Source organism: Methylotuvimicrobium buryatense 5G (genome assembly GCF_000341735.1).
Lineage (GTDB): Bacteria > Pseudomonadota > Gammaproteobacteria > Methylococcales > Methylomonadaceae > Methylotuvimicrobium > Methylotuvimicrobium buryatense.
In genome coordinates, this window is sequence record NZ_KB455575.1 from 1884867 (window position 1) to 2000209 (window position 115343).

General features: G+C 46.0%; 95 protein-coding genes (1 of these 95 only partly in view). 41 read left to right on the forward strand and 54 right to left on the reverse strand.

The window, feature by feature from the left end; genetic code table 11:
• From METBU_RS28035 to METBU_RS0108510, 18 genes are all read left to right on the forward strand, one after another.
• The coding region (locus METBU_RS28035; RefSeq protein WP_235726395.1) for a hypothetical protein at nt 1-234 on the forward strand (234 nt) is incomplete at its 5' end.
• Between the two features lie 704 nt (nt 235-938).
• Nucleotides 939-2264, forward strand: coding sequence for an IS110 family RNA-guided transposase (locus METBU_RS0108430; RefSeq protein ID WP_017840197.1), 1326 nt, complete (start codon nt 939-941; stop codon nt 2262-2264).
• A 255-nt stretch (nt 2265-2519) separates the two neighbouring features.
• Entirely contained in the window at nt 2520-2804 is a 285-nt protein-coding gene (locus tag METBU_RS0108435) for a nucleotidyltransferase domain-containing protein (protein ID WP_175421668.1), read from the forward strand.
• Nucleotides 2798-3292, forward strand: a complete 495-nt coding sequence (locus METBU_RS23725; protein ID WP_017840199.1) for a hypothetical protein — start codon at nt 2798-2800, stop codon at nt 3290-3292. Before METBU_RS0108435 ends, METBU_RS23725 begins: the two co-directional genes overlap by 7 nt.
• A gap of 419 nt (nt 3293-3711) precedes the next feature.
• Entirely contained in the window at nt 3712-5010 is a 1299-nt protein-coding gene (locus METBU_RS0108445) for a phenylacetate--CoA ligase family protein (RefSeq protein WP_201764849.1), read from the forward strand.
• A 425-nt stretch (nt 5011-5435) separates the two neighbouring features.
• Nucleotides 5436-6638, forward strand: a complete 1203-nt coding sequence (locus tag METBU_RS0108450; protein ID WP_017840201.1) for a prenyltransferase/squalene oxidase repeat-containing protein — start codon at nt 5436-5438, stop codon at nt 6636-6638.
• A 4-nt stretch (nt 6639-6642) separates the two neighbouring features.
• Entirely contained in the window at nt 6643-7452 is an 810-nt protein-coding gene (locus tag METBU_RS0108455; RefSeq protein WP_017840202.1) for a formyl transferase, read from the forward strand.
• 444 nt (nt 7453-7896) lie between these two features.
• Nucleotides 7897-8712: a sulfotransferase family protein gene (locus METBU_RS0108460; protein WP_026130110.1), complete on the forward strand. Its 816-nt coding sequence runs from the start codon at nt 7897-7899 to the stop codon at nt 8710-8712.
• A gap of 247 nt (nt 8713-8959) precedes the next feature.
• Entirely contained in the window at nt 8960-9532 is a 573-nt protein-coding gene (locus METBU_RS0108465) for a tetratricopeptide repeat protein (protein WP_017840204.1), read from the forward strand.
• A gap of 9 nt (nt 9533-9541) precedes the next feature.
• The gene (locus METBU_RS0108470; protein ID WP_017840205.1) at nt 9542-11017 is read left to right on the forward strand and encodes a lipopolysaccharide biosynthesis protein; all 1476 of its coding nucleotides are present in this window, start codon (nt 9542-9544) and stop codon (nt 11015-11017) included.
• Between the two features lie 18 nt (nt 11018-11035).
• Nucleotides 11036-12862: an asparagine synthase-related protein gene (locus METBU_RS0108475; RefSeq protein WP_017840206.1), complete on the forward strand. Its 1827-nt coding sequence runs from the start codon at nt 11036-11038 to the stop codon at nt 12860-12862.
• 86 nt (nt 12863-12948) lie between these two features.
• Nucleotides 12949-13740, forward strand: a complete 792-nt coding sequence (locus tag METBU_RS23730; protein ID WP_017840207.1) for an O-methyltransferase — start codon at nt 12949-12951, stop codon at nt 13738-13740.
• Nucleotides 13741-13805: 65 nt separating this feature from the next.
• Nucleotides 13806-14573, forward strand: coding sequence for a polysaccharide deacetylase family protein (locus METBU_RS0108485; protein WP_017840208.1), 768 nt, complete (start codon nt 13806-13808; stop codon nt 14571-14573).
• Nucleotides 14574-14658: 85 nt separating this feature from the next.
• Nucleotides 14659-15609 carry a glycosyltransferase family 2 protein gene (locus tag METBU_RS0108490; protein ID WP_017840209.1) on the forward strand — a complete coding sequence of 317 codons (951 nt, stop codon included), beginning with the start codon at nt 14659-14661 and terminating at the stop codon, nt 15607-15609.
• Entirely contained in the window at nt 15599-16540 is a 942-nt protein-coding gene (locus METBU_RS0108495; protein WP_017840210.1) for a glycosyltransferase, read from the forward strand. Before METBU_RS0108490 ends, METBU_RS0108495 begins: the two co-directional genes overlap by 11 nt.
• A gap of 193 nt (nt 16541-16733) precedes the next feature.
• Nucleotides 16734-17687: a glycosyltransferase family 2 protein gene (locus METBU_RS0108500; protein ID WP_026130111.1), complete on the forward strand. Its 954-nt coding sequence runs from the start codon at nt 16734-16736 to the stop codon at nt 17685-17687.
• A 6-nt stretch (nt 17688-17693) separates the two neighbouring features.
• Complete coding sequence (locus tag METBU_RS0108505) at nt 17694-18632, forward strand: sulfotransferase family protein (protein ID WP_017840212.1); 939 nt, start codon at nt 17694-17696, stop codon at nt 18630-18632.
• Entirely contained in the window at nt 18629-19546 is a 918-nt protein-coding gene (locus METBU_RS0108510; protein WP_017840213.1) for a glycosyltransferase family 2 protein, read from the forward strand. Before METBU_RS0108505 ends, METBU_RS0108510 begins: the two co-directional genes overlap by 4 nt.
• A gap of 251 nt (nt 19547-19797) precedes the next feature.
• Here METBU_RS0108510 and METBU_RS0108515 read toward each other — a convergent pair whose 3' ends face one another.
• Entirely contained in the window at nt 19798-20943 is a 1146-nt protein-coding gene (locus METBU_RS0108515) for a glycosyltransferase family 4 protein (RefSeq protein ID WP_017840214.1), read from the reverse strand.
• Nucleotides 20940-21920, reverse strand: a complete 981-nt coding sequence (locus tag METBU_RS23735; protein WP_138767114.1) for a hypothetical protein — start codon at nt 21918-21920, stop codon at nt 20940-20942. Before METBU_RS23735 ends, METBU_RS0108515 begins: the two co-directional genes overlap by 4 nt.
• 417 nt (nt 21921-22337) lie before the next feature.
• On the opposite strand from METBU_RS23735, the gene METBU_RS0108525 reads away from it, so the two are divergent.
• Nucleotides 22338-23597 (forward strand): putative O-glycosylation ligase, exosortase A system-associated, encoded by a 1260-nt coding sequence (locus tag METBU_RS0108525; RefSeq protein ID WP_017840216.1) that lies wholly within the window; start codon nt 22338-22340, stop codon nt 23595-23597.
• A gap of 65 nt (nt 23598-23662) precedes the next feature.
• On the opposite strand, the gene METBU_RS0108530 is transcribed toward METBU_RS0108525, so the two are convergent.
• From METBU_RS0108530 to METBU_RS0108640, 22 genes are all read right to left on the reverse strand, one after another.
• The gene (locus METBU_RS0108530) at nt 23663-25708 is read right to left on the reverse strand and encodes a sulfatase-like hydrolase/transferase (RefSeq protein WP_235726396.1); all 2046 of its coding nucleotides are present in this window, start codon (nt 25706-25708) and stop codon (nt 23663-23665) included.
• Between the two features lie 462 nt (nt 25709-26170).
• On the reverse strand, nt 26171-27775 hold the full coding sequence (locus METBU_RS0108535) for a glycosyltransferase family 39 protein (protein WP_017840218.1): 1605 nt from the start codon (nt 27773-27775) through the stop codon (nt 26171-26173).
• A 183-nt stretch (nt 27776-27958) separates the two neighbouring features.
• Nucleotides 27959-29077 (reverse strand): dTDP-4-amino-4,6-dideoxygalactose transaminase, encoded by a 1119-nt coding sequence (gene rffA / locus METBU_RS0108540; RefSeq protein ID WP_017840219.1) that lies wholly within the window; start codon nt 29075-29077, stop codon nt 27959-27961.
• 62 nt (nt 29078-29139) lie between these two features.
• Entirely contained in the window at nt 29140-30111 is a 972-nt protein-coding gene (locus tag METBU_RS0108545) for a lysylphosphatidylglycerol synthase transmembrane domain-containing protein (RefSeq protein ID WP_175421667.1), read from the reverse strand.
• 59 nt (nt 30112-30170) lie between these two features.
• Nucleotides 30171-31061 (reverse strand): NAD-dependent epimerase/dehydratase family protein, encoded by an 891-nt coding sequence (locus METBU_RS0108550; protein ID WP_017840221.1) that lies wholly within the window; start codon nt 31059-31061, stop codon nt 30171-30173.
• Nucleotides 31058-32173, reverse strand: coding sequence for an ATP-grasp domain-containing protein (locus METBU_RS0108555; protein WP_017840222.1), 1116 nt, complete (start codon nt 32171-32173; stop codon nt 31058-31060). Before METBU_RS0108555 ends, METBU_RS0108550 begins: the two co-directional genes overlap by 4 nt.
• Nucleotides 32174-32926 carry a GNAT family N-acetyltransferase gene (locus METBU_RS0108560; RefSeq protein ID WP_017840223.1) on the reverse strand — a complete coding sequence of 251 codons (753 nt, stop codon included), beginning with the start codon at nt 32924-32926 and terminating at the stop codon, nt 32174-32176.
• A complete protein-coding gene (locus METBU_RS0108565; protein WP_040575571.1) occupies nt 32926-33888 on the reverse strand; it encodes a glycosyltransferase family 2 protein in 963 nt (320 codons plus the stop codon). The genes METBU_RS0108560 and METBU_RS0108565 overlap by 1 nt, the downstream gene beginning before the upstream one ends.
• A 2-nt stretch (nt 33889-33890) precedes the next feature.
• Nucleotides 33891-34769 carry a glucose-1-phosphate thymidylyltransferase RfbA gene (rfbA, locus tag METBU_RS0108570; RefSeq protein ID WP_017840225.1) on the reverse strand — a complete coding sequence of 293 codons (879 nt, stop codon included), beginning with the start codon at nt 34767-34769 and terminating at the stop codon, nt 33891-33893.
• A 674-nt stretch (nt 34770-35443) separates the two neighbouring features.
• On the reverse strand, nt 35444-36994 hold the full coding sequence (locus METBU_RS0108575; protein WP_017840226.1) for an ATP-binding protein: 1551 nt from the start codon (nt 36992-36994) through the stop codon (nt 35444-35446).
• 195 nt (nt 36995-37189) lie between these two features.
• A complete protein-coding gene (locus METBU_RS0108580; protein WP_017840227.1) occupies nt 37190-37792 on the reverse strand; it encodes a Uma2 family endonuclease in 603 nt (200 codons plus the stop codon).
• A 490-nt stretch (nt 37793-38282) separates the two neighbouring features.
• Nucleotides 38283-39833, reverse strand: a complete 1551-nt coding sequence (locus tag METBU_RS0108585) for an ATP-binding protein (RefSeq protein WP_017840228.1) — start codon at nt 39831-39833, stop codon at nt 38283-38285.
• 193 nt (nt 39834-40026) lie between these two features.
• Nucleotides 40027-40629: a Uma2 family endonuclease gene (locus METBU_RS0108590; protein ID WP_017840229.1), complete on the reverse strand. Its 603-nt coding sequence runs from the start codon at nt 40627-40629 to the stop codon at nt 40027-40029.
• Nucleotides 40630-40906: 277 nt separating this feature from the next.
• Nucleotides 40907-41653, reverse strand: coding sequence for a phosphate/phosphite/phosphonate ABC transporter substrate-binding protein (locus tag METBU_RS0108600; RefSeq protein ID WP_017840231.1), 747 nt, complete (start codon nt 41651-41653; stop codon nt 40907-40909).
• A complete protein-coding gene (locus METBU_RS0108605; RefSeq protein ID WP_017840232.1) occupies nt 41650-42141 on the reverse strand; it encodes a PAS domain-containing protein in 492 nt (163 codons plus the stop codon). The genes METBU_RS0108600 and METBU_RS0108605 overlap by 4 nt, the downstream gene beginning before the upstream one ends.
• A 28-nt stretch (nt 42142-42169) precedes the next feature.
• Nucleotides 42170-42532, reverse strand: coding sequence for a roadblock/LC7 domain-containing protein (locus tag METBU_RS0108610; RefSeq protein ID WP_017840233.1), 363 nt, complete (start codon nt 42530-42532; stop codon nt 42170-42172).
• 381 nt (nt 42533-42913) lie between these two features.
• Nucleotides 42914-43558, reverse strand: a complete 645-nt coding sequence (locus METBU_RS0108615) for a hypothetical protein (protein WP_017840234.1) — start codon at nt 43556-43558, stop codon at nt 42914-42916.
• Between the two features lies 1 nt (nt 43559).
• Nucleotides 43560-44096: a GTP-binding protein gene (locus tag METBU_RS0108620; RefSeq protein WP_017840235.1), complete on the reverse strand. Its 537-nt coding sequence runs from the start codon at nt 44094-44096 to the stop codon at nt 43560-43562.
• Nucleotides 44083-45342 carry a hypothetical protein gene (locus tag METBU_RS0108625; protein WP_017840236.1) on the reverse strand — a complete coding sequence of 420 codons (1260 nt, stop codon included), beginning with the start codon at nt 45340-45342 and terminating at the stop codon, nt 44083-44085. The genes METBU_RS0108620 and METBU_RS0108625 overlap by 14 nt, the downstream gene beginning before the upstream one ends.
• Nucleotides 45323-46063, reverse strand: a complete 741-nt coding sequence (locus tag METBU_RS0108630; RefSeq protein ID WP_017840237.1) for a type IV pilus assembly protein FimV — start codon at nt 46061-46063, stop codon at nt 45323-45325. The genes METBU_RS0108625 and METBU_RS0108630 overlap by 20 nt, the downstream gene beginning before the upstream one ends.
• Nucleotides 46064-46793: 730 nt before the next feature.
• Nucleotides 46794-48488 (reverse strand): SPOR domain-containing protein, encoded by a 1695-nt coding sequence (locus tag METBU_RS0108635; RefSeq protein WP_017840238.1) that lies wholly within the window; start codon nt 48486-48488, stop codon nt 46794-46796.
• Nucleotides 48489-48619: 131 nt separating this feature from the next.
• Nucleotides 48620-49069 carry an LEA/WHy family protein gene (locus METBU_RS0108640; RefSeq protein WP_138767112.1) on the reverse strand — a complete coding sequence of 150 codons (450 nt, stop codon included), beginning with the start codon at nt 49067-49069 and terminating at the stop codon, nt 48620-48622.
• A gap of 353 nt (nt 49070-49422) precedes the next feature.
• Here METBU_RS0108640 and METBU_RS0108645 point away from each other — a divergent pair, with 353 nt between their 5' ends.
• The 3 genes from METBU_RS0108645 to mtnC all read left to right on the forward strand — a co-directional run bounded on the left by METBU_RS0108645 (nt 49423) and on the right by mtnC (nt 52418).
• On the forward strand, nt 49423-50043 hold the full coding sequence (locus tag METBU_RS0108645; protein ID WP_017840240.1) for a methylthioribulose 1-phosphate dehydratase: 621 nt from the start codon (nt 49423-49425) through the stop codon (nt 50041-50043).
• On the forward strand, nt 50040-50600 hold the full coding sequence (locus tag METBU_RS0108650; protein WP_017840241.1) for a 1,2-dihydroxy-3-keto-5-methylthiopentene dioxygenase: 561 nt from the start codon (nt 50040-50042) through the stop codon (nt 50598-50600). The genes METBU_RS0108645 and METBU_RS0108650 overlap by 4 nt, the downstream gene beginning before the upstream one ends.
• Before the next feature lie 1143 nt (nt 50601-51743).
• Nucleotides 51744-52418, forward strand: coding sequence for an acireductone synthase (gene mtnC / locus METBU_RS0108655; protein ID WP_017840242.1), 675 nt, complete (start codon nt 51744-51746; stop codon nt 52416-52418).
• A gap of 1080 nt (nt 52419-53498) precedes the next feature.
• Here the strand turns inward: mtnC and METBU_RS0108660 are convergent.
• Complete coding sequence (locus METBU_RS0108660; protein ID WP_017840243.1) at nt 53499-54116, reverse strand: FlgO family outer membrane protein; 618 nt, start codon at nt 54114-54116, stop codon at nt 53499-53501.
• 1033 nt (nt 54117-55149) lie between these two features.
• Between METBU_RS0108660 and METBU_RS23740 the strand changes: the two genes are divergently transcribed.
• Nucleotides 55150-56805: a L,D-transpeptidase family protein gene (locus METBU_RS23740; RefSeq protein ID WP_017840244.1), complete on the forward strand. Its 1656-nt coding sequence runs from the start codon at nt 55150-55152 to the stop codon at nt 56803-56805.
• A 26-nt stretch (nt 56806-56831) separates the two neighbouring features.
• Nucleotides 56832-57806 carry a D-Ala-D-Ala carboxypeptidase family metallohydrolase gene (locus METBU_RS0108670; RefSeq protein ID WP_017840245.1) on the forward strand — a complete coding sequence of 325 codons (975 nt, stop codon included), beginning with the start codon at nt 56832-56834 and terminating at the stop codon, nt 57804-57806.
• A 243-nt stretch (nt 57807-58049) separates the two neighbouring features.
• On the opposite strand, the gene METBU_RS0108675 is transcribed toward METBU_RS0108670, so the two are convergent.
• The 7 genes from METBU_RS0108675 to trkA form a co-directional block, all read right to left on the reverse strand.
• A complete protein-coding gene (locus tag METBU_RS0108675; RefSeq protein WP_017840246.1) occupies nt 58050-58679 on the reverse strand; it encodes a MarC family protein in 630 nt (209 codons plus the stop codon).
• A 24-nt stretch (nt 58680-58703) separates the two neighbouring features.
• Nucleotides 58704-59117 (reverse strand): hypothetical protein, encoded by a 414-nt coding sequence (locus METBU_RS0108680; RefSeq protein ID WP_017840247.1) that lies wholly within the window; start codon nt 59115-59117, stop codon nt 58704-58706.
• 86 nt (nt 59118-59203) lie between these two features.
• Complete coding sequence (locus METBU_RS0108685) at nt 59204-60574, reverse strand: TrkH family potassium uptake protein (protein WP_017840248.1); 1371 nt, start codon at nt 60572-60574, stop codon at nt 59204-59206.
• 4 nt (nt 60575-60578) lie between these two features.
• Complete coding sequence (locus METBU_RS0108690) at nt 60579-61232, reverse strand: potassium channel family protein (RefSeq protein WP_017840249.1); 654 nt, start codon at nt 61230-61232, stop codon at nt 60579-60581.
• Nucleotides 61233-61507: 275 nt separating this feature from the next.
• Nucleotides 61508-61822 (reverse strand): hypothetical protein, encoded by a 315-nt coding sequence (locus METBU_RS0108695; protein WP_017840250.1) that lies wholly within the window; start codon nt 61820-61822, stop codon nt 61508-61510.
• Between the two features lie 34 nt (nt 61823-61856).
• Nucleotides 61857-63311 (reverse strand): TrkH family potassium uptake protein, encoded by a 1455-nt coding sequence (locus tag METBU_RS0108700; protein WP_017840251.1) that lies wholly within the window; start codon nt 63309-63311, stop codon nt 61857-61859.
• An 11-nt stretch (nt 63312-63322) separates the two neighbouring features.
• Nucleotides 63323-64690, reverse strand: coding sequence for a Trk system potassium transporter TrkA (gene trkA, locus METBU_RS0108705; RefSeq protein WP_014148938.1), 1368 nt, complete (start codon nt 64688-64690; stop codon nt 63323-63325).
• A gap of 202 nt (nt 64691-64892) precedes the next feature.
• Between trkA and METBU_RS0108710 the strand changes: the two genes are divergently transcribed.
• Nucleotides 64893-66029, forward strand: coding sequence for a fused response regulator/phosphatase (locus METBU_RS0108710; protein WP_017840252.1), 1137 nt, complete (start codon nt 64893-64895; stop codon nt 66027-66029).
• A gap of 497 nt (nt 66030-66526) precedes the next feature.
• On the opposite strand, the gene METBU_RS0108715 is transcribed toward METBU_RS0108710, so the two are convergent.
• The 4 genes from METBU_RS0108715 to METBU_RS0108740 all read right to left on the reverse strand — a co-directional run bounded on the left by METBU_RS0108715 (nt 66527) and on the right by METBU_RS0108740 (nt 70695).
• A complete protein-coding gene (locus METBU_RS0108715; RefSeq protein ID WP_017840253.1) occupies nt 66527-67477 on the reverse strand; it encodes a fructosamine kinase family protein in 951 nt (316 codons plus the stop codon).
• A gap of 3 nt (nt 67478-67480) precedes the next feature.
• Nucleotides 67481-68155 (reverse strand): transaldolase family protein, encoded by a 675-nt coding sequence (locus tag METBU_RS0108720; protein ID WP_017840254.1) that lies wholly within the window; start codon nt 68153-68155, stop codon nt 67481-67483.
• 579 nt (nt 68156-68734) lie between these two features.
• The gene (locus tag METBU_RS0108735; protein WP_017840257.1) at nt 68735-69379 is read right to left on the reverse strand and encodes a response regulator transcription factor; all 645 of its coding nucleotides are present in this window, start codon (nt 69377-69379) and stop codon (nt 68735-68737) included.
• Nucleotides 69376-70695, reverse strand: a complete 1320-nt coding sequence (locus tag METBU_RS0108740; protein ID WP_017840258.1) for an ATP-binding protein — start codon at nt 70693-70695, stop codon at nt 69376-69378. The genes METBU_RS0108735 and METBU_RS0108740 overlap by 4 nt, the downstream gene beginning before the upstream one ends.
• A 135-nt stretch (nt 70696-70830) precedes the next feature.
• On the opposite strand from METBU_RS0108740, the gene METBU_RS0108745 reads away from it, so the two are divergent.
• The 7 genes from METBU_RS0108745 to METBU_RS0108770 all read left to right on the forward strand — a co-directional run bounded on the left by METBU_RS0108745 (nt 70831) and on the right by METBU_RS0108770 (nt 77030).
• On the forward strand, nt 70831-71304 hold the full coding sequence (locus METBU_RS0108745; protein WP_017840259.1) for an SRPBCC family protein: 474 nt from the start codon (nt 70831-70833) through the stop codon (nt 71302-71304).
• 50 nt (nt 71305-71354) lie between these two features.
• Nucleotides 71355-73019: an energy-dependent translational throttle protein EttA gene (gene ettA / locus METBU_RS0108750; RefSeq protein ID WP_026130114.1), complete on the forward strand. Its 1665-nt coding sequence runs from the start codon at nt 71355-71357 to the stop codon at nt 73017-73019.
• Nucleotides 73020-73447: 428 nt separating this feature from the next.
• The gene (locus METBU_RS28400; protein ID WP_201764851.1) at nt 73448-73588 is read left to right on the forward strand and encodes a hypothetical protein; all 141 of its coding nucleotides are present in this window, start codon (nt 73448-73450) and stop codon (nt 73586-73588) included.
• Nucleotides 73567-73803, forward strand: coding sequence for a hypothetical protein (locus METBU_RS27440; RefSeq protein WP_138767111.1), 237 nt, complete (start codon nt 73567-73569; stop codon nt 73801-73803). The genes METBU_RS28400 and METBU_RS27440 overlap by 22 nt, the downstream gene beginning before the upstream one ends.
• Nucleotides 73804-74098: 295 nt before the next feature.
• Nucleotides 74099-74995 (forward strand): NAD(P)-dependent oxidoreductase, encoded by an 897-nt coding sequence (locus METBU_RS0108760; protein WP_412768461.1) that lies wholly within the window; start codon nt 74099-74101, stop codon nt 74993-74995.
• A gap of 496 nt (nt 74996-75491) precedes the next feature.
• On the forward strand, nt 75492-76280 hold the full coding sequence (locus METBU_RS0108765) for a hydroxypyruvate isomerase family protein (RefSeq protein ID WP_017840262.1): 789 nt from the start codon (nt 75492-75494) through the stop codon (nt 76278-76280).
• Between the two features lie 333 nt (nt 76281-76613).
• Nucleotides 76614-77030: a hypothetical protein gene (locus tag METBU_RS0108770; protein WP_017840263.1), complete on the forward strand. Its 417-nt coding sequence runs from the start codon at nt 76614-76616 to the stop codon at nt 77028-77030.
• Nucleotides 77031-77256: 226 nt separating this feature from the next.
• Here METBU_RS0108770 and METBU_RS0108780 read toward each other — a convergent pair whose 3' ends face one another.
• From METBU_RS0108780 to METBU_RS25240, 3 genes are read right to left on the reverse strand one after another with little or no spacing between them, the layout of a single operon-like run.
• Nucleotides 77257-78729 carry a sensor histidine kinase gene (locus METBU_RS0108780; protein WP_017840265.1) on the reverse strand — a complete coding sequence of 491 codons (1473 nt, stop codon included), beginning with the start codon at nt 78727-78729 and terminating at the stop codon, nt 77257-77259.
• Entirely contained in the window at nt 78722-81178 is a 2457-nt protein-coding gene (locus METBU_RS25235; RefSeq protein WP_017840266.1) for an ATP-binding protein, read from the reverse strand. Before METBU_RS25235 ends, METBU_RS0108780 begins: the two co-directional genes overlap by 8 nt.
• Nucleotides 81179-81196: 18 nt before the next feature.
• Nucleotides 81197-83365, reverse strand: a complete 2169-nt coding sequence (locus METBU_RS25240) for a CHASE domain-containing sensor histidine kinase (protein WP_017840267.1) — start codon at nt 83363-83365, stop codon at nt 81197-81199.
• Nucleotides 83366-83528: 163 nt separating this feature from the next.
• Here METBU_RS25240 and METBU_RS0108800 point away from each other — a divergent pair, with 163 nt between their 5' ends.
• Both METBU_RS0108800 and METBU_RS0108805 read left to right on the forward strand, forming a co-directional pair.
• Entirely contained in the window at nt 83529-84014 is a 486-nt protein-coding gene (locus tag METBU_RS0108800; RefSeq protein ID WP_138767110.1) for a DUF4124 domain-containing protein, read from the forward strand.
• 574 nt (nt 84015-84588) lie between these two features.
• Entirely contained in the window at nt 84589-85458 is an 870-nt protein-coding gene (locus tag METBU_RS0108805; protein ID WP_017840269.1) for an HDOD domain-containing protein, read from the forward strand.
• 43 nt (nt 85459-85501) lie between these two features.
• Here METBU_RS0108805 and METBU_RS25245 read toward each other — a convergent pair whose 3' ends face one another.
• Together METBU_RS25245 and METBU_RS25250 are read right to left on the reverse strand one after the other, a co-directional pair.
• Nucleotides 85502-85942 carry a hypothetical protein gene (locus tag METBU_RS25245; RefSeq protein ID WP_138767109.1) on the reverse strand — a complete coding sequence of 147 codons (441 nt, stop codon included), beginning with the start codon at nt 85940-85942 and terminating at the stop codon, nt 85502-85504.
• A 219-nt stretch (nt 85943-86161) separates the two neighbouring features.
• On the reverse strand, nt 86162-86695 hold the full coding sequence (locus METBU_RS25250; RefSeq protein WP_017840271.1) for a tetratricopeptide repeat protein: 534 nt from the start codon (nt 86693-86695) through the stop codon (nt 86162-86164).
• Nucleotides 86696-87291: 596 nt separating this feature from the next.
• Here METBU_RS25250 and queG point away from each other — a divergent pair.
• The gene (gene queG, locus METBU_RS0108820; protein ID WP_017840272.1) at nt 87292-88371 is read left to right on the forward strand and encodes a tRNA epoxyqueuosine(34) reductase QueG; all 1080 of its coding nucleotides are present in this window, start codon (nt 87292-87294) and stop codon (nt 88369-88371) included.
• 348 nt (nt 88372-88719) lie between these two features.
• On the opposite strand, the gene METBU_RS0108825 is transcribed toward queG, so the two are convergent.
• The 3 genes from METBU_RS0108825 to METBU_RS0108835 all read right to left on the reverse strand — a co-directional run bounded on the left by METBU_RS0108825 (nt 88720) and on the right by METBU_RS0108835 (nt 92381).
• Nucleotides 88720-88929, reverse strand: coding sequence for a hypothetical protein (locus tag METBU_RS0108825; protein ID WP_017840273.1), 210 nt, complete (start codon nt 88927-88929; stop codon nt 88720-88722).
• 19 nt (nt 88930-88948) lie between these two features.
• Nucleotides 88949-91225 carry a DNA translocase FtsK gene (locus tag METBU_RS0108830; protein ID WP_017840274.1) on the reverse strand — a complete coding sequence of 759 codons (2277 nt, stop codon included), beginning with the start codon at nt 91223-91225 and terminating at the stop codon, nt 88949-88951.
• Nucleotides 91226-91652: 427 nt separating this feature from the next.
• Nucleotides 91653-92381 carry a metallophosphoesterase gene (locus tag METBU_RS0108835; protein ID WP_017840275.1) on the reverse strand — a complete coding sequence of 243 codons (729 nt, stop codon included), beginning with the start codon at nt 92379-92381 and terminating at the stop codon, nt 91653-91655.
• An 87-nt stretch (nt 92382-92468) separates the two neighbouring features.
• Here METBU_RS0108835 and ispG point away from each other — a divergent pair, with 87 nt between their 5' ends.
• The 4 genes from ispG to ppdK all read left to right on the forward strand — a co-directional run bounded on the left by ispG (nt 92469) and on the right by ppdK (nt 98473).
• Nucleotides 92469-93695 (forward strand): flavodoxin-dependent (E)-4-hydroxy-3-methylbut-2-enyl-diphosphate synthase, encoded by a 1227-nt coding sequence (ispG, locus tag METBU_RS0108840; RefSeq protein WP_017840276.1) that lies wholly within the window; start codon nt 92469-92471, stop codon nt 93693-93695.
• A gap of 62 nt (nt 93696-93757) precedes the next feature.
• Entirely contained in the window at nt 93758-94273 is a 516-nt protein-coding gene (locus METBU_RS0108845) for an ATP-dependent zinc protease family protein (RefSeq protein ID WP_017840277.1), read from the forward strand.
• 240 nt (nt 94274-94513) lie between these two features.
• A complete protein-coding gene (locus METBU_RS0108850; protein ID WP_017840278.1) occupies nt 94514-95461 on the forward strand; it encodes a histone deacetylase family protein in 948 nt (315 codons plus the stop codon).
• A gap of 261 nt (nt 95462-95722) precedes the next feature.
• Nucleotides 95723-98473: a pyruvate, phosphate dikinase gene (gene ppdK / locus METBU_RS0108855; RefSeq protein ID WP_017840279.1), complete on the forward strand. Its 2751-nt coding sequence runs from the start codon at nt 95723-95725 to the stop codon at nt 98471-98473.
• A gap of 530 nt (nt 98474-99003) precedes the next feature.
• Here ppdK and METBU_RS0108860 read toward each other — a convergent pair.
• The 10 genes from METBU_RS0108860 to METBU_RS0108905 all read right to left on the reverse strand — a co-directional run bounded on the left by METBU_RS0108860 (nt 99004) and on the right by METBU_RS0108905 (nt 111811).
• Nucleotides 99004-100197, reverse strand: a complete 1194-nt coding sequence (locus tag METBU_RS0108860) for a TIGR03087 family PEP-CTERM/XrtA system glycosyltransferase (RefSeq protein WP_017840280.1) — start codon at nt 100195-100197, stop codon at nt 99004-99006.
• Between the two features lie 3 nt (nt 100198-100200).
• On the reverse strand, nt 100201-101220 hold the full coding sequence (locus tag METBU_RS0108865; RefSeq protein ID WP_017840281.1) for a FemAB family XrtA/PEP-CTERM system-associated protein: 1020 nt from the start codon (nt 101218-101220) through the stop codon (nt 100201-100203).
• Between the two features lie 30 nt (nt 101221-101250).
• Nucleotides 101251-102108 (reverse strand): XrtA system polysaccharide deacetylase, encoded by an 858-nt coding sequence (locus METBU_RS0108870; protein WP_017840282.1) that lies wholly within the window; start codon nt 102106-102108, stop codon nt 101251-101253.
• Nucleotides 102109-102132: 24 nt separating this feature from the next.
• Nucleotides 102133-103653 carry a TIGR03016 family PEP-CTERM system-associated outer membrane protein gene (locus METBU_RS23775; RefSeq protein WP_017840283.1) on the reverse strand — a complete coding sequence of 507 codons (1521 nt, stop codon included), beginning with the start codon at nt 103651-103653 and terminating at the stop codon, nt 102133-102135.
• A gap of 6 nt (nt 103654-103659) precedes the next feature.
• The gene (locus tag METBU_RS0108880; protein ID WP_017840284.1) at nt 103660-104565 is read right to left on the reverse strand and encodes an XrtA-associated tyrosine autokinase; all 906 of its coding nucleotides are present in this window, start codon (nt 104563-104565) and stop codon (nt 103660-103662) included.
• Between the two features lie 298 nt (nt 104566-104863).
• Nucleotides 104864-106381: an XrtA system polysaccharide chain length determinant gene (locus tag METBU_RS0108885; protein ID WP_017840285.1), complete on the reverse strand. Its 1518-nt coding sequence runs from the start codon at nt 106379-106381 to the stop codon at nt 104864-104866.
• An 89-nt stretch (nt 106382-106470) separates the two neighbouring features.
• Entirely contained in the window at nt 106471-107217 is a 747-nt protein-coding gene (locus METBU_RS0108890; RefSeq protein ID WP_017840286.1) for a polysaccharide biosynthesis/export family protein, read from the reverse strand.
• 507 nt (nt 107218-107724) lie between these two features.
• Nucleotides 107725-109311 (reverse strand): tetratricopeptide repeat protein, encoded by a 1587-nt coding sequence (locus METBU_RS0108895; RefSeq protein WP_144053579.1) that lies wholly within the window; start codon nt 109309-109311, stop codon nt 107725-107727.
• 91 nt (nt 109312-109402) lie between these two features.
• On the reverse strand, nt 109403-110953 hold the full coding sequence (gene tnpC / locus METBU_RS0108900) for an IS66 family transposase (RefSeq protein ID WP_017840287.1): 1551 nt from the start codon (nt 110951-110953) through the stop codon (nt 109403-109405).
• A gap of 93 nt (nt 110954-111046) precedes the next feature.
• Complete coding sequence (locus METBU_RS0108905) at nt 111047-111811, reverse strand: tetratricopeptide repeat protein (RefSeq protein ID WP_083877681.1); 765 nt, start codon at nt 111809-111811, stop codon at nt 111047-111049.
• A gap of 784 nt (nt 111812-112595) precedes the next feature.
• Between METBU_RS0108905 and prsK the strand changes: the two genes are divergently transcribed.
• Nucleotides 112596-114749, forward strand: coding sequence for an XrtA/PEP-CTERM system histidine kinase PrsK (prsK, locus tag METBU_RS23780; RefSeq protein WP_017840288.1), 2154 nt, complete (start codon nt 112596-112598; stop codon nt 114747-114749).
• Nucleotides 114746-115343, forward strand: partial view of a PEP-CTERM-box response regulator transcription factor gene (prsR, locus tag METBU_RS0108915; protein WP_017840289.1) — the 5' portion only. It continues 758 nt past the right edge of the window; only the first 598 of its 1356 coding nucleotides appear in the window; it begins with the start codon at nt 114746-114748; its stop codon lies beyond the right edge, outside the window. Before prsK ends, prsR begins: the two co-directional genes overlap by 4 nt.

The following is a 115343-nucleotide window of genomic DNA, read 5'->3' on the forward strand; positions in this document are numbered from 1 at the left end:
CCTCTGGGGACGCAGAGCGTCCCGGGATGCATTCCCACGCAGAGCGTAGGAACGATGAAAAAACGATTATTGCCCAAATATCGGGATGTCGAACTAATGGGCGCAGTTGCAGCAATGGTCATGCCGAATGACGTTGCCCGCTATGCTTACCGAAAAGGCCTATACGTACTCGCCCAAAGCGGCAACACCGTCTTGATCCGCAACGACGGCAAATTTTCACCGAAAATTTGGTAACAGCTCCATCATCCATTGTGGAAACTATCCCCAGCTGTAGGATCACTGCCGTTAAGTTAAAGCAAACCCGCGTCATTCCGCCAAGAATCGGCGGAATCCAGGGCCATGGATCACTGCCATTAAGTTAAGCCGTTCGTGGTGAGCCTGTCGAACCATGGACGGCTTAACTTAATGGCAGTGATCCGTAGGATGGGTAGCAGCGAAGCGGAAAACCATCGCTTTGTTTGGTCGCAGGTAAGATTTTAGTAACGCCTGCGGGGCGGCTTATTCAACCCGCCCCAAACGTTTCGATTTGCTTTAGCCATAATCGAAACGTTTAGGACGCATATATCTGCTATTTCCCAAGCTCCTGAGACTGTGAAAGTATTGGCGAATACATCGTAAAAAAATTATTCACCATGAAGAACATGAACCAAAAAGAGCAGTTGAAAGCTTCAAACTACCGTTCGCCCTGAGCAAAGTAAGCGCCCTTCGGTCGCATGGCGTTAGCAAGAAACAGGGGAAGGCTACCGTTGAAAGTGTATTATATATGGACCTTACCAGCAAAGACCGAATAAGCACTGGTGCTAATTGCCCGTTGTCTGAGTGTGGTTTGGTGACGTCGGCGACTTTGGTGAGCTTTTGCATCCCGCTTGAGAGAATGAGCAAGACGATGTCCCCAGCTGGCAAGGCTATTTATGAACTTTCATCAGGAGTTTATGCCCATGGCTATGCGCGTCAGCAAAGTATTGAATATTCAGTATCCCAATGCGGCCGGTATTGATATTGGTAGCCGCAGCCACTTTGTGGCGGTTCCGGCGGATCGCGCGACAGAGTCGGTGCGGGAATTTGGTTGTTATACCGAAGATCTCAATGCGCTAGCCTTGTGGTTGCTGGACTGCGGCATTACGATAGCCGCGCTTGAATCAACAGGCGTCTATTGGATTCCGGTGTTCGAGGTTTTGGAAGCACATGGCATTCAGGTGATGTTGGTCAATGCGCGTAGCGTTAAAAATGTCTCGGGCCGTAAATCCGATGTCCTGGATTGTCAGTGGCTCCAGCAATTGATGAGTTTTGGTTTGCTCAGTTCGGCATTTCGCCCGCCTGCGGATGTTTGCGCGTTACGTGCCGTCTCGCGCCAGCGCGACACGTTGCTGCAAGACCAAGCGCGTTGCGTACAACGCATGCAAAAAGCGCTGACACAGATGAACCTGCAATTAACCAATGTCATCACGGATATCACTGGACAAACTGGACTGAACATCATACGAGCCATTGTCGCCGGGGAGCGAAATCCTATCGAACTGGCCAAACATCGAAATTACCGCATCAAGGCAAGTGAAGTTGAAATAGCCAAGAGCTTGGAAGGAACATGGAAAGCAGAGCATTTATTTTGCTTGTCGCAAGCCTTATCGCTTTATGACACCTATCGAGCCTTAATCGCTGAGGCAGACGCGAAGTTGGAGACCCTCATTGCTCCATTACGTCGTCAAGACGTGCAAACGGCCAAAGGCAAAACCAAGCGAGGCGGCAAGAATGCGCCCGGCTTTGATGTGCAGGAGGCTTTGAGGGAATGGGCAGGCGTTGATTTAACCCAGATTGGTGGTATTGATGTTTGCACGGCACTTAAAGTTTTGGTGGAGTTAGGTACGGACCTATCCAAGTTTAAAACGGCCAAGCATTTTTGTTCCTGGCTGGGATTATGCCCAGGGACCCGAATCTCAGGCGGCAAACGTCTTTCAGGCGCTAGCAAACGGATACCTAACCGGGTGGCGCGTGCGCTTAAGTTAGCGGCGCAAGGATTGCATCGCAGCCAATGCGGATTAGGCGCCTATTACCGAAAAACGGCGGCTCGCTTGGGTAAAGGAAAAGCTATCACCGCCACAGCGCATAAATTAGCCCGATTAATCTATGCCATGTTAACGAAGGGCACCGAGTATGTTCAGCAATCACAAGCTGAATATGAAGCGAAATTCCATGACCGTACCCTTAAGTATCTTCAACTAAAGGCGAAAACACTCGGATTTGACCTCGTGCCTCAAGCTGTTTGAAGGCCTATTTAATGATTTTATTTATCCTGTAACCTATTGATTAAGAATAACTAAATTAGCTGTTTCTTGAGAGCCCTGTCGAAGGGTGAACGGTAGTTTGAGGCTTCACCAAGCCGGTGAAAGTGTTGTAGACCCTTCAGGCTTCGACTTGGCTCAGCACGAACGGTCTACAACACTTGCCAACTGCTCTTTTTAGGATAAAAGAGGTTAAGCCCCTGAAAAGCTAGAGTTTATGATATGCGACTTACCACGCAAATGGTTAAAGTGATTGTCGATAAAGCTAAATCGATTGTAGGCGATGATGTTGCAATTTGGGTGTTTGGCTCCAGAGTCAACGATGAATTGCGTGGAGGAGATATCGATCTGCTCATCGAAGTGAATCGTAAATTAGAGAATCGGGTGGCTGCTGCTTGCCAAATAGGCGCAAAAATCCAAATGGTCTTAGGCGAACAGCGCCTGGATATTCTCGTTAAAGACATCGATACCGCAAATTTGCCAATACATGATGTGGCCAAGAAGCAGGGAATAAGATTATGTTGACCGATGATAAAGTTCTTAAGCTACGGACTCTAGCGAGCATTGTATCAAAAGAATGTAAACACCTAGAACAAACTACCAGTCGGCTGTTTGCTCAAGATGATTGGAGCTGGATTAGCCGTTTAGAGCAAGATATAGATCTCTCTGAAAGAGTCGAGGCTTTCGTCGGTCGATTCGGTCGTCTCCAAGATACCTTAGGCGATAAGTTGATTCCTTTAGTGTTGGTGATTGAAGAGGAAACCTTGGGCACTACGCTTGATAATTTGGGCCGAGCTGAACGTTTGGGCTGGTTGCCTAGCGTGGCTGATTGGTCTGAGGCGCGAGGATTAAGAAACCGAATGGTACATGAATATATGACAGATCCGGAAGAATTTCGGTTAGCGTTGGCACGCGGCAGGGACTTAGTCCCGATGCTTCTAGAAACAGCAACTAATACTCTGTCCTTTTTGAAATCTAAAAATTACATTAGCTTCGCGCCGCAAGATACATAACCATTGTGTATACTTCATCCTTAAATTTTAATAACGCTCATTATTGTCTGCTTCAATTGCGGTGATGATCTTTCGAAATGTCCGGACAGCCCCCGTCATTCCGCCATGGACTGGCGGAATCCAGTGCCATGGATGGCAGGCTTTTGAGGTACATTCGCTCGTCCCCAAGTTCGTTGCTTGGGAACGCAGTTCGAGAAGCTCCAGCTTCTCGAAACCGGTAATCAAGAGCTTACGTGCAAAGTTTCCCAAACCGTAGTTTGGAAAACAGCAAAGAGGATCTGAATACTTACTTTTAAAACTCTCTTGGTCACTGATTTCTTTATGCTACCTTTAAACCAGACCGCCACATTTTTCTAATAATACTAACAATGCATCCTTTCATATCCCGGAATATCGTATATCCCCTTCAAGAAAAACTCTTGAACCGACCGACTTTTTCCTATCTAAAAGAACTGGAAAAAACCCAATGGCTGTCCCGAGAAGAAATTGAAGCACTACAGATAAAAAAACTACAAACGCTGCTAAAAACCGCCAAAACTCATTGCTCTTGGCATGCAAAACGAATCCACGAATCCGGCATCGATCTCGAAAACCTGACTTTTGCCGAATTACAAAAACTCCCACCGATGTCCAAAACAGACGCCCAGCAGCATGGCGAACAAATGGCATGGCTTAATGTACCGGGCGGCATATTCCGATACACGACGGGCGGCTCGAGCGGTCAACCGCTGATCTTCCATTTCGGACGTTATCGCCAAGCGTCAGATGCCGCCGGACGCATCCGCGCCAGACGATGGTGGGGGGTCGATGTCGGCGATCCGGAAGTCTATTTATGGGGAGCACCTGTAGAACTCAACAAAACCGATCGAATAAAAACCATACGAGATAGGCTTTTAAACCAACTAGTATTGAACGCTTTTCAAATGTCACCAGAAATGATGTCGAATTATTTGTCGGCAATACAAAGATTCAATCCGAAATGCATTTACGGTTATGCAAGTAGCGTTGCGCTACTTGCGAAATACGCCAAAGAAACAAACCAGCATGTCGAGTTACCACAGTTGAAAGTGGTTTGCACGACCGGAGAGCCACTTTATGAGGAACAACGACAGCTGATTTCCGAGATCTTTAACGTACCCGTCGCCAACGAATTCGGCAGCCGCGACATCGGCTTCACTGCGCATGAAAACCGCCATCATCAGATGCTGCAAATGAGCGAAAGCATCATTATTGAAATACTCGATCCTCAAGGCAACCCGGTAAAACCCGGAGAAACCGGAGAAGCAGTCATGACCGGCTTGTGCTCGGAAGCCCAACCTTTCATCCGCTACCGAACCGGCGACATGATGAAATTATCCGAAGAAACGGATAAAGACGGTCGAGGCCTGCATGTTATCGAAGAAATTTCCGGCCGCAGCACCGACTTTTTAGCCCATCGGAACGGCTCGATCGTGCATGCCCTCGCCGCAATTTATGTACTACGTGAAACTCAGGGCGTCGAACGATTCAAAATCATTCAGCATGACATCGACCGCTTTGAAATTCAGATCGTGGCCAATCCTATGTGGACCAACCAAGCGAAAACCAGCATCGATCAAAAATTCAAATCCCGTTTCGGCGAAACATGCAGCACCGAAATAAATTTAATCGAAGAGATTCTGCCGGAAGCATCGGGAAAAATAAGACAAGTCGTCTCAAAAGTTCAAACTGTTTTTTAATTTAGTACTAAAATGAAAACACATTATTTAAGACGACCGTTGTCCAATTCGCTATAAAGACGTTGCACCTACAACAAATTTCAACAACTACTTGTGGGAGCGATCCCCAGATCGCGACTTTAGACCGACCGTTATATTTATAAGTAAAGTATCACTGCCAATAAGAAATTAGTAACTATTCAGTCCCCTGGCAATTATCGTTCCCACGCTCTGCGTGGGAACGATAGGGGGGTGTAAATAATTACAGAAATTAACCCCGTCATTGCGCCAGGGAGTGGCGGAATCCAGCGCCGAGGATGGCAAGCATGGAATACATCCATGTAATCCGGATATCGGCAATCCATGCCGGCATGACAACTTAACTTAAAGGCAGTGAAGTAAAGTGTGGAAACAACTGTTCAATTTGAAAGAATAATAAGAAAGCGATGGCAAATACACTCCAAAAACTGATCGCCCTACCCTTCAGATACAAACCCTGGCGCCCGGAACATTTCAGCATCATTGTCGACGACCTAAAAGGTTTGAGCAAACAGCCGGTCAACTCGGACGAAGTTCATCTTAAGGCCGCAATCGATTGGTTATGCAGAGCTCAAGATCAACGCACCGGACAACCCGACCAAGGCGGCGTCTCGGCGGGTTGGAGTTTCGAAGACGGCTGGCTGCCCAGTTATCCGGAAACCAGCGGCTATATCGTCGAAACGTTTCTGGCTGCCGAAAAAATCCTAAAACAATCGGAACTCGCCCAACGTGCACAACGCATCATAGACTGGGAACTCTCGATTCAAAACCCGGACGGCTCGTTTCCGGGCCATTTCGGCGAATCCGGCAGCAAACCCGTCATTTTTAACACCGGGCAAATCATGCACGGCATGCTTGCCGGATACCTTAATTTCCAGCGCAACGAATGCCTCGAAGCGGCCGTCAATGCCGGCCGGTGGATGATATCGAAACAAGACGACGACGGTTGCTGGAGACAATCGGTCCATAACGATACGCCGCATACCTACAACACCCGAGCGGCTTGGGCCTTACTGAGAACAGGCCTAATTGCCAACGAAAAGGCTTTAGTTGACGCGGCAGAAAAAAATATCCGCTGGGCGCTTACTCAGCAAACACCATCCGGTTGGTTTAAAACGAACGCATTTACGGCCGACGGCCTACCATTTACGCACAACATCGCTTATGCTATTCGCGGCATTATGGAAAGTGGGTTACTGCTAGAGAACCAAGAAATGCTCAACGCCGCGATTAAAGCCGCTAAAGCACAAGCCGCACAACAACGGCAAGACGGTTGGTTGGCGGGTCGCTATGCCGATAACTGGCAACAGCAAGCCAATTATTGCTGCCTAACCGGTCTCGCACAAATGAGCATTATTTGGCTAAGACTGTCACAAGCCTGCAACCTGAAAGAACTCGAACAAAATGCCGATGCAGGTATTCGATATCTAAAAGCCAATCAACCCATCACCGGCAAAAAAGATCATAGAGACGGCGCAATAGCAGGCTCCGCGCCGATTTGGGGACGCTATTCCATGTTCGAATATCCTAACTGGGCCGCCAAATTTTTTGCGGATGCACTTATGACACGAATCTCGGGCGAACCGATTCCCGAAACGGCCAGGAGCTAAAGAAATGTCCAATCTTTCAGTGATTATCTTATGCGGACAATCGCCGAGACACATTTACTTTGCGAACGAACTTTGCCGGCATTGCCAACCGAAGGCGATCATTCAGGAAACGGGCAGCCATCAATTTATCGGCAAAATATTTAAACTGCTCAAAGACCCTAAAAAACTTTGGCAAAAAGTCTCACGTTGGTTGCGTGACCGTAAGCGTTACAAAGGCAATCCGGAAGCCAAATACTATTTCGGCGAAAATGAGCCCAAACTAGACCGAGCGGAATTGCGTATCGAAGTCCCTTACATCAACGACGAACAGGTTCTCTCCATCGTCGACCAATATCAACCCGACGTCATCGCGGTATTCGGTACGTCACTGATCAAAGGGCCGCTGCTGGAAAAAGGAAGGCTCGGAATTATCAACCTGCATGGCGGACTCTCTCCCGAATACCGGGGCGCCGACTGCACATTCTGGGCGCTTTACAATCAAGAGCCGGAAAAAGTCGGCTGCACGATCCATTACATCAATGCCGGCATCGATACCGGCAAATTGATTGCCCACGTTAGCCCCGAAGTCAAAGAAACCGATACCGAACTCGAGCTATTCTGGCGAGCGGTAAAAAGCAGCACTCAGGCATTTTGCGAACTTTTCGATAAACTGGAAAGCGGCGAGAAATTTGGAACGATTCAAGAAAGCAAAGGCAAGCTTTATCAAGTCAAAGACAGGCAAGGCGGTCAAGAACGTTACTTGGAACAATTGTTGGCAAACGGATTATTGAAAAACATAGACCTAAAAGAACGAGTTACCTGGTTTAATAAATAACCTAATAATTTACTCAAACCGAACTAACTATGTATAAAAAACCAATTCAGTAGAAACAGGGAGATAACGTACGACCGTAAGTATTTTAATACAGAAGACGGCACCAAGCCACCAATATGGCCAACCGGATAAGCGCAAGACTCTAGCTTGGCGCAAATGCAGCCGAACCGGAAGACTATCTATAGTAAGCCCTCCGGTCGAACTCAACAAAACCGACCATCTCAAAACAATACGCGACTGGCTGCTTAATCAATTACTATTCAACCCATTCTAAAAGTCGTCAAAAAAATAGAGGACTTCCATGTGCAAGGTTTTATCTATATTTTTAACAAGGCATAAAACCACCTAACGTTCGTGAAGCCCTGGCAATCGCCCCGGCAAATGAAAGTTTTGCATATCGAAAAAATAGATAAGGGCACCAGATCTAAGAACTTTCACAGTTATATGAAAAATAAACTTTCTCACTTAATACCTAAAATCCGTCGGATTATTTTTCTATTTTTAAAAAAAGGACTTTGGTTAACCCCGAAATTTAACAAAAAAAACCAAGAGCGAGTCTTTATTGCCGGCATGCAACGCTCCGGCACCAACATGCTTATGGACATAATAGAGAAAAGCTTTGAGACCGATGTTTACCACGAACGCGATTCACGCGCATTCGACAATTATCAAATGCGCGATCGACACACGATTCAAAAGTTGATAAATCAATCGCGTGCCCCAAAATTCATCATCAAGGCCCTATGTGAGCTGCAAGATCTTAAAGAACTCATGGAATACTTTAAGCCGGCAAAAGTTATTTGGATCGTGAGATCTTATGACGACGTCGTGGCATCCATGTTGAAGTCTTTTCCCAATATGGAAAAACAAGTCATTCGAATCGTACATAAAGGCAGCAAAGAATGGCTTGGACGTGGCATGACCGATAAGACCCGTAATAAACTAAAAGACTTAATCCACGAAGGCATGGGCGACTCATCCGCCTCTGCGTTACAATGGTACTTTCGCAATATCCTGTTCTTTGATCAACAATTTGATAAAGACCAACGAGTTTTATTAATTTCTTACGAAGACTTAGTTACGAAGCCGGAAATTAATATAAAAAAAATATGCCAATTTATAGGGATAGAGTACAGACCGCGAATGATATCCGATGTCTTCGCGCACTCAATTAAACGAAGAACACCGCCCCATATCTCAAACGAAATTAGAGTACTATGCGATCAACTTCAAGAAAAGTTTAAACCCTTGTATTATTAAATAATCGACCGCAAAATGCCAATCCTGTACAAGCCAGGCGTAATTATTCAGTCCCCCGAAAATTATCGTTCCCACGCTCCGGCGTGGGAACGCCTGAGTACCGCTCCAGCGGTACGAGACGCTAGAGCGTCTCGGTCTTCATTCCCACGCCGGAGCGTAGGAACGATAGGGGGTGTGAATAATTACAGCCAGGCAGATAATATATATTACAAGATAGATAACTTCATATTAATTATGGGCTTATAAAATGCGCTATTTAAAAAAGATTATTTTTATAATGTTTATGATCTTAAGTCTTCCTGTGAATGCAAACTGGAAGTCAGAAATCGATTTTTCGTTAATACCTGAATACTGCAAAGCACGATATAAGGTTGGCGATGAAAGAAGTACTGAAATATGGAAAAAACGTCTCGGCAAAGACTTCATTCATATACACCATTATTGCTATGGTCTACATCTGTTCAATGCAGCGGGTCGTAAAATCGAAAGCAAAGAAAGAAAGCAAACGCTCCAGGCAAGCCTCAACCAAATGATATACACAAAAGAGCACTCCTCACCAAATTTTGCCTTACAACCTAAAATATCATTCGATATAGGCCGCGTTTACGAAGGTTTGGAAGAGCCAGGAAAGGCGATGAAAGCCTACCAAAACAGCATCAGACTCAACCCCAAAGTTGCCCCCCCTTATGCCGCTATAAGCAAATTGTATCTCAAGCAAAACAATAAAAAAGAAGCCGTTGCCATCTTAAAGAAGGGTCTTAAATATAACCCGAATTCGAAAACCTTAAAAAAACACTTACAAAAACTAACCAAGGAATAACAAAAAACTATGCAACTTGGCACATCCATCAGAAGCGGGACGCTTTGGCTATTTACCGGCAATGTTAGTCAACGGGCATTAGAGTTTTTTTTTGGTATCATTTTAGCGCGATTATTGGTACCGGCGGATTTCGGTCTACTGGTAATGACGCAAGTATTCACCGGCTTTGCCGGTTTCATTGCCGGCGGGGGCATGGGCCAGGCCTTGATTCAATCCAAAGATATTTCCGCCAGACATTATCGGGTTGTATTCACGTTACAATTACTCATTTGCAGCATTATTTATGGAGTTTTTTATTACTCATCACCCTATATTGCAAGATTTCTGGATAACCCGATATATACCGACTTACTGCGCGTATCTACACTCAATTTTTTAATAAGACCGTTCGTCAACATTTCCCGCGCCAAATTAAGCCGCGACATGCGATTTAAATCGATCGCCATTATCAGCTTACTCACCTTGATCGTATCGAGCACGTCTAGCATTTTTCTGGCAACGCAGGAACTCGGCGTCTGGAGCTTGATCTATGGCGGATTGATCGGCTCTTTTCTATCGGCGCTGCTTTTCATAATTCACAGCCGAACCGTCCCTTATTTCGCTTACGATAAGAGACTTGCCAAGCAACTAGGCGGCTACGGCATCAAATTGACAATCAACGACATCATAGAATATTTAAGGCGAGAAACGCCTAACTTCATGATAGGAAAAATGCTCGACTCTACTATGCTCGGGCTATTCAATAAAGGCGTCAGCACTAGCGCAATTCCATTACAGACTATTGCAGGATCGGCCTATCAAACGGTATTCCGAGCGCTTTCTTCGACCCAAGATAATATCGACAAGAGTAAATATATTTACTTACGCACGGTTACGCTAGTTACGGTTTACACTTTTCCTTTTTACATCGCTTTAATTTGGCTTTCCGAACCCTTTATAATGACTGTCTATGGACCAAAATGGCAACTAGCGGCAATCCCATTACAAATATTCAGCATTTCTCGATTATTCAGCTGCTTAATGAATACTGCTGGCGCAGTATTGGCAGCTCACAACCATTTAGGAGTCGAAATAATACTACAATCGTTAGCGCTTGTGTTAACGGCAATAGGATGCTGGTATGGTATTCAATATAACAATTTATTTTATGTCTCTCTTGGTATTATTCCTGCGATACTATTTTTATCGTTTACCATGTCTTTTTTTGCTGCTCGTTATATAAAAGCGACTTTTAAAGAATTTCTCACTGCCTTAGATCCGGCCATTCAGCTTAACTTACTATTAGCCACCACACTAGCTATAGGCGATTATTTTCTAACCTTGTACAATGTCGAATCTAATTCAAAAAAGTATCTCATAATCCAATCAAGTGCGGGCGGAATAACTTATGCGCTATTGTTTCTCTATTGGCCAATTAAACAACTAAAAAGCGAATCGGCGCGCTGGAAAAAACTTTTAAAAATTCCGACTGCAAATGCAGCATAAAACAACTTATTAACTTGTATGTCATCCTTACTATTATCTACAAGCTGCAACAATCAAATAAATCCGGCGAAGATTGCCCAGCAACTGAAATTCGCGGCAAATAGTTGGAGCCAGGAATTTAGTATAAATAATCTCGTTGCGGTTTGTACGCGGGTCGACGATCGAAAACTATGGGCGTCCTATCATGATGTCACGACTAATACCTTAATTTTACTTGGCGGTCGCGTTGCATTTGAGCCCGAAGAATGGGCCAAACTCGGAAAGAATAATGAATACGAAGCCATGGTCGCTCATGAAATTTTATCGCGCTACCAAAACTTGGGCATATCCGCATTGACAGAACTCAATGGCGGATATTGCGTAATTATTTATGAAGCAAACAAAGCCCAGCTTACTTTATGCACCGATCGACTCGGCATCTATCCTATATACGGTTACGGAATAGACAATCCTGACAAATTCATTCTTTGTACACACCCGGACGCACTCGCACAAAACCTTAACAGCTGGACGCCCGATTTTGTTACGATGGCCGAATTGTTGCGAACCAGCCAAGGGGTTCACCCATACACTTTTTATCAGGAAATTAAAGAATTGGATTCAGGGTCTTTATATACCTGGAATCTCAAAAACAAACACTTCAATCATCAACGGTACTGGACTCCCGAACCGCAGCCCTTACCAAAATCACAACTGACTGAACTCACCCTCGAACTCGCCGAGGGATTAAGTAAAGCCGTCGAACGAAGAACTCAGCCGATTTTAGGCAAGGTCGGCGTGTTCTTGAGCGGCGGGACCGACTCCCGCATACCGCTATTTGCCGCATCCAATCGTAACGGCTTAACAGGCATTACATTTTATGATGGAGACAATCGGGAACTGGCAGTGGCCAAATCGTTAGCCAACCGCGCACAAGCGGAGCATTTGTTGATACAAAGAGACCTCGACTATTATCCGAGAGTCGCCAGTGAGGTAATGCGGATAGCCGGCGGAATGTGGAATTTTACCGACGGTCATTATCATGGAGGTCTCGACGAAATCAATAAAATGCAATTCGGTTCGATTATTTCAGGTTGTTATGCTGACTGCCTGTTCAAAGGGCTGTTATTAAACAAAAAATGGTACACGTTGTTTGGTAAAAGATTGCCTTACGTAACTCGTGGAAAATTCGATTTTAAATATTATTTATGGCACAGACCGGTTGCAGAACAATGGCATAAAAAAGTCGATGAAAGACTCAGCGAGCTATACCAAAATGTTACAACTCCCCCGAAAAATGATTTCGATTTGATGACAATAGAGCACCTGAGATTAAATCCTGTATCTCGAATAGGTAGTTTTGCAGCACGTAGCTTATGTCATCGAACATTACCGTGGGATCCATTTTTTACCGACAAAAATTTATTAAACCTATACTTAAAAATACCTATTTCACTCAAACTCAACGGAAAATTGTATAATGAAGCCGTTGCACATTTATGTAAGCAAGCGAATGATATTCCAAACGGCAATACCGGGATAGCGATTAATAGTTCTTCACTAGCCAAAATCAATGCGACAATTTTGAAACCATGGATTTTGGAAAAACTAGGAAATTCTCAGAAACAAGCTGTTATCCCTCCTTATGCAAGTCACAATCTTTGGCCGAACTGGTCATACGTAATAAGCCACTCCCCAGTCATTCAAAATCTATGGCTTTCGATGGAAAAAGAAACGATTGACTTAATCACTGAATTGCTAGGATGGAATCCATGGATAAAAACTACACAGGAATGGGGGGAAAGTGATCCCGAATTCTTTACACGAATCCTATCTCTTAGCTTATGGCACAAGCAAATACGATGATTAAAACGACAGGAATATAAAATTAATAAATATTTATAAAATCACTAAATAAAATTATTTCATATAATAAAAAATTATACTCAAAAATGATAAAAAATTTAATTAGATATTTGGCAAATTTATCCACCATATTAAAAAAAATTTACACATTACACCGGTTTAGTGTTTTTTTAGATGAATCAACCCCGAGAGAACTGCATAAAAGCTTGTTGGCCTGGCGTTTATTCAAAAGAGAATACGGTTATTTACGTTCTTTAAAAGAAAATCAATGTGTCGATGGCAATGGCAACCCGATTCCTTGGTATACCTATCCAGCGATAGAACAATTACGTTTATGGGATTTTTCTGATTGTGACGTATTGGAATACGGCTGTGGAAATTCAACAAAATGGTGGGCTGCTCGATCTAAATCAGTAACCAGTATTGAAAACTCTAAATTATGGTATGAAATAGTCTCACAAAATAAACCGAATAATTGTCAAATTATACTTTCAGAAATTGATAATGACAACGTCATGCCTGATCAAGTTGAAAAATACATTAATGTTATCGATCAACTTAACCAATATGATGTTATTGTTATTGATGGATTCAGCAAACTCAGCACTCGAAAAAAATGCACTGAAAAAGCATTGTCACATCTCAAACCCGATGGCTTATTGATCGTCGATAATTCGGACTGGTTGCCTGAAACGTGCCAAATATTAAGAGATGCTGGCTTTTTTGAAATTGACTTTTCTGGATTAAGCCCACTCAATGCCCATGCTGAAACAACGTCTTTATTTTTTAAAAGTGATTTCAAAATTCGCCCTATTGCTGATCATCATCCAGGTTATGCAACTGGAGGTCTTAAATTAAATTATGATCTTGAAACCTAATTGGATTTTTAGATATATGGCAACAGCGCATTTTAAAATGGTCTAAAAAACAAAACAGTGTAAAGATGACGTCTACCAATCAATCTATCGTTTTGATGTACCACGGAACGCCCACCGCGAACCCTATAACAAACTATTCGCTACAAGCCTGTCTGTTTCAACGCCAATTGGCTTATTTAGATAAAAACGGTTGGCATTTTGCGAAAATCAGCGATCTGTTAGAAGACAAAGCGTTACCCTCCTCATCTGTCACGCTGACTTTCGACGACGGCTACGCCGACAACTTCGAAAATGCGTTTCTGCCATTAGTTGAAAACGGGATGAAAGCCACCTGGTTTATCACCACGGATTGTATCGGCAAACATGCGCAATGGATGAGACCGCCTTCTGAGCAAACAAAAATGCTCTCTGCCGATCAAATACAAGAAATGTCGAATGCCGGCATGGAAATCGGTTCGCATACCTGTTCCCATCCCGATTTATCTCAATTGCCTTTTAAGCAACAATTAGACGAACTCACCCGATCCAAACAGATACTGGAAGATATAGTGCAAAAACCCGTTACCGGGTTTGCCTATCCTTTTGGCCGATATAACGAAGATACACTCCAGGCCGTCCAGGCAGCCGGTTATCAATGGGCTTGTAGCACTCGCTCCGGCTGGTTTAAAAAAGATGATAATCCGTTGCTGATTCGACGTGTCACTGTTTTTTCTGGCGATACTTCAAGCGTTTTAGCGCGCAAATTAAACTTTGCAGACAATGATGTCAGTTTGAAAAAACTGGCTAACTACTATCTGAAACGCCTTAAAACAAAACTGACCCCTCAACCTTGACGCAAAAGAAAACCGCCGATCGACCTGACAAATTCACCCACATGGACCATAATGGAATGGTTAATTGACCAGTCACCCCAAAACCATGTCGCAAAGCCCACATATCTCAATCATCATGCCTTGCTACAATGCCGAAAAATGCATAGAAACAAGCATTGACAGCGTTTACCGGCAAACCTTTAAGGATTTCGAATTGATTGTCGTCAATGACGGTTCGACCGACGATTCGTTAGCGATACTGAAAAAGCTTGCCGATAGGTATTCAGGATTGCGTGTCATCGATCAACCGAATAAGGGGCCGGGGCCAGCTAGAAACCACGGCATCAAAGATGCCAAGGGGCGATTTATCGCCTTTCTCGATTCGGACGACAGCTGGCACCCCGACTGCCTGTCCAAACTTCATCGAGCCTTACAAAACAATAAAGATGCATCGATTGCCTATTGCGGTTGGCAGAACATTGGATTAGAACCCAATCGCTGTAAACCTTTCATACCACCCGACTACGAGAAGCCGGACAAAATCGAGACGCTGTTACGCGGTTGCCGTTGGCCGATTCACGGCGCGTTGACTCGTAAATCGGCGATCGATGCTGCCCGTGGATTCGACGAACAATGGACGTCATGCATGGATTACGATTTGTGGCTCAGAATCGCCTCTTTCAACAAAATCGTCCTAGTTCCGGAAGTCTTGGCTTACTATCACCACCATGACGGCGAACAAATTACCAAAAACCGTTTACGGATTGCATTGAATCACTGGCGCATTCAGCTTAAATACCTGGAATCACATCCCGAAATTGCCGAAAGTTTCGGAAAGGATAAACTTAAAGAAATAACTAACGGCGAATTACTGCACAAAGCTTATGTATCCTATTGGAAAGGAGACTTGGCGACTTCGCACCATCTCTTTCGAAAACTGTTTCTGATGGGCCACTTTAAAACAAAAGACATAAAATATTTATTACCGTCAATCCTACCGTTTTCTCTGTATCGAAAACTGATTACTCAATTACGGCACGAACCGCATGCAGAATAAACGAATAACCCTGGCTTTTTGTACTTTCAACCGTGCCGAAAGGCTCGACAAATTAGTCGTCGCAATTCGACAGCAAAGCGCTTCGCTGCCTTTTGAAATATTAGCGATAAACAACAATAGCTCGGATAACACCCTGGAAGAACTTGAGCGTTTAGCACACCTGCCCGGCCCTCATCTGCGTTTTGTTACCGAACACGTTCAGGGAATCGTTGCCGCCCGAAATCGAGCCATTGAAGAGTCATTGAATTCAGACATCATGATTTTTATCGATGATGACGAAATCCCACAGCCTGGACTCATCGAATCAGCGGTCAATAGTATTTTGAACGATGGCGCCGAATGCGTTGGAGGCCGTGTCGAGATGGATTTTTCTACCCATAAAAGACCCTCCTGGCTTACCGACGATTTATTAGGTTTTCTAGCGGCTATTGACTATGGCAACCAATCTTTTCAGATCAAATATGACACAACGCCTATCTGGACTGCAAATATCGCCTATGATATGAGGATATTCAGGGCAAATCCTGATTTAAGATTCGATCATCGTTACGACCGAAAAGGAAAAATCGGCGGAGGTGAAGATGCCGCCATGTTTAGAAGTTGGCTAAAACAAAATCGTCGCATTTTCTATAATCCGGATATGTGTGTACTCCATGATGTCGAGCCGTGGCGACTTAAACGCTCTTATTTTATTAAGCTGCACTATCGTTCCGGCTTGAGAAGAGCCTTGAATGAACTCCCGGATTATCCACGAACTTTTTTAGGCATTCCACCTTTTATGGTCGGACAATTAATGAAACATTGTCTTAAAACTGTCTCTATGTTTTTGACCGGGAATTCAGGCGTACTTCGACAAGCAATGAACGCGTCTCACGCATTTGGCATGATTGTCGGTTACAGAAAAAGAAAAAGCTTGATTTGCACAAGTTAAGGTTATTATTCGATTACCGTCGATTTTTTATAGAAAAAAAGATGAAGCCTACTATTGTTATTTGCACTCAATCGAAGCGAAATAGTGTTCAATGTCATTCAGTTGATCCAAAAACTTTTTATTGCCATTCAAAAATATAGCCTATTTCGAGTGGAAAATTTTTAATTCCTCATAAAAAATTAATCAATATAAAATGCCTAATGAACTTGAAAAATCGATAGAGGTTATCATTTGTACTCATAATAGATTTCAGTTACTTCAACGAACTATTGATTTCATTAACAACACGAAAAAACCGAATAATTTCAGCGTTTCACTATTTGTTGTTGCAAACGCTTGCACGGATAACACACATCAGTTTTTAGAACTCTACAAGCACAAGAACGACCCTAATAGCTTTCCTCTAAGGTGGGTTGAAGTGCCGAAACCGGGAAAATCCAATGCTTTAAATCATGCGCTTCCGCTTCTAAAAAGCAACATCATAGCCATGATCGACGATGACCATCGCGTCGATGACAATTATTTTTTGGCTATTGAAACGGCTTTACAAAATCACCCTGACGCCGATTTTTTTTGCGGAAAAATTCTCCCTGACTGGGACGGCTCAGAACCTGAGTGGGTCCATGACCAAGGGAAATACCGTATTTATCCGCTACCGGTACCTCGTTTTGATTTAGGCGAGCAAAGCATTTTAGTAACCCGTGATATAGCGGTACCAGGCGGCGGCAATTTGGTGATAAAAAAACCGTTATTTGCACAGGTTGGCAATTTTTCGAACGAATTCGGACCAATTGGTCATAATTTGGGCGGAGCCGAAGATATCGAGTGGGTCTTACGCGCATTTCAAACGGGAGCGCGACTCGTCTACTTGCCCGATCTGATTCAATATCATTACGTCGACACGGCAAGACTTACCTTACTCTATCTGGTAAAAAAAGCGTATGAGCGAAGTGCTTCCACAGTCCGCTTGGATGAAAAGGCACAAAATTTTACGGGCCTTTTTCCGCTTTATTTAATTAGAAAAATCATGACTTATCTTGGGCATGCTCTCTTCAATGTGAACCGCGCCAAACGTCGCTTTTTTTTAGTGCGCTTCGCGGCCGCATTGGGTGAAATTAAAGGTTTTCTTATGGCAAAAAAGAGATAACGCATCATGCCGACTTCAAAAATATTTAAACTGCTCGATCCGTTAATTATAAAAAAAAACTTACACGTTCTAAGTTATAAAGCACTGGAAAATATTTATTATTTAATTCAGCCGGACCTTCCCGACCCTATATTTCTAGTCGGCTGCTCTAGAGCGGGAACGACCGTTACTTTCGAAACAATACGAGCATCTAAAGATTTGCTTTCGTTTCCGTACGAAATCCCTCAATTCTGGCATAGTCTGCATGGCCCTTGGAACCAAAACTGGTCTTCGGAAGCCGCCTTTGAGCACGACGCGCATCCGGGGCATCGGCAGAAAGCATGCGCCTATTTCTATTCTCGATTAGGTAAAGGACAGGTCGTCGATAAAAGCTGCATCAATGTTATGCGCATTGCTTATTTACATCGATTGTTTCCGAACGCTTATTTCATTTATATTCAACGCGATGGACGGGACAACATCAGTTCTTTGATGGAAGGTTGGAAACAGCGCGGCCGGTTCAATCTACAACAGTATCTAGGCAAATTACCGGAAACGGTCAGCATCAATGACGGTGAATTTGATGATTGGTGCTTTTTCCTTCCTCCCGGGTGGCGCGATTATAACCATGCGCCACTCGAAGAAGCATGTGCCTATCAATGGATTACTGCTAATAAGATGGCTTTGGAAGCCATGCCCCTCATTGCTGACGATAAATGGATTCATTTGCGATATGAAGATATTTTCGAAGCACCCGTTGAAATGTTTCAATCGGTGTTCGATCGGCTGCAGATTCCTTTTACCGACGATTTAAAAAATCATTGTGCAACGTTAAATAAACGTCCAACCAGTATCGTCAACGGGCCGCCGAAAAAAGAAAAATGGAAAAGTCAAAATCCGGAAGCGATAGAAAAAATTTTACCAAATATTGAATCATTGATGATTCAACTAGGCTATCCATTATGAACGAAGGCAATACACCGGATGCGGATGATTTGATCAGTGTCGTCATACCCGCATTCAATGCGGAAGCCTTTATCCACAAGGCGATCGATAGCGTATTGACGCAATATTACAGTCATTTCGAGTTGATTGTTGTCAATGACGGCAGTACCGACAATACCGAAAAAATCATTCAAAATTATAGCGATACAAGAATCAGACTGATTTCTCAAAGAAACGGCGGGTTGAGCCATGCTAGAAATACCGGCATTCAATCTTCGCAAGGCAACTATATCGCCTTCCTGGATGCCGACGATTATTGGCTCCCGGAAAAGCTATCGCAACAAATTGATTTTTTACAAAAGAATCCCGACATTGGCTTTTGTTCGACCAACACGCGTGTTGAAACGCCCGACGGCCAATTTCTCAATGATTGGCAATGCCCCGTGATTGAATACTCGACGCTGCATACATTATTCAAGCAAAATGCCTCGGTAGCGGGTAGCGGTTCGAGCGTGATGGTGAGAAAGGAATTGCAAATAAAAGCGGGGGGATTCGACGAAACGTTGAAAAGTCTGGAAGATATCGATATGTGGATGCGCTATGCGGCGCTATCCGAATATCGCTGTATTCCCGACACGTTAACGGTGATTACGAAGCGCCCGGATAGTATGAGCAGAAATTTGACGACCATGCGCGAAAACGCGATCAAAGTCATGAAAAAAAATAGAGGGTTGCTGGATAAAAAGTCGCAAGGAAGCTTATGGCGTTCAAGCTTTGCCGGTATGTTATGCGATTTTGCCAAATGGGAAGCGCGTTGTGGCTTAAAAGTACAAGCGATTTTACATTTAATAATCGCATTTTTTTATGCTCCACTGACCAAAGGGCGTCTAAGCCTCGGTTTAATGGTAGGGGTACTAACAGATTCAATTAATTGAACTGAATTACTCAAGAGGATTCATTTACCAACGCAAAAATAGCCGTAAGAAAAGATGAGAGGATCAGTGCCATAGAACTGATCGCTAAGACTACTAGCACTCAGTCATTTTTACAATGTCGGGTAAAAACCGTTTAGCTCAGTGTAAATCCGCTCACCCTTCGACAGGCTCAGGACGAACGGATTACTTTTATCCGTCAAGATAAGATTGACTGAGCACTAGTAGTAGCCACTTATTTTAGTGTTAATTGACTACAAAACTTGTTTAGACGTCAACCGCGCCACATACTCCCATGAGTAATATTGTCTAGCTCTTTCCTTTGCATTAATCGCCAATTGCCCGGTAAGATTTGCATCACTCAAGAGCTCTTGCAATGCTTGTTTAATAGTCTCGATCGACTCTCCCTCTACTCTTAGCCCGGTAACACGGTCGATAATCGCCGAACCGGTCCCACCCGCATTGCCGCAGATAGCCGGCTTGCCGCAGGCTGCGGCCTCCAAAAACACCATGCCGAAACCCTCCGTATCGCCTTGGATTTCACGGTTAGGCATCACAAATACATCACAGGCGTTGTACCATCTCGGTAAATCGTCCATTTCCACATGTCCCAACAAATGTACGCGATCTAAAACGTTGTTGTTTTTTGCCAAGTCAATAAGATAGTCTCTATCCTCGCCGATACCTATCAAGGCATATTGAACATCGAGTCCCGCATCGAGTAAAAAAGGTAGTGCTTTAATTACATGATCGAATCCCTTTCGACGACTCAAACGGCCAACCGACAAAATCAGTTTTTGCCCTTTGTTTAAATTAATTGTTTTATGTAAGTCGTCAAACGGCAGTCCAGGCCTAAATCTTTCTATATCGACCCCGGGCGATATCGGTTTGATGATTGCTTCATCAACGCCTAATTTAAGTAATTCGTTTTTTGTAAAATCGCTATTGGCAATGACTTTATCGGCATGCTTGTAAGCAAAACGCATCACTTTAAATTTAGCGGGTTGTCGCCAAGTCGTGATTTCTTCGCCATGTGCATAAATGACAACAGGCCTACGAAATAATTTGCCTATTAACCAGGCAACAAGCCCTTCCGGCAGAACTCTGCCCGCATGAATGGCGTCGACTTTATTGAATAAACAAATATGCACCGCTTTAAAAAATAATTTCGCATACATACCCAAGGACTCGGGCTTTAACCACCAAACTCGTTGTAAATTCACTCGATGGACGGTATTAGGATGATTGGCATCGTATTCGCGACTTCCCTGTACGTCGGCAGTCAAAATATGAATATTTTTACCGCCAAGGCGTCGATAGACTTCGTCAAACCAAACAGCCGATCCGCCCTTGGTCGGTAAAAACAATTCCGTTATAATCAATAAATTTTTTGTTTTCATATTATTTTTCTAAATAGTCTCAATCCGCAAACGGGTAGAGCAAGGCCACTAATGATAAGCCATTTTTTGATACTGGAATCTGCCCAGATTCGCTCTAGAAACATGATAAATCTAGTACAGATTCGATCGTCGACATTGGACTTTCTGGACGGTCCGGTATAAATTTCGGCCAATTCGAATGTCGATAAAAATTTAATGTTTGGATATTTCTCGATTGCAAGTCGAATACACGATTCAAGTTGCTGCAAAGCATTTTCGCTTTGCTCCGGCGATTGCGTAAAGTTGTTTCGATGAATCTCCAGCAAAGTGGGTTGCGCCAGTTGGCTTTTCAACCCTAATGCCTGTATAGCCTGCTCCGATGTATGTCCCAAGCAAGGTTCGAAATAGTCGTTTCTGACGATATAAATCAATTCTGTTTCGGACTTTTGTCCGTTGAATAGCCTCTTTCCACTCGCTACAGGCTTGCCTCGTTCGTCTCTAGCATTAAACTTGATACCCGGCGTCACTAAATATTTCAACCCGTTATGCAGCCACTCTTTTTCGACTTGAGTATCCCAGATAAATGTCGGCGGTACGACTACTTTAGGTGGTATGCCAAAAGTTTCAAGAAATTCTTTAACTTCTTTATCGACAGCCTGCTTGATCTGCGTTGTACTTATTGGCTTTGACGGTAAGCGGGTCACATCGATCCACCGGCTTTGCAGTGCCGAGGGTAAGCCTTCGGATTCAGGAAACTCGGATGATGACAACCAGTCTCTGACGTTCTCACTGGAATAAGCATCAACCAAATTGCCCGGCCAATAATGCTCCATACCATGAAGCTGAAGATCGAATACCCCTCGATTGAGACCGCTCAGCATTTGGTCTTTGATTTCAGAAAAGCAGGGTTCTTTCAGAAAGCGCGCATAATAGCTTTGATAATTTGAGTCTATTATCTTTTTTGCGTCGGGTATTGCGAGTACAACACCCAGGGTCATGACTGGGTGCCTACCTGTATGGTCAATGTATTTGCCAAGTAGATTTTCTATTTTTTTTAAAAAATCAGAATGCTTGGTATCTGCCGGCCCCCAATCGTCGCTTTCAAAAATTAATATGGGATGCTTTAATACGGGCTCTTCCCAAGCAGCACGAACCTTTGAACTGTATCGCATTAACAATAAAAAGGTCCATGCGAAGACCCAACCAAACACCAAACTAACTACAATTATATTCATGAATACCTTAAGTTATGCTGGACGCGCTATTCAGAAAAATTAATACTACCTTACCTATCCTTAAACTTCAGTAAAAGATGAAAAAGGCTGATTAATCAAACTAAAATTTGTCTTTTAAAACACATCTAGTTTAAGATTTCTAACACCGGACCGGACCCATCAGTCAATTGAATCAATACCATGCGTGACATCGTTGTACTTATTTTCCTGATTTGTTGTATTCTTGCCGCGATCAAAAAACCGTGGTGGGGAGTTTTGTCACTAGCTATATTCAGCTATTTAAATCCTCACGCTTATGCCTGGGGGTTTGTCCGATCTTTGCCGGTTTATTACGTTCTATTTTTGGTCGTGGCATTTCGTACTTTTACGACTAAAGACCGGCAATCGGTACCAAGCGACTGGCGTGTTATTTTTTTCGTTTTACTTTGGTTATATTTCGGTTTCACGAGCACACAAGCTTATGCGCCTTTCGTCTGGCAAGAATACTGGAATATTACAAAAATTTACCTTCCTTTTATTTTCACTCTCATTTTAATCAACACGCGAGAAAAACTTTATTATTTAATTATTACCATTGGTCTTTCAATCGGCGTCGTTGCTGTTAAAGGCGGTATTTGGGCAATACTAACCGGCTTCGGAAATCGAGTTTACGGACCACCCAACACACAATTTTTTGACAATAACCAATTTGCAGTTGCGATGTTGATGATTATTCCATTTCTTTTGCTTTGGAGGAATGAATCATCACATCATCTGATAAAGAAAGGAGTACTTTTTTCGATCCCTATTATTTATCTAGCTTCCCTATCTTCCTGGTCACGCGGTGCTTTACTTACGATGACGGCTCTAACTCTGATGTTGGTATGGAATAGCAAACATAAGCTACTTAGCATTCCATTGGTTGTAATTGGTGTTTTTGCAATCATTCCTTATCTACCTGAAGAATGGTTTGGCCGTATGCATACCATTGAGACATATGAACAAGACGGTTCCGCGATGGGACGTATCGAAGTTTGGATCGATGGATGGAATCATACTTTAAAACATCCTTTTACCGGCGGCGGCTTTGGAACATGGTGGTTTATTACAAAGCGCGATTTTCATAGCTCTTATGTTCGAATGTTTGCAGAACACGGTTTCGTTGCGTTTGGAATTTGGCTTTCAATGATTCTCGGAACAGTATGGAACTTGACATTTTTACCCAAAAAAATGAAAAAATACGATGGCATGGAATGGGTAGGGAATTATTGTTTTGCGCTCAGAACATCGCTAATTTGCTACATGATAGGAACCGCTTTTTTAGGACTATGCTATTGGGATTTACTTTATCACTTGATATTTATTTCGGTTTTAGTAAAGAAATTTGCGCTAGAAGAAATTGCTAATCGCGATAGTGTAAAATCACATCAAAGAAAACTTTATTCATATACACCATCCTAAATAGATTGGGATAGATTCCGCGCGGATTAAACTAACAATCATAATTTAATTCTAAACATCATAATTCAATGTTTATGTATGAATGATTGCGCACTCGGAAATTTCGTCCGCTGCCGGTATTCAAACTCATGCCATTTTAAATTTTCCCATTCGCGAATGATATTGGTCATGCGCTCTTTTTGTTGCGGATCTTCCAGCCAATCTTGATAGGGCTTCCATTGCTGTAGACCGCTCATGAATGCTTGTTCAGACCGAAAATCGAATACAACCCGGTCTCCGCCGTATTGAACATGCCCGATCAGTGCCGGCAATTTTAAGTTGCCGACTAATTGAAAGACAGTTTTCTCTTGGTCAAGCCATTGGTTCGGCAATCCGAATGCCGAGCGAATCGCCATTTCCGCGACATCGATCTGCCCTATCGCTTCTTGTACTTCTATATTGGGATCGTTGAATACGAGCGGTATATGCGTTTGCGCGTCGTTGATCGCATGACCGTGTCCGAGAAACCCGTCTTCGAATAACGATTCGCCGTGATCGCCTAGTATGACCAATATGGTTTGGTCGTAGAGATTTTTGCTTTTAAGCATCTCGACCACCTGCCCGACCGCCCAGTCGGCATTGGCTATCGCATTCCAATAAGTTGCCGTAACCCATTCGCGGTTTTCGGCGCGAATTTGCGAACGCGGAATGAATTGATCGATCAGAATTTTTTGCATCGTCGGATGAGAATACGGAAAGTGTCCAGCTTGAAAGTTCAGATAGATAAATTGCGGTTGTTCAAAATTTAGTTCGGCAAAACGCTTTTGAAACTGTGCAACGACTCGCTCTTCGCTGAGTCTTAAACTGCCTGGATCTTTGCTCGGAAATACGCGATCTTCTATCGCAGTTTGAGCGTCGAAATAATAATTGCCCGTTGCGTTCATGCCGGTAAAGGTAGCTACATCTCCGAACGATTCGTCTTGACCGGAAATAATTGAGATGCCGTAGCCGGCTTTTTTCAAATAATCGAGCAGTTTGAAGCGATGATCGTGGTAAATCAGTTCGCGGTTGAATATCGCCATCAACGAAGTCGTCGTATAACCGGTATGACTGAAGGCGTAGTCTACCGAGGTGCCTGTTCGGGCGATTTCGCGCATCACCGGCGCAACGTAGCGGCCATTGAGCTGTTTGTTAAGTAGGTCGAATCGCGCGGTTTCCAAGACGATCAGGATAATGTTTTTGCCCGGACGAGGCTCGATGCTGTGTAATGGATCGGGCGTTAACGGTATCAATTGCGCGTCACCCATGATGCCGTCTTCGTCGATTTGATTGCCCGGAATATCGATTGCGCCGGGATAAATGCTCTTGTCAAATGGTGCCGGGTCTTTCGGATAGCCGAACAGTCCGTAGCCATCGCGGTCGAAATCGGTCAGCAGATCGAGTCCGCCCGTGATCAAGTTGTAGGAAGTTTTTTTAGAGAGACCGTATCGCCAATAGTCGCTGTCCGACACCGCATAGGTTAAAAATGGAGTAATCAAGGTCATGATCGTCAAAGTCCATTTGAAACAATGCGACTGCGAAAGCGCGTTATGATAGTCGCGGACGTATTGATGATTCTTTAAAAACCGGGCGATTAAGATGAACAATACAACCAACCCGGCCATCGTGCCGGCAAACAAGACGATTTCGTTCGCCGCATATAGCAAACCGTCACGCAGACTTCCGCCCCCCAAATTGGCGATGATTTGATAATTGATCGTATCGTTGAAATAGGACAGGACTTTGAATTTAAGCCCCAACCACATCCCCATGCCCAGCAATATTATCACGGTGAAGCTATAGTAAATCAGAATTCCGGATTTATTGAGCCGGTCGGCGATATAAAACCAAGCAACACCAATTAAACCGAACAGAACGAAGTCGTACCATAACGACAAAAGGATAAAACCGAGTCTTTCGAACAGTGTGAGATAAGCATAAGGCTGTAAAAAACCGCCGCCGATAAAGATATCGTATTTGACTTGTAGTAAGGCCAATTCGAACAGTTGTATGATCGCAACGACAGTAATGACCGAAACCAAACGCCGATGACGCCAGACATGCTTTTCTAGTGATAAGGGGAATCTAGGCACGCAATAAATTTAGGATGAATTTTATGATTTTCAATTATTTATCGATTAATTATTTATTATTAAAACTCAAGTCATAATTGCAAATCGTACTTTCCTTACCTGTATCTCGATCACCCGCGCAGAAAAGCAATACAGGGCTTATTTGTAAGATAGCGCTAATGATAACCGGTTTCTTTTTCATGTATTCATCTTATCTTCAACTTGTAAAGAGAACCCCATTGCATTAAAAAAATTGGTGACTTAGCCTCCCCCTTTGAAAAAATGGGATCGAGGGGATTTATATAAAATTCTCATCTATCACTTCTTTTTCCAAGAGGGGAATGAATACTTACAGATTGAAGTCGTGATCATTTAGTTGCATACTTCACAAAAAAATTCTTGGGGGGTTTTAAAAATAGAATTTTTGTGGGGAGTATAAATATTTACTATACATAAATAATCATAGACTAAAACTACTGCCATTTAAATTGTAAAATTGCAATCCTTTGGAATAGCATAAATATAGGCAGGTTTCGGTCTATATAAGAGTTCTGTTTCTTTTAATACATAGCTAGATAACATATTCACACCGGAAAAATAAAATAATTTCCTAACCCAAAAAATAAACTTTTCGCCCATACCAAAACCAGTTGGTTCAAGCCGTCCTGTATAACGCCAACATGTTGGAACTTTTTCAGGCGTCAAGTCTGGATTTTTTCCCCATGTAATCGTCTGCATATCTAAAATTGCGTAAGCCGAAACATCGGATTGATTATCTTGTGCATCGACCCATTTATTTTGAGTTAATTGATCTAAACTTCTTATGACAATCTCTTTTTTTCCATCATGGGAGAAGTCATCTATTGAGCGGGCAACCATAAAATTATTTTGGGACCCATAAACAGGAATACCATCTACAGTTCGTGAAAATTCGGCAGCAGCATAACTATTAGAAACAAAAACCCTTATTGACTGCTGAACGAGAGCCGACAAAATAACGCTCCCAAAAAAATATAACGAGATCAATAAAAATTGATTAAAAATTTTAATTTTTGCCAAATAATAGCCTGATATTAAGGACATAGGTGCTACAAACAAAAGCATGTAGTTTGGCTGTTTAAAAATCCACATGAAGGGATTAAAAGAAATCACTGTAAATGTAAGAACTAAAATATATCCTATAATCCAGGATAACAATAAAATAACTTCTCTACTGAACAGCCTTTTATCGACCCACAATTTATAAACTCCTAGAACTGTCAACGGGCCCAGTAGCCAGGTATGATTAACCCTTATAAATAAATAATCAAAATAGTAACTAAGATCAGTAATCTTAGAAGGGTCATTTAAAATATTGTCGACCGATTTACCCGGCCTAACATGAACATGCAGTGGATTACCAGTAACTTTCCACATAAGCATCATATTCAGAAAAACCAATAATGAAGCACCTAATATAATCCATATCCAATTAATAGTGAATCGCCTATAGGCAACGGCATACAATAAAAATATAGGCAAGGCCAGAATAGGAACTACTGATTTTATCCAATACGCAAAGCCTAGCGCGGCCCCACAGTAGAAATATTGTTTTTTCGAATTACTTTGTTCCGCATAATAGAAAAGAAAAAAAGCCAACGTTATAAAAAAGGCTAAAGGCGAATCAGCCATCATTCTACCGGCGTAATGTACATGTAGAGGAAGCGCCGCCAACAAAAAAGCCGACATTACCGCAACTTTTTCTCCAAAAACGCGCTTACCAAATATATAAACTAAAACAATTTCGCCTAACGAACATAGTAATGACCACAAATTAGCTGACCACTCGGACACTCCAAATAAAGCCATGGACATGGCGACTGGAATATTAACGCCATACCTAATTGCGCCAATATAATTGGAAACCGGCCAATCCCCATTTAATATCCCAAAGGCTGCATCATTGTATACAACCTCATCAGACCCCATGAAACCGGTATAAAAAACACACCTTAAGATCAGCGCAAACATTAATATTGAGGTAAGCATTGCAATATTTTTTACTATGGCTGAACGACAATTCAATGAAACCCCATGCAAACTATTCATTTAATTCCATATAACTCAATAATTATTAATTTATACTCTCATGATTAAGCGGAACTTTCAGTAACCTAGTAAAGAGTACAATGTATATAATGCCGACATGACCAAAGGGCAATAATGGATTGCTGAAAACAAAGTTATAAGCAGAATTCAAAAATCACATATCTTTTCCAAAACCCTAACAATTTAGGTGCAAATACTCTTAATGACATTATCCAATTGCGGCTCCACGCCTATCCATAACGGCAAACGCAACAATCGATCCGACAGTTCGCTGGTATTATGCATATCGCCAACCGCTCGCCCATATCGTAAACCGGCCGGCGAACTGTGCAGCGGCACGTAATGAAATACCGCATAGATTTCTTGCTCTTTTAATCGGGCGATTGTCTCGGTGCGTTGCTCCAAGGATTCGAGAAGAACATAGTACATGTGGGCATTATGACGGCATTCTGCCGGGATTATCGGGCGGCGCAAATTGCCTGACGCCTCCATTGGGGCAAGCGCTTCGTGATATCGATCCCAAATCGCCAAACGTTTTCGCGTAATTTCTTCCGCCTCTTCCATTTGCGCCCATAAAAAGGCCGCGATGACCTCGCCCGGCAAATAGGATGAGCCGGCATCGACCCAAGTGTATTTGTCGACTTGGCCTCGAAAGAATTGACTGCGGTTCGTGCCTTTTTCGCGAATGATCTCGGCGCGCTCGACGAAACGCGTATCATTAACCAACAGCGCGCCACCTTCGCCGGAAATGATGTTCTTGGTCTCATGAAACGAGTAAGCGCCCAAATGCCCGATCGTACCGAGCGGTCTTCCCTTGTAGGTCGACATGATACCTTGCGCGGCATCCTCGATGACTAATAAATCATGCCGTTCGGCAATCTCCATAATCGCGTCCATTTCGCAACCGACACCGGCATAATGCACAGGAACGATCGCTTTGGTGCGCGGCGTAATGGCCGCTTCTATTAGCGTTTCGTCGATATTCAGCGTGTCCGGACGAATATCGACAAATATCGGCACCGCGCCGCGTAAAACGAAGGCATTAGCAGTCGAGACGAAAGTATAGGACGGCATGATCACTTCGTCGCCAGGCTGAATGTCGGCCAGAATCGCCGCCATTTCCAATGCAGCAGTGCAAGAATGAGTCAACAACGCTTTCCGAGTGCCGGTTTTCTGCTCCAACCAAGCATGGCATTTTTTGGTGAAACTGCCGTCGCCGGATAGATGCCCCATCGTATGCGCTTGAGCGATATACCAAAGCTCGCGGCCGGTCATGTAAGGTTTGTTGAAGGGGGTTTTCATAAGAATTTTATATTTCTCATAAATCTAGGATGATGTTAAAAGTAAAACCAACGATTAGTTAACTACCTAACTTTTTTTGCACTTATTTTTTTACCGCCAACCAAATATTGAAGACCACCTAAGACTCCAACGGCTGCTCTATTGACAAACACTGTCAAAGCCAAAAGTGCGGCATCGGCGGCAGAAATACCAAATTGCGCTAACACAAACACCAAAGCGCCTTCTCGAACACCTAGCCCTCCCGGAGAAATCGGTAAAACAGTCGCTAAATAAACAATGGGCATAGCCACTAACAGCATCGAAGTACTCAACTTGATTTCCAGTGCCTGCGCAATACTGTAAGTGACAGCTATATCAAACAATTGAAAAATAACCGAAAGGATTAATGCAGATAGTAAATGAGTTACTCTTACAGTTTTAAGTGGCGCTAGTCCTTTAGAAGCTTTTAAAACCCAAGTTATAAAACGATTATCAGCACAGCGCCCTTGAAATTGTTGACTAATCGAAAACCGTCTCAACAAAAACGGTAACGCAATAATGCCGCACAATCCCGATAGCGCCAATGTTGGAACAATTCCCACACCCAATCCGCGTGTCGTAATCGGAAAAAAAGAAATACCAACACTCAATAGAAATAATAATGCCAATACGCCCAGGACACGCTCCAGTAATACTGTAGCGGCCACCAGTGATATACTAGCGTCGATTGCTCGATGACATAACCAAATCCTTGTGGCATCGCCACCGATTACACCAGGCATTGCCAAACTGTAAAAAGTACCCGTTAAATAAGCTCGGTACGCAGAAACAACACTATAAAGTTTTTGTGCAGCCCGCAGTAAAATAACCCATCGGAATGCGGCGAAACATATGCCTAGTAATGAAAGTCCAAACGCCGACAATAACCAACGGATATCGGCTTGTCTTAAAACCTTTATAGAACGTTCCCAGTCGACCAAATACACCACGTAAATTAAAGCAGTAATCGCTATGCTAAACTTGAGAATTAATGTTACTTGTCGGCGTTCAATCAAAAGAAGCACCCTATTGCACGCTTAGTTTTAATTTTTGAATAATCCATAAATCAATCTACCTAACACAAATCTTGAATTGCCGAAAGCAGCGACCATTGTTGTTTCCATCCCAACTCAGACTCAGCACGCGAACAATCCATATAAAATTCACGATCACTCTCTTGATGGGTTCGATCAAAAAACAAATTACCCTCATTACCGAAGACAAGATTAATAGTTTCAGCAACTTCACGATTTGTAATTGCCCGTCCCCCTCCGATATTAAAAATCCCGTTAACTTCATTATTATCAATGGAGGCTTCTATAGCTAAAACTACGTCTTTAATATAAACCGTATCACGTGCGCCTCGTCCCTCACCCCATAAAGGCAGTGCTTGTTTAGAACGTGCCAAAGACATAAACTTCATCAGCATTTTGCCGGATTGCAATTGATCGTTACCCAATATCTGCGCTATACGCAAAGAGATTGTTCGCATAGCGCCTTGTTTAGCATATAACATCGCCATCTGTTCGCATGCGATTTTACTGGCACCATAAAAATTTAAAGCAACAGGAAAATCGGACTCCCGAAAAGGAACAGAATTGACAGATGAATACACTGATATCGATGAAGCTTGACAAAATCGTTGGATACCCAATTCATTTGCAACACGTAATATATTTTCAGTCGTCTTTACATTCGCTTCAAAATAAGGCTGAAAACCCAAAGCATCTGCTTCAGCATTGGGCCGCGTCGCCGCTAAATGCACAATCGCATCGACTTGTTTAAAGCAAAGTTTGAGATCATCCTGGCTGTAATTTGTTATTTGTTGACTAACACTTCCGGGGCCCGAATATTCCTTGTCAAAAGGTTTCCGTGCTAATGCAAACACATCATCGCCACGTTCAACAAAGCGTCGAATACATGCGTCGCCCAGCATTCCTGAAGCACCTGTCACCGCTATTTTCATGGTAATCCTCTTTTTATGTAATAGCCTACTTTTTCCATTTGACCATTGATTGCCGGTACGCGCTGACCTTCCTGAAAATAATATTCTTTATATAAAACATCAGAAGGTAAATGATGATTATTCTTTAAGAATTCAGTGTTTGGGGCTTGGTATAAAAACACCAAACTTGAAACAGAAAATTCTTCATAGCCTACAAATGGTTTGATTGGCTTCCCTGTCAATAAACGAAATGATGCGTCAAGTAAATCGTAACCGGTTACTTCTTTGATGAGGCGCCACATATGACAGCCGTCTAGCCGGGGCGTAATTTCGACGATTCTAGGCCCCTGGGAAGTAAGGATAATTTGAAAGTAAACCGGTCCGTTCTTTATATCCAAGGCATGGATACACTGTTTTACTAAGTTTTTGGTTTCCTTTATAAGGATATTTGTTGCTTTTTGCGTCGGCAAGATATGTGCTTGCGGTATCCCCCCGGGATAACCTGAAAGTACCCACCTATCCGAAACCTCGCTAAGAACGACCTGACCATCGACAACAAAAGCATTGACCGAAACTTCTGGCCCTTCGAGTACTTCTTCTAAAATTGCAATACCAGTTCGAGAAGCGTTCAAAGCAGAATCCAGATTATTCGTTATATCTTCGTACGATTCGACCCGTGAAATGCCGCGTTGACCTTGGCTATCGGTCGGTTTAAGCATAGCAGGATAAAAATCCCATCCTTGGATATCGGTAGCGTCTTTTATTACTCGATAGTTAACAGGACTTATATTGTTTTTTGACAAAAAACCTCTGAGCTCTGTCTTACTCTGAAGTAACTTTGCGGTACCCGGTCTAACAAAACTTGGCAAACCCAAACGGTCCGAAATCTCTGCTACAGATGGCATCGCTAAATCCGATCCGACTGAATAAACGAGATCTATACCCTCTTTATTTACAAGCTGTTGAATACTATTAACATCCGTAATGTTAATTAATTCAAAATGATCAATTAAGTCCAAACCCGGACCTTCCTTGCGATAACTACACCCTATAACCCACCATCCATGTTTTTTAAGATATTGAATCGCATCAACTTGTGCCGAACCGATTCCCAGTATTAATGCTTTTTTCACTTATTTTTTCTCTTTGTTGGCGACATACGTCCAGTTAAAAGTTAAATCCGTGTCCAATACTGAATAACCTAGCTTTATAAGTAGGTTCTGATAAGTCCAATTATTGAGCGAAGTTGCAACAATGACGGAATCAAAACCCTTGTCTTTACACCATTGTAGTCGGTGATAATGAAGCGCGGAGGCTAGTCCTTGCTTTCTCTCTTTCGGATCAACCGCCAACAACCCGCCGATAAAACTTCCATTCTCCCCTTTGTTGCCGCTTGCGAATGCAATAAGTTTGCCAGATTTTTCAACGACACTGAAATAGTTATCGCTCGATATATTCGTCAATGAATTCAAAGCCCAATCCACATAAACATTATCGCACTCATTTTCGTCCAGAGCAGGATTGTGGTGATAGTGTCCTTTATATCCGGCATAGGCGCTTCTGACCAACGGCTCGAGCTCATCGTCTTCAGCGCCAGCTCGAATTTGGATGTTTTCGCTTAACGGGATAATAGGAAAGTTCGGCTTTAGACTAACCTCATGATAAATAAATCGTATTCGCCCTTCCATCAAATGAAATCCAATCTTTTCCAAAGCATGAATAATTTTCATCTCCGTACTGGAACATCTTACAATCAGGCAATCTAGACTATGATGCTTGATGAATTTCTCGATTTCAGAAACTTGTTCGACTTCAGTTAAATCAAATGCTCGGCCTATTTTCAATCCAAATCGATTAGAATCGATTTCAGAAATAGCTAAATTCATCAGTTGTTCTTGGGTTGATGAGTTCTTGAGGTTGTTTCGGAACGTATCGTATAAGGCGGTTTTCCCATCGTCCGAAAGTGGAGCCTTGCCAGATATTCGCCGATCACGCCGATCGTAAATAGCTGCATGCCGGCAAACATTGCAATTTCGGCTGCAATAAAAGTAAAACCTGGAACACTGACCTCATGAACAAAACGCAGTATCAAGACATACAAAAAGATGCCAACCCCCACTAATGCCGAAAACAAGCCTAAACTGCTAGCAAATCTCAACGGTGCAGTCGAGTAACCGGTTACCATGCTTAATGTCAGCGACAGCAATTTACGCATTGTATATCCGGAACGTCCATGTTGACGGGGCTGATGGGCTACCTTGATTGCGGCGATTCGGTTAGCCGTCCACGACAGCAAGACATCGATAGAAACCTGGGCGTCCGCAAATTGTGTAAACCCCTTTCTCAAGTCGCTTCTGAATGCTCGAAATGCGCTACTTTTCGACCCCATGTCAGCACCAAGCGCTAAGCGCAAAGATCCCTTGACGATTTTCGAGGATAAATTCCGCCACAACGAATGTTTTCTCTTTTGTGGCTTCCCATAGGCGACATCATGGCCTTCGACCAATGCATCAAGTAATTTTGGAATATCCTCCGGAGGGTTTTGTAAATCATCGTCGATGGTAACGATGAAATCGTATTGAGCTCGCATGATACCCGCCAATAATGCGTTGTGTTGCCCGTAATTACGCATCAGGCTCAGGCCTAATACCGCCGTATCCTGTTCAGCCAGCTTTTCTATAACCTGCCAACTATTATCCTTGCTACAGTCATTCACTAGGATAACTTCGAATGCCTCGGTTGTAGGACTAAGCACTTCTCTCAGTCTAGCGATTAATTCCGGCAGTGTTTGTTCGCTATTATAGACAGGGACAACAACCGATACCGATGTATATTTTGAATTGCTCATCATTAAAGCCCGCTTTTGACTAATTCTTGCAAATATTGTCCATAACTATTTTTCGATAAAACGGCCGCCTGTTTCAGCAATTCCTCATCGCTCAACCAGCCGTTGCGCCAGGCGACCTCCTCGAGACAAGCGACTTTGTAGCCTTGGCGTTTTTCAATCGTTTCGACGAATTGCGCGGCTTCCAGCAAACTTTCGTAAGTTCCGGTATCGAGCCAGGCGAAGCCGCGTCGCAGCAGTTGGACATTGAGTAGCCCACGCTCCAAATATATTTGATTGACGCTGGTGATTTCCAGTTCGCCGCGATGCGAGCGTTCCACCGATTTGGCGATGTCGATGACCTGGTTATCGTAGAAATATAGCCCGGTAACGGCAAAGTTGGATTTCGGTTTTTTGGGTTTTTCTTCTATCGATAGCGCTCTAAGGTTTTTATCGAATTCGACGACGCCAAAGCGTTCCGGGTCTTTGACTTGATAACCGAATACCGTGGCGCCTTCTTCGCGGGCCGCCGCATTTCTTAAATAGGGTGTAAATCCTTGTCCGTAAAATATGTTATCGCCAAGCACCAAGCAAACCGGATCGTTGCCGATAAACGATTCGCCGATTAGAAAGGCTTGCGCTAAACCGTCCGGTTTGGGTTGCACGGCATAGGTAATAGAAACGCCGAATTGGCTGCCGTCTTTAAGCAAGCGTTGGAAGGGTACCTGATCTTCTGGCGTTGTGATGACCAGTATATTTCGTATACCGGCCAGCATTAGCACCGACAACGGATAATAGATCATCGGCTTGTCGTATATCGGCAAGAGTTGCTTGGAAACGCCCATCGTGATCGGGTACAGGCGTGTGCCGCTGCCGCCTGCGAGTATGATGCCTTTTCTGCTCAATGTGCCGCCTCTTTCGATTTTGTGTTTCTATGATAGCTCAAGTTTGCATGCTCGCTTGGAAAATTGAATACAATCCGGTTTCAGTTGTATTTGACATGTCCGATGGTAACTATTCAGTCCTCCGGCAATTATCGTTCCCACGCGCTGCGCTCATCGTTATACATAAGTCAAAAATTACCCTTTTGCAACCTTAACCAATGAGACCTCGATACCATTTATTGTTACTTAACACTTTCGGCCTCGAGATCGCGATCAGGGGATCGCTCCCACAGAGCGTCCGCCGCTCTCTGTGGGAGCGGCGCCTTCATCGCGACTATCGAAGCCAGTAATGCTCAAACACCAATAGCCTTTCCGGACAACACAACCATTTAGCGCTCGATCGCTACTTTTTGCACAATTAGGTATATTTATACTTATGCTCTGGAGCGTGGGAACGATAAGGGGGATGTGAATAATTACGTCCGATGAGTGCCGGTGGTTTTAAGTTGCCTGCTAATTGAAAGACCGTTTTTTCTTGGTCGAGCCATGCGTTGTTTCACTAGTTCTCATCGTTGTTCATAACTCGAAGATTCCGCCTTGCCATTTTAGCTAATGTGACTTCGATAGTCATTTATTGTCACCTAACGCTCTCGGCTTCGAAATCGCGATCTGGGGATCGCTCCCACAAGTGGAAATCAGCTTGTCGCTTGTTCGACTTCAAAGCCTACCACCGTACGGCTGTCTTTGCTGAATTCTACGCCGATCAGGTGGATCGCTTGATTTAAGCTTCGGTATTTGTCGGCATAGCGTTTGTCTTTCAACTGCTGTATGGCTTTTCCTTCCGGGACTAATTCGACCACTTTGAATTCGAATAGATAAATCTGATTGTTGAAGCGGACTGTCATGTCGATGCGGCCTTGGTGGGTAACGTCTTCCAAGATGATGTCTAAGCCTAATGCAGCGATGTGACTGTAGAATACGCTGGCGTAGTAGCCTTCGTATTGTGCTATCGGGTTGTTGCGGTACCAGTCGTTCGGGATGCTGGCATAGAGGCTTTCGAAATGGGTTTTTAGGCCGTCGAAGTCGTTTGCATGCAGCAGATCGTAAAGCCGGCTTTCCAGTTCGCTGGCGCGCCCCGGATTGCCGATCAGCACTTTGATTAGTGCATCATTTAGCGCGCTTTTCACTTCCAGATTCGGATAGCCGAGCGTGTATTCTATACGTGCGCCGATGGTTCGACTGCCGGTAAAAGTCAAGTAGCCGGTTTGCCAGAGTAAGGCTTCGGTGGCGATGTTTTCGACGTCGAATGCGGACAGTAAGGCGATATCGCCTCGTATATGCTCTAGGGTCGGCAGATAAAAGCCACGCTCGGTCAATACGTCAATCAAGAACGTCGGTGTGCCGGTTTCGAACCAGTACGGTTTGAATTCTCGGGTGCTGAATAGCAGTAATAGATCGAACGGGTTGTACACCGCTTCGCCGAGCCAGTTGTAGCCGTTGTACCAGTCTTGCATTTGCCTTCGATCCAGCCCTTCGAGTTCCGGCGCAAACACTTGATCGAGATCGTTTTCGGTGTAACCGCACAAGGCCGAATAACGCTTGTCGACGGTGATGTCTTGTAGGTTGTTCAATCCGGAAAATAAACTCACTTTGCTGAACTTCGAGACACCGGTCAGAAAGGCAAAGCGAATATGGGCGTCTTGCCCTTTGATAACCGAATACAGGTTGCGTAAGCCATCGCGCATTTCGCGGGCTATTTCCGGTTTGGTCAGGTTGTCCAGAATCGGCTTGTCATATTCATCGATCAGAATGACGACACGTTGCCCGGTTTCGGCATGCGTTTGTTCGATCAATTCGGCAAAACGGCCCGCGATGCTTTTCGCTTGCGGTGTGCATTGCAACGACTTTTCGTGTTCGGCCAATATTTCCCGAATCCGTTCGTCCAACGCTTCGCGGCTTTGTAATACGCCTTCGGCAAAGCTGATGCGAATCACCGGACACTGTTTCGACCAGTCCCAGCGGTCATGGCAGTACAGTCCCTGAAACAGCGCTTCGTTGCCGGCGAACAGTTCGCCGATCGTGTCTAGCAACAAGGATTTTCCGAAGCGGCGCGGGCGGGATAGGAAATAATGCGTGCCTTCGTCGATTAACTGCAATATAAAGCGCGTTTTATCGACATAGTAATAGTCGTCTTCGCGGATTTTCTCGAAGGTTTGTATGCCGATGGGGAGTTTTTTTCGGGTCATGTGCTTGATTTCGGATTTTAAATGTGTTTTGGCAGAAGCCGTAGGTCGGGTTAGCGCATTAGGCTTCGATACCGTTTAGTGTTACCTGGCCTTTCGGGCCTCGAAATCGCGACGTAGGCGTCGCTCCCACATACAAACGGCGAATTACAAACCAGCCTCTCCCTTTGTAAAATGCGGATTGAGGGGGGGGGTAGTTTAATTTTCATTCTGCATCGGGCTGGCTTGTTGCTGTAGATAATTCAGCACATCTTCGTTTTCGACTCGTTCGTAAATCATTTCGACCGGTATACGGCAATCGATTGTTTCTAAGTGTAATTCATCGCCCATGAAATAATGTTCCGATTGCCAATGGTTTTTTCGTCGGCATATTTCCACGTCGACAAAGTCTTGTTCGGTCACGATGTATTCTTGCAGACTTTCCAAGCTTTGATAGGCCTGTCTTTTTAGCGTTTGATCGATTTTTCGCGTGGCTTTGGATAAGACTTCGACGATGAGTATCGGTGCATCGGTGACGCCGTAGTCGTTGCCCTGATGATTGCATACAACCAGCACGTCGGGATAATAAAAATCTTCGGCGACTTGTACTTTCATATCCGATGCGAACGGTTCGCAGGGAGTTTTTCTTAATTTAGCATGGAGAGCGCTGAGTATATTGGCGACGATACGATTATGATTGGTGCTCGCGCCGGCCATCGCATAGACTTGACCGTCGATGTATTCGTGTTTGATTTCGCTCTGCAGTTCGCCTTCCAGATAATCGTGTATCGATACTGAGTCGATCTTGTATTTCAGGTTCATCTTCGTTGTACCTCTTTTTACGAAAGTATTCAGACCCCGTTGGCAAATTACCGCAATCCAGGCGTATTGTTGGCATCCCCCTTTGAAAAAGGGCGATTGAGGGGGGGGGTATTTAAAAAATCTCCCCTAGCCCCTCGACAATTGCTCCTGCATTGCCCTACCTCCTGCATCCTTGCAGTCGTCTTTTTCAAAGAGGGGGCTGAATACTTATCTTTTTCCTGATTAGCAAGTTTCTTCAGCTAAAGCCCAAAAACCAGCATATCCCTAGCAGGACGGGGTTTGCAACCCCGTCCTAAACGTTTTGACTTTGGCCGAAGTCAGCCGAAATGTTTAGGGCAAACCGAAACGTTGGGGACGGGTTAAATAACCCGTCCCGCAGAAGTGGCTACCACTGGCCACTGCTCGGACAGTTGGCTTCGGCAAGCTGAAGCATCTTGCTAATCAGGGACCTTTTTATTCGTCGCTGCCAATAACTTTATTCCGCACCCGATTATGGCGATGTTTCGACGTCGAAGCCGACAACAGTTCGGCTATCTTTGCTGAATTCCACGCCGATTAAATGGATCGGTTGGCTTAAGCTTCGATATTTGTCGGCATAGCGTTTGTCTTTCAGTTGCTGTAAGGCTTTTCCTTCCGGCGCCAATTCGACGACTTTGAATTCGAATAGATAGATTTGTTCGTTGAATCGGACTGCCATGTCGATGCGGCCTTGGTGCGTGACGTCTTCTAAGATGATGTCCAAGCCTAAGGCCGCGATGTGGCTATAGAATACGCTGGCGTAAAAACCTTCGTATTGCGCGATCGGGTTGTTTCGGTACCAATCGTTCGGGATGCTGGCATAGAGGCTTTCGAAATGTGTTTTCAGACCGGTGAAGTCGTTCGCGTAGAGTCGATCGTAAAGCCGGCTTTCCAGTTCGCTGGCCCGCCCCGGATTGCCGATCATGGCTTTGACCAAGGCATCGTTTAACGCGCTTTTCACTTCCAAATTCGGATAGCCGAGCGTGTATTCGATTCGTGCACCGATGGTCCGGCTGCCGGTAAAGGTCAAATAGCCGGTTTGCCAAAGCAGGGCTTCGGGGGCGATATGTTCGACATCGAACGCCGATAGTAAGGCAATATCGACACGCAGGCTAGCCAATGTCGGCAGAAAAAAACCGCGTTGCGTCAAGATATCGATCAAGAACGTCGGCGTGCCGGTTTCAAACCAAAACGGTTTGAATTCTCGGGTGCTGAATAACAGCAACAAATCGAACGGGTTGTAGACCGCCTCCCCCATCCAGTTGTAGCCGTTATACCACTCGCGCATCTGTTCGCGGTCGAGCCCTTCCAGTTCCGGCGCAAATACCGTGTCGACATCTTCGGCGGTGTAGCCGCAAAGGGCCGAGTAGCGTTTGTCTACAGTGATGTCTTGCAGATTGTTGAGCCCGGAAAACAAGCTGACTTTGCTGAATTTCGACACGCCGGTTAGAAATGCAAAGCGTATGTGGGCGTCCGAGTCTTTGATTACCGAATATAAGTTGCGCAAGCCATGGCGTATTTCGGCGGCGAGTGCCGGGTTAGTAATGTTATCCAATATCGGTTTGTCGTATTCGTCGATCAACACGACGACTCTTTCACTCGCTTTTTTGGCCGCATTTTGTATCAGTTCGGCAAAACAGCCCGGTATATCCGTTTCGTCGCTACAGTTGAGCCCGAGATTTTCTCTATTGGTACGCAATAAGGCGAGTATGCGGCGCTCCAAATCCGCTACGCTTCGCACCACGCCGCCTCCGAAGCTGATACGAATCACCGGATAGCGTTTGGACCAATCCCATCGCTCATGACAATACAGCCCTTTAAACAGCGCTTCGTTGCCGGCAAACAGCTCGCCTATCGTATCTAAAAGCAAGGACTTGCCGAAGCGGCGCGGGCGGGATAGGAAATAATGCGTGCCTTCGTCGATTAACTGCAATATAAAGCGCGTTTTATCGACATAGTAATAGTCGTCTTCGCGGATTTTCTCGAAGGTTTGTATGCCGATGGGGAGTTTTTTTCGGGTCATGTGCTTGATTTCGGATTTTGAATGTGTTATAGCAGAAGCCGTAGGTCGGGTTAGCGCATTAGGCTTCGATACCGTTTAGTGTTACCTGGCCTTTCGGGCCTCGAAATCGCGACGTAGGCGTCGCTCCCACATTCAAACGGCGAATTACAAACCAGTCTGTCCCTTTGTAAAATGCGGATTGAGGGGGGTTAGTTTAATTTTCATTCTGCATCGGGCTGGCTTGTTGCTGTAGATAATTCAGCACATCTTCGTTTTCGACCCGTTCGTAAATCATTTCGACCGGTATACGGCAATCGATTGTTTCTAAGTGTAATTCATCGCCCATGAAATAATGTTCCGATTGCCAATGGTTTTTTCGTCGGCATATTTCCACGTCGACAAAGTCTTGTTCGATCACGACGTATTCTTGCAGACTTTCTAAGCTTTGATAAGCCTGTCTTTTTAGCGTTTGATCGATTTTTCGGGTTGCTTTCGATAAGACTTCGACGATGAGTATCGGCGCATCGGTTACGCCGTAGTCGTTGCCCTGATGATTGCATACAACCAGCACGTCGGGATAATAAAAATCTTCGGCGACTTGTACTTTCATATCCGATGCGAACGGTTCGCAAACAGTATGCCGTAAATGACTGCCCAATTCCCGGCTTAGGTTGGCGACGATGCGATTATGATTCGTGCTCGCGCCGGCCATCGCATAGACTTGCCCATCGATGTATTCGTGTTTGATTTTGCTTTGCAGCTCGCCTTCCAGATAATCGTGTATCGATACTGAGTCGTTCTTGTATTTTAGGTTCATCGTTGCTGCTCCTCTTATTCCTTGTCGCGACGTAGGTGTTGCTCCCACAGGCTTTTCCGCTGTTTCCCATGCTAGAGAGCACTGTCATTAAGTTAAGGGAAAGCCGTCATTCCGCCAGTCCATGGCGGAATGACGGCTGGAATTGGCGACGTCCAATTACACGAAATTGCCGGCAAAAATATACAGATAAGGTTCTTTTTTCATAACTAGCTGAAATACTATGTCAATGCCAAAACATAATAAACAATATCGTATCTGCGCTTCACGAAATTTCAGATTAAACATTCAATGTATCCATCAAGTCGATCATGAATTCCATTTCTTCCTCATCGACTTTTTCCCACCCTTTAAAACCCAGGCTTTCCAATACACCACCCCCTTTTGTTTCCTCGGCCATTTTTAACAAACACTTTTCGAATAATTCTTTTTTGTCTTTGAGTTTTGGGCCTATCATCAAGGAGTGGTGAATCACGCCGATTTGGCTTCGCACTAGAATTCGTAAGCGTTTTTTGATCATTTCGGATAAATCGTCGTAGGCCTCGGCCAAAAAAATTCCAACATCGGCATCGCCTTGCAATAAATGTTTCGCAACTAATATGTAGGTATCGCAAGGTACGCCTTGTATGTTGCCGACATCCAGATCGCCCGGTTCGAGCATGATCATGCCCATTAGGCGCACATCCGGATCGTCGGTATAGGAAACTCTTGTGCCAGGCTTTAAATCGGTCACACATTGAATCGCACTGTCGGCATTGACGGCAATGATCGCTTCATCGGATTCGCCTTGCGGTTTCACTAAGGGCATAAATCCTTTTTCTCGCACCAGCATGGCTGCGTCGAATGGGTTGGCGTAAATCAAATCGATTTGATCATGCGCAATCGCCTCCCGCTGCAATTGAAAGTCGTTGTATATTTCCAGATGTATCGCCGAATCGGTTTGCTTTTGCAACCAAGTGTTGAAGATATACCAACCGGATAGATGATCCGGCGTAAAATCCGGACTGACAGTGAATTTGAAAGTCATGCGCGCTCCTGTTGTATCATAGCCGAATAGAGTTTAATGCTTTCTTCCACCTTGGTTCGTGAAGGTTTTCTTCTAACCGAAGTGTATCCGACGACTTTACCTTGCCGAACATTCGGGATCACGGTAGCCTTTACCCAATAATATGCGCCGTCTTTACGTAGATTCTTGACAAAACCCTGCCATTTATCGCCGCGATTGACGGTATCCCAAAGATCCTTGAAGGCCGCCGAAGGCATGTCGGGGTGCCTCAGGATGGAATGCGGCGCGCCAATCAATTCTGCCTCGGTATAGCCCGACATATCGACGAACGATTGATTGACATGCGTGATTATGCCTTCCGGGTCGGTCGTCGAAACGATTAACTTGCCATCCGGGTAGGGTATTTCCGATTCGTTATATAACACTCTGCGACGAATACCGCCGTAAAGCTCAAGCGTCGCTTCCTGGTATTCGCCCTTGATAAACTCGGGTTGCATATCGTGTATCATGTCGGTCACCTAATCGTTGCTTGGCGGTCTAAAGCATTTCGGAGATATGTTGAGCGGCTCGTTTGACATCGAGGAAAATCAAACCTAGCTTGGCATTGGGTTTTGCCAGTACGGTCAACACCGCCTCTTCGCCCGCATAAGTCATCAGCACATAGCCTCTGTCGGCCTTGATCAATACTTGCTCGAGCGTGCCCCGCCCCAGTTCCTGGGCTGTTCTGTCGCCTAATGAAAGCATTGCTGCACTCATTGCGCCGACCCGGTCTTCATCCATTCCGGCCGGTAATACGCAAGCCATCATCAAACCATCGGTAGATATTACACCGGATGCTTCGATATCGGCTGATGTTCCATTTAACTCAGTTAACACGGACGTCAACATATCTGCTCGCATAGCAGTCTCCTTAGATAATCATAAAAACGATTGATAATTTCATCCTCCAACGATGCATTTTGTCGCTAACGCGGGGATCGAGTAATGCTCCCTTTTGATCAAAAAACCGTCTAATAACAAAAGGTATGGGGTATGTCTATCGAGGGACCGCCGTGCTGCCGTCATCCCAGCTAGCCACACCCCATACCCTATAAAGTTAGCCATTTTTTGAGTCACTGCCATTAAGTTAAGCCATCACAGAATTAAGTAATGCTTGTATCCAGGATCTACTTTGCCTCAAAAGCTTGCCATCCATGGCACTGGATTCCGCCAGTCCACGGCGGAATGACGGGCTTCCCTTAACTTAATGGCAATGATTTTTTGAGCATAAAGGGAGTAGCTTTATTTTCGGTTAGCCGCATAACGACTGAACAAGGCCCAAACCAGCTCGACGAATTCGGGCCGATTAAAATGAGGCATGCCGCTGATTGCAACGATAAATCGAGTTTCGCCTATAAATAAGGGCCAAAAGCCGACCTGGCTATTGCCTGCAGCATCGACAACGGCCCACGCATGACTATTCAAGCCCATGTTATTGAATAGCAATCCGGAGCGCCGCTCATGTATCGAGGCAATTTCAGCACCGAGAGCCGACAATTCTTCGGCCGTTTCATGCGCGAAACCATGACAAACCAAATAAAAACCTTGATGATCGGCCAATAACACCTTGCCGTTTTCAGTGAGGCTCCCCAGCATGTTCGGCAAAATTTGCTCGAATGCGCCGGACGGAGCCTCAATGGCTTGTTCGAGCCCTTGCACCAATCCAAGCCTTTGACAATGATGCAATCGTTCGAAACAGATGTGCGGTTCGTCGTTTTCCATTAACGTAAGTAAGCTGTCTTCTGTCAGTGCCGGGGTTCTTTGTTGCCGAAATAAACTTCTTAAAAATTGCCGGGCTTTGTCTTGTTCCCGCGAAGCAACCGCATAATATGCGCCCGCCGGCGTCGGCAACAAAAATAGGCCCTCCGACAGTTTATAATCGGCCATGTCAAGCCTCCAAGCCGGGATCCAACGAATACAGCAGTGCCTGTATCAATAATGAAACATCGTTCTTTACTCGGGCATCGACAGTAAAAACCGGAATATTCATGTCCATTTCTTTAAGTTTTTTATGATAATCATTGATTACCGGACGGCTACTTAAATCCATTTGTGTCACGCCAATCGCGACTTGCGTTTTCTCGATAAAGTCGGAGAACGCCTCCAAAAAAAATTTCATATCCTGAAAAGGATCGGTGCGCGTATTATCCAATAGCAATATCAAGCCAATACCGCCCGATGTCAAAATGTCCCACATGAAATCAAAACGCTCTTGCCCCGGCGTGCCATACAAATGTAATTTTTCCCCGCCTGCCAAATTCATTACGCCATAATCCATCGCAACGGTTGTCCCTGCTTTTCGGCTTTTGGTCATATCGCTGGCTGCTGCGTCGGTTTTAATCGGTGCAATATCGCTAATCGATTGGATCGCAGTGGTTTTTCCCGCACCGACCGGCCCGGTAAAAATAATTTTATATTGGCTCATTACTGTCTAGTCCATTGAGTTTATTGACTCTAAGTTTATCGATGATGCGGCTCAGTAAGCTCTTGTTGCGGTTAGGCTTTAGCTCGGGCGGCAGAATGTCGCAATCTGCATTCCTGTCGCTTTGTTTGAGCAGTCCTAACGCACTTGCCGCGCTAATGAAGACAAAGACATATTCGGGTTTTATATGGAGTAACCCGGCAATTTTTATCGGAGCGACCGGTTTATCGATCAATAATGCGGCAATTCGAAGTGCATGCGGCGTCACGACTAAGCGGGTTAAATTGGGCCATTGTTTTAAATACACCGGGCGTTCGATATCGATATGTCTTGGGTATCGCCCTTTAGAGGTCCAGCAGGCAAGTTTCCATACAATCGCCTCCATATTTTGAAACTTATCCAAGGCACCGTTAAGGATTAACTTCGGGTCCGGCCAGCTGATCGACATTTTTTTAGAGCTATTTTTGTTGATCGCCAAACCGGAAAAAGCGCGTAATTGTTTATCGTCAGCATCCAACCATATTTCGTTGCTACGCGGCAGTATCAACATTAGCTTCCATCCGGTGTGTAGTTGCAACACCTGATCCCTATCCTTTGCTACTTTGATAGCCGATTGCACGAAGCCTTGAAAATATTCTTTCGGATTATAAGCGGCGCGCTTCAGTTGCTCGATATTATTGATATCCAATGGCTCAAGCCCCGCCGATAATACTGAAAACCCTTTATCGCTTAATTGCATCGCGGTTTGATGTTTAGCCGATTTATTACGCTCGCTTGCATCGACTTCAAGCTGTTTTTTAGTCGGCTCCGATACCTGATGGTTAGTGATAGGGGATGTGCGAGAATTCGTCGACGACTCTTTCTCTTTAAGGAGACCGGGTTTAGCCGAAGCAATTGAGCGATTTTGTTGTAATTGCCGAAGCTGAGTTCTAATCTTATCGAGCGCCGCCAACATCGACTCGACTTGTACCGGTTTTTTAATGTAGAAAACACCTTCGCGACTTATTTCTTGCAATGACAAAACGATCAGAGGGCGATGCAAAGTCTCGCTAAACCGTTTACTCAATAATAACCGGCCTTCTCGCAAATCCGCATCGATAATTTCCAAGTCCGCCTCAAGAAAATCGACTATCGTGACGCCGGCAGCCTTACACGGGCCATGGAGATATAAAGTGAGCGTTTTTCGAGTTCGCTCATCCATCCCGGAAAGCACGACTTTTAGCGTTTCTTTAGTTGATTTCTTTAGCATCGCTGAGCTCTTTGAAATAATCATTTAATGCGATCCACGCAGCAGGCACATTGGTATTTTGTTGCCGCAACGCGGCAAAAGCGCGCGCAAACCGGGGACGATCATGGGTAGAGCGGTATAATTCCAATAAGGCATCTTGTAAATCAATACGCTCGGGTTGTTCCGTCATCGCTTGTTCCAATATAGCCATCGCCTCGCTTAATTGACTATATTCGACTGCGTCTTGGGCCAACTGTAGAGGATCTCGAGAGCCGCTATCCGATGAACTCATTTTTTCTATCACTTGCGTGCAGCCTAGCGTTCCTTCAGTTAAAAGACTAAAACGACTGCTCGGCAGTTTTGCAACGAATTCATTATCTTCGTTGATCGCAACCATCAGAATATCTCTCTGAGACGAAGTCAATTTCGACCGCGAACCGAGAATCATTCGCCGAGCGATAGGTTTTCCCCGGTTATTCAATACCATCAAAAAATCGACTAACGCCGCAAACAAAGCTTCCTGCCAATCCTTGCCATAGCAAAGATAAATACGCCGGATATGATTGCTGAGGTTTTGAGGATTCCGAACTATTTCATGGGCTAGAAATTCAGCCAATGCGTCTATGTCTTGTTCGATATGGTCGAATATGCGCTCCGGTAACCCCAATATAATGCGGAACCGGTCGTTCTCAGTAGCGGTTAAGCTTGATTCATGCTCAATAAAAATGAGTCGATTCTTCATAATCGTATCTTGATATCAACAATTTCCACAAAATCATAGTGAAAATTAAACTTGATTTCTGAAATCACGATCACATTTGTAGCAATTCTGCCGTAACAACAGAATAACTAGTACGGATAATCAGTAGCAAATTAATTTCTTTCTCGTCTTTCCGAAGCCGTTTTACTCCCTTTTGATCGAAAAAACTTCTAAGAATTATACCCTTTGCTTGTCAAATTTCGGTGCTGGGTTGCCCGTCAAAGGACGCCGTAAATACCAGCAATTCCCAATTTGGAAATCAAAAAGGGTGTGGGTATGCTTGGCGACACTGCCATTAAGTTAAGGATTTTTCCGTTCGCCCTGAGCCTGTCGAAGGGTGAATGGAAAAATCCTGGGTCGATAAGGAATATGCACAAAATAACTTCTACAAGTAGTAGGCTTTGCGGAGGTTCGGTGACTCGCTTGACAGGACGCCGTGAATACGTCCATGTAGGCTTGACGGCGGCTATCCCTGCCGCCGACACCTGTCAATCGAGCCACCGCCCCCCTTCCAACAGTTGTCTAAGTTATTTCATGCTCGTTCCTAAGTTAAGCCGTCCATGGTTCGACAGGCTCACCACGAACGGCTTAACTTAATGGCAGTGATGCTTGGCGAGGATGTCGGCAGCAGGGCAGATTTTTGCTCCTCGGCAACTCCATGGCTAATGCCGAAATTTGAAGTGCGAAAGGTATAAGTAGAACCTTTCTTAGGCTAATCTCTCGCTATCCATACCGAATCGAGATTATGCGTTCTTTTTACTCTGGCTGCATAAGCGGACGCCTCATCCCGGCTCTTAAATCCGGAAACCGATAACCTATACCAAGTTTCTCCTTTAACTTGCACCGGAATAACCTTGGCAGGTACACCCTGTCTTGAGAATTCAGCGGCTTTTCTATTGGCGTACCAGTCTTGCTTAAAGGAAATCAGATTCACCGACCAACTAGCCGAAGGTGCTGCGGCTCTTGGCGGACTTCGTCTTACCGGGGCTGACGGTTTGCTTACCGTTTTTTTGACAGGAGGAGCGGTCGCCTTAGCCAACTTCTTTTCCAATTCTTTAATTTTGGCTTCCAATGCTGCTACTTGATTAGCGTCTTCGGGAACATCGGATAGCGGAGGCGAGCCTTCCGCTTGCTCGGTTTCCTTTGCCTTATCGGCCGGCGTTGCCTCGGCCATGCTTGCCGCTCCTGCAAGTTGAGCTTCCGGAGAAACCGCTCCATTCGTTTCCGTTTCTGCAAGCTTCGGTGCCACCGGTGTTAACGGAATGACCTCAATTTTATCGCCTTCAGTAGGTTCATCTTGCAAAGCCATTGGCGCTGGGCTTGTTTGAGCGGCTTCCGGCATACTGTTTTTGATCAACAAAGCATTCAATTCGGCTTGATTTTCTTCCAAGGTGCCGATTAATTCGGTCAATGACTCGATTTCATTATCGCTTTGCAAAGCCAAATAGGCGAACACGCCGGCTGTTAATAAAGCCACAACGGCAATGGCCATTGCCACATAAGTAATCGTCGGTATTTTACCGCCATTGTCGAGTTGCTTTTTTAATTGACTTTGCGCCTTAGACAATCGATCGATTTCATCGGTCTGCCCCTGGCTCGTCGAAGCGCTCATTGTAGCCAATTGTTGCTTTAAAATTTCCTGCTCACTAAATAATTGGCTGATTTGTGTCGTAATAACATCATCGACGACTTCTTTATGGCGCGCATCCGCCGTCATCGCTTCTGGGAGCGCCGAGTCATCGTTATAGACCGCAAAGTCCTGCTCCGTCCGATCCGGTTCTTGCTCAGCTTCTTCAGAATCTTCCATTGCTCGAGGATTTTCTTCTACTTCGTCGAATGCTATATTCTCGTCCTGGGTCGTTGTAAATTCGTCAAATTCATCTTCCTGATCGGAAATATCGAATTCCGCTAAAGTAAAGTCATCGCTGTCAAAACCTGTTTCGGAAACCGCTTCGACCTCTTCTTCTTTCGGTGAGGAAAAAACCGGGCTTGGTTCCGGTTCAGGCTCCGACTCAGTTTCTGCAAACTCGTCGAAACCTAAATCTGAAAATTCGTCGATTTCTGCCATTGCTGAATCTTCAGAAAAATCGACCTGCACCGTGGCTTGATCGATATCGCTTTCAGCCTCTGAAAGCTCGTTATCAGTATTTAAATCATTGGCAAGTTCATCGTTTATTTGGTCTCCGGCTGCCGAATCATCGGCAAATAACTGCTCGAATTCGTCTTCGTCATCGGACAACTCTTGTTCATCAAAGGCGCTATCCATCAACAATTTGTCGATAGCGTCATCATCATTCATTAACTCATCGCTATCGATTAACGAAGCCGCATCATCGAGCATCGAATCTAAATCATCGGCAAAGGTTTTAGGCGATACTGACTTTTTTTTATCTTCTGAGTCGGCCATGGTTGAACGGTCTCTTTTTGAAATAGTTGAATAGCGTTTATTATAGTGTTTTACGCAGCTTTTGTGATTTTGCCGCTTACTAATTCATGCTATTCGACTACAATCCATTCATCGCTGATGCCGCTGCCCCATCAAAACTCCAATTCAACTTCCCCTTCATAATCGAATGGAAGCGTTATTAGGCTGCGCATTAAACCCAGATGCCCGGTCAATTGGTAGCGAATGGGAGCGCCATCACGCCGAGTCAATTGACGTAAAAGCGTCTTTAAATTGACGCTCACGGGCAATTCGACAACGTATTCACCATATTCGGGAATCGTAATTTCCTGATCGCTAACGCCTTGAGCAAAATCAGCGTCATTAAGTTTCAGTACATAGGCCATGTCTCTTATCGCTAATTCGGAATCATTCCTATTTTCCAGGCGTAAGCGTATATTAAAACGCTGTTCGAATAAGCCGAACTGTGAAGGCTTAATAGCCAGCAATTTAACCTTTGGCGCTTTGAAATCGGCATACATCCATGTGCACGCATTAAGCTGCGAGGCAACAATCACCACCGCTAAAAATTGACTCCATTTCACCGAAAAAACCTACTGTTAAAAAAAGGAGCAATCCTACCGCATCTTTCTCTTATACAATAGTAATCGCTTAAGCATCCAGCAATTCCCAATTTGGAGATCAAAAAGGGTGTGGGGTATGCTTGGCGAGGATGTCGGCAGCAGGGCAGATTTTTGCTCCATGCAAAATCTGCATTCACGCCATCCTTGGCGTTCGAGCTGCCGCCAAGCCCCCATGGATGGGTTTACGGCGTTCCTCGACAGGCATACCCCACACCCTAAAATCGGCGAAACTGCTCAAACTGGGAATTGCTGTTAAGCATCCGTATTCAATTACCGGTAAAATAGACGCCAATTCATATCCATAAACAAATAGCATGACACTCGACGACGAATTTTCCGAAAAAGCCGGGCAATTAATCGAAGCCGGACGCTTTATCGACAGCAAAGGCTGGGTACCGGCAACTAGCGGTAATTTTTCCGCACGACTATCTAATGGCAACGTAGCTATTACCGTTTCAGGCAAACATAAAGGTCGACTGAGCGCCGAGGACATCATGCTTATCGCTCCTGACGGTACGTCACTTGACGGTAAAAAACCGTCAGCCGAAACACTATTGCATACAGCGCTGTATCAAAGATTTCCGGATACTCAAGCCGTTTTACACCCACATTCGTTAAATGCCACGCTCATATCCAAGCTATTTAAAACCGAGCTGGTACTCGACGATTATGAACTTTTGAAAGCGTTACCCGATATCGATACACATGAAACGCGCATCAGCATTCCCATTTTCGCGAATGATCAAAATATGCATAGACTTTCAGCTACGATCGATGCTTATATGGATCGACGCGAGTCAACTTATGCTTATATTATCTCGGGACACGGCTATTACACATGGGGCCGGAGTGTCGATGATGCGCTAAGGCATGTTGAAGCGTTGGAGTTTTTATTTGACTGTGAAATACGACTGTACGGAGCCTTAAACCGATGAGCGCCTTGACTATATACCCTGATAATGACCCGAATAACAGCAATACCTATCTTGATTTCAGCGATATACAAACCCGGCTGACACCACTGAATGTCCGTTTCGAACGTTGGAGCGCGGAATTCGTGCTTCCGGACGATGCCGACCAGGATGCTATATTAGAAGCCTATCGGCAACCGATTGACCGCTTACAAGAAGAATACGGTTTTCAATCCGTCGATGTTATCGGTATCAGCCCGAATCACCCCGATAAAGCGGCATTACGACAAAAGTTTTTATCCGAACACATCCATGACGATTTCGAAGTCCGTTTTTTCATTGAGGGAAGAGGGCTATTTTCCTTACATGTCGACGACGAGGTGTATTGCATTTTATGCGAGCAAGGCGATTTAATCAGTGTTCCGGCAGGCGCCAAACACTGGTTCGACATGGGCGAAAATCCGAATTTCCGATGTATTCGCTTGTTCACGACACCGGACGGCTGGGTCGCGAATTTCACCGGTAGCAAAATTTCCGAACAATTCCCCAGCTTCGACGACTATATTCAACAATTGGAGTAAAACTCTGACTCCCTTAGGAATGAGCTCGAAATAACTAGGCTATTCATTACCTCACTGTAACCATCAACCAGAAAAGCTGGATACCTATCGTTCCCACGCTCTGCGCCACTGCCATTAAGTTAAGGGAAGCCCGTCATTCCGCCATGGATGGCAAGCTTTTGAAGCACATTAGAGCCTGAATGCAAGCATTACTTATTTCTGTGATGGCTTAACTTAATGGCTGTGACGCTCTGCGCTCGTCGTTATACACAAGTACCGTTACACTTGCTGAACAGATTATATCGAATATCTGGGAACGGTGATGTTTGATAGGTCTCTGGATATTAAACGTCAGTGGCTTCGATAGTCGCGACGAAGGCGTCGCTCCCACAGCAGGGCGGCGGATACTCTGTGGGAGCGATCCCCTGATCGCGATTTCGAAGTCGGGTACGTTAGGGAACCATAAATGGTATCGAAGTCACATTATCTAAAAGAAGGCAAGACGGTATACCCTTTGCTTGTCAAATTTCGGTGCCGGGGTGCCCATCAAAGGACGCCGTAACTATGTCCATGTAGGCTCTATGATAGCATCCATGCTATCAAAGCCTTTGCGAGCGCCATGGATGGCGTGAATGTCGATTTTGCAGGAGCAAAATCGACCTAACACCCCGGCACCTCCATAGGCTAATGCCGAAATTTGAAGTGCGAAAGGTATATAACGACCTGATTAGCAAGTTTCTTCAGCTAAAGCCCAAAAACCAGCATATCCCTAGCAGGACGGGGTTTGCAACCCCGTTCTAAACGTTTTGACTTTGGCCGAAGTCAGCCGAAATGTTTAGGGCAAACCGAAACGTTGGGGACGGGTTAAATAACCCGTCCCGCAGAAGTGGCTAAGACTGGTCACTGCTCGGACAGTTGGCTTCGGCAAGCTGAAGCATCTTGCTAATCAGGTATAACGATGTGCGCTCTGCGTGGGAACCATTCAAAAAAGTTATTTTATCCTTGTGCCTTGCTGAAGATTCGTTCAACTGTGTTTGGTAATGAGGTATACCACCAAGGAGCACTGTAAATCCATTTCATGAGGCTTGAAGGCGCGCTGAGCGCCAACCTCGCTAAACCACACTCCCCACATTAAATTCTTCGTAATCCAAACATTAGACACTTATGATCACAACCATCGTCACTGATATTGAAGGTACAACCTCATCTTTATCCTTCGTCAAGGATGTATTATTTCCTTATGCCAGAGTCCATATTGCCGAATTCATTCGCAACCATGGTCACGAACCGGAAGTTAGCGAATTATTGCACGATGCCGCTAAGCTAACCGACGGCCCGACGAATACCGAAGCATTAATCGAACAAATGATTCGATGGATCGATCAAGATCAAAAGGTGACGCCGTTAAAATCCTTACAAGGTTTGATTTGGGAACACGGTTATCGTCAAGGCGATTTCAAGGGGCATATTTATGCCGATGCGGCTCAAGCCCTACGGCAATGGCACGATCAAGCGATCAAGCTTTATGTGTATTCATCGGGGTCGGTCTATGCGCAAAAACTTTTATTCAAGCATACCGAATTCGGTGACTTAACCTCGCTATTTTCCGGCTATTTCGACACTCACATTGGCGGTAAAAAAGAGCCCGCCTCTTATTCGGCAATCGCCGAACAAATCAAAACCGAACCGGAAAATATTTTATTTTTGTCGGATATTACCGAGGAACTTGAAGCCGCTTTAAACGCAGGGTTCAAAACATGCAGGTTAGTCAGAGAAGGAAAAGTCGATGACCAAAGCGATCACGACACAGTATCTAATTTTTTTGATATCAAATTGTAGCTAGTCAGCGTTATATCGGCATTGATTGCCGATATCCTGGTTTGTACGGAGGTCAAGCTACGCATTATCCTAAGGAATATGTACAAAATAACTGCTACAAGGTAAATATTCAGTCTCCTGGCAATTATCGTTCCCACGTCTCTGCGTCACTGCCATTAAGTTAAGGTAAGCCCGTCATTCCGCCATGGACTGGCGGAATCCAGTGCCAAGGATGGCAAGCTTTTGAGGCACACTAGAGCCTGAATGCAAGCATTACTTATACAGTGATGGCTTAACTTAATGGTAGTGACGCTCTGCGTGGGAGTGTCTGAGTACCTCTCCAGCGTTACGAGACGCTAGAGCGTCTCGGGCTGCATTCCCACGCTGGAGCGCGGGAACGATAGTGGGGGGTGAATAATTACTATTGAATTATACCGTTTGCTTGTCAAATCCCTAGCAGGACGGGGTTTGCAACCCCGTCCTAAACGTTTTGACTTTGGCCGAAGTCAGCCGAAATGTTTAGGGCAAACCGAAACGTTGGGGACGGGTTAAATAACCCGTCCCGCAGAAGACGCTAGAGCGTCTCGGGCTGCATTCCCACGCTGGAGCGCGGGAACGATAGTGGGGGGGTGAAAAATTACTATTGAATATACCCTTTGCTTGTCAAATTTCGGTGCCGGGGTGCCCGTCAAAGGACGCCGTAAATACGTCCATGTAGGCTCTATGATAGCATCCATGCTATCAAAGCCTTGGCGAGCGCCATGGATGGCGTGAATGTCGATTTTGCAGGAGCAAAAATCGACCGAACACTCCGGCACCTCCATAGGCTAATACCGAAATTTGAAGTGCGAAAGGTATAACTTCCTATTCTTCATGATCTTCATGGTGAAATGCTTTTTATAGGATTATCATTCATCGCACTGGATTCCGCGACAAATTCGTATGGAACGGATTTGCATTTACCCGAAGGGCTCCGGGCAGGATAGCCCGGAGTGAATCCCTGGCGGAATGACGCGTCGTCGCCTCTGGAGTTGACGGCAGCTCGAACGCCAAGGACGGCGGTGAATACGGATAAGGTATCAGAATGTTTGCCCCTAAGGCTCATTCAAACAAATCGAAATCATCCGTCGATTCATCAACCACCGGCATAGGCTCTTCTTCATCTTTTGCAGCCTCTTCTACCGGCTTAGGTTTCAGTAAGTTTTTGGCATCGGGACCCATCGCGATTGAATAATCGGTAGTCGCCACAAAATAACCGCTATCAATATCGACAACCCTTAGCGACACATAAGCGTTTTTCTTTCCCGGCGCAAAAGTACCGACTAACAAAGCTTGTGCCCCAATTTCGGCCAATCCGGCTTTGGTTTCATCGGACAACTGTAATATACCGGTATCATTTTTGACGAAAATCTCGGTCGGTAACTCCATACCCATGACACGATAACCTGAACGATGAAATGCCGATGCAATTTGATCGGAAACGATTCGACCGAACGAAAACGATTGACTCATATCATCCACATTAACTAACGAGTTAACGACAACCAAGCTTCCTCTAGGCAATGGCTGTCTGAGATGTGTCAATAACTCATCTACCGCATCGTAACTGACTTCCACCAAGTCGTCATCGTCGACATCCTGAGAATAATAAACCCTGTTACACCCACTCAGCGCGGTTACAGCCGAAATCAGCAAAACAATTGCCTGCTTTTTAAACATTAGGAATCTCCTTTTTAAATATGCAAATCATAAAAACTGAAAACCGTGTCGCAGTCAATGTTTAATCGACATATACCTTTCGCACTTTAAATTTCGGCAGTGCTAGAGGAGGCGCCAGGGTGTCCGACAAAGGCTTTGCCTACATGGACGTATTCACGGCGTCCTTTGGCGGACACCCAGGCGCCGGATTTTGATCTACGACGGGTATAATAAACAAATATTTATACCCTTTGTTAGCCAAATTATGCCATCGGGTTAACATCCCCCTAAGGCTCACTGCCATTAAGTTAAGGTAAGTCCGTCATTCCGCCATGGACTGGCGGAATCCAGTGTCATGGATGGCAAGCTTATGAGACACACTAGAGCCTGAATGCAAGCATTACTTATACTATGATGGCTTAACTTAATGGTAGTATCACCTAAGACTAGGTGAGGGATTGTCAACGTGTCCCCACAGAACACCTCGCCTCCCTCGATAAGTCGGCGCCAAAATTTAATGTATACCCTTTGCTGGTCAAATTTCGGCGCCGGGGTGTCCGTCAAAGGACGCCGTGAATACGTCCATGTAGGCTCTGTGACAGCATCCCTGCTGTCAAAGCCTTTGCCGAACACCCCGGCACCTCCATGCGTCAATACCGAAATTTGAAGTGCGATGGGTATACAAAAGGTATGCTTTTTAGGGTAAATAGCAGCCCTATAATAAATCTATACTCATCGTAGATCAAAATTCGGCACCGGGGACCCGTCAAAGAACGCCGTGAATACATCCATGTAGGCTCTATGCCAGCATCCATGCTGGCAAAGCCTTTGCCGAGCACCCCGGCGCCTCCTTAGGGACTGCCGAAATTTGAAGTGCGAAAGGTATATATGTATCGACAGAGTTAAGGCACAATACTTTCAATTAAACTTTCGAGCAATTATAGACCAGGTAGAACTGTTTCAAAAAATACTACTCTATTTATAATTGTCGAATCCGTGACAGGGTTATCCTAAACACCTTATTCATCCAACACCATCCGACCGTACGAAACCAATGAAACAACCATTGCATAAATTTTTAATTGCGCTAACGTCAATCGCTTTATTCTTGCCGGAAATATCGGCTGCCGAGGATCTAAGCGTTGCAGAATCGCTACGCGAGCGAATTGAATCCGCGACCGAGATTCTTGATCTTTCAATCGATAACCAGCCTTTAAACTCGCAAAAGGACCTCATTACCTTTTATTCGGACAGGCAATTTACTAAAGCTTGGCTTGCCAACGGTCAACCGACTCCGCAAGCTTATCAACTGATGCAAATACTGAATAGCGCGGATCAGCATGGTCTCAACAAAAGCAATTACCATGTCACGGCAATTAATGAACGCCTGGAAAGATTAAAAGCTCCACTGAATGAATCCGAAATCTTGATACTCTCGGTCGATTTAGACTTATTATTAAGCGATGCCTTTCTGACATACGGAACCCACTTATTACAAGGACAAGTCAACCCTCAAAAGCTCCAATCGAAATGGGATACCGGTCGACGTGCAACCGATATGGTCAAAATATTGTCCGATGCGATCAACACCAATTCGATTGAGCAAAGCCTCAATGAGTTAATGCCGAAACAACCCGGCTACCGATCTCTGGTGCAAGCATTGGCCGATTATCGTGCGATCAAGGACCGGGGCGGTTGGCCTTCGGTTACGGAAGGCCCTAGCCTTCGCCCTAACGAGAAAAACCCTCGCATCATCGAACTCAGAAAAAGACTGGCCGCCTCAGGCGATTTGCCTAACGATACCGTTCTTGACAGCAAAGAATTCGATCAGCCATTACAACAAGCAGTTAAATACTTTCAAAAACGCCACGGACTAGAAGCCGACAGCATTGTCGGAAGAGCCACGCTTGAGGCTCTCAATGTCGGTGTCGATCATCGAATCGCGCAAATTCGCGCCAATCTCGAACGTTGGCGCTGGCTTCCTGAGGATCTTGGCGCACGCCATATCATGGTCAATATTGCAGGCTTCGCACTTGATTTTGTCGGAAACGGCGAAGTCTTGCTGCACATGCCGGTCATTGTCGGTAAAACATACCGAGAGACTCCGATATTTACCGGCTCGATGACTTATTTGGTCATCAACCCTTCCTGGTACGTACCGAACAGTATCGCCGTCAAAGACAAATTGCCTATTTTGGCCAGGGACCCCTATTACATCGAACGAAATCACATGAAGCTTTACCGTGGCTGGGGGGCCAATAGAACAGAAATAAATCCATTATCGGTCAATTGGCGGCAAGTAAACCCGAATAACTTTCCCTTTCGCCTGGTCCAAAAACCCGGCCCCAAAAATGCCATGGGTAAGGTTAAATTCATGTTTCCCAATCCGCACAACGTTTATTTACACGACACATCGGAACCAAGTTTATTTAATCGGGTCGATCGTACATTCAGTTCCGGCTGTATTCGTGTCGGCAAACCTTTCGCGCTGGCAAACTTAGTGCTTGAAAACAATTCCCGCATGACGCCGGACGCCATTCGAGAGGCTTTCGACCAAAGCGATCAAAAAACCGTCACGCTGCTTAACCCGATTCCCGTGCATATCTTGTATTGGACTGCTTGGGTTGATTTGGAAGGTGTCGTTCAATTTCGCAGAGACATATACAACCGTGACGACGAACTCATCCAAAAATTACAAAAATCCTTTTAGCTCCCAACCACCTCCCAAAAGCATTGATGAAATTAAGCGCATTCTTGATAATCGTATTATTGACTTACTCCAACCTATCACAGGCAGGACATCATCGCAGCGAACGAAACAGTTTTTCAGTCACGATTCATTCTTTTTCGAAACATAGCAATAAGGACGAAACCATTCCCTTTAATACTCTTGGCATCTCTTTATTACCTAATGAGCGATTTATTCTTCAAGTCAAAACAAACAAACCCTCTGTCCCTGTAAAGTTTCAAGCCGAACAAGGCAAAACACGGCAACTTGCCCAGCAACAATGGCAATGGCAAGCGCCCAATAAGCCTGGTTTGACCGTTTTACGTTTGATTCATCCCATTAGCAAGGAAACCACAGAGCTGAACGTTTTTGTCATGGTACCGGCTAGCAACGTGAAAAATGGCATGTTGAACGGGTATCAAATCGGAAGCTATCCCCGCCTACCGTTTAAAAACATGACAACCTACGAAACGCCGAAAGGTTTTATCGAAGTCACCGAAGCCAATCAAGATACTAAGGTATCGCCGCATTTTACGATCGGCGAATTCCTTTCCCATCAAAAAGGCGGCTTTCCGAAATATCTGGTGCTGCGCGAACGATTGCTGCTCAAGCTCGAACACATTATTGAAACGCTGTACAGCAAGCATTTTCCGGTCGATTCGCTGCATATCATGAGCGGTTATCGAACGCCCTGGTATAACAAATCGCTCGGACAAGGCCCCTATAGCCAACACATCTATGGCGGTGCCGCGGATATTTACATCGACGTAAATCCCAAGGACGGCTATATGGACGACCTCAACAAAGACGGTAAACGCGATTACCAAGACGCCAAGGTTTTGATCGATATCATCGAGGAAATGGAAGGTCAATCTCTATACAACAAATTCGTCGGCGGCCTAGCGCGTTACCGAAAGACGCCACACCACGGCCCCTTCGTGCATATCGACGAACGCGGCTATAAAGCGCGTTGGAATGATTAAACCGATTCGCCGGAAAGTCTAAGTGAATAGTGAATAGTGAATAGTGAATAGTGAATAGTGAATAGTGAATAGTGAATAGTGAATAGTGAATAGTGAATAGTGAAATGATGCGGTTTTCCCACCACTTGTCAAGCGCCAATTTCACCTTTCACCTTTCACCTTTCACCTTTCACCTTTCACCTTTCACCTTTCACCTTTCACCTTTCACCTTTCACCTTTCACCTTTCACCTTTCACCTTTCACCTACCCCATCAAACCGCTCTGCACAATACCGTCGAAAACAAACTGAACCGCCAATGCCGAGAGTAGAATCCCCGAAATCCGGGTAATGACTTGGATGCCGGTAACACCCAAGAATCGATGAATTTGACTAGCCATTAACAAGATCGACAGCGTCAGCAACATGATAATGAACAATGACGACAAAACGACCAATTGACGGGAGAAATCGCCGGCAGAATCGGCCATTAGCAAAATAATCACACCCATAGCGCCGGGACCGGCAATCAGCGGAGTCGCCAAGGGAAAAATTGAAATATCATGCCTCAAACGGGCTTCATCGGTTTCCGCCGACGTTGTCGTAAGCGCTCCCGAAGAACGCGCGAAAACCATATCGAGAGCAATCAAAAATAATAAAATGCCGCCCGAGGTTCTCAAGGCAGCCAGCGAAATGCCCAAACTATTCAATAAAAAGTCGCCGGCAAACGCAAAGACCAATAAAATCATGGTCGCAATCGCGACTCCGCGAACCGCATAGACCTGTCGCTCCTTGGGCGTAGCCGAAGCTGTCATCGCGGTAAAAACGGCAGCCACATCCAATGGCCCGACCGTCGTAAATAAAGCGGCTAAAGCAACCGTTGCGGTATCGATCATAATGTTATCCGGGAAGGATTTACTTTAGTCGGTATAACTAACTTTTACCCCGAAATAATTCAACTCGGCTATCAGATTGAATTTCGCCGGCTTCTCTATATCAAGCAACTCGAAAATCTCTTTCAAGCGTCTTTGCTTTAGCTTTTCAAGATCCCCGTATCGAATCGCAAACAACATATTTTGCTTACCGGGCGGATAGTGTTTTTTGATTTCGTCTATTCTGCGATTTATAGTCAGCACAGCATTTTGCAGTAAAGCCAAAGCTTCTTGATTCAGCTTAATTACTTCTTTACCGCCGGTTAAAACGGCGAGTTTTTCCAATCCCTCCGATTTATGCGTAGGCTTTGCTATTGACGCCAGGCGCTTGCTTTTCCCTTTCGGCAATAAAAGCCCGGCTTCAGTGATAACAATCTTTGTTGAATTTTTACGAACTGCCATTATTTAACTGCTCCGATTATTCGGGTGCACCTCTCTCGTAGAAGCCACAGTATTTGATTCAGTAAAAACAGAAATCTCCACTTTGCCTAACCTACTTGGATATCTAAACTAGGATAGTTTATCCGTCTTGGCCTGGGCGTCGCTATGACATATACAAAAGTCAATGGGCCTAAACGCCCTACAAACATTAGAATCATAATGATCCATTGGCCGGTCACCGATAATTCGCCGGTAAGCCCTCTCGATAAACCTACCGTGCCTAAGGCGGAAACGACTTCGAATAAGACATCCACCAGCGGCGCTTGCTCCGACACCGATAATAAAAGGGTTCCGATGAATACCAAGACGATGGAAATCAGCGTAATCGCAAAAGCCTTCATGACAATATTCTGGGAAATTGACCGCTGCATTAATGTCACTTCGTCCCGCCTTCCTAGAAAGGCATAGATCGCCATAAAAATGACAATAAAGGTACCTAATTTAATGCCGCTTGCGGTACTCAAGGATCCGCCCCCGACAAACATCAGCAATAAAGTCAGCAAGGTAGTCGAGTCGCTTAGCGATTCGATCGGCAACGCGTTAAATCCTGCTGTGCGAGGTGTAACCGCCTGAAACCATGAAGCGATTAATTGACTGGATAAGTGAAAATTTCCAATCGTAGCGGGATTGTGCCGCTCGAATAACCAAACCATTAACCAAGATACCAGATTAATCATCAGAGTGCCGCCGATCATGGCTTTACTGTATATTTGCAGTTTTTTCCAACTCCGGATCTGCCACAAATCCAATAATACGACGAAGCCGAGCCCTCCAGTAATAAACAGCCCACTAACAACCAGGTTGACCGGAACATTATCGACATAACGCGTCAAGCTGTCAGCAGACAGGGCAAAGCCCGCATTGTTGAAGGCTGAGACTGTATAAAAAAAAGCCTCGTAAAGCGCCTTAACCCATCCATAATCGGTACTCCATAATACGGTCAGTAAAATTAATCCTACCGCTTCAATGACAAACGCAAAATAAATTACCGCAACGGCAACTTCCCAAATTTTGTTCATACTTGTTTGGTTCAGCGCTTCAAGTGCAAGGAGTTGATGCTTGATCCCAATTCTTTTTCCGAGATTCATCGCTGTCAAAATGGAAAACGTCATAAACCCTAATCCGCCGGACTGAATGAGCAAGGCAATGATGATTTGTCCGAACAAGCTAAAATCGGTGCCGGTATCAAGCACGACAAGACCGGTTACTGTAACGGCCGACGTCGCAGTAAACAGCGCATCAAGCCAACCAATCGCTTTATTGGTCGCGATCTCAAGTTTGAGCAAAAGAGTGCCCGCAGTGATTAATCCCAGATAACCCGCAACCAGAATCGCGGGGGGACTGGCTTTCAAAACAGCGTGAGAAAATTTTAACCGGTGTTTTTTAAAATGACGCTGCAATGTGAGCTTAGTACGCATCGAATTACATTAACCTCGGCACCAACTTTGTCAATGATGGCCTGTCTCCCGCCAAAATCAGCACATCGCCGCATTCGATAACAAATTGTTCGTGAGGGGAAGGATATAATTTCTCGCGCCGCTTGATCAAAAGACAAAACACCTGGTTTTTTACCTCTGATAGCAAGTCCGCCAATGATGAGCCTGAGAGTTTTTCAACAGCAGGAATTTCAACCACATACTGCCTGTCACCCAAAGTCATGTACTCCCGTACCATCGGATAATGAAGCGCTCGTGCCGTCCTTATCCCCATTTCCTCTTCCGGGTGAATAATTCGGCTTACGTCCAAGCTTTTCAAAATAAGGTGATGTTCTTCTGTCGTGGCTTTAACCCAAATATTCTTAATACCCAGGTTTTTTAAATGAACCACGCAAATCAAACTGGCCTGCATGTCCTCGCCGATTGCGACAACCACGGCATCATAGTAATCCAAACTCAACTCTTTTAAGACCCCTTCATCCGTTACATCGGCGATCATGGCATGACTAAGGGAATTCGCCACTCGTTCGATAACCTTTCTTTCGTTATCGACACCAATCACATCGTTACCCATCTTTGCCAATTGCAATGCCAGCGTCATGCCAAAACGGCCTAAACCAATGATTGCATACTGAGCCATAGGTTCTCCTCAAATGAACTTAAATTCGTTCGATCGTAATAAAGGGAGTAAAAAATGAAAGCGCGACTGATTACCTAAAGCGAAATTTTATCAACAGTAATATTGCTGCTCTATTGACAATCAGCAACGATCCCGTTTCTTTCGCGTGTTAGAAGCCGGGCATCGGTTTCCCGCATGGTTCTATGAGAGCCTTATTTGCTAAGCGATTCGGCGCCTTTTACAGCATTTTATGATTCGCATTAAGCCTCAATTCGAAAGCTTGCGCTTTACTGAAATTAATACAGGAACGGCGGCATGGTACGTGCGTTTCGGATTTTAATTTCGGAATCTCGCAATGCAACAATGAATTCCTGTAAGGTTTTTCTGGCGCTTTGAAGATTATATTCGTCTAATTCCGGTTCTTTCGTAGTCAATTTTGTCAAAAACCGTTCAGTATTTTGTTTCTTAGAGTTCAATACCGGCGCGCATTGATCAAAGGCCATTTTCGTACTGAGATTACCTTGCACAGATACATGCCGCAATTGCTCGTATTGCTTGCACGCATTCGCGAACTCCCTCTGAATATGCTCAATTTCGCTTCGGTTATTCATAAACTTAAGCCTAATTTTGTAGCTATTTACCCGTCTAGTATCGCCAGTATTTCGGCGAAAGCAATACCAAAATCGTAAATATTTCCAAGCGACCCAGCAGCATCGCAAAACAAGCCAACCACTTGACCGGGTCGCTTACCGTTCTAAAACTTGTCGCAACATCCCCCAAGCCGGGTCCGACGTTATTGATACAGGCCGCGACAGCCGAAAATGCCGTCACTTGATCGAGCCCTCCGGCCATCATCAATAGCATAATCACTACGAAGGATACGACATATAAACCGAAAAATCCCCAAACCGCCTCGATAATGCGTTCTTGCTGCACTTCCTTACCCACTTTAACAGGAATACTGGCATTCGGATGAATCAAGCGTTGGATTTCTCGGTCACCTTGTTTATAAAGCAACATTACGCGTATGACTTTCAAGCCTCCAGCCGTCGAACCCGCACAGCCGCCGACAAAACCGATAAACACCAGCATTACCGGTACCGGCCCTGGCCAGTTATAAAAATCGGTCGTGGAAAATCCGGCTGTGGTCATAAACGAGACGATTTGAAACATGCCATGCCGCATCGCATCGAACAACGAAAAATCAGAGATGCCTTCATAATACAAAATTCCTCCGACCACTGACCCCGATAAAATCATCAGTAGTAAATAGGTACGCGCCTCGCTATCCAATAGATAAACTTTCAATGACGCGCTTTGCAATGCTGCGAAATGTAAAGCGAAATTCATACCGGATACGGCCATAAAAAAAATCGCGACGATTTCTATCGCCGGATTTTTGAAAAAGCCGATGCTGTCGTCATGCGTCGAATAACCGCCATTAGCCGCCGTCGAAAATGAATGCCCGATCGCATCGAACCAATCCATACCGGCAATTCGATAAGCGATCGCACAGATTATCGTAATCCCTAAATAGATCACCCAAAGCGCCTTAGCGGTCCCTGCTATACGTGGCGTCAACTTACTGTCCTTGACCGGCCCCGGTACTTCGGCCCGAAACAACTGCATGCCACCGATGCCCAATACCGGCAAAACCGCCAACGCCAACACGATAACGCCCATCCCGCCGAACCATTGCAACAATTGCCGATAAAACAAAATCGATTTCGGCATATCGTCCAAACCTTCGAGAATGGTTGCGCCGGTCGTCGTGAAACCCGAAACCGATTCGAACACGGCATCGGTGATCGACAAACTAGGCGTATCGCCTAAAATAAACGGTACGGCTCCCATCGTCCCCAGTATCATCCAAAATAAAGCGACGATCAAAAAACCGTCGCGATGATAGAGTTGACGCTTTTCATTACGGAACGGAAACCAAAGCACGGCACCCGCCGTCAATAGGATCAAAAAACTTTGCCAAAACAATGATTCGGCTTGATCCTGGTAAATATAAGAAACCAACAACGGCAGGAACAGTGTGGTGCTGAACATCATCAACATCAGTCCGATGCTTCTTAAAACGACTTTAGCTTGCATATGATAGTCCGTTAAATGCGCTGAAAATAACTTTCAATATTTTTAACGAGTTTCTTATCCAGCGCGAACATCACGATATGATCGTTCTCTTCGAAAACCGTATCGTGATGAATCGGAACGACTTCTTTATTTCGAATCAAGGCGCCCAGCACGACACCTTCGGGAAGTTTCACTTCATCGACTCTAAGCCCCACGACCGATAATGAGCGGCCGTCTTCGTCCTTATGCGCTATTGCCTCGATAGCTTCGGCGCTCCCGCCGCATAAAGAGCTTACCCTGGCAACATCGCCTTTGCGAACATGTTTGAGTATATGCCCTAAGGTTTCCTGATTCGGTTGAACCACGACATCGATTTCACTGCCCGTCAATAACTTGATATACGAGCCATGATTGAGCAAACAAATCGTTTTTTTGACTCCCAGCTTTTTTGCCAAGGCGGCGGCAATAATATTGACGCCGTCGTTATTAGTAACTGCGCAAAACAAATCGGTCTTGGCAATTAGCTCATCGACGAGTAACGTTTCCTCGGTACAATCGCCCTGTAGTACCACAGTATTTTCGAGTTCGTTGGCAATTTTCTTAACCCGTACCGGGTCATGCTCAATAACCTTAACCTGGTGATTATGCTCCAGCGCCATCGCCAAGCGTTTGCCTATGTGGCCGCCGCCGGCAATCATGATCGTTTTGACCGGTTCTTCCAAGGTATGAAGTTCGGTCAATACTTTGCGGATTTTATGCCGCGGAGAAACGAAAAAAACTTCGTCGCCTTCGAGAATATCGGCCTCGCCATTAACCTCCAATGACTCGCCCTGTCTGAATATCGCCACGACTCGAATCTTTCCATTAGCGAGTTTTTGTTTGAGCGCCTTGATTTTTTTGCCCGTCAAAAACCCCTCTGGGACGGCCTTGATCGAAAAGAGCCTTACCAGTCCATCCGCAAATGAAGAAATATGTAAAACACCCGGGAACTTGATTAAATTATGAATCGCTTCCATCACAATCTGTTCGGGACTGATCACGATATCGATCGCGATACCATAAGGATTGAATAATTCGGGATGCTTAAGAAAATCGATAGCTCTTACCCGAGCGATCGTTTTTGGCTTGCTGTATAAAGTGTTGATGATCTGGCAAGCCAGCATATTGGTTTCATCCCGGTCGGTTACCGCGATGACGATATCGGTATCGCGGACACCGGCCATCTCTAATATACTGGGATGGGCCGCATTACCGGCTACCGTGGCAATATCGTAGCGTTCCTTCAACGCCGCTAATAATTCCGGTTTTCTATCGATTACAACAATATCGTTTTCTTCGCTTGCCAAAGCACTGGCAACGGACGAGCCGGTCACGCCGGCGCCTAAAATGAGTATTTTCATTAAATCATAAAGTCGTCATAGTTGAGCTAGTTCATGGCAAGCTCGAATTAAACCGCAACATCAAGGTAAACCCGCTCATTTTATAGCAATTACCGGTCTGCTTCGAGCCTTAGATTCCTTATTTTCTTGCCGGTTTTATAACGCGCAACTATTATTGACAATTGCGTCACAATAGTTCAACTCACACGAATCACATCAAGCCATGAAAATATTGGTCGTAGACGACATAGAGCAAAACAGACTGATGCTGTTTAAGCTATTATCGCGAAAAGCGCATCAAATCCTATTTGCCGAAAACGGACTCGAAGCCATCGAACAATTCAATCACGAACAGCCGGACTTAGTACTGATGGATATCATGATGCCGGTCATGGATGGCTTTGAAGCGACCGCCAAAATCAGAGCCTTGAATATCGATAAATGGGTTCCGATTCTTATTTTAAGCGCTGTCGACGGCGAGGATAATGTCGTCAAAGGCCTTGAGGCCGGCGCCGACGATTATTTGCCCAAGCCCATCAATCCAGCGATTCTCTATGCGAAGCTAACAAGTATCGAACGGTCGATCGAGATGCAAAACAGCATCATTGAAGGAAAGCGCCAACTCCAAGCTTACCAAGACCAAAATGAAGTCGAACAGCGTTTCGCGCAGACGATCTTCGATCGTTTGATTCATCAAAACGACTTACAAGACCCGCAGTTGAATTATTGGCTACTGCCAGCCAGACGTTTTAGCGGCGATTTAGTTTGCGTTAAACGTATCAGCCCCGACCGTCTCTATTTTATGTTGGCCGATTCGACCGGACACGGACTCGCTGCCGCACTGCCGACCATCATCGTCAACCAAGTCTTTCAAGGGATGACGAAAAAAAGATTATTGGTTTCTTGCATTGCTAGAGAAATCAACAATCGCCTAAAAAAAGAATTACCAGCCGGGCATTTCGTGGCATTAGCCCTAGGCATGGTCGATAACCGTAACCAATGGATTGAAATATGGAACGGGGGCTTACCCGACCAATGGGCTCTGGATCTTCAAGGCATTCCTATCCGTGCTTTCAAATCGCAACATACATTCGCCGGCGTACTGGACGATGACGAATTTGACGATGGCACAGAAATCTGGCAATGGCAGCAAGCGTGCGAATTATTTTTCTATTCCGACGGACTCGTCGACATTGAAGACCCTCTCTCCGAATGTTCCGGCCATGATTGGTTGTTGAAAACCTTAAAACAATCTACATCGGGACAACGAATACAAACCATTAAAGCCGAATTATCCGACTACATGCAAAACAATGAAATTCACGATGATATTTCTTGTCTATCTATTCAATGCCGTTAACCGATAAGGATCGAGCATGAAATATACCCTTTGCTTATCAAATTTCGGTGCCGGGGTGCTCGTCAAAGGACGCCGTAAATACGTCCATGTAGGCTCTATGATAGTATCCATGCTATCAAAGCCTTTGCGAGCGCCATGGATGGCGTGAATGTCGATTTTGCAGGAGCAAAATCGACCTAACACCCCGGCACCTCCATAGGCTAATGCCGAAATTTGAAGTGCGAAAGGTATAACTTAGACAACTGTTGGAAGGGGTTTGGTCAGCAATTCCCAATTTGGAGATCAAAAAGGGTGTGGGGTGTGCTTGGCGAGGATGTCGGCAGCAGGGCAGTTTTTTGCTCCTCGGCAATTACTGAGTTATAGAAAATGCCCATTTTTAACTTGATTTTGAACAGAGTATCTATATGGATGTATTCATGGCGCCCCCCCTGTATCAAGCGAGTTGCCGAACTCTCAACAAAAGCTCATAGCGCCAGGACGTTATTTATCACGAAATCCTAAATTTCAGCCAACAGCTGCCCGATCATCGTTTCGGCCCGGCTCAAGTAGCCCGAACCGAATAAATTGAGATGATTCAAAATATGATAAAGATTATAAAAGGTCTTTCGAACCCTATATCCTGGGTCTTGCGGCAAGACCTCGTGATAAGCCGCATAAAAATCCCGGCTAAAGCCGCCGAAAAGCTCGGTCATCGCCAAGTCTGCTTCGCTGTCCCCGTAATAACAGGCCGGATCGAAAATTACCGGTACCCCGCCGGTTGCGACAGCGGCATTGCCGCCCCATAAGTCGCCATGCAACAAAGACGGCCTAGGTCGGTAATCGTCGAACAAGGCATCCATATCCGCCAAAAGCCGCTCGCCTTGGCTTTGCAACCGGCCTCGATAACCGTTTTGCGCCGCTAGTCGTAGCTGAGACCCCAATCGCTGCTCGCGCCAGAAACCAGGCCAATCGTCATAACGGCCGTTCGGTTGCGGCGTGCTGCCGATCGTATTGTCTCGATGCCACCCGAAATAAGGCTGCTCCACACTATGCAGTAACGCCAATTGCCGCCCTAATTGGCGCTCGGAACGAGAACTCGACGGAGCGAACTCGATATATTCTAAAACCAGAAACGACCGCTGCTCGGTTTGCCCGCACACGACCGGTTCGGGCACCCGTATCGTCCGGGTGCCGGCTATTTCTCTTAATCCTTCGGCTTCGGCCTCGAACATATCGACCGCAGCCGGACGATTCAATTTTACGAAATAAGTTCGTTCGTCATTACGCAACCGGTAAGCTTCATTAATATCGCCGCCGCCGACCGGACGGGATTCCGTTACCGAAAAAGGCCGTCCGGTCGCCTGTTCGATTCGCTCGGCGATTACTTGCCAATTCATCGTCATTGTCGTCTCTCCGATTTGATTGAATTGCAGAAACAAAGACGTTACCGATCGCAACGCCGGATTCATGCGTCAACTTTCAAACGACAACTGATTACCAAACACATTGCACCAATCCAAATCGAATTGCGCGACCGCGGGATTCACCGCCGGATGCCCCAGCATTTGTTCGGCAATCTCGATCGGCAGAGTAATAGCGCTCACTCCCGCACTCAACACATCGAGTACTTGCCGAGTGTTCTTGAAACTGGCCGGCAACAATTTACACGGCAATTTTTGGCGATCGAGCAAATGTTGCAAATCGGCAACCACTTGCGGCCCATTCTCGCCCATCGCATCGATTCTATTGACATAGGGCGCCAGATAATCCGCTCCGCACAAAGCAGCTAAAAATCCTTGCTGAACGCTATAGATAGCCGTGGCCAGAACCGCTATCTCATCGGCTTTGATTTTTTTGATTGCGGCTAAACCCGCTTCGTTGGCCGGCACTTTCACGACAATATCGTAAGGTAAATCCTGTAAGCGTTTCGCTTCCTCGACCATGCCGTCGACAGTCGAACTAACGACCTGAACATGATAACGGGCTTCGGGACCGATCAATTCGGCCAAATTCAATAATAATTGATTCAAACCGACCCCGGACTTGGCCAGGATGGATGGATTAGTCGTCACGCCTTTGACCGGCAAGCAGTCATGAAAGCGAGCGATTTGCGCGATATCGGCGCTATCGAGATAGAGTTCGAACATAAATTTAAAAATCGAGTTGAAAAAATGACTGCTCGGCAGTCGTTATACCTTTCGCACTTCTAATTTCGGCGATGCTTAAGGAAATGCCAGGGATGGCAAGCTTTTGAATAGACTCTGCGGGACGGGTTTGTAAATTCATGCGCATCAAGCTAAAAACGTCCAACCCGCATCACGCTCTTTCCCAAGCTCCAGCTTCCTATGACCGACACAACCTCCGCACATTCTCAATCAACCCCGACTCGCTCGTTCAATCTTTCTTGATTGTCGGGAAGTTAGAGCTTCCTGAACAGATTACCCAAGCTGGAGCTCTCATCGTTATAATTGTAGGGTACGCTGCGCGTACCAAAGCCGTGCCCTAGCGGTTCGGTTGGCTCATGAAATTAACATCGAGGGGTTACCATGGTACGCATAGCGTACCCTACGGGGCTAGGCAAAGCATTAAAGGCACATGAGTACGGTCCTTGTACACCGTATAACGGCAATCCCTGTCGGTGTGACGGATCGTTTGGCCTTTGTCGATTCGGCTGAATGTTCGGAATTTTCATGATGCCTCGGTGGAAACGAAGAAATTCGAACCGCTCAATTTTTCATCAAGCCCAAAATCACCGCGATGTGCGCCAGTTCCGCCAGCGTCGAAACTTTGAGCTTATTTCTTATTTGCGTGCCGTAATTGGCGACCGTTTTGTAGCCCAAACATAGCTCTTCGGCAACTTTGTGTACCGTCATGCCTTTCGCAAGCAAACGGAATACATCGAATTCCCGGGCCGAAAACGCCTCTATAATTGCATGGTAATCCATCACATCCGACTTTCCGGTTTGATCCTTGAGCAGCCCATCTTCGATGTAAATTTCGCCATTGGCGATATGCTCTATTGCCATCGCAAGATTGGCCGCCGCGCTGTTTTTACTGATATATCCTTTAGCTCCGGCCGCAATGGCTCGATTGACATAGACCTGTTCATCATGAACGCTGAACACCAAAATTTTAGCCTTACTGTCGCGCTGACAAATACGCCGTATCGTTTCCAACCCGCCTAAGCCGGGCATTGATAGATCCATCACAGCGACATCGACCGCATGTTCCTGCATCAATTGAATCGCCTGCTCCCCTCGATCGGCCTCGGCAACAATTTCGATCGTATCATGCGTTCCGAGCAACATCCGAAACCCGGCGCGCACAACCGCATGATCATCGACTAAAATAATTTTGATTTTGCTTTTCATAAAATAGGTATCGTTGCGCTAACTGCCATGCCTTGACCGGGTTGCGAACGGACGCTCAGCTCGCCGTCGAGCGACTTAATCCTTTCTTGAATACCTCTGAGCCCGAATCCCGACGATATCCGATTGATATCGCAACCGCGCCCGTCATCGACCACCTCCAAATGCAAACAATCCCGATCTTCGCCTAAAATTTCCAACACTATTTTAACGTGTTTGGCCTCGGCGTGACGGATCGTGTTGGTCAAACATTCCTGAATGACACGAAATATCTGTATCGCAACATTTTGATCGAGTAAATCCAACTCGTCCGGACACTCGATCGTCAAATTCAACCGAGGATTTCTTTCGGACCAGTGATTAACCATATCTTCGAGCGTGGCTTTCAATCCTAATTCGGTCAAAATCAAAGGATGCAATTGATGCATCATCGAGCGTACGATAGCCATCAAATGATCGCAGATATGACTTATCGACTCGGTGATTTGACGGGTATCGGCTTTTTCATGCGCCGCAGTGACTGCCATGACCTTGATTGCCGTCAACGATTGACCCAATTCGTCGTGTAATTCCTGCGACAAGCGCCGGCGCTCCTCTTCCTGAATTTGCAGCGAATGCTTCGTTAAGGCACGATTTTCCTCACGAGTCGTATCGAGCACGCCAGCCATATGATTGATCGCGCCGGCGATATTATCGTATTCTTGAATCGAAAACCCTGGCAGCATTTCCCGGTATTGTCCGGTTTCGATGCGCTTGAGACCGTCGACAATCGTATCGATAAAGCGAAGGGTTTTATGTAAGGTTTGATGCACCGCCAAAAAAATCAATACAATCAACAGACAAAGCGTGATAAAAAAAGCGACCGTTTCGTGCCAAACCTCGACGGTTTCATCCATCGGATTCGGCTGAATGATCAGCATCAATGCTTTACCGTCGGCCATCACGATCGGATAGTGCGTTTCGGAATAATCGGCGGTAACCAAATTTACAAACCAAGCCGGAGGCATGTCGGGCTGGTTTTTACTTTGCAGCGAACGAGTCACTTGAATCGTTTCACCGGTCGGTTGTTGGACGCGGATGTCCAAATGGCGTGTTTCTCTTAAAGCGCTGAGCCAATAAATCCAATCCGACTCCTTCATGGTTGCGGAGGCCGGTTTCGAAAATCCGAATTTAACCAATTGCAATGCCAGGTTTAGAGAAGAACCGACTTCTTCATTGACCGCCTCCCGAGCCCGCCAAATCGCGATCGAACCGCCTAGTAACAATATACAGACGAATAAAAACAAAATTCTAACATTTAGCTGGAAACGTAAGCTCATCGTGGCCGAGTGTGGGTTAAAACTTCATTATCAAGTCGGATTACCCGCTACACTATAGGAAAAATTCATTTTTTCAGTATATTCTGAATTCATCTTGCATCAGACATTAACTCCAATTGCGCGGAGCGCGTCATTATGCCCGACTTCTCGTTAAATACCACCTGGCTGATTCCGTCGCCGATCGAACCCGTCTGGTTCTACCTGATTCGCCCCGAAACCTGGCCGGATTGGTGGAGATATGTCGATTCGGTCGAAAACATCTCGTCCGGCGCATCGAAAATTCCTAATAATAAACGGCGTATTTATTGGCGAACAAGACTACCCTACCGATTAGTTATTGAATTGACCGTCACGCGCGCCATTGAGCATCGCTACCTCGCGGTGAAAGTTCAAGGCGACTTAATCGGTTCGGGACATTGCCGAATTTCGGGCAATGCCGAATCGACAAGGCTCGAATTCGATTGGCACGTCGCAACCTGCAAACCGTGGATGAACCGCTTTGCCTTTCTTTGCCGGCCGATATTCGAATGGAACCATGCACAAGTCATGAAGGAAGGCGAACGTGGACTAGTCTATTTAACGACACTTAAAAATTCTGCGATAACGTGAAATAATAACTCGCAATCCATTCCATTCACACACCGGAAATCCATCACAAAATGGCTCAATACATATATTCAATGAACCGGGTTGGCAAAATTGTCCCGCCCAAAAAATATATCCTAAAGGATATTTCGCTATCCTTCTTCCCCGGCGCCAAAATCGGCGTACTGGGCCTGAACGGCTCGGGTAAATCGACGCTATTACGAATCATGGCCGGAATCGACAAAGATATCGAAGGTGAAGCGATCCCGCAAAAAGGCATTCATATCGGCTACTTGCCGCAAGAACCGCAACTCGACCCGAACAAAACCGTGCGCGGCAACGTCGAAGAAGCCGTAGCTGAAATCAAAGCGATACTGACCCGATTCGACGAAGTCAGCAACGCCTTCGCCGACCTCGACGCCGACTTCGATGCCCTGCTGGCCGAACAAGCCGAACTCCAAGACAAAATCGAAGCGGCCGGTGCTTGGGAGTTGGACCGTAAGCTGGAAATCGCTGCCGATGCGCTACGCCTGCCGGATTGGGACGCAGATGTCACGAAACTATCGGGCGGTGAAAAACGCCGCGTCGCATTATGCCGACTCTTACTATCCAACCCCGACATGCTGCTGCTCGACGAACCGACCAACCACTTGGATGCCGAATCGGTCGCATGGCTCGAACGCTTTCTGCACGATTACCCCGGCACCGTAGTCGCGGTCACGCATGACCGTTACTTCCTCGACAATGTCGCCGGTTGGATTCTGGAACTGGACCGCGGACAAGGCATCCCTTGGGAAGGAAATTATTCGAGCTGGCTCGAACAAAAAGAAAAACGCCTGGAATTGGAAGAACGCCAGGAAACGTCCCGAATGAAATCGATGAAGGCCGAATTGGAATGGGTACGTTCCAACCCGAAAGGCCGCCATGCGAAAAGCAAGGCTCGCTTGGCGCGCTTTGAAGAACTGTCTTCGCAAGAAGCGCAAAAACGTAACGAAACCCAAGAAATTTATATTCCGCCCGGCCCGCGCCTCGGCGATATCGTGATTCATGCCGACAACATCAACAAGGGCTTCGACGATAGATTACTGATCAACGACTTGAGCTTCAAACTCCCGCCGGGCGGCATCGTCGGTATCATCGGCCCGAACGGCGCCGGTAAGACGACGCTGTTCCGTATGATGGCCGGATTTGAACAACCCGACTCCGGCACCGTCACCATCGGGCAAACCGTACAACTGGCCTATGTCGATCAAATGCGCGATAACCTAGACCCGAACAAAACGGTTTGGGAAGAAATTTCGGACGGTCTCGACATCATCACGGTCGGTAAATACGAAACGCCATCGCGCGCCTATGTCGGCCGCTTTAACTTCAAAGGCGGCGACCAGCAAAAACGCATCGGCGATTTGTCCGGCGGCGAACGCAACCGAGTGCACCTGGCCAAGCTATTGAAAAGCGGCGGCAACGTCTTGCTGCTCGACGAACCGACTAACGACCTCGACGTCGAAACCCTGAGGGCACTTGAAGAAGCACTTCTGGCCTTCCCCGGCTGCGCGGTGGTCATTTCTCATGATAGATGGTTCTTGGACCGGATAGCGACGCACATGCTGGCCTTCGAAGGCGACAGTCAAGTGGTTTGGTTTGAGGGCAATTACGCCGATTACGAAGCCGACCGCCATCGCCGCTTAGGCACCGATGCCGACAATCCGCACCGGATCAAATACAAGAAATTGACTTAATTGGCCCGATAAAGATAACACACGGCAGCGCCGAGCTTATATTTCCCATGCTCCTCGCTCGCCGTTATGACCATTTAGGCAGAACCTGGGCAGAACGGGGTTTGCCTGGGCAGGACGGGGTTTTCAACCCCGTCCTAAACGTTTAAACCGTGGCCAAAGCAAATCAAAACGTTCGGGGCGGGCTGAATAACAGTTTCCGCCTGGAAAATCAATATGCGTTCCCACGCTGGAGCGGTGGGAACGAGGAAAATTCACGTCCTTAGTAGGGTGCGCACCGCGCAACTTTTCAAGGCGTTATAACTAATGAACCACGTCCGAGACTTGGCTTAAAACAAACGAAGGGTCCATATATGAGGTTTGAAAACCGAAATTAAATGTACGACGAGCATATAATGCCGGTTGAGACGAATACTAATGGAAGTGATCGAATGTTAGCTGCAGAAGATATTGAATACATCAAAACCCATTTAGCCGTTTGGCTTGCCGAACAATCGCTCGGCAAACCTCCGGTAGTTTATGAAATCGAATTGCGCGAGCGCATGGTGCGGTGCGGGTTGAAGAAGCGCTGAAAAACCAGGGCGAGGAGCTTAAGGCTCTACGCGAAACCATGCACATGATCATGCAGCAGATGGATAAGCGCTTCGAGCAAGTCGACAAGCGTTTTGAGCAAGTCCATCAGGAAATACTACAACTCCACCGCGACATGCGGCAACTAACCATGTGGGCGATGGGTATATTTCTATCAGTCGCCGGCCTAGCTGTAGCCGTGTTCCGGATGTTATAGCGGTTAACGCCTGGCAGGATGAGGATTTTTTAAGACAAGACTTACATAAACGGCTTCGATGTCACTACTGATATTGATAGGAAAGATTTCTCCCGCTCCCTGCTGCCAACATCCTCGCCAAGCAAACCCCACACCCTTTTTGATCTCCAAATTCGGAATTGCTGGAGAAACTTAAGCTCTACGTCTCTGCGCGAGTCATCATCAAGCTTTTGCAAACGCCGATCGATTGCATTAAGCTTTTGCTCCTTACCGCAAAGTAAACCACTTCAGCCTTAACCCTACTGCATCGTACGAATTGGAACAAAAACATTCAAGCATGACGCAACACAAAATAACCTTAGGCTTCATAGGCATGGGCCTGATGGGCAAACCAATGGCTTTACGCTTGCTCGATGCGGGCTTTCGGGTCAACATCTGGAACCGTTCCCGAGACAAACTGGCACCGGTCGTCGAAGCGGGCGCGCTTGCCTGCGATTCGGTCGAGCAATTGGTCCAGGCTTCCGATGTTGTTTTGTTATGCCTGTCCGATTCGCAGGCCGTGGCTTCGGTCGTCGAAAAATCTATTCTTAACTCCGGTTCCGCCGGAAAACTGCTAATCGATCTCTCAAGCATCGATCCGAAAACCACACGCAGGCTTGCCGAACTATTACAGCAACGCTGCGGCATGACTTGGGTCGATGCGCCCGTTTCCGGCGGAGTGCAAGGCGCGGAACAAGGCAGTTTGGCGATCATGGCCGGAGGCACCGATAACGATATCGAAACCGCGCGCAAAGTTTTGGCTCCACTCTACCGCCAACTGACGCACTTAGGAGAGGTTGGCTGCGGGCAAATTGCAAAAATATGCAATCAAATGATCGTCAGTTGCAATGTGGTGGTGATTGCCGAAATGATTGCTCTGGCGAAACAGGCCGGCGTCGATGCCGCTAAAATCCCCGAAGCATTGGCGGGCGGCTTCGCCGACTCGAAACCATTACAAATCGTCGGACCGGAAATGGCGGACGGAATTTTCGAACCGGTCAAATGGCGCGTCAAAACTTTACTGAAAGACCTGAACATGGCGGTCGATCTGGCGTCCGATCAAGGTAATGCCATCCCGATGTCGGGCCTTGCCGCGCAACTGATGCAATTACACGGCAGTCAAGGCTTTCTCGAACAAGACCCGGCTACGTTGATTAAGCTATTCGAACGGTGATGAAAAAACCTTTTTCCTCGTTCCCTCCGCTCCAGCGTGGGAATGCATACTGGTCTTGACTCGGCAGCAAAGGAATGGGTTCCCACGAAGGACCATTAGAACCAGAAAGAGCCATAGCGATCAAGCCTTAGATTGCCGTGTCGTCCGGTAAGGCTATTTGTATTTTAGCGTTAACGACTTCGATAATCGCGACGTAGGCGTCGCTCCCACAGCGCTAGCAAACCCGTTGTGGCAGCGATCCCCTGATCGCGATTCGAAGCCGCGAATGTTAATTAACAATCAGCGATATCGAAGTCACATTGACCAAGTTAAGAAGCCTTTTAGAATTTGAATCGCATACCATTTTCAAAGCGTTGTGCTAGCCGGAAGCTGATGAAACGGTGCGCGGTGCGCACCCTAGGATTTACATTTAACCGAAAATGCCCGCGGTTAAAAAAGCCATACCCATATTAATTGCGTTATCCGCAACCTATTCACCATTAGATAAACATCCCCGATGATCAATTTCAGCGCTAATCTCAGCATGCTGTTTACCGAACTGCCATTATTAGATCGTTTCGACGCGGCCAAAAACGCCGGTTTTAGCGCGGCCGAGATTCAGTTTCCTTATAGCGAAAGCATTGATGCACTTCGCGCCAAACTGGACGAAACCGGCTTGCAACTGGTGCTGTTCAATGTCGATGCGGACGATTTGTTGCAAGGCGGCGAAGGCTTGGCCGCAGTGCCGGAAAAACGGGAGCGCTTTAAAGCCGCCTTGACCCAAACCGTCGACTATATCGAGGCTTTGCAACCTAAAGCAGTCAACGTGCTTCCCGGGCGCTGCATGAATCCGAGCCGCCTCGACGACTATCTACAAACATTCGGCGAAAACCTGAGTTTGGCTGCCGACACTTTCGCGCCCTTCGGCGTAAGCGCGATTTTCGAAGCCATCAATACAATCGACATGCCGGGTTTTATTATCCATAGCGGCGCGCAAATGCTCGACTGGCTCGAACGACTCAATCACCCCAATATTTTATTGCAAGTCGATATTTATCACTTATCGATGATGAACGAAGATCCCGAAGCCTTTATTCGCCTGCACCCCGAAACGATCGGACACATTCAATTTGCCGATACCCCCGGACGCGGCCAACCCGGAACGGGAAATATCGATTTCAATCGTTTGTTCGACACGATACGGAATTCGGGCTATTCCGGTTGGACCGGTGCCGAGTACAGGCCCGTCGGACCGACCCTCGACAGCCTGGACTGGCTCGAACAATTCCAGACTAAAAAACTCTGAAAAATTTAGTGCGCGGAGGTTCCGTTATTGAGTATATTTAACGCTTGAGCGAGGAGCAGTAAGATTATACCTTTTGCTGGTCAAATTTCGGCGCCGGGGGTCCGTCAAAGGACGCCGTGAATACGTCCATGTAGGCTCTGTGACGGCATCCCTGCTGTCAAAGCCTTTGCGAGCGCCATGGATGGCGTGAATGTCGATTTTGCAGGAGCAAAAATCGACCGAACACCCCGGCGCCTCCATGCGTCAATGCCGAAATTTGAAGTGCAATGGGTATATCCAGGCTACCCTTTGCTCTTACGCGTTTCGAAAATTAGAAAAATATAAGGAAGCACTATGAAAATAATAAAAACTTTGCTCGCTTGCGTCCTATCAATGCAATTCGGCTACGCCCAAGCTCAAGGCAACTCCAGTATGCATGACGGACATGGGGCCGGCGGTGGCGGCGGTTCCGCTTGTCAGAAATTAAGAATCAACAAAAATAAACTGGTGCCGGCACATTTGGCCGAAGTCGCGCCCGAATCGGACATCACCTTCAATGCCTTCGGATTCGACAAACCGGAAAATCTTGAGGTCACCGTCAAAAAGATTCCGATTGCGATTACCACCGAATTCAAGGACCCATTTTATGTGGTACGAGGCAAACTGCCCTCCGAATTAAAAGGTACTCATGCGAGAATCAACGTCAAGCTCAGGTCGCCGATCGTTAAATGCATCAGCGAAGACGGTTGGCTAGTAAAAATTTCGGAATAATTTATCCTGAACATATACCCGTCGTAGATAAAAATTCGGCGCCTGGGGTGTCCGCCAATGGACGCCGTGAATACGTCCATGTAGGCTCTATGCCAGCTCCATGCTGGCAAAGCCTTTATGAGCGCCATGGATGGCGTGAATGTCGATTTTGCAGGAGCGAAAATCGACCGGACACCCAGGCGCCTCCTCTAGCACTGCCGAAATTTGAAGTGCGAAAGGTATAGCCTTAATTATCATCAGGCAATTCGAAAACCACGCTTATTCCTCCAAGCGGCGAATCTTCCAATCCTATTTTGCCGTGCCTGCTCTCGACGATACGCCTTGCGATAGGTAAACCGATACCGGCACCCGCGGGCGTATCGGTCGTAGTCAATCGTTCGAAAATTTCAAAAACTCTCTCCCGGTATTGCAGAGGAATACCGGGGCCGTTGTCGCTGATGCGGTAACGGCTGAGTTTGCCGACGCGTTCCCCGCTGATATGAATTTCAGGAACGGCGTTATCATCGATAGGCAATCCATGGCTTAGTGCATTGTCCATCAATATCCAAAACAGATCGATCAACCGCGATTTATCCAATGTTGCCGGAGGTAATTTATCGATGTGTAATCGCACATGGGCGCGTTTAAGGCGAGACTCTAAGCGTTGCAGTAGACTAGACACCAGTGCATCGACATCCTGAATGCAAACCTTATCGACCGGCTCGCCAGCCGCTAAAAATAATTGAATATCCTTAACCAACATACGCAAGTGTGCGGCATCGCGTTCCAAAACTTGCAAGTCTTGATAAATCTCATCATTACGCGCCTCATCCGGCATGGTTTTTAAGCGGCCTTGCAAGCGCTGGCTATAACTCACCAGACGTCGGGTCGGCTCCATCAAATGATGAGCTGAAATTTCGGCGAATCGAGTCAGATACGCATTCGCGCTGACAATTTCCCGGTTTTTTCTAATTAATGCAGCCTCGTTGAGCTTTCGCTCCTCGACGCGTCGCCGAATTAATAATCCGATTGCATAGATAGCAGCCAAGCCCATAATCCAAATAACTGCCAACAATAGTACTTTTTCCGGATCGACCCTCGCCACCCCCTCAAGATAAGATTGCAGGGGCACGGAGACGCCGACGCCTCCCAGGACATCGCCGACACGGTAACCTTGCCTGCTGTGGCATTTCATGCAATATTCGTCGGCCACCATGGCGCTCATCAAGCGAATATAAGGCACGCCGTTAATCAGGGCTTGTTCAAAAACTTCCGTTTCGCCCCGCTCGAATTGGTGCAAGGCCGCCGCCTCCCATTCATCGGGAGCATTATCGGGATTCAAAGGCTTAAAGCCGGTGATCCTTCCTTTAACGCCATAAAGCTCTTCGTATTCGCTCATGACTTGCCGGAGTAAATACGCCGGATTCATTAATGTCAGTTTGATTCCGGACGGCGTGCTGATATCCCGTTCGGCAATATGCGATAAGGCGGGGTTCGGGCGAGTCCGTTCATCGACTGGAACATAGACGCCGCCATGGCGTGCGGCCCATTTACGCAAAGCCACATCTTTGTTGAAATGACCGCGCGCTTCCTTGATCGCCATTTCCTGCGCGTTCCAAATAGACATATGGCTATCCCAAAAAAAGAAGCCTGCCACCGAAGCGGTCCAAAGTACCGAGACGCCAAGCAATACTTTCAACGGCATCGAAGCCTTACTCATAAAACGACTCCCCGGTATGCTGTTGCGGCGGTTTGCTAATCGGGAGCTCGAAACTAAAGGTGCTTCCGTACCCCTCGACTTGCGATTCCGCGCGAATGTTTCCTCCATGATGTTCGACGATCCTACGGCACAATGCCAGTCCCATGCCGGTTCCTTCGTAACAGGATCTTAATTGAAGTCGGCTGAAAAACTGAAATAGCCGATCGATTTGCGTAGGATCGATACCGATGCCATTATCTCGAATAGACACCCGCCAGTTAACCGAATCGACATCAGAACTAATCTCGATGCGCGGCTGAATATCCGCTTCCCGATATTTAAGCGCGTTACCGATCAAGTTTAGAAACAAGCGACTCAATTCGTCGCGACTGGCAAAAACAGTCGGCCACTCGCCTCGTACATCGATTTCAGCCTGCGTGCCGACAATATTCGGCTGTAAAAAAACCATCGCTTCATCCAGCGCTTCTTTGCTTTCCAACCATGTCTTCGGTTCGGTTTTTCGCCCCACGCGCGAATAATCCAGTAACGAAACGATCATCGCATCCATGCGTCTGGCCCCATCGAGCGCAAAAGCCATATTGGTTCTGCTTTCTTCATCCAAGGTGTCGCGCAAAGCGCGTTCCAATAATTGCAGATGACCTGTGATCATGCGTAAAGGCTGGCGCATATCGTGTGACACGCTATAGGCGAATTGCTCGAGATCGACATTGGACCGGCGCAATTCTTCTTCGATTCGTTTCTGTTCGGTCACGTCGCGGCTAATGCCGAACAAACCGACAACCGTCTTGCCGTCGCAGTCGAATACCGGCCATTTATTGGTATTGACCCAGCGGAGCTGTCCATGCAAATCATAGTAAGGATCAATCTTATTGATCAACGGATTCCCATCCTTAAAAATCGGTTGTTCCTCTTCAAAATAGATACGCGCGATATCTTCCTGAAAAATTTCCGAATCGTGTTTACCGACTAATTCCAGCCAATTGTCGTAACCGGAAACCGTCGCCAATGGTTTACTGCAAAAGCGAATACGACTGTCTTGATCCTTGAAATACACATAATCCGACGTGTTGTCGAGAAAGGTATTAAAATCGCGGTTTAACTCTTGAGCGGCTAGCTCGTAAAGTTTTCGCTCGGTGATATCGGTAATGAAGCCGTGCCATAACACACTGTTATCTTCAAGCCGTTCCGGCCGGCTTTCCCCCCGAAGCCAACGCAAACCTTGCTTGGGTAACATCACACGATATTCTTGATGCCATGCTGTCATCGCGGCAGCCGACTCCCAGACCGAAGATATCACGTTATTCCGGTCTTCGGGATGTATTCTCGCGATGGTCAAAGCGGCATCCTCGCGCACCTGTTCCGGGGTGACTTCGTATATGTCTTCGATACCGCAACTCGCGAAAGGATAACAGGATCGACCATCGGGAAATAATCGAAATTGATAAATAACGCCGGGAACCTGCTTGGACAATTTCGTTAATAGATCGTGACTTTTCTGTAAAGCATTCTCGCCCCGCTCTAAATCGTCCATCTGTCGCCGTATCAGATACAACAATACGAACAACACTGACGAGACGACTAAAAACAGCGCTATCGCCCAAGCAATCATGGCGCGCTCGGCGGCCATCACCGAAGTCATTTCGGCGGACGTCAATATTCGCAGAGGAAAATCGGCCATGCGCTTTTCGACAACCCAATACGCCTTACCGTCAAATGGCGATATCACCCTACCCGACCGTTGTCTTTTATCCCGATAAGGTTTCAGCACTTCACGCAATCGAGTGCCGGAATCGCCGGGTACGCGCGGGTTACGAAACCACACCTGATTATCATTATTCATCACGACCAAAGTCGACCCCGGCGCACGTTCAATACCGGCAAAAATTTCGGCCAAGCGATCAATCGAAACAACCGCAACCACCGTTCCGGCAAAATGTTGTTCATCATCGAAATAAGGCCTACTGAATGAGACCTCATACTCCCCTTCGCTTATCGATGAAGGCATTGGAGGACTCACAAACAGGTGATCTTCAGAACGATTAAAATGATAGGTGTAAGATGGGTGATCATGAACTACCGGCTTATCGCCGGCCCCGGTCCAATGACTGACGACACCATCGCGATCGACAATTAACAAATCCACTAACTCGGGATTGGCGGCCAATTCGCCCTGCAATGAACCTGGCAACGATTCATCGGCCTTACCCTGCTTCAGCAATAATCGTGTTTTCAGCAAAAATCGATCGATATCGACCAGGACACGAGATAGCAAAACCTCGTTAACGCTGGTCGCGGCGGAAGCATGGGCTGCCAAGCCATGAAGTCGATTGATACGTTCATTCCTGACAACATAGACGATGAACAGTGCAAACAGTAACAGAATGCCGCATACGCCCAGCGTCACGGTGCGGCGTAGTTTTCGATAAGTCCCATTGTTGCTCTGATTCATGGCGCGTTCGCTGAAAAACTAATCGGATGCATTATTCTGCGCCAATGGAATTTCAAAAACAAACGTGCTGCCTTTGCCTTCCCCTTCCGACTCGGCCCAGATGCGACCGCCATGATGCTCGACAATGCGCCGACACAAGGCCAAGCCCATGCCGTTTCCGTCGAAGCGCGCCCGAGACTGCAAACGGCTAAAAAATTGAAACAATTTATCGATTTGTTTGGGGTCGATCCCGATGCCGTTATCGGCAATGCGTACTCTCCATATCCCCGCGTGCTCGGTTGAAACCACGGTTACATGCGGCACCTCTTCGCTATCATGATACTTAATGGCATTGGCGATCAAATTTTGCAACAAGCGTGTCAATTCATCCCGGCTCGCGGACAATACCGGCCAATCGCCCTGCACGACGACATCGGCACGCTTCTCTTCGATTTCCACCTCTAAAAATTTCAATGCTTCATTCAAGGACTCGCGGGTTTCCATGCAAATTTTAGGCTCGGTCTTACGGCCGACACGGGAATAGTCGAGTAACGAAACGATCATCGCATCCATACGTTTGGCGCCGTCGAGCGCAAAGGCCAAGTTCTCCTTGTTGTCTTCGTCCAATTGCTCAGCCAAACCGAGCTCCAGCAAATGCAAATGTCCGGCAATCGTCCTAAGCGGTTGCCGCATATCATGGGAGACACTGTAGGCAAATTGCTCGAGATCGGCATTCGAGCGCGTCAAAGCCTCGGAATGGGTTCGTAGTATCGTTTCCACCTGCCTACGCTCGGTGATGTCGGTACAAGAACCGATGTAACCGGAAAAATTTCCATGGTCATCAACGCGCGGCACGCCATGATCGTCGATCCATCGATAGTCGCCGTCGAAGCGCCTTAAGCGATATTCCATACGAAACGGTTCGCGGCGATTGAAATGATCTAGATAACAATCGATACAGCGCTGTCTATCGTCAGGATGGACGCCTTCCAGCCAGCCGTTATCCTTTTCTTGATCTAGGGTTCGCCCCGTAAAATCTAGCCAAACCTTATTGAACCAAAAACAGCGGCTGTCAGCCCCGGAAATCCAAATCAATACCGGCGCCGAATCGGCCATTTGCCGAAAGCGTGCCTCGCTCTCGCGTAGCTCACGAGTCATCTCGGTTGCCAACGCCAGCGCTCTAGCGCGCCCGGACGCCAATTGCCAAATGATTGTCGCCAACAACACACTCAGCGTTGCCCCCGCAGCGGCTATGTATCGCGGTTTATCTAGGCTAATCCGTTGTTTGAAGCTCGCCCCCGGACTCACGGCTAAAGTCCAAGCATGGCCATCGATGTCGATCGTTCGTATCGTATTTAGATAGTAAAGACTCGACAAAGCCTCGGACGAGCTACTATGCATTCTCGCCTCCTCGGTCATCGTAACGCCGTCGAATATCTCCAGATTCAAGTCGGATGCGCGTTCTCCGCCAACCCCCGCCATGAAATCATCCATGCGAAACGGCGCATAGATCCAGGCAACGATATTGCTCCGCCGTTCCTCGACAGACTCATAGGTTACGTTATCGCGGAATAACGGCAAATACATCAAAAAACCGGCTTGCACAGCTTCATCGGTTTCCTGAACCAATATGACTTTACCGGAAATGCGTGTTTGACTCAGATCGCGCGAATCGGCCATCGCTTTTCTGCGGACCGGCTCGGAATACATATCGTAACCAAAGGCTCGAAGATTGCGATCAACGAACGGCTCAAGGTATAAAATCGAACTATAAATATCACGCTCGCCTTCCGGTCGAATCGAATAGTCCGGGAACCCTTGATTGCGAATATCGGCGATATGCTTATCTTTGTCATGACTCGGCACAACCACCGAAAAACCGATACCTTGAATACCGGGAAAATTCCGATCGATTTTCAGCGTATCCACATAGATACGAAATTCGTTTCGGTCGACATGATCGGAAGACATGAACAATCCTTTTACGCCCAATAAAACTTGCTCGTAAGCTGCCATACGCTGCTCGATACGGTCTATAATCTCCCTAACCCTAAAATCGAAATCGATTTTCAAATTGCGTTCAAGGTCTGCTTCAGCGTTTTTCCAAACCCCGAAGGTCGCTCCGAGCGAAAGCAGCAAAACGAGACTCGATATCAGCAGTGGAAAAAGATGGCGTAAAAAGGATGGGCCCGAAGAATGTATCGGCATGAGAAATATGAGAAGGGTTAATACCAAAGAACAGCCGGCAGCCGATCAAACCGGTCAAAAGGCGATTGAATTAAGTTAAGCCTATTGATAGGAAAAAATCAAAGAACCAAGCTAAACATATTGGGTCTATATTTGTAACCTTGTGCTTAAAAAATGTTACGCAATGACAATAATAGCATTCCTTTTGCTTTTGATAGCCCTAAGCCCAACTGTTGATGCCGATGTTTTTAAATGTATCACATCATCAGGAAAAATCACTTACCAAGGCAAACCTTGCTCATCCGATGCGCAACAAGAAAAAGTACCGATAGAACCCACCGACCCTCGCCAATTGGCCGAGGCCGAAAGAAGACTCGCCATTTGGCAAATGGAACGGGATAAGCAAAATGCCGAAAGACTGGAAGCCGAAAGAATGCAGCGCCAGGAACAGCATCGCATCGAAGCGGTTGAGGCGCTGAAACGCAGCGCGGAAGCGCAACGTCAACAAGCCTTAGCCGAACTAAGGCAGGCCGAAGCATTAGAGAATCAATATAGAATGCCGGCTTACCCGTTGTACTATCTTCCCTATCAGTCAAGATCCCCGTACCGAGATCGCCATAGAAACAATAACCTACCTCCTAGAAAGCATAAATATTTGGCCAACCCCTAATCAAGCCAATCAATCGGTTAGCCGAATAGTTACGTGCTGGACATCTGGCCCGAGGGCAATCTAGGCGGAGCCGCCCATTGTCTGAAAGAGACACGATGGTAAATAGAGGGATTTAACCTTCTTGCGGCAACGGGAGCTGGTGGTCATCCTCCAGCCTACCCACTATAAAGGCATAAGTATCTACACAATTTTTCAGCTTTATAAAACAATTAGTTAAGCTATTTTCTGTAACCTAGGAAAAAAAGTAGATTAAAAACTTCAATTTTTAGTCCCTATTTTCATAAAAAACCAGAAGAATCTTTATAACAGCATGATATTAAATGATAAAGACGTGTAGATACTTATGCTATAAAAAAGGGGGGAATAATCATAAGCGCCAACTTAAGGAAGGAACGCGTCATTCCACCAGGGATTGGCGGAATCCAGGGCCACGGATGGCAATGCGTAGCACCACTTCCATAAACGCACCATAGAATAGGCACTAAGTTGGCGCTTATGGGGTGAATAATTACGCACAATTTACTAGAACACCTATACTTATCACCACTTTAAAAACAAATTTCGAGAGTGCAATATGGTACCTAAGTCATTGATCGAAAAAGTCGGTTCTTTATATACCTTGCCGGATGTTGCATTGCGCGTCAATGAACTGCTAAGCTCCGATAAAGCCAGCAACGATCAATTGGAAGAAATCATCGTTCACGATCCGGCATTGACGGCCCAATTGTTAAAATTGGTGAATAGCGCCTACTACGGATTTTCGGGGAAGGTCGATACGGTTTCTCGTGCGATTTCGATGATCGGTCGGCAAGAATTACGAAATATAGTCATCGCGACTTCGGTGGCATCGACCTTTCAGGACATTCCGAAAGACTTGGTCGACATGGAGACATTTTGGTATCACAGCATTACTAGCGGCGTATTGGCCCGACTATTGGCAGAACAATGCAAGAGAAAGGAACATGAACGTTTTTTCATCGCCGGTTTATTGAATAGCATTGGCAAGTTGATCTTGTTTAGCCAGTTTCCGGAAAAAGCCGGCGAAGCCTTGACTTTTAAAGACCGAGGCGAGGATGCGGTCACCGAAGCCGAACAACGAATTTTCGGTTTTACCTATGCCGAACTCGGCGCCGAATTATTGAAGGAATGGAAATTACCGAGCAGCATTTGGCAATTGGTCGCCGCCCAAACCAATCCGATGAACGCAACCGATATCCTTCAAGATGCTTGCATTCTGCATGTGGCGGCTAAAATCGCCGCGAGTATCGAGCCTTGCTCGGTAAAAACCTATGACTTCGAAGACTTCAACCCGACCTACCTGCCGGAAGCGTGGGAGGCATTAGGCCTAAGCGACGAATCGATTAAGCCTTTAACGCTGGATGCCTCATTACAAGCATTCGAGATCTTGGGAATTATTCGACCGGGAGCGACTTTGATTTTTTGATTGAAACTTGGCAGCTAAATACATGCAAGCATAGTTTTATTCTTCAAGGACAATTAGCGCCATCTTGTATGGTGGCACCAATAATATTTTCGGCTACACCAATACCACAAAAGTTGTAGCTATTAACACCAGAGTTAGGTTGGTGTACTTCGAAGGTATAAATCTCCGGATCGCCAAATGCAGTGTAGGTATAAGTCACCTGACTGTTTGCTTGGCCTCCGATCGCCCATGTGCCAAGCTGTTTACTGGGATCAACAGGATGGACAGGACCCATTTTATAGTCCCAAAGCTGGCCAGTTGATTCCCCAGAAACACCTCTGTGCTCTTCCTGCCACCTATCTCCGTCTCTTGTAGCACATACCGTATTACCTGGAAGCAGATCCTGCAATTCATTAATACGAGTATCCGGCGCACATTGTGCCGACACGTCTAATGATAGGCAAGTTAATGCCATAACACCAGTTAAGAAATTTAACTTCATCATTGTACTCCAGCATTTCATGGGTTGATAAATTTACCGGTTTAAAAAACTTAAACCATTAGGACCGACGCACTATTAACATCCTACTAGCATCAAGGGGATTCTACCTTTAGAATAAATAAACATGCAACGCGATCTTCTATTGATTTGTTACTTACTTTTAAACCAATTAATGCAATGCAGCCTTTTTTACATCAAGAGTAAAAAACTGAAAGGTTCTACCTAAAAACTTCCTGCTTTCAAATGAGCATCCATGGCCCCCGCCAAATCCCCTTGTATCTTTTTTGCTTCGGCAATCAACAGCCAGCAACGTTTTTTTAATGCATTATCGGAACCAGCCAATATCGCCGATTTTTTAGCCAAATCCTCGGCTTGTTTAGGCTTCGCTTGTTTAAGACGAACTTCGGCCAATTTATAAATCAAGGTCGCGTTTCTCGGCTCGATTCTTAGCCCTCGCTCCAAAACAGCAGCAGCCGAATCCAGATTACCGGCACCGGCGCTTCGGTCCGCATCGGAAATCATCGCGATTGCAACAGGGCTCAATTGAGTCGATTGCACTTTTTCGGCAGGGGTTGCCCATGCCGGAGGTGCGGATGGCAATGACGGAGCAGTTTTGACTTCCGGCGGCGCGACAGGTTTTTGTTTGACGATAGGCTTCGGCGGTTGCGGAACCGGTGTTTTATAATACGGTTCAACCGGAGCAGGCGCCTGCTGACCGGTTAAACCGGCACAACCGACCGCCAGCATCGGCAGCATGGGTATAAAGTACTTGTTCAATCGCATTTAAATACTATTCAATAAAGGTTTAATTGCCCGACAATACAAATTTGACCGGAAATTAAATTAAAGCTAAGTGGCTGAAATTGATCTCACCCATACAAAAAAATTCCGCATATTTATCTCGTTCCCAAGTTCTAACTTGGGAACACATGCCCTCAAGCTCTGCTTGAGGTCACCCGGCAAGCGGAGCTTGGGGGTAGTCACTCCCAAGCTGGAGCTTGGGAGCGAGAAAAAATTTCGCACCAATTGATGCCATCCGTTGCAGTATATTCGAAACACCTTCAGAACACGAATTCTAATCAGCAATTCCCAATTTGGAGATCAAAAAGGGTGTGGGGTATGCTTGGCGAGGATGTCGGCAGCAGGGAGCTGCCGCCAAGCCCCCATGGATGGGTTTACGGCGTTCCTCGACAGGCATACCCCACACCCTAAAATCGGCGAAACTGCTCAAACTGGGAATTGCTGAATTCTAATCGAGCATCAACTGTATAGGCGCCTTTCGGGAACATAAACCCACACATGCCTGTTTAACCATTAATCTCAAAGCAAACGAGTGAATAGCGCCATCATCAATGACTACAACAAACATCAGCCAGCTTTCTTCTCTGCCTCAACGAATCAAACAATGGGGTCTGGAATTGGGTTTTCAACAAGTCGGCATCGCCGACACCGATTTAGCCGAAGCAGAGGCCCATCTCAATAATTGGCTGGACAAAGGTTTTCACGGCGAAATGGATTATATGCAGCGGCACGGACTGAAACGTAGCCGTCCCGCTGTTTTGCAACCGGGAACGCGAAGCGTGATTTCGGTACGCATGGATTATTTACCCGAATCGTCGGCAGCGATGAATCAAAACCTTGAAAAACCTTTGGCCGCGTATATTTCAAGATATGCCTTGGGCCGAGATTATCACAAGTTAATGAGACAGCGCCTCCAAAAATTGGCCGACCGGATTGCAAACGAAATCGGCGACTTCGGCTACCGGGTATTCGTAGACAGTGCGCCGGTTCTCGAAAAAGCACTGGCGGAGAAAGCCGGACTGGGTTGGATAGGCAAACATTCCAATGTCATCAATCGTAAGGCCGGCTCTTGGTTCTTTCTCGGCGAAATTTATACCGATTTAGCGCTGCCGCCCGATACAAAAGCCGACAATCATTGCGGAAGTTGTATGGCTTGCCTCGACATCTGCCCGACACGGGCGATCGTTGCGCCCTATCAAGTCGACGCGCGTTTGTGCGTGTCATACTTGACGATCGAATTACACAGTTCGATTCCGGAAGCATTACGACCGCTGATCGGAAACCGGATTTACGGCTGCGACGACTGCCAGATCGTTTGTCCTTGGAACCGCTTCGCCCGCTTGACCGGCGAAAAAGACTTCAATCCCAGACAACAACTCAACAGCCGGCAATTACTCGAAGTTTTCGCATGGGACGAACCGACTTTTCTGAAATATAGCGAAGGTTCGGCGATACGAAGAATCGGTCACGAGCGCTGGCTAAGAAATATTGCGGTCGCGCTTGGCAACGCCCCTTATTCGGAATCAATCGTTTCGGCCATGAAAGCCAAGCTCGAACATCCGTCCGACTTAATCAAGGAACATGTTTTGTGGGCTATTGCAAAGCAATCCGAAAGAAGAAAGGCTACATAAAACGTAACGTTCATGAAGGCCTGGCCATCGCCCCGGCAAATAAACGCTCTCTGGTGGCGGAGGGTGCGATCACTCGCCCGACAGGACGCCGTGAATACGTCCCTGTAGGCTCGACGGCGGCTGTCCTTGCCGCCGACGCCTGTCGGGCGAGCAACCGCACCCTCTTCGGAACCGGAATTGCCAGAACGGAGATTTGTATATCGAAAAATTAGATAATGAGTCTAAATCTACGACCTTTCACAGTAATTTAGAAAAAGCATTGCACCATGAAAATCATCAAGCATGGTTAAACAGCCAAATTTAGGATAAAGGGGTCGATTGTTGCCGTGGATAAAACACGGAATTGCATTAGCTGATAACCCATTCAAGGCCGTATTTTTTATCGTAGTAATAGACGATCGCCAAAATAGTCAGTTGAACGAAAAACAACAGCCAGAAATACACCATGAAGAACATAATCTTGATCGGTTTTTCTTCCGATTTTTTTCGTGCCGACAACAACCAGCCTCCGACGAGGGAAACAATCAAAATCAGGCTGCCGATCAGTGCAAAAATCATTTGCTTTTTCTACGTAACCTCAATCTTTCGGCGGCGGTGGCGCCAGAACTTCGCGTGAGCCGTTTGATTCCGCCGGACTCACAACACCTGCCGCCTCCATGTCTTCGATCATTCGGGCCGCACGGTTATAGCCGACCTTAAAGCGACGCTGCACACTGGATATCGACGCCTTACGCGTTTCGGTAACAAACTGTACAGCTTCGTCGTAAAGCGCATCCGTTTCATTATCGGCATCGGAAAGCCCGCCGAACCCATCGCTATTATCGCTTCGCTCTTGTGTAATTTCATCCAAATAATCGGCCGGCCCCGTTTCTTTCAGAAACTCGACGACACGATGCACCTCGTGATCGTCTACGAACGCGCCATGGGCGCGAATCGGAATGCTGGTTCCGGAAGGTAAAAACAGCATATCACCGTTACCCAATAGCGTTTCCGCCCCGCCCTGATCCAATATGGTCCGGGAATCGATGCGCGAAGATACCTGAAACGATATCCGGGTCGGCACATTGGCCTTGATTAAACCGGTCAAGACATCGACCGACGGACGTTGCGTCGCCAGAATCAAATGAATGCCGGCTGCCCGCGCTTTTTGTGCCAATCTCGCGATCAACTCCTCGACTTTTTTGCCGACGATCATCATCATATCGGCCAGTTCGTCGATTACGATCACGATACTCGGCAAAGCCGTCAAAACCGGAAATTCCTCGCCCTCTTCAAGCGGTCTCTCCAACACGAAAAACGGGTCGCGTATGCTTTCGCCTTTCGCATCGGCATCGTTGATCAATTGATTGAAACCGGCCAGATTTCTGACCCCCATCTTGGACATCAACTTGTAACGGCGCTCCATTTCGGCGACGGCCCAACGCAAGGCATTACTGGCCTCTTTCATATCGGTCACGACAGGCGTCAATAAATGCGGAATGCCTTCGTAAACCGACAGTTCCAACATTTTCGGATCGATCATGATCATTCGAACTTCTTTCGGCGTGGCTCGGTATAGCAGGCTCAAAATCATCGTATTGATCGCAACGGATTTACCGGAACCGGTCGTACCGGCTACCAAAGCATGCGGCATTTTCCCAAGGTCGGCGACGACCGGCGCACCGGAAATATCCTTGCCCATCGCCAAGGTCAACGGCGATTTGGCCTTCTCGAAACCTTGCGAAGCCAATAGCTCACGAAGCGTGACCATTTCTCGCTCCTGATTCGGGATCTCCAGACCGATATAAGGCTTGCCGGGAATGACTTCGACGATACGAACGCTGGTTACCGATAACGCGCGCGCAAGATCTTTTGATAAGCTGCTGATGCGGCTGACTTTCACGCCGGCCGCCGGCTGCAATTCGAAACGGGTAATAACCGGGCCGGGATGGACGGCAACCACTTCGGCCACGACATTGAAATCCTGCAGTATTTCCTCGACCAAACGGGACATATCCTCCAATTCGCTTGGCGAATAACCTTTGACTCGGATATTGCGTTCGTCGAGCAACGATAAAGGCGGCAATTCGCCTTCGGAAACCTTACTAAAATCGATTTTCTTTTGCTTGGTTTTACTTGGTGGAACAAACGATTCTTCTTGCAACTCAACTACTGGGGCGACTTTGGAGTTTTTCAGAACTTTTCCTTTCGATTTTTCACGAGGCTTGACCGAAACAGAAGTTTCCGTTACTCGTCTTTCATACTGGTTTTTTAGCACCCCGAACAGTCCTTGGCCTAACCAACGAAAAAACAGCAAGGTGTATTTACCCACGCCATCCATCAACTTAAACCAAGATAAGCCCGTAAATAGCGTCACGCCGGCCAATAGAATCGCCAATAACATTAAGGTCGCACCGGAGTCGCCCAAGGCCAACACAAAAATATCCCCGGTTTCCTGGCCTAAAATACCACCGGTCGAACCGGGCAAATCGATGCGAATTCGCAGCAAATGTAGATAGAGCAATGAAGTACCGGCCATCAAGGTAGCGATAAACCCCAACCAACTGACCGCGATACTTAATTTAGCGGTTTCCCGACTTTTACCGACATACATCAAATAGGCTTGACGAATGACCATGATCGGAAATAGATATGCCATCAACCCGAAAACACTGAGCGTAAAATCGGCCAGCCACGCACCAATCATGCCGCCGGCGTTTTTGATGCCTTGCCCGGTGCCGCTATGCGTCCAGCCGGCATCTTCGTTACTAAAAGTGACGAGTGAAATTAAAAAGAACAATGCGCAGGCCGACAAACCTAATAACGCAACCTCTCGCAAACCTCGAAATGTTTTTTCTTCAATCACTGCAGACATAAACAAGTTCTCTTAATTTATTCGATAAAACATCATTATAGATGATTAATTGAAGATGCAACATGAATTAGCCCAGGACGGGGGAAATAAATGAATACAATCTCAATGGACAGACGTCGATGTTGAAGCTACCGAAGGCAGTGTTCAAGTTGCGCTGAAGAACCAGGAAGGGAAAGAATGCTTTCACTTTCACTTACCCTTCACGACTTACCGCTAACCGCTAACCTCATAAGCGCCAACTTAAGGAAGGAACTCGCCATTCCGCCAGGGATTGGCGGAATCCAGTGCCACGGATGGCAATGCGCAGCACCATATCCATACAACATGGATATCGATAACCCATACCGATATGACGAATAAAGCCATAAACGCACCATAGAATAGGCACTAAGTTGGCGCTTATGACCGCTTACCCCACACACAGTCATCAAATCTCAACCACCTTATTCACATCAAAACCGTCAACCGTTTTACGCCCCATATAACCTCTTGGATTGCAAAGTATTCGAGCACCGGCGATACGATAATCGCTTATGCTATGCACATGACCATGAAACCAAGCCGCTACTTCGTATTCGTGCAAAAAGGCTTTTAAATCATTACAGTAAGCAAATTTTTTCAACGCATAAGGCGAATCGTTCCAACTCCATGAAGTAGGCGCATGATGTGTTACTACTACGGTTTTGCCGTCGAAAGGCCGCCGCAATTCCGCCTCAAGCCATTGCTTCGAGCGCTGATGTAATTTATAAAAGCTTTCAATATCGAACGCATGACCGCTATAGGCGATTTTTCTAAAATCATTCAAGGTTTTTCCTAACGCCTCGGCGGTTTCTATTCCATCCACCATTAAATCAGCCCATAGCGTGCATCCCAGAAACCTGACATCCTGATAAACGAAAAGATTATTTTCCAAAAAATGAACTCGGCTTCCCGCGCACTCCATTCGTAACATTTTCAGCACTTCATGATATTCACCGGTATAAAACTCGTGATTGCCGGCCACATAAATGACTGGTTTATTGAAGGTTTTCAGCCAATCAACTCCCTGTTTGTTTACACCAATATCGCCGGCGGCAATGATGATGTCAGCGTCATTGCTCGGTGTTTGTAAATTGCCGAATTCCAAATGAACATCAGAAAAATAATTAATCTTCACGATTTAACTCTTTTGAATTGTCCGTATAGAGTATAATTAGGTCATTCTTTCAGATAAAGCCAACCATTTCCATAAAGATTTAAGTCCATGTCAATCAGCCCAAGAAAAATCACCCAACAAGTTCAAATCGGCGACATCAAAGTGGGCGGCGGCGCGCCGATCGTCGTTCAGTCGATGACCAATACCGATACCGCCGATATCAAAGCGACAGTCAACCAAGTCATAGAACTGTCGAAGGCCGGATCGGAAATCGTTCGGATTACCGTCAACTCCGAAGACGCGGCTAAAGCCGTTCCCGAAATCCGCAACCAACTCGACCAAAAAGGTTTTACCGTTCCGATCGTCGGCGATTTCCATTTTAACGGACATAAATTACTCGAAAAATACCCCGCCTGCGCTGAAGCCTTAGATAAATATCGCATCAATCCCGGGAATGTCGGACGCGGTAAAAACCGCGATCCGCAATTTCAACAAATGATCGAGTTCGCTTGCCGTTACGACAAGCCCGTTCGAATCGGCGTTAATGGCGGCAGTCTGGATCAATCTGTTTTAACGCGCCTTTTGGACGAAAATAGACAAAAAGAAAATCCGGACGAACTACCTGCCGTTACTCGAGAAGCGATCATCGTTTCGGCACTCGAAAGCGCGGCCCGCGCCGAAGAAATAGGCCTACCCGCTAACAAAATCTTGTTATCCTGTAAAATCAGCAACGTACAGGAATTGATCAGCATTTATCAAGATCTGAGCAAACGCTGCGATTACGCTTTACACCTCGGCCTAACCGAAGCCGGCATGGGCTCGAAAGGCATCGTGGCCTCTTCGGCTGCCCTATCCGTCCTCATGCAACAGGGCATCGGAGACACGATTCGCATCTCGCTAACGCCGGAACCCGGCACGGCCAGAACCCAAGAAGTTGTAGTCGCACAGGAAATCTTGCAAACCATGGGCTTCCGCTCGTTTACTCCGATGGTTATCGCATGCCCCGGTTGCGGCCGCACGACCAGCGATTATTTCCAAAAATTGGCGATGCAGATTCAAAACTATCTGCGCGTCAGCATGCCGTCTTGGCGCACTAAATATCCCGGCGTCGAAGAAATGGAAGTCGCGGTCATGGGTTGCGTCGTCAACGGCCCCGGGGAAAGCAAGAGCGCCAATATCGGCATCAGCCTGCCCGGGACCGGAGAAACCCCTGTTGCCCCGGTTTATGAAGACGGTGTAAAAACGGTCACTTTGAAAGGCGATCATATTGCCGAAGAGTTTCAAGCGCTGGTCGAACGCTATATTGAAACGCACTACGGAGCCTCATCTCGGTAGTCGGTAGTTGGCAACCCTAAGCCCTGGTTTCGATACCGGGGCTTTTTAATGAATCAAACACCATGACTTCAGAATTTGTTGAACTGCCAAAACTAGGCTGGAGAGAATGGCTAGCTTTGCCGGGTTTAAATATTCCCCGGATAAAAGCTAAAATCGATACAGGGGCTCGCACTTCGGCATTGCACGCCTTTTATATCGACCCTTATAAAAAAGGCAAAGATCATTGGATCATGTTCAACATCCACCCCGACCAACTTCGCATCGATACGGTCATCGAATGCCATGCCCAAGTTAAAGACCTGCGCATGGTTACCGACTCCGGCGGACACAAAAGTCGCCGTTATGTAATTGAAACTGAACTTCTTCTTGGCACTTCACTGATCAAAGCAGAACTGACACTAACCAATCGCGACAACATGAAATTCCGCATGTTGCTAGGTAGAACCGCTATGCGCGGTCAATTTTTTATCGACCCGGGAGCATCCTATCTCCAAGGCAACCCGGATCGAAAAACATTCGAAACTGCAAAAAATTCGACATCCGAACAAAGTAACCTGAATAATTACGAAAAGGAATAATGGCTAAAAAACGAAGAACTTAACAATTTTACAATGAATAACAATAAGTCTTATTTCGCCAATTCTATTCACTATTCACTATTCACTATTCACTATTCACTATTCACTATTCACTATTCACTATTCACTATTCACTATTCACTATTCACTGCTAACTGCTAACTGCTAACTGCTAACTGCTAACTGCTAACTGCTAACAAAAAAGTCTAAGCCATTGTTTAATCGCCAGAACTTAAACGCATGCCTACACTGTATTACACACACCCGGCCTTTTTAGAGCATGATACAGGCCCCGGCCATCCTGAATGCGCCGCTAGGCTGCTGGCAATCGACGAAGCCTTAAACGCACCGAGTTTTAAGCGCTTAATCCGAGTGCAACCTAAATGGCGTGATGATCTTCAAGAAAAAGTTGCGTTAATTCATAGCCCGGCTATGATCGACGGCATTCTCGACAGCATTCCCAAACAGGGCTTGCATGCGCTCGATCACGACACCATCCTCTCTCCCGGCTCTGGAACCGCCGCCTTACTCGCGGTCGCTGCCGTTTGCGATGCAGTGGATAAACTCTGCACAGATCAGGCGACTTCCGCTTTTTGCGCGGTTCGCCCGCCCGGACATCATGCCGAACCCGATCGACCGATGGGCTTTTGCCTATTCAATAGTATTGCCATCGCAGCGGAATATGCACGGCTGCATCATTCAGTGGACAAGATCGCGATCATCGATTTCGATGTACATCACGGCAATGGAACACAAGCTGCGTTTTATAAACAACCTCAGATACTCTACGCTTCGTCTCATGAGATGCCCCATTATCCCGGCACGGGGCACCCCAAGGAAACCGGCGTCGGCAACATCGTCAACGTACCGTTACATTCAGGAAGCTCCGGCACCGAATTCAGGCAATTATACAACTCGATTATTTTACCGGCGGTTCGGCATTTCAAACCCGATTTGATATTGATATCCGCCGGATTCGATGCTCACCAAGACGACCCGCTAGCCAGTATTCGACTAACTGAGGAAGATTACCAGTGGGTCACCGAGCAAATCAAAGCGATTGCCGAAGAAAGCGCCAAGGGACGGGTTTTATCCGTATTGGAGGGAGGCTATCATATTAAAGCTTTGGCCGAGAGCGTTGCCGCTCATGTTAAATCCCTCATGAACCCTGTTAGAAACGCTTTTTAATTTATCACGAATTACCGTATCCTAAAGACACTTAGGATTTGGTCGTAAATAACGCCCTTATTTTACGGAGGATTCGGTTTTGCTCGATTGGCAGGTGTGGGCGACAGGGAAAGCCGCTGTCAAGTCTACAAGGACGTATTCACGGCGTCCTGCCAAGCGAGTTAGCGAACCCTCAGCAAAACTCATAGCTCCAGGACGTTATTTATCACGAAATCCTTAAAGACCCCCTCTTTTTTCCATCAGCTCAAATACGGATCTACCATGACTGAAAAATATATCTACTCGTTTCAAAAAGGCGACGGCAAAAACAAAATGCTGCTAGGCGGCAAAGGTGCGAATCTTTGCGAAATGACGCAAATCGGTCTCAATGTTCCGCCAGGTTTCGTGATAACTACTGTTGCTTGCCTGGACTATCTGAACAATCAGCGCTTGCCCGACGGCTTAATGGACGAAGTCAAAACCCATATTGCCGAAGTCGAAACGCAAACTGAAAAACAATTCGGCGGCCGCGACAACCCTTTATTGGTCTCTGTCCGTTCCGGTTCGGCGATATCGATGCCCGGCATGATGGATACGATTTTGAACCTCGGGCTCAACAAACAAACTCTGACCGGCTTGATTGATCAAACCGGCGACCCGCGTTTTGCCTATGACGCGTATCGGCGCTTTATTCAACTCTTCGGCAAGGTCGCGCTAGGTATCGACGACGAAAAATTCGATCATCATTTCGATGCCATCAAGAAACAAGCCGGCATTAAAGCCGATGTCGGTCTCGACGCCGAACATTTACGCCAAATCAGCGAACTGTTCCTTCAAGTGGTTCACGAGGAAACCGGAAAACCCTTTCCGGAAGACGTCTACGAACAACTGGAACTATCGATAAAAGCGGTCTTTAACTCATGGATGGGCAAACGCGCGGTCGATTACCGCCGGGAATTCCATATCACGCCGAAAATGGCCAACGGCACCGCGGTCAATGTCGTAACGATGGTATTCGGAAACATGGGCAACGATTGCGCGACCGGAGTCGGCTTTACACGCAATCCGGGAACCGGCGCCAATGAAATGTACGGCGAATATTTAGTCAATGCACAAGGCGAAGATGTCGTGGCCGGTATTCGCACTCCGAAACCAGTCCACGAACTTGCCAATGAAATGCCCGACCTTTACCGGCAACTGGTCGAATTACGCAATAAACTCGAAACCCATTACAAAGAGGTTCAAGATTACGAATACACGATCGAGCGAGGCATACTCTATTGCCTGCAAACGCGTAACGGCAAAATGAATGCGGCCGCGATGGTCAGAACGTCGGTCGAAATGGTCGCCGAAGGCCTAATCGACAAAAAACGCGCCTTATTGCGAATCAATCCCGAATTACTTGAACAACTCTTGCATCCGCAACTCGACCCTAATGCAAAAGCCGAAGCGGTTGCACAAGGTTTACCGGCCTCGCCGGGTGCGGCCTGCGGTAAATGCGTATTCGAAGCCGACACAGCCGAACAACTAGGCCGTGCGGGCGAAGCAGTCATTTTACTGAGAGAAGAAACCAAGCCCGAGGATATCCACGGATTTTTTGCCGCGCAAGGCATTCTGACCAGCCGCGGCGGGAAAACTTCGCATGCTGCCGTTGTCGCCAGAGGCATGGGCAAGGCTTGCGTGGCCGGCGCGGAGGACATCAAAATCGATGTCCGTTCGCGTCAAGCCGTCATCGGCGAATTGCATATCCGTGAAGGCGATATGATCACGATCGACGGCAGCAACGGTTTGATCTATTTAGGCCGAATCCCCACGATCGAGCCGTCCTTTTCGGAAGAATTGAAGACACTGTTGTCTTGGGCCGATGAAGTTGCCGAATTGGAAGTGCATGCCAATGTCGATACGCCGGAACGCGCCCGCTTGGCTGCAAGTTATGGGGCAACCGGAATCGGTTTGTGCCGCACCGAACGTATGTTCAACGCCTCCGACCGTCTGCCGCTAGTCATCGATATGATTCTTGCCGGCAACAAGGACGCGCGCCAGGAAGCCTTAGCTAAGCTATTCCCGATTCAACGAGACGATTTTCAAGAACTTTTTGAGGCCATGTCGCCTTATCCGGTCACGGTCCGCCTGCTGGACCCGCCGATGCATGAATTCCTGCCCGGCGAACAACAATTGGAAGACGAAATCCGGGCCTTGAATCACTATAAAATCATGATTCAAGGCCAACAAGTTACGCTGGATACCTTGGGGGCTCATGCTTTGTTACCGGCGCCGTTCAATCACCTGAACGAAGAAGTCATCAACAAAGCGATCGCGAAAAAAGAACTGATGCTGAGCAAGGTCAAAGAGCTCTACGAAGTCAACCCGATGCTCGGCCATCGCGGCGTCAGACTGGGCATGTCCTATCCTGAGATCTACCAAATGCAGATCCGCTCGATTCTCGAAGCGGCGGCGCTGTGTATTAAACAACGCAAACCGATTTTGCCCGAAATCATGGTGCCACAGGTCATTACCGTTCAGGAATTGATCAAAGTCAAAGCCTATGTCGATCAGATTCAAAAAGAAGTCGAAAAACAGTATGGCATAGAATTGGAGTTCAAATTCGGCACAATGATCGAAACCGTCAGGGCTTGCACGCGTGCGTCGAAATTGGCCGGTGTCGCCGAGTTTTTCTCGTTTGGTACTAATGACCTTACGCAAGCGACTTTTTCGTTTTCCAGGGAAGACGCCGAAAACAAATTCCTGCCGCTATACAATGAATCCGGGCTTTTAGCGGACAATCCGTTTGAAGTGCTCGATGCCAAAGGCGTCGGTCAATTGATGAAAATGACAGTTGAATCCGGACGACAAACCCGACCCGACATCAAGGTCGGCATTTGCGGCGAACAAGGCGGACATCCGGAATCGATCCGGTTTTGCCATCATATCAAACTGGATTATGTGTCCTGTTCGGCGCCTAGAATTCCTATCGCAAGGCTCGCGGCGGCTCATGCCAAGTTGCTTGAAAACGAATACGACATAGAGTTCTGACTGTGACAAAAATCTCCCTTTGCTAGCCCCCCCCCTGCCCTTGGCCAAGCGTTCAACCTAAAAAGAGCAATTGGCATGTGTTGTAGATCGTTCGTGCTGAACCAAGTCGAAGCATGAAGGATCTATAACGCTTTCACCGGATTGGTGAAGCCTCAAAATGCCTATGCAAGACGGGGTCTGTATCCCCGTCCTGCTCGTTTCGACCATGGACAAACCAATTCGAAACGTTACGGACGGGTTGCATAACCCGTCCCGCATAGGGTGAACGCACATAGGCGCCAACTTAAGGAAAAACGCGTCATTCCTCCAGGGATTGGCGGAATCCAGGGCCAGGGATGGCAATGCTTTGCTTCACAATCATGTAACCTGGATATCGGCAATCCATGTCGATAGGACGAATAAAGCCACAAATGCACCATAGAATAGACACTAAAATGGCGCCTATGGGGTGAACGCGTCCGTGGGGACTTGACGAGGGAGTAAATAGAAAATTTTTCGTGTATTTCGTGGACTAATTGCCATTTATAGGATCAACCAATCAACTCGATCAATCGGTCAGTCGACGTTTGCCAACTGAAATTCTCAAGTACGAACCGCCTATTGTTTTCCGATCGATTGCCTCCCTTACCCTGGGCAAGCGCCTCACAAACTCGATCGGCGAACGGCTGTTCATCGTCGATTATCGCGACATTCAAACTGTCATCAACAGGAATGCCTTCAATGGCCATTGATGTCGCAATGACGGGTTTAGCCATTGCCATTGCTTCCAGCACTTTATTTTGAATGCCTCGCGCAATACGCAAAGGCGTCACAACCAAATCGGCATGGGCAATGAAGGGGCGGACATCGTCCACACTACCGGTCACGACGACACCGGCTATTTGGGCGAGAGCCAACACGTCCTTGGTTGGCTTGGAGCCGACAATATAAAATTCGGTATTGGGGTGTTTTTTCCGAATGGCCGGAAATACCTTTTCGGCAAACCATTTAACCGCATCGACATTGGCCCAATAATCCATCGCGCCGGTAAACGCTAATACTTGGATCTCCGGGCGATACGGCAAGTCGAATATATGATCCGGCGAAAAATAATCGGTATCGACGCCGTTATTGACCGAACCGATGCGTTTCTCGAATTCCGGAGCCAAGGTTTTAAATAAACTAGCTTCTTGTTCGGAAACAAAAAAACCGGCTTTGGCTTGAGAGATCAATTGCTTCTCAAATTCGAGCAAGCGTTCGGACTCGCGCCGATAGATCCAGCTTTCCGGCCAAGTCTTTTTCTCGGCGTATTGCCGCCATTTATCCGAATCGACGTCGACATAATCGGCGATCAGCGTCAAATCTTTTCGATTAAGGACATATTGCCCCATGACCGACGAAAAAATCAGCACTTTGCGAATCTGATGGCGCTCGATGACGCCATTCACCCATTGCTGGAGCTTAGGATTCTTGTAATAAGGCAGACTTAGGGCCTTGCCGGTCAATAACCCGGTAAGGCTTTTGATTTTGGATTGCAACGGATCTAACGATTCGATGCAGGATTCTTGACAGTAATTTTTGACCGTGTCGGCATACTGCCAATCATTTGGATCATCAATGAAGCTACCCAAAAAGATTTGATACCGCTGCGATAAGGCCTTAAGAAAATGAAACGAGCGGATTTTATCGCCTTTATTCGGCGGATAGGGAATACGATGAACCAAAAATAATAAATTTTCCCTCATACATCACCCCAAATCTTTCGATAGCCAAGGTCCGACGAACCGGCTGACCGGTAAAGGTAAACGTTTCCAGGCCGCGATAAACAGACGATATTTCGGATTCAGCGGATTGATATCGGGCAATCGTTCAGCCTTGACCAAATGAAACTCGTAAAATAACGGCTCGTGCTCAAAGCCCCAATGCTTTTTAAAACGGTAGGAACCGGTACCGATTTTACTGCGGCCGTAATCGAATATCTTTACGCCTTTGTCGACGGCCCGTCGCATTACTTCCCAATACATGAAGTCGTTACCTTGCACCGATCTAGCTTGATCGATACCGCCGCCGTAATAAGGCAATATTTCATCCTTAAAATAAAAACTCATGACACTGGCAATCAGTTGACTGTCCTTTTCGACCGTCAATATCTCGCATTGATCTTTAAATACATCCTGCAAAATTTGGAAATATTTTTTGGAAAAAACCGGCGTACCGAGGTTTCTGACGCTTTCCGAATACGCTAGATAAAAACGTTCGACGTCTTGATCGATAACGCTCACCAAACCGGCATTGATACCTTTACGGATCATCGCACGTTGTTTACGCGGGATCGCCTGCATATTCTTTTCAGAGTCCGGATCGAGCGTCTTTCGAAAAGTTACATAGAGTTCTTTGTAGGGACGTTCCGGCAATTTTTGAACCCGGTTTCGCATTTCCAGATAATCGACATTCAATTGCTCGGCCAAACGACAGGCTTCTTGATCGAGCATGGCATAACTTTCTTCGTCCTCGGCGACTATACCGCCGTAAACGCAAAACGATAGCGAACACAAGGCATGCCCGAACAGCGGACTTTTAATTTGGGACAACGGTAATATTCCTGTGACCTTACCGTTTTTTTCAATATAGTAGAAATATGTCTTATGACCGAAGGCTCGTTCTATGACGTCTTTCCAGCCGGATAGATGAAAAAAAGTGGCGTCCGCTTGCTGCTCTACGAAGGCGTCCCATTTTTTATAGTTGTCAGAGTCCAGTAATTTGAGCATTGTTTGATGAAGTAAAGGAATAAGAGCGGCTCATCGGCCTTTATCGATATTGAGAAAAACGTTCGACATCGTATCCCAAGAAAAATCGTGGAGCAGATTGACGATGCGCCCTTCCATTTTATCGAGATTCAAATAATGCCGGAATTTCGATTTGAAACTCACGTTTTTCTGTCTCGGTTGTTCGGGGTCGATTTCCCAAGGATGGCAATAAAAAATTCCGGGCTGATGTTCTTTTTGATTAATGACGCTGAAGGCCCATTTGGATAAAAAATAAGGATAGAACCTGAAAAAACCGCCGCCGCCGCACGGCCAATTCTTACCGGCTAATGGCAACGTGGTAATCGGAATTTCCTTGAAATTTTTACCCTCGATCGGTTCGTACATAAACCGCGGCGCTTCCGGCATACCGTATAAATCATGCTTGACCGGATAAACGCTGGAACTGTATTGGAATCCGGCTTCAGCCAGAATATTGTGCGCCCAAGGATTACTCGCACCGATCGAATAACTCGGCGCCCGGTAACCGATCACCTCCCGGCCGCCGATATCTTCCAGCATTTTTTTGGTTTTGACGATATCGTTTCGAAATTGCTCGGGATCGAGCTCGGTGACTCGAATATGATCATAACCGTGACAGGCCAGTTCATGGCCTTCCTTGACGATTCTTTGTATCAATGCCGGATGCCGTTCGGCAACCCAGCCGAGAGTAAAAAAAGTCGCTTTGATGTTGTGTTTTTCGAATAAATCCAGGAACCGATGGGTATTGTAATCCGCCCGTTGCGGCAATGTTTCCCAGTCGGATTTGGCAATCGCTTTCTCAAACGCGGAGACTTGAAAATAATCTTCTACATCGACGGTCATCGCATTCGTTATTTTATTATTCTCCATTGAAAGATCCAGTTACCCTTAAATTTAGAAAAACGCCATCAAATTCAGTGTAATGCGATTCTCGTCGAAACTATTGATATTGTTGTTTGAACTTTGATTGATATAACGATATTCAATGTTACCGTTCAATTGCCTCAAGATGCTTCTTTGCACTCGAAACGCCACGTCGAAGCGATTATCTGTTGAAAAGTCGGTGTCGGTCACCTGATAACCGGAACTTAAAAAGGTATTGGTTCTTGGCATAAAATTCCACATCCAAGATCCTCTGATACCGTAAACTTCGTCCTTGACTTGACTCTCTTGAAATGTTCTTCTTTCGGTGAAGACATTGGCACCGAGTATGCTTTTACCGGTTCGGTACGAATACGAAAGCTGCCCTCTTCTTCTGACAAAAACATCATCAATCAAATTCGGCAAGGCGATGTTAAAAAGAATCGGATTACCGTCTGCATCATTGATAGGCTCACCGAACTCATCCTCAAACGGAATGATTTGTTCTTCGAACAACACCTGCTGAACCGTTGTAGTATCCTCGTTATAAGTTAAATTTACGACTGATTGAGGCGTAAAATAACGCAGATTGGTTTGCCAAACATTGCCGGTATTGGTACCGACATCATTATTACGATAGGTCGTCGTCCATTGAAGGCGCTGGAACGGTGAAATAAAAACAGTCACATAAGAGTTGTTGCCATAACCCGCCGATACGCTGAACCGTTGACTCGGTGTCCATTGTCCGCCGAAGTTATAATAAAAGCCGTTTCGACTGAACCCGGTGGTCGACCGAAAATCGTTGTTTGCATACCCGCCTTGAGCAAGTAGACTAAATTTCCTATTCAGGATATAGCGCAGTAAAGCATTGGAATCCTGAAAACGTATTTCTTCGCCGCTACTGTTTCGATTAATTCTATTATTGAAATTTAAACGCCAACCCACTTTCGAAAAATACCTGCCGCTATTCAACATGACATTTTGCGAAAAGCTATCGGTATCGGACAAGGGACCTTCGCTGGAACTTACCCTATCATATCCAGCTCGTGCCATACCGTTAGCATAGCTTCCAAATCTGGGGGTCCATGTCGGAGCGATCCCAAATGTTGAAATAGTTGAAGTATTGCTTCTATCGCCGGTAAAGTTATCGCTGACAATCCGCGTGTTGGAAATATTTTGCTGACTGATAGAACTACGGGACTGAACAAAAAATCGTCCCGGAGAAACGATGTAGTTGCTGTTAAATTGTAATTGGTGATTCAAATCGATGTCGGAATCGCCGCCGGCATTATAAATACTTTGCAATCGATAATTCAGATTTAGGTTATAACGGCCCGATTGACCGTTAACAAAAAAACCGGGAGTAATCGCGGTTACCCATGCGCTTTCTTCCTCGCCTTTCGGCGCGAGTCTAATATTATCCGAATAAACTTCTTGTAAAAAAACACTGGGCCTGAACCGAAGGTTTAAAGCCCAAGCATTAGCTGAACAACCCCATATCAAGTAACCGCTGAACGAAGCGACAATGAACCGACTTAATTTAAGGTGTTTCATAAAAAATCAATACTGCCCGTATCCGTAGTAGTTCATATCCATGCTCCTTTGCGTTTTGTTCAACAAAGCAAGAACCACATCGCAGGACTCCAATTTCTTAACCGCTTCCATTACAATATTTTGAGCCGTTTTTTCGGCTTCGATCACCAAAATAACCTGACCGACCATGCTGGACAAAACTTCCGCTTGAGTAGCCGCTAACAAAGGCGGCGAATCGAAAATCACGATACGATCCGCATAACGCTCGCTCAACTCTCTCGAAAGGTTAATCATTTTGTTACTTGCGAGCAACTCGGTAGAGAATTGATGCGCTTTTCCAGCCGGAACGATACGAAGGCCTGCGATTTCGGTCTGCAAAATAATATCCGAAAAATCAATCTTGTTACCTTCCAAATATTCAATGAGTCCGGGTGTTCTTTTGATACCTAGCACCCTGGAAACCGAAGGTTTTGCGACATCCGCGTCAATTAACAACACTTGCTTATCGCGCTCGGCCGCAATGCTAATAGCTAAATTAATAGCGGAAAAGGTCTTTCCTTCTCCCGGAACGCTACTGGTAACCAAAATAAGGTTAGATCGCTCGATGCCTTTTTCAATGCCTCCCAGTGCATTGGACATGATGGGCCGTTTAATGCTTCTAAATTCTTCCGCAATCTTCATGTGGCCGATTGACGGGTCGATAAAACCATGCTCGTGTAGAAATTCCCAATTAAACCGTTCGATATTTTTTTCACCGGCGTCTAAAGAGTGCGCTTTAGCATTTCCGTTATTATCGCCAGTTAAGAAAAAAGCATCTAATGCATCTTCGGTGTGCGTCGATTCTGTTTGATTATCAACAGTGGAGTTAGACCTTTTCACAGGGCCGAGACTCTCGGTTAAGCTAGCTTTTTCTAAAGCTTTCTCAATACTCATTAATTACTCCAATATCTCATCATTCCGTAGCATGCCAGATATCCTCGGATCAATTTCATCATGTTTTTTCCATTAATAATACTCTGTTTTACCGACTATTCAGAATTATTTTACAAACACACCCTATGCTATTGATTTAAATAATGTCTTCCGTATTTCTTCCGGGTATTATTTAATACATTTCAAGCCGATTAAATACGCCGCAGACTATAGGCCATTGATTATTGTCCTCGATATACCTATCATACTTCATTAGCAATGCTCAAACTTGATGAACAAAAGATATCATTGCGAACTTCTACACTTTAAAAACCATGATTCCGGCATATGCAGTCACTAACAGTCCGCAAGCCATCGCGTATTGCACAATTTGCATCCTCATTTTTCTCGTCTGCTCACGATTTCTAACAATAGAGACACTGCCTAAAACAGGAATCCCCGTCATCGTTCTGATTTGATTGGACGCGATAAAAGTGGGCTTTATCAAAACCGCTAAAAAAGCGATCGCAATACCTAGGACTAACCCGCCCCCTAACGCGGCGGAATAAAGAATGGCTCTTTTCGGCCCGGATGGCGACAATGGCTTATTGGGCGGATCGGCCACTTTAAATCTTAGTGATGTACCCTCGGCATCAACCTTTTCTGTTAAGTTCATCTGCTCCTTTCTTTGCAGTAAGGTATCGTAATTTTTTTTAATCGCGCTATAGTCCCTATTCAAATTCTGCATCTCCGTTTCAACATTCAAACGTTGATTAAACTCATCATCGAGTTTAACGATTTTTTGTTCATGGGATTCTATTCTCGATTTAATTGAAGCAATCTGCGCATCGATTTCGTTAAGGGAGGCCTTGATGGATTGTACAAACGGATTAGAATGCGATGCTGCCGACCCCTCAGTTTCGAGCACCTCTTTTTCTTGCGATTTGCGTTTCTGGATAGACCTAATTTGATCGTTAATAACCTTTACGCTTGGATGCTTGCGAGTATATTTCAGCAACAATTCATCACGCTGAGAAATTAGAGCCATTAACCTTGGATCTTCTGCTTTGTTGGCATTAAGCGACAAACCCCATTCATCTTCCGCACTTTCTTGAGCTTCCGCCAATTGTTCTTTTAAAACTTGTTTTCGCGAATCCAGTTCTTTTAACGCTAATTTTGCCTCTTCAATCGTTCTATTCAATTCTTGTATTTGACCAACCTGATCGCCGCTTTGTCCAGGAAGCATCCCGACATTCGCGCGTTTAAAATTTTCCCTGGCTTTTTCAGCATTTCGAAGTCGTTGTTCGTATTCTTGAATTTGAGCCAATAAAAAGCGCTGCGTGGAGTCCGCATCATCTAAGGCGGTTTTTTGCGCTTGCTCGGAAAAAACCGTTAGCACGGCCTGTACGACATGTTTAGCCTCGAGCGGATCGGTTGCCTCATAGCTAATGGAAAAAATATCATTTTTTCCGCCATCTATTTTAATGTTATCTTTCAGCTTATTGATTAAGGCTAATTTCTCACCTTCCGTTTTTACACTCGTATCCAAACCCGCTAGATTGGCTATATTTTCTAAATGATATCGTGTAAACATCAGCTGTTTCATGATCGCAACCATGCCTCTAACATCAGACTGTATCGCTAATCCGCTCAGCAATGGCCGCAGCATAGTTCGGGTATCAACCTGAACGCGAGCCGTAGACGAGTATTTGTCGGGCAGATTCAGAATATACCACCAAGCGGGAAGACAAATGAGCCAGGCCGAAATAATGATAAACCACTTATATCGGAATGTTGCCTTTATATAATAAAGAATTTCAGCAAATTGCTCTTGCATATCTAAACACTACCTCTTAATAAATCCGCACATAAACCATACTTCGCGCGAAGTCTATACGGAATACAACTATTAAAAATTATACCCATTTAGAAAAAGGATTCCGGAATAATCAGAATATCGCCCGGCATTATCCTAACATTCGCCGACAAATCGCCGTTGCTTAATAAATCATCTATTCGAACGCCAAATTGATAATCGTCATCATCGATTTTTCGAATAATACTTGCTCTATTACCATCGGAAAAGATTCCCAGACCGCCAACTTGGATCATTAAATCGAGTAAGGTCATGCCTTTTTTATAGGGAAAAGCTCTAGCGGTTCCGCTTCCCCCCATACCGCCGCCGCCCATACCGCCGCCGCCCATGCCACCGCCCATGCCGCCGCCGCCCATGCCACCGCCCATGCCACCGCCCATGCCGCCGCCCATGCCACCGCCCATGCCGCCGCCCATACCACCGCCCATGCCGCTACCGGTCATGATAATTTTTACTTGCTGTTCGTAAATGCCCTGAAAACCGCCCACAATGATAGCAACTTGAGGGTCTCTGACATATTCGCTCAAAATAACTTCCATTTCACGCGCCAATTCGGAAGGCGTTCTGCCAAGTGCATCGACATCGTCGATCAATGGCGTGGTTATCTTGCCGTCGGGTCGAACAGTTGCTGTTGTCGATATTTCCGGATAACCCCATACAAATATCTGCACACTGTCTCCCGGACCAATTCTATAGGTATAGTCCTGAGGCAATTCAGATTCATCGGTCAAGGGAGGATAGCCGCACCCGGACAAAAGCAAGAAGAACAGAGATAAGATAAATATTTTTTTTGTCATACCAATTAAACTCTAGATTTGAAAATAAATCTGACACGCGCCTTTTCTAATGGTGCATCGAAAATAACTCGGTTTTGTCTCATGCCGAAAAAGGCTCTTACTCAATCCTCAAAATAATTGAAATATCATAGCGACATGAGACTATAAGTCTTTGATTTTAATATAAAATTGACTCCGCAATAACTTAAGTCTTGAAGCTCACAAATCGCTTGAGACTTACGCAATGAATTCTGCTCATTCATATCAATTACTACTTTTTCGCTCACCCAAATTAGTCCTTACTTTTCAATGCGGTAGGTCGAAATGTTACGATAGCCAGGTTTGTGTATGCGTCCTTCTCATACAATTATAGGTGACTTACAGCATATTTTTAATTTATACCTTATTCGTATCGCTATATCCTAGCCCAGCTTTAACAAATATTGCGCTTACGGTCTAAGCTATCGAACTAGAAAGATTAAAAATCATGCTAAATATAACTTTGTAGTGACATGCTACTTATTTTCGCTATTCGGATTTCCCGGATAATTGCCTCATCAGTTTCTTTGCATCATCGAGTTGATCGAATTGATTAGATTTTGCAAGTTCCATCACTTGCCTCAACTCCGACAATGCTGCGGATTTGTTCCCGAGAGCATGATATACCGATGCCAAATGATACCTAAACACCGGCACATCAGGAGCGGCAACGATAACCTTTTGCAAAATCGACAAAGCCTGATTTAATCGTCCAGCCTTAAATTCAGCCCATGCGTAGGTATCGATAAAATAAGGTTGATCGCTGTACTTAAACCGCTGAACTATTTGTACGGCTTTCTCAATATCATCCGGCTGCCCATAATGATCCAATAGAATAGCCGCCAAATTATTCCTAGCGATATCTAGCTTTGGACTTTTTTCTATGACTTGATAATAAATCGCAACCGCTTCATCGTACTTTTTTTGATCAACATAAGTTGCAGCTAGCAACATAGAAAGCTCAAGACTCTCTGGATTACGTTCCAAACCAAGTTGATAAATTCTCAGCGCATCTTTTATTTGATTTTTTTGTGAGTAAGCCCGGGCTAATTCAGAATACAGCGAGACCGAATTCGGATAATCGTCTATCGCTTTTGTTAACAAGGTAACGGCATCGTCAAATTTGCGATCCAACGTCAACAACTTGCTTTTCAACACAATGGCGGAAATATTTGCCGGGCTATCCTTAATTAAATCATTCAGATAGGTAAGCATTTTGGGACGCTGCTTCAGCATCTCGTGACAACGAGCCATTTCCGTTAGACTATCGGCTTGAGCCGGATATCTCGACAGGGTTTCTTTGAATAAAGGTATGGCTTTGCTACAGTCGCCTTGCTCTTGATATAGCTTGCCTCTTAAAAACTTAGCCAGGAATATAGACTTGGGTTGCGACTCCATTGCTGAAATCAACTCTTCGGCCGTCTCCCAATCTCTTTGAACCATCTTGATCTGCACTAATTTATTTAATACCGAAACCTGATTGGGCATTCTAGCTAATGCTTTTGTAAGCAATTGTGCCGCATAATCGAGATGATTTTCCTTGACCGCTTTATCAACAACTGGGAATAAGGCCTGTAAATTAGCAGGATTAATATCGAGTGCTTCTTTAAAGTTCTTTTGGGCTTTATCTAACTCGCCCTGCTGTAAAAAAATATTGCCCATTAATACGATCGCCTCGTCGGAATTCGGCATGTCCCAGAGCACTGTATTTAATAATGCAGAAGCTTCCTCGAACTGACCATCTTGAATCAACACTTTCGCTTTAAGGATTTTTGCGCCGATTTGATTTGGATTTTTATTCAAGATAGCCTGAACCGCTTCTGAGGTAGCCTTATAATCTCCTTGCTCAAAATAAATATTCGCCAATAATAAATCGGCTTCGGTACGAACATCGGGTTTAAAGTTTTTATTATCGGCAATTTCTTTTAATTGCTGTTTCGCAGCACTTACGTTGTTGACCATCAAAGTCCATTTTGCTAATTCCAGCAAGTGCTTGGGGGTTTCTTGACTCTTTTTTATAAAGCCTTGTAAAACTTCGTCCGTTCTATTCCTGTCTGTTTGATAGATAAAACCCAATAAAATCAGCTTTTGTTGAACATCATTAGGTCGCTGGTCGACCAATTCGGTCAGAATTCGCTCGTAATCGTTTAGCCCCCCCCTGTTCCTATCACGCCAAAACCGGCATAGGCAAACGAGGGACGGGTTGGTTTTTACGGCGTTCGGCCAGTGTTTGAGCAATAAACTCCCAAGGATTCAGGTCTCTCAAACGCGCGGTATCAATCACGCTCGCCAGCAAGGCAACCACGCGACTGCCTTGTGCCGTCCGCGAACCGAAGGTGATTTTGCGCAGCAATACCCAGTGCCGCAAACTGCGTTCCGCCACGTTGTTGGTCAATGGATGCGCCGGCGTTTCGACCACGCGCACGATGGCCTCCCAATCGTTGAGAAATTCGCCGGCTAATTGTCGGCTGTCAACATGCGCGATGTCTCGGTGCGTCTCGCAGAGCGAGCGCAGCAAGGTCAGCAACTGTTGATTCTGCGCCCATAAGGATTCGGCATCCGGCGGCGATTCGCGGAGTCGGTGGATGTTGCGCATCAACAGGATCATGGCCAATAACAAGGCTTCGCCGAAAGCTTGTCCTTCGCTATCCAAGCACTGATACAGTGCTCGGGCCTTGCGCACCAAGTGCGCCCAACAGCGCAAGCGCCTAGGAAAGATGCGATAGACGCTGTAGCCGTCGGTCATCAGTAAGCCGCAAAACGCTTCCCCTAAGAGCTGGTTCACGACGAGACGATGGCGTTTGCCCACTTGATAAATCACCGTCTGTGCGCTGACAAAGACCCAGAGCCAAAATAACTGCCCGGCTTCTTTCCAGGGTGTTTCATCGATATGTAAGAGGCCGGCGGCCTTGAGTTCCGCGATCAACTGCTCGTCGACGACCGGCGCAACGGCACGTCCCGCTTCATGAATGCATTGATTGATGGTGCTGGTGCTGAGGTCGATCCCCAGCCAATCGCGCAAATAGGCTTGGATTCTGCTGCGCGATGCCCGTAGGGACAATGAGAGATAAACCAAAAAGCTAACCAACCGAGGGCCGCACAGATGCCATTCGCTCAGGGCTACGCTCCAGCCATCTTCGTCGGCGCCTCGCCCGGGCTCGGCGCGGGTTTGATGACCGCAGGGACAGGTCGCCGAGAAGTAGTCATGTCGGCTATGTTCGATTTGTAATTTCGGCGATTCGGCGTTGCCGATTTCAAGCTCCAGTTCGAACCGGGCGTTCCAGGGTCGGTAGTCGGTGTTGTCGGCAAACGATTGCCTACACGCGGCGCAGCAATCCGGGCGATGCTCAATTGTCCGTGTCACCGGTAAGGTCAGGTTGCGGCTATAGCCTGGGCTACCGACTTGGCGCCCGGCTTTTTTAGGCTTTCCGCTATCACCGGTCGCCGCCGGAGGTGTTGCCGAGTCCTGGCTAGGTAAGTCATCTGACGAAGACTCAGACGAATCCAGTGCCGACAAGTCGTCCGTTGCCGGCGCTTCTTCCGACGGTTCGGCGCTGGATTGATTCGATTGCCAAGGCTCCCGGGATGACGGCGGACGCGAACTCGTATCCGGGGATTGTTTGAGTCGTTCTCGGGCTTCTTTGAGATCCGCCAACAGTTGCTTACTCAATGGACGCAACTCACCCTCCGGCAAATCATCCAGATAGTCCGTGTCCATTTGGCTAAGGTCTCGGTCGCTCAACGTCATGTCCTATAGCTTTTCATGTTTTAACGGGAGATGCTACTTTTTTAGTGATGGGGGGCTAAACGATTACATTCGCTCAGCCTCTTGATTCTTTTTAGCTGCGGAATAGATCTTAGCCAACGCGTACTTTAGCTCATCCTTTTCCGGAAAAATTCTGATGAGATCTTGATAATCGGCTATGACAGCATCGATATCTTTATTTTGAGCGTCAATTTTGATTTTCAATAACCGCAATGACAAATTATCGCGATCCGACTCGATAGCCGGCTCAATCAACGAAAGCGCTTCGTCAAAATTTTGATCCTCCATCAATAAAGCCGCTTTTAACGACAACGCATCATTATGCATTGGATCTTGCTTTAGCACCTCGTCCAAAATCGGCAACGCTTCAGACATTTTTTTTTGCCTGATAAGAATCGATGCCTCCAAGGTTTTTGCATCCACATTATTGGCATCCTGCTCTAAAATTTCCTTAACTTGAATCAGTGCATTTTCGGCTTCATTCAGCAGCAATAAAACCTTGCCTAAGCGTAGTTTGGCATCTAGATTCTCAGGCTTTAACTTGATTGCTTCAATCAAGTTATCTTTCATGCTTTTAAAATTCCTATTTTTTTCATTCACCAGCGCGAGATAGTAATAAGCATCGCCGACAGTAGCATCCTGCTGAATTGCGCTTTTTAACTCTAATTCGGCCTTCGCGTATTCACCTCGATTATAAAGTTCAATTCCTTTCGCTTGACTATCCATCGCGATTTCTTCAGGCGAACTACAGGCCGTTAACAGCGAAAAACATAGAACAACAGTAAAATTCTTAATAATTCTTATCAGCATTGTCGCTAAACCTTCATAGGAAATTTTAGTTACTTTGTTTGGCGGAAAATAGTTTAGAGCCTAATAGACATTTATTGCTACTCCCAAAGCGAATTCTTAAAGTGGACCCTATAGACGGGTTTATCTAGTGCTTAAATCGGCAGTTTAGCAATGAAGCAAATGAAGTTTATACAACATTTTAAGAGGCTATCCATAAATTTTGAGCAACCTTTCCGGAGAGCAAAAGTATTTCGCAAATGCACAGCAACCTATTGAATTAACCTCTATTCTTCATGTATTTCATGGTGAAATGCTTTTTCTAAGATCAAATCCGGGCGAGTTTGGATAATTTAGGAGCCAAATTCCTCCACAGACACGCCTCTCGTACCGTCAACAAACTTGAACGATTTTTCAGTATGAGGAGAGCAAATAGGCATAAACAACCCTATTAATTTGGATCCCAAGTCCCGTACCGGAGACTCCTCAACCTCAATATGTCTATTTATACCCATCGCACTTCAAATTTCGGCATTGACGCATGGAGGCGCCGGGGTGTTCGGCAAAGGCTTTGACAGCAGGGATGCTGTCACAGAGCCTACATGGACGTATTCACGGCGTCCTTTGACGGACACCCCGGCGCCGAAATTTGACCAGCAAAGGGTATATCAACCACGCATGATCTATTGGTCATTAAAGCACAAACCCGTATCATTCAATACAGACTTCATCTCAAACCTTACCATTGAAATTGAGATTTAGCCGATTTTACATCGGCTCTTAACCTTCTCTGACCGCTACGAATAACATGGACACTCTGGAAAATTACAGCTTTTACAATTACCTTACCGCTACGACCAGTTATGCCTTGTTAATTCCATTTGCATTAATAAGCATAAAAAAAAGCCCTTATTTCGTGCCCTTCTTTCTGGCAATTGTTCTTTCCTTGATTTGGTTAGGCTACACAACGTTTACCCTGCAAGATCAGTTCTATTTCAGTTCCGATGCACTACCATTCGAAACTTTACGCAATGGAGCTTGGCTGATTTTTCTTTGCTTTATAAGCTTCAAACAACGCAAGGGAGAACGCTTATCGATTTTTTTTAGATCGAAAAATGTCCTATTGATCTTGTTTAGCACAACTCTCGTGTTTCTTTACGAAGTCAATTCAGGCTTACTACAAGCCATCAACCAATTCCTGCAAAGGGACTTGCGCTTATTTATCCATGTCATTTTTGCAATTGTCGGCCTAATGTTGATTGAGCAAATTTATCGCAACGCATTTTCCGATCAACGTTGGTCGATAAAATTCTTATGCGTAGGTCTTGGCGCTTTGTTTATAGTCGACTTTATTCTATACAGCAAATCATTACTGTTTTTTTCGTTGGATTCGGCGATATGGAGTTCGCGGGGAATTATCAATGCCATAATAGCGCCTATGCTCGCGGTTTCCATGCTGCGTTTACAAGAAAAAGACACCGAATTGACCGTTTCAAGAAAAATCGTTTTTCATACCACTGTTCTATTCGGCTCCGGATTATACTTGGTCCTGATGTCAGTTGCCGGATTTTATATACGTGACTATGGCGGCAATTGGGGGGAAGTCGCTCAATTTACCTTTATTTTTTTAGCGATTTTATTGCTGATCGTTCTTTTTATTTCCGGAAAAATTAGAGCGTTAGTCAAAGTTAATTTGAGTAAACATTTTCTTGAATATCGCTATGATTATCGAGAAGAATGGATCAAGCTTAGTAAAACCCTCGCGCAATTGAATTCGGTCAGCGAATTGGCGGGGCTCATTATTAAAACCATGGCCGATTTAGTAGAGAGTTCCGGTGGAGGGCTTTGGCTAAAAAACGAACAAGGCGATTTTTATTTAGCAGAACACAAACACTTAGGCTTCGAACCGGAACAATTATTTGGTAAAGACGAACCTTTTATTCGATTCTTAGCCGACAAGCAATGGGTCATCGATTTCGTGCAATACATTGACAACCCGGATCTATACGACGACATTGATTTGTCGAAGTGGAATTTCGACGACAACAAAATTTGGCTCATTATCCCGCTCTATAGGCTAAACTCATTAGAAGCCTTCGTTGTCCTTACCCAAGCGCGTGTCCCCAGGGCACTTAACTGGGAGGATCTCGACTTATTAAAGACTGTCGGATTCCAGTTGAGTAATGCTCTAGCCTTAAACCAAACGCTTGACGAATTGTCCCGTGCTCGACAATTCGAAGCCTACAGCAGGCTATCCGCATTCGTAGTACACGATTTAAAAAATCTGATCGCGCAAGTTGCGATGATTGTTAAAAATGCAGAAAAACATAAACATAATCCCGAATTCATTGAAGACTCCATCGATACGTTGCAAAATGTCGTCACAAAAATGCAACACATCATCGACCAATTGAAAAAAGGCAATATTCAATCCGAAACCCAAGCCGTACTTAACTTAAATCAAATCATCCAAGATGTCGCACAACAACAATCAAGCAATCGTCCGACCTTGGAAATTGTCTCAGATATTAACCAAGACTTCGAAGTTCAAGGCGAACAAGCTAAAATAACAGCCGTTCTCGGGCATCTAATACAAAACGCTCAAGAAGCAACCGATGACGATGGCTTTGTTAAATTGGAGTTAACACAAAACGCTGACCGAGCAATCATCAAAATTATCGATAGCGGCGCCGGAATGGATAATAAGTTTATTGCCGAAAGGTTGTTTAAGCCTTTCGATACGACAAAAGGCAATGCGGGTATGGGTATCGGTGTTTACGAAGCTCGAGATTACGTTTTAAAACATTCGGGGACGATCGATGTTAAAAGCGCGGCCGGTATAGGAACAACTTTTACGATCACCTTGCCGCTTTATAAACGGCACAAGCAGCCGACTCAAACTAGCGCCGAAACGAACGTTCAACTTGATATGACCCGAGCAATATTAAAAGGCGAGAAATGAGCGACGACAGTATTTTACTCATAGTGGAAGACGACCCCGGTTTGCAAAAACAATTCAAATGGGGTTTCGAAAAATACAAGATCGTCATAGCCGGCGATAGACCGGAGGCCATTACCGCATTGAGGCGTTATCAACCGAGTGTTGTGACGCTGGACTTAGGCCTGCCGCCCGATCCGACCAACGCTAGTGAAGGACTCGAAACCTTAAAAGAAATACTGCAACTGGCCCCAAATACTAAAGTCATTGTCGTAACCGGCAATGACGATAGAGACAACGCTCTCCAAGCCATCGCGTTAGGGGCCTACGACTTTTACCAGAAACCGGTCGATCTCGATGTCTTAAATACGATCATTCAGCGCGCCTTTCATTTGACCTCGCTGGAAAATGAAAACGCAAAACTTCAGCAAAAAAATCATGAACCGTTGAACGGCATTATCGCGGCCTGTAAAAAAATGCAGGAAATTTCCAGAACCGTGGAAAAAATCGCTCCGATGCAAATCACTACTTTATTACTCGGCGAGAGCGGAACCGGTAAAGAAGTTTTTGCCAGAGCGATTCACGACCTCAGCGACCGGGCTAAAAAACCTTTCGTAC

What these genes read in the sequence shown, in the direction of transcription:
- METBU_RS0108905 (WP_083877681.1), bottom strand. Translation starts at nt 111,811, where the DNA reads ATGCTGATAAGAATTATTAAGAATTTTACTGTTGTTCTATGTTTTTCG.
- METBU_RS0108880 (WP_017840284.1), bottom strand. Translation starts at nt 104,565, where the DNA reads ATGAGTATTGAGAAAGCTTTAGAAAAAGCTAGCTTAACCGAGAGTCTC.
- METBU_RS0108885 (WP_017840285.1), bottom strand. Translation starts at nt 106,381, where the DNA reads ATGCAAGAGCAATTTGCTGAAATTCTTTATTATATAAAGGCAACATTC.
- METBU_RS0108865 (WP_017840281.1), bottom strand. Translation starts at nt 101,220, where the DNA reads ATGCTCAAATTACTGGACTCTGACAACTATAAAAAATGGGACGCCTTC.
- METBU_RS25250 (WP_017840271.1), bottom strand. Translation starts at nt 86,695, where the DNA reads ATGCTGCCGATGCTGGCGGTCGGTTGTGCCGGTTTAACCGGTCAGCAG.
- METBU_RS0108590 (WP_017840229.1), bottom strand. Translation starts at nt 40,629, where the DNA reads ATGAACCTAAAATACAAGAACGACTCAGTATCGATACACGATTATCTG.
- METBU_RS0108460 (WP_026130110.1), top strand. Translation starts at nt 7,897, where the DNA reads ATGAAAAATAAACTTTCTCACTTAATACCTAAAATCCGTCGGATTATT.
- ppdK (WP_017840279.1), top strand. Translation starts at nt 95,723, where the DNA reads ATGACTGAAAAATATATCTACTCGTTTCAAAAAGGCGACGGCAAAAAC.
- METBU_RS0108850 (WP_017840278.1), top strand. Translation starts at nt 94,514, where the DNA reads ATGCCTACACTGTATTACACACACCCGGCCTTTTTAGAGCATGATACA.
- METBU_RS0108635 (WP_017840238.1), bottom strand. Translation starts at nt 48,488, where the DNA reads ATGGCCGACTCAGAAGATAAAAAAAAGTCAGTATCGCCTAAAACCTTT.
- METBU_RS23735 (WP_138767114.1), bottom strand. Translation starts at nt 21,920, where the DNA reads ATGACCCTGGGTGTTGTACTCGCAATACCCGACGCAAAAAAGATAATA.
- METBU_RS0108870 (WP_017840282.1), bottom strand. Translation starts at nt 102,108, where the DNA reads ATGGAGAATAATAAAATAACGAATGCGATGACCGTCGATGTAGAAGAT.
- METBU_RS0108800 (WP_138767110.1), top strand. Translation starts at nt 83,529, where the DNA reads ATGACAATAATAGCATTCCTTTTGCTTTTGATAGCCCTAAGCCCAACT.
- METBU_RS0108805 (WP_017840269.1), top strand. Translation starts at nt 84,589, where the DNA reads ATGGTACCTAAGTCATTGATCGAAAAAGTCGGTTCTTTATATACCTTG.
- prsK (WP_017840288.1), top strand. Translation starts at nt 112,596, where the DNA reads ATGGACACTCTGGAAAATTACAGCTTTTACAATTACCTTACCGCTACG.
- ettA (WP_026130114.1), top strand. Translation starts at nt 71,355, where the DNA reads ATGGCTCAATACATATATTCAATGAACCGGGTTGGCAAAATTGTCCCG.
- METBU_RS0108485 (WP_017840208.1), top strand. Translation starts at nt 13,806, where the DNA reads ATGACGTCTACCAATCAATCTATCGTTTTGATGTACCACGGAACGCCC.
- METBU_RS25240 (WP_017840267.1), bottom strand. Translation starts at nt 83,365, where the DNA reads ATGCCGATACATTCTTCGGGCCCATCCTTTTTACGCCATCTTTTTCCA.
- METBU_RS0108670 (WP_017840245.1), top strand. Translation starts at nt 56,832, where the DNA reads ATGAAATTAAGCGCATTCTTGATAATCGTATTATTGACTTACTCCAAC.
- METBU_RS0108490 (WP_017840209.1), top strand. Translation starts at nt 14,659, where the DNA reads ATGTCGCAAAGCCCACATATCTCAATCATCATGCCTTGCTACAATGCC.
- METBU_RS0108575 (WP_017840226.1), bottom strand. Translation starts at nt 36,994, where the DNA reads ATGACCCGAAAAAAACTCCCCATCGGCATACAAACCTTCGAGAAAATC.
- METBU_RS0108435 (WP_175421668.1), top strand. Translation starts at nt 2,520, where the DNA reads ATGGTTAAAGTGATTGTCGATAAAGCTAAATCGATTGTAGGCGATGAT.
- METBU_RS0108565 (WP_040575571.1), bottom strand. Translation starts at nt 33,888, where the DNA reads ATGAGCAATTCAAAATATACATCGGTATCGGTTGTTGTCCCTGTCTAT.
- METBU_RS0108830 (WP_017840274.1), bottom strand. Translation starts at nt 91,225, where the DNA reads ATGTCTGCAGTGATTGAAGAAAAAACATTTCGAGGTTTGCGAGAGGTT.
- METBU_RS0108510 (WP_017840213.1), top strand. Translation starts at nt 18,629, where the DNA reads ATGAACGAAGGCAATACACCGGATGCGGATGATTTGATCAGTGTCGTC.
- METBU_RS0108765 (WP_017840262.1), top strand. Translation starts at nt 75,492, where the DNA reads ATGATCAATTTCAGCGCTAATCTCAGCATGCTGTTTACCGAACTGCCA.
- METBU_RS0108720 (WP_017840254.1), bottom strand. Translation starts at nt 68,155, where the DNA reads ATGTTCGAACTCTATCTCGATAGCGCCGATATCGCGCAAATCGCTCGC.
- METBU_RS0108580 (WP_017840227.1), bottom strand. Translation starts at nt 37,792, where the DNA reads ATGAACCTGAAATACAAGATCGACTCAGTATCGATACACGATTATCTG.
- METBU_RS0108450 (WP_017840201.1), top strand. Translation starts at nt 5,436, where the DNA reads ATGGCAAATACACTCCAAAAACTGATCGCCCTACCCTTCAGATACAAA.
- METBU_RS0108620 (WP_017840235.1), bottom strand. Translation starts at nt 44,096, where the DNA reads ATGAGCCAATATAAAATTATTTTTACCGGGCCGGTCGGTGCGGGAAAA.
- METBU_RS0108525 (WP_017840216.1), top strand. Translation starts at nt 22,338, where the DNA reads ATGCGTGACATCGTTGTACTTATTTTCCTGATTTGTTGTATTCTTGCC.
- METBU_RS25245 (WP_138767109.1), bottom strand. Translation starts at nt 85,942, where the DNA reads ATGATGAAGTTAAATTTCTTAACTGGTGTTATGGCATTAACTTGCCTA.
- METBU_RS0108625 (WP_017840236.1), bottom strand. Translation starts at nt 45,342, where the DNA reads ATGCTAAAGAAATCAACTAAAGAAACGCTAAAAGTCGTGCTTTCCGGG.
- METBU_RS0108605 (WP_017840232.1), bottom strand. Translation starts at nt 42,141, where the DNA reads ATGATACACGATATGCAACCCGAGTTTATCAAGGGCGAATACCAGGAA.
- METBU_RS0108735 (WP_017840257.1), bottom strand. Translation starts at nt 69,379, where the DNA reads ATGAAAAGCAAAATCAAAATTATTTTAGTCGATGATCATGCGGTTGTG.
- ispG (WP_017840276.1), top strand. Translation starts at nt 92,469, where the DNA reads ATGTCAATCAGCCCAAGAAAAATCACCCAACAAGTTCAAATCGGCGAC.
- METBU_RS0108560 (WP_017840223.1), bottom strand. Translation starts at nt 32,926, where the DNA reads ATGAATTTAGCTATTTCTGAAATCGATTCTAATCGATTTGGATTGAAA.
- METBU_RS0108825 (WP_017840273.1), bottom strand. Translation starts at nt 88,929, where the DNA reads ATGATTTTTGCACTGATCGGCAGCCTGATTTTGATTGTTTCCCTCGTC.
- METBU_RS0108455 (WP_017840202.1), top strand. Translation starts at nt 6,643, where the DNA reads ATGTCCAATCTTTCAGTGATTATCTTATGCGGACAATCGCCGAGACAC.
- METBU_RS0108680 (WP_017840247.1), bottom strand. Translation starts at nt 59,117, where the DNA reads ATGGCAGTTCGTAAAAATTCAACAAAGATTGTTATCACTGAAGCCGGG.
- METBU_RS0108740 (WP_017840258.1), bottom strand. Translation starts at nt 70,695, where the DNA reads ATGAGCTTACGTTTCCAGCTAAATGTTAGAATTTTGTTTTTATTCGTC.
- rffA (WP_017840219.1), bottom strand. Translation starts at nt 29,077, where the DNA reads ATGAAAACCCCCTTCAACAAACCTTACATGACCGGCCGCGAGCTTTGG.
- METBU_RS0108890 (WP_017840286.1), bottom strand. Translation starts at nt 107,217, where the DNA reads ATGACAAAAAAAATATTTATCTTATCTCTGTTCTTCTTGCTTTTGTCC.
- METBU_RS0108745 (WP_017840259.1), top strand. Translation starts at nt 70,831, where the DNA reads ATGCCCGACTTCTCGTTAAATACCACCTGGCTGATTCCGTCGCCGATC.
- METBU_RS0108860 (WP_017840280.1), bottom strand. Translation starts at nt 100,197, where the DNA reads ATGAGGGAAAATTTATTATTTTTGGTTCATCGTATTCCCTATCCGCCG.
- METBU_RS23725 (WP_017840199.1), top strand. Translation starts at nt 2,798, where the DNA reads ATGTTGACCGATGATAAAGTTCTTAAGCTACGGACTCTAGCGAGCATT.
- METBU_RS0108675 (WP_017840246.1), bottom strand. Translation starts at nt 58,679, where the DNA reads ATGATCGATACCGCAACGGTTGCTTTAGCCGCTTTATTTACGACGGTC.
- METBU_RS0108515 (WP_017840214.1), bottom strand. Translation starts at nt 20,943, where the DNA reads ATGAAAACAAAAAATTTATTGATTATAACGGAATTGTTTTTACCGACC.
- METBU_RS28400 (WP_201764851.1), top strand. Translation starts at nt 73,448, where the DNA reads ATGTTAGCTGCAGAAGATATTGAATACATCAAAACCCATTTAGCCGTT.
- METBU_RS0108690 (WP_017840249.1), bottom strand. Translation starts at nt 61,232, where the DNA reads ATGGCTCAGTATGCAATCATTGGTTTAGGCCGTTTTGGCATGACGCTG.
- METBU_RS0108685 (WP_017840248.1), bottom strand. Translation starts at nt 60,574, where the DNA reads ATGCGTACTAAGCTCACATTGCAGCGTCATTTTAAAAAACACCGGTTA.
- METBU_RS23730 (WP_017840207.1), top strand. Translation starts at nt 12,949, where the DNA reads ATGATAAAAAATTTAATTAGATATTTGGCAAATTTATCCACCATATTA.
- METBU_RS0108470 (WP_017840205.1), top strand. Translation starts at nt 9,542, where the DNA reads ATGCAACTTGGCACATCCATCAGAAGCGGGACGCTTTGGCTATTTACC.
- mtnC (WP_017840242.1), top strand. Translation starts at nt 51,744, where the DNA reads ATGATCACAACCATCGTCACTGATATTGAAGGTACAACCTCATCTTTA.
- queG (WP_017840272.1), top strand. Translation starts at nt 87,292, where the DNA reads ATGACTACAACAAACATCAGCCAGCTTTCTTCTCTGCCTCAACGAATC.
- METBU_RS23740 (WP_017840244.1), top strand. Translation starts at nt 55,150, where the DNA reads ATGAAACAACCATTGCATAAATTTTTAATTGCGCTAACGTCAATCGCT.
- METBU_RS0108600 (WP_017840231.1), bottom strand. Translation starts at nt 41,653, where the DNA reads ATGACTTTCAAATTCACTGTCAGTCCGGATTTTACGCCGGATCATCTA.
- METBU_RS0108495 (WP_017840210.1), top strand. Translation starts at nt 15,599, where the DNA reads ATGCAGAATAAACGAATAACCCTGGCTTTTTGTACTTTCAACCGTGCC.
- METBU_RS0108585 (WP_017840228.1), bottom strand. Translation starts at nt 39,833, where the DNA reads ATGACCCGAAAAAAACTCCCCATCGGCATACAAACCTTCGAGAAAATC.
- METBU_RS0108465 (WP_017840204.1), top strand. Translation starts at nt 8,960, where the DNA reads ATGCGCTATTTAAAAAAGATTATTTTTATAATGTTTATGATCTTAAGT.
- METBU_RS0108500 (WP_026130111.1), top strand. Translation starts at nt 16,734, where the DNA reads ATGCCTAATGAACTTGAAAAATCGATAGAGGTTATCATTTGTACTCAT.
- METBU_RS0108845 (WP_017840277.1), top strand. Translation starts at nt 93,758, where the DNA reads ATGACTTCAGAATTTGTTGAACTGCCAAAACTAGGCTGGAGAGAATGG.
- METBU_RS0108660 (WP_017840243.1), bottom strand. Translation starts at nt 54,116, where the DNA reads ATGTTTAAAAAGCAGGCAATTGTTTTGCTGATTTCGGCTGTAACCGCG.
- tnpC (WP_017840287.1), bottom strand. Translation starts at nt 110,953, where the DNA reads ATGGACACGGACTATCTGGATGATTTGCCGGAGGGTGAGTTGCGTCCA.
- METBU_RS0108535 (WP_017840218.1), bottom strand. Translation starts at nt 27,775, where the DNA reads ATGAATAGTTTGCATGGGGTTTCATTGAATTGTCGTTCAGCCATAGTA.
- METBU_RS0108780 (WP_017840265.1), bottom strand. Translation starts at nt 78,729, where the DNA reads ATGAGTAAGGCTTCGATGCCGTTGAAAGTATTGCTTGGCGTCTCGGTA.
- METBU_RS0108645 (WP_017840240.1), top strand. Translation starts at nt 49,423, where the DNA reads ATGACACTCGACGACGAATTTTCCGAAAAAGCCGGGCAATTAATCGAA.
- METBU_RS0108550 (WP_017840221.1), bottom strand. Translation starts at nt 31,061, where the DNA reads ATGAAAATAGCGGTGACAGGTGCTTCAGGAATGCTGGGCGACGCATGT.
- METBU_RS0108615 (WP_017840234.1), bottom strand. Translation starts at nt 43,558, where the DNA reads ATGGCCGATTATAAACTGTCGGAGGGCCTATTTTTGTTGCCGACGCCG.
- METBU_RS0108650 (WP_017840241.1), top strand. Translation starts at nt 50,040, where the DNA reads ATGAGCGCCTTGACTATATACCCTGATAATGACCCGAATAACAGCAAT.
- METBU_RS23775 (WP_017840283.1), bottom strand. Translation starts at nt 103,653, where the DNA reads ATGAAACACCTTAAATTAAGTCGGTTCATTGTCGCTTCGTTCAGCGGT.
- METBU_RS0108630 (WP_017840237.1), bottom strand. Translation starts at nt 46,063, where the DNA reads ATGAAGAATCGACTCATTTTTATTGAGCATGAATCAAGCTTAACCGCT.
- METBU_RS0108700 (WP_017840251.1), bottom strand. Translation starts at nt 63,311, where the DNA reads ATGCAAGCTAAAGTCGTTTTAAGAAGCATCGGACTGATGTTGATGATG.
- METBU_RS0108695 (WP_017840250.1), bottom strand. Translation starts at nt 61,822, where the DNA reads ATGAATAACCGAAGCGAAATTGAGCATATTCAGAGGGAGTTCGCGAAT.
- METBU_RS0108475 (WP_017840206.1), top strand. Translation starts at nt 11,036, where the DNA reads ATGTCATCCTTACTATTATCTACAAGCTGCAACAATCAAATAAATCCG.
- METBU_RS0108505 (WP_017840212.1), top strand. Translation starts at nt 17,694, where the DNA reads ATGCCGACTTCAAAAATATTTAAACTGCTCGATCCGTTAATTATAAAA.
- METBU_RS25235 (WP_017840266.1), bottom strand. Translation starts at nt 81,178, where the DNA reads ATGAATCAGAGCAACAATGGGACTTATCGAAAACTACGCCGCACCGTG.
- METBU_RS0108430 (WP_017840197.1), top strand. Translation starts at nt 939, where the DNA reads ATGGCTATGCGCGTCAGCAAAGTATTGAATATTCAGTATCCCAATGCG.
- METBU_RS0108610 (WP_017840233.1), bottom strand. Translation starts at nt 42,532, where the DNA reads ATGCGAGCAGATATGTTGACGTCCGTGTTAACTGAGTTAAATGGAACA.
- METBU_RS0108710 (WP_017840252.1), top strand. Translation starts at nt 64,893, where the DNA reads ATGAAAATATTGGTCGTAGACGACATAGAGCAAAACAGACTGATGCTG.
- METBU_RS0108770 (WP_017840263.1), top strand. Translation starts at nt 76,614, where the DNA reads ATGAAAATAATAAAAACTTTGCTCGCTTGCGTCCTATCAATGCAATTC.
- trkA (WP_014148938.1), bottom strand. Translation starts at nt 64,690, where the DNA reads ATGAAAATACTCATTTTAGGCGCCGGCGTGACCGGCTCGTCCGTTGCC.
- METBU_RS0108715 (WP_017840253.1), bottom strand. Translation starts at nt 67,477, where the DNA reads ATGAATCCGGCGTTGCGATCGGTAACGTCTTTGTTTCTGCAATTCAAT.